Origin of the sequence: Fulvimonas sp. R45 (genome assembly GCF_030504985.1) — a bacterium.
GTDB lineage: Bacteria > Pseudomonadota > Gammaproteobacteria > Xanthomonadales > Rhodanobacteraceae > Rhodanobacter_A.
Map to the genome: position 1 here is coordinate 230,687 of NZ_JASERU010000002.1, position 115,343 is coordinate 346,029.

91 protein-coding genes, 1 tRNA gene, 2 pseudogenes and 1 riboswitch (2 of these 95 running past the window's edge) are annotated in these 115,343 nt (G+C 69.5%); of the genes and pseudogenes, 50 read left to right on the forward strand and 44 right to left on the reverse strand.

Annotated elements, in window-relative coordinates:
- From QMK61_RS02575 to QMK61_RS02630, 12 genes are all read right to left on the reverse strand, one after another.
- Window positions 1-224, reverse strand: the beginning of a protein-coding gene (locus QMK61_RS02575; protein ID WP_302070210.1) for an AraC family transcriptional regulator. The gene continues 646 nt to the left of window position 1, outside the view; only the first 224 of its 870 coding nucleotides appear in the window; it begins with the start codon at window positions 222-224; its stop codon lies beyond the left edge, outside the window.
- A 252-nt stretch (window positions 225-476) separates the two neighbouring features.
- Entirely contained in the window at window positions 477-2,093 is a 1,617-nt protein-coding gene (locus QMK61_RS02580) for an alpha-amylase family glycosyl hydrolase (RefSeq protein WP_302070211.1), read from the reverse strand.
- A complete protein-coding gene (locus tag QMK61_RS02585; RefSeq protein ID WP_302070212.1) occupies window positions 2,090-2,911 on the reverse strand; it encodes an alpha/beta hydrolase-fold protein in 822 nt (273 codons plus the stop codon). The genes QMK61_RS02580 and QMK61_RS02585 overlap by 4 nt, the downstream gene beginning before the upstream one ends.
- A complete protein-coding gene (locus QMK61_RS02590; protein ID WP_302070215.1) occupies window positions 2,908-4,026 on the reverse strand; it encodes an alcohol dehydrogenase catalytic domain-containing protein in 1,119 nt (372 codons plus the stop codon). The genes QMK61_RS02585 and QMK61_RS02590 overlap by 4 nt, the downstream gene beginning before the upstream one ends.
- A complete protein-coding gene (locus QMK61_RS02595) occupies window positions 4,023-4,856 on the reverse strand; it encodes a phytanoyl-CoA dioxygenase family protein (RefSeq protein WP_302070216.1) in 834 nt (277 codons plus the stop codon). Before QMK61_RS02595 ends, QMK61_RS02590 begins: the two co-directional genes overlap by 4 nt.
- Before the next feature lie 154 nt (window positions 4,857-5,010).
- Window positions 5,011-6,465 carry an MFS transporter gene (locus tag QMK61_RS02600; RefSeq protein ID WP_302070321.1) on the reverse strand — a complete coding sequence of 485 codons (1,455 nt, stop codon included), beginning with the start codon at window positions 6,463-6,465 and terminating at the stop codon, window positions 5,011-5,013.
- A 372-nt stretch (window positions 6,466-6,837) separates the two neighbouring features.
- On the reverse strand, window positions 6,838-7,050 hold the full coding sequence (locus QMK61_RS02605; RefSeq protein ID WP_302070217.1) for a DUF2945 domain-containing protein: 213 nt from the start codon (window positions 7,048-7,050) through the stop codon (window positions 6,838-6,840).
- The gene (locus QMK61_RS02610; protein ID WP_302070218.1) at window positions 7,047-7,610 is read right to left on the reverse strand and encodes a DUF488 domain-containing protein; all 564 of its coding nucleotides are present in this window, start codon (window positions 7,608-7,610) and stop codon (window positions 7,047-7,049) included. Before QMK61_RS02610 ends, QMK61_RS02605 begins: the two co-directional genes overlap by 4 nt.
- 64 nt (window positions 7,611-7,674) lie before the next feature.
- On the reverse strand, window positions 7,675-8,922 hold the full coding sequence (locus QMK61_RS02615) for an AGE family epimerase/isomerase (protein WP_302070219.1): 1,248 nt from the start codon (window positions 8,920-8,922) through the stop codon (window positions 7,675-7,677).
- Window positions 8,919-9,893: a carbohydrate kinase gene (locus QMK61_RS02620; RefSeq protein WP_302070220.1), complete on the reverse strand. Its 975-nt coding sequence runs from the start codon at window positions 9,891-9,893 to the stop codon at window positions 8,919-8,921. The genes QMK61_RS02615 and QMK61_RS02620 overlap by 4 nt, the downstream gene beginning before the upstream one ends.
- A gap of 256 nt (window positions 9,894-10,149) precedes the next feature.
- Window positions 10,150-11,418, reverse strand: coding sequence for a sugar MFS transporter (locus QMK61_RS02625; protein ID WP_302070322.1), 1,269 nt, complete (start codon window positions 11,416-11,418; stop codon window positions 10,150-10,152).
- Window positions 11,419-11,513: 95 nt separating this feature from the next.
- Window positions 11,514-12,566 (reverse strand): LacI family DNA-binding transcriptional regulator, encoded by a 1,053-nt coding sequence (locus QMK61_RS02630; RefSeq protein WP_302070222.1) that lies wholly within the window; start codon window positions 12,564-12,566, stop codon window positions 11,514-11,516.
- A gap of 148 nt (window positions 12,567-12,714) precedes the next feature.
- Between QMK61_RS02630 and QMK61_RS02635 the strand changes: the two genes are divergently transcribed.
- The 4 genes and pseudogenes from QMK61_RS02635 to QMK61_RS02650 all read left to right on the forward strand — a co-directional run bounded on the left by QMK61_RS02635 (window position 12,715) and on the right by QMK61_RS02650 (window position 18,987).
- The gene (locus QMK61_RS02635) at window positions 12,715-15,054 is read left to right on the forward strand and encodes a GH92 family glycosyl hydrolase (RefSeq protein ID WP_302070224.1); all 2,340 of its coding nucleotides are present in this window, start codon (window positions 12,715-12,717) and stop codon (window positions 15,052-15,054) included.
- Between the two features lie 76 nt (window positions 15,055-15,130).
- Complete coding sequence (locus tag QMK61_RS02640; RefSeq protein WP_302070225.1) at window positions 15,131-16,936, forward strand: ATP-binding protein; 1,806 nt, start codon at window positions 15,131-15,133, stop codon at window positions 16,934-16,936.
- Window positions 16,933-17,379, forward strand: coding sequence for a response regulator (locus QMK61_RS02645; protein WP_302070227.1), 447 nt, complete (start codon window positions 16,933-16,935; stop codon window positions 17,377-17,379). The genes QMK61_RS02640 and QMK61_RS02645 overlap by 4 nt, the downstream gene beginning before the upstream one ends.
- Window positions 17,380-17,417: 38 nt before the next feature.
- A pseudogene (locus QMK61_RS02650) lies at window positions 17,418-18,987 on the forward strand (response regulator).
- Window positions 18,988-19,002: 15 nt separating this feature from the next.
- Here the strand turns inward: QMK61_RS02650 and QMK61_RS02655 are convergent.
- The 9 genes from QMK61_RS02655 to pgmB all read right to left on the reverse strand — a co-directional run bounded on the left by QMK61_RS02655 (window position 19,003) and on the right by pgmB (window position 36,016).
- The gene (locus QMK61_RS02655; RefSeq protein ID WP_302070228.1) at window positions 19,003-20,403 is read right to left on the reverse strand and encodes a sigma-54 dependent transcriptional regulator; all 1,401 of its coding nucleotides are present in this window, start codon (window positions 20,401-20,403) and stop codon (window positions 19,003-19,005) included.
- A gap of 72 nt (window positions 20,404-20,475) precedes the next feature.
- Window positions 20,476-21,552, reverse strand: a complete 1,077-nt coding sequence (locus tag QMK61_RS02660) for an alpha/beta hydrolase (protein WP_302070229.1) — start codon at window positions 21,550-21,552, stop codon at window positions 20,476-20,478.
- Window positions 21,553-21,608: 56 nt separating this feature from the next.
- Window positions 21,609-23,270, reverse strand: a complete 1,662-nt coding sequence (locus QMK61_RS02665) for a trehalase family glycosidase (RefSeq protein ID WP_302070230.1) — start codon at window positions 23,268-23,270, stop codon at window positions 21,609-21,611.
- A gap of 37 nt (window positions 23,271-23,307) precedes the next feature.
- On the reverse strand, window positions 23,308-25,122 hold the full coding sequence (locus QMK61_RS02670) for a tetratricopeptide repeat protein (RefSeq protein WP_302070231.1): 1,815 nt from the start codon (window positions 25,120-25,122) through the stop codon (window positions 23,308-23,310).
- Window positions 25,123-25,285: 163 nt separating this feature from the next.
- A complete protein-coding gene (locus tag QMK61_RS02675) occupies window positions 25,286-27,538 on the reverse strand; it encodes a glycosyl hydrolase family 65 protein (protein ID WP_302070233.1) in 2,253 nt (750 codons plus the stop codon).
- A gap of 24 nt (window positions 27,539-27,562) precedes the next feature.
- Complete coding sequence (locus QMK61_RS02680) at window positions 27,563-28,915, reverse strand: sulfatase (protein WP_302070234.1); 1,353 nt, start codon at window positions 28,913-28,915, stop codon at window positions 27,563-27,565.
- A complete protein-coding gene (locus tag QMK61_RS02685) occupies window positions 28,912-30,174 on the reverse strand; it encodes an MFS transporter (RefSeq protein ID WP_302070235.1) in 1,263 nt (420 codons plus the stop codon). The genes QMK61_RS02680 and QMK61_RS02685 overlap by 4 nt, the downstream gene beginning before the upstream one ends.
- 197 nt (window positions 30,175-30,371) lie before the next feature.
- Window positions 30,372-32,909: a TonB-dependent receptor gene (locus QMK61_RS02690; protein ID WP_302070236.1), complete on the reverse strand. Its 2,538-nt coding sequence runs from the start codon at window positions 32,907-32,909 to the stop codon at window positions 30,372-30,374.
- 65 nt (window positions 32,910-32,974) lie between these two features.
- Complete coding sequence (pgmB, locus tag QMK61_RS02695) at window positions 32,975-36,016, reverse strand: beta-phosphoglucomutase (RefSeq protein WP_302070237.1); 3,042 nt, start codon at window positions 36,014-36,016, stop codon at window positions 32,975-32,977.
- A 350-nt stretch (window positions 36,017-36,366) separates the two neighbouring features.
- Here pgmB and QMK61_RS02700 point away from each other — a divergent pair, with 350 nt between their 5' ends.
- Window positions 36,367-37,326, forward strand: a complete 960-nt coding sequence (locus QMK61_RS02700; RefSeq protein ID WP_302070323.1) for a LacI family DNA-binding transcriptional regulator — start codon at window positions 36,367-36,369, stop codon at window positions 37,324-37,326.
- Between the two features lie 25 nt (window positions 37,327-37,351).
- Here the strand turns inward: QMK61_RS02700 and QMK61_RS02705 are convergent, their stop codons facing one another.
- On the reverse strand, window positions 37,352-38,983 hold the full coding sequence (locus QMK61_RS02705; RefSeq protein ID WP_302070238.1) for an ATP-binding protein: 1,632 nt from the start codon (window positions 38,981-38,983) through the stop codon (window positions 37,352-37,354).
- Between the two features lie 276 nt (window positions 38,984-39,259).
- Between QMK61_RS02705 and sucC the strand changes: the two genes are divergently transcribed.
- From sucC to QMK61_RS02725, 4 genes are all read left to right on the forward strand, one after another.
- Complete coding sequence (gene sucC, locus QMK61_RS02710; protein ID WP_302070239.1) at window positions 39,260-40,420, forward strand: ADP-forming succinate--CoA ligase subunit beta; 1,161 nt, start codon at window positions 39,260-39,262, stop codon at window positions 40,418-40,420.
- Between the two features lie 14 nt (window positions 40,421-40,434).
- Window positions 40,435-41,307, forward strand: a complete 873-nt coding sequence (gene sucD, locus QMK61_RS02715) for a succinate--CoA ligase subunit alpha (protein WP_302070240.1) — start codon at window positions 40,435-40,437, stop codon at window positions 41,305-41,307.
- A 210-nt stretch (window positions 41,308-41,517) separates the two neighbouring features.
- Complete coding sequence (bioA, locus tag QMK61_RS02720; protein WP_302070241.1) at window positions 41,518-42,804, forward strand: adenosylmethionine--8-amino-7-oxononanoate transaminase; 1,287 nt, start codon at window positions 41,518-41,520, stop codon at window positions 42,802-42,804.
- Between the two features lie 70 nt (window positions 42,805-42,874).
- A complete protein-coding gene (locus QMK61_RS02725) occupies window positions 42,875-44,530 on the forward strand; it encodes an NAD+ synthase (protein WP_302070243.1) in 1,656 nt (551 codons plus the stop codon).
- Window positions 44,531-44,635: 105 nt separating this feature from the next.
- On the opposite strand, the gene QMK61_RS02730 is transcribed toward QMK61_RS02725, so the two are convergent.
- Entirely contained in the window at window positions 44,636-45,490 is an 855-nt protein-coding gene (locus QMK61_RS02730) for an outer membrane protein assembly factor BamD (RefSeq protein ID WP_302070244.1), read from the reverse strand.
- A 72-nt stretch (window positions 45,491-45,562) separates the two neighbouring features.
- Between QMK61_RS02730 and rluD the strand changes: the two genes are divergently transcribed.
- From rluD to QMK61_RS02810, 16 genes and pseudogenes are all read left to right on the forward strand, one after another.
- Entirely contained in the window at window positions 45,563-46,537 is a 975-nt protein-coding gene (rluD, locus tag QMK61_RS02735; RefSeq protein WP_302070245.1) for a 23S rRNA pseudouridine(1911/1915/1917) synthase RluD, read from the forward strand.
- Between the two features lie 136 nt (window positions 46,538-46,673).
- A complete protein-coding gene (gene pgeF / locus QMK61_RS02740) occupies window positions 46,674-47,423 on the forward strand; it encodes a peptidoglycan editing factor PgeF (protein WP_302070246.1) in 750 nt (249 codons plus the stop codon).
- Between the two features lie 172 nt (window positions 47,424-47,595).
- Window positions 47,596-50,190 carry an ATP-dependent chaperone ClpB gene (gene clpB, locus QMK61_RS02745; RefSeq protein ID WP_302070247.1) on the forward strand — a complete coding sequence of 865 codons (2,595 nt, stop codon included), beginning with the start codon at window positions 47,596-47,598 and terminating at the stop codon, window positions 50,188-50,190.
- A gap of 585 nt (window positions 50,191-50,775) precedes the next feature.
- Window positions 50,776-51,003: riboswitch (cobalamin riboswitch) on the forward strand.
- Window positions 51,004-51,113: 110 nt separating this feature from the next.
- The gene (gene btuB / locus QMK61_RS02750) at window positions 51,114-52,988 is read left to right on the forward strand and encodes a TonB-dependent vitamin B12 receptor (protein ID WP_302070248.1); all 1,875 of its coding nucleotides are present in this window, start codon (window positions 51,114-51,116) and stop codon (window positions 52,986-52,988) included.
- Window positions 52,989-53,011: 23 nt separating this feature from the next.
- Window positions 53,012-53,587 carry a hypothetical protein gene (locus QMK61_RS02755; RefSeq protein ID WP_302070249.1) on the forward strand — a complete coding sequence of 192 codons (576 nt, stop codon included), beginning with the start codon at window positions 53,012-53,014 and terminating at the stop codon, window positions 53,585-53,587.
- Complete coding sequence (cobO, locus tag QMK61_RS02760; RefSeq protein WP_302070250.1) at window positions 53,584-54,204, forward strand: cob(I)yrinic acid a,c-diamide adenosyltransferase; 621 nt, start codon at window positions 53,584-53,586, stop codon at window positions 54,202-54,204. Before QMK61_RS02755 ends, cobO begins: the two co-directional genes overlap by 4 nt.
- Window positions 54,201-55,496, forward strand: a complete 1,296-nt coding sequence (locus QMK61_RS02765) for a cobyrinate a,c-diamide synthase (RefSeq protein WP_302070252.1) — start codon at window positions 54,201-54,203, stop codon at window positions 55,494-55,496. Before cobO ends, QMK61_RS02765 begins: the two co-directional genes overlap by 4 nt.
- Window positions 55,493-56,413 (forward strand): adenosylcobinamide-phosphate synthase CbiB, encoded by a 921-nt coding sequence (gene cbiB, locus QMK61_RS02770; RefSeq protein ID WP_302070254.1) that lies wholly within the window; start codon window positions 55,493-55,495, stop codon window positions 56,411-56,413. Before QMK61_RS02765 ends, cbiB begins: the two co-directional genes overlap by 4 nt.
- Window positions 56,406-57,377: pseudogene (gene cobD / locus QMK61_RS02775) on the forward strand (threonine-phosphate decarboxylase CobD); the annotation flags it as partial. The gene cbiB and the pseudogene cobD, both read left to right, overlap by 8 nt.
- A gap of 90 nt (window positions 57,378-57,467) precedes the next feature.
- Complete coding sequence (locus QMK61_RS02780) at window positions 57,468-58,973, forward strand: cobyric acid synthase (protein ID WP_302070324.1); 1,506 nt, start codon at window positions 57,468-57,470, stop codon at window positions 58,971-58,973.
- Complete coding sequence (gene cobU / locus QMK61_RS02785) at window positions 58,961-59,482, forward strand: bifunctional adenosylcobinamide kinase/adenosylcobinamide-phosphate guanylyltransferase (RefSeq protein ID WP_302070256.1); 522 nt, start codon at window positions 58,961-58,963, stop codon at window positions 59,480-59,482. Before QMK61_RS02780 ends, cobU begins: the two co-directional genes overlap by 13 nt.
- A complete protein-coding gene (gene cobT / locus QMK61_RS02790) occupies window positions 59,482-60,543 on the forward strand; it encodes a nicotinate-nucleotide--dimethylbenzimidazole phosphoribosyltransferase (RefSeq protein ID WP_302070325.1) in 1,062 nt (353 codons plus the stop codon). The genes cobU and cobT overlap by 1 nt, the downstream gene beginning before the upstream one ends.
- A complete protein-coding gene (locus QMK61_RS02795; protein ID WP_302070258.1) occupies window positions 60,540-61,091 on the forward strand; it encodes a histidine phosphatase family protein in 552 nt (183 codons plus the stop codon). Before cobT ends, QMK61_RS02795 begins: the two co-directional genes overlap by 4 nt.
- A 183-nt stretch (window positions 61,092-61,274) precedes the next feature.
- Entirely contained in the window at window positions 61,275-61,832 is a 558-nt protein-coding gene (locus tag QMK61_RS02800; RefSeq protein ID WP_302070260.1) for an RNA polymerase sigma factor, read from the forward strand.
- The gene (locus QMK61_RS02805) at window positions 61,832-62,812 is read left to right on the forward strand and encodes a FecR domain-containing protein (protein ID WP_302070261.1); all 981 of its coding nucleotides are present in this window, start codon (window positions 61,832-61,834) and stop codon (window positions 62,810-62,812) included. Before QMK61_RS02800 ends, QMK61_RS02805 begins: the two co-directional genes overlap by 1 nt.
- Window positions 62,813-62,915: 103 nt before the next feature.
- On the forward strand, window positions 62,916-65,381 hold the full coding sequence (locus tag QMK61_RS02810) for a TonB-dependent receptor (protein ID WP_302070264.1): 2,466 nt from the start codon (window positions 62,916-62,918) through the stop codon (window positions 65,379-65,381).
- 2 nt (window positions 65,382-65,383) lie between these two features.
- On the opposite strand, the gene QMK61_RS02815 is transcribed toward QMK61_RS02810, so the two are convergent.
- A complete protein-coding gene (locus QMK61_RS02815; protein ID WP_302070266.1) occupies window positions 65,384-66,247 on the reverse strand; it encodes a DUF535 family protein in 864 nt (287 codons plus the stop codon).
- 97 nt (window positions 66,248-66,344) lie between these two features.
- Window positions 66,345-68,840 carry a TonB-dependent receptor gene (locus tag QMK61_RS02820; RefSeq protein ID WP_302070268.1) on the reverse strand — a complete coding sequence of 832 codons (2,496 nt, stop codon included), beginning with the start codon at window positions 68,838-68,840 and terminating at the stop codon, window positions 66,345-66,347.
- A 261-nt stretch (window positions 68,841-69,101) separates the two neighbouring features.
- On the opposite strand from QMK61_RS02820, the gene QMK61_RS02825 reads away from it, so the two are divergent.
- The 20 genes from QMK61_RS02825 (at window position 69,102) to QMK61_RS02920 (ending at window position 87,040) form a co-directional block, all read left to right on the forward strand.
- Window positions 69,102-69,413, forward strand: a complete 312-nt coding sequence (locus tag QMK61_RS02825) for a zinc ribbon domain-containing protein (protein ID WP_302070269.1) — start codon at window positions 69,102-69,104, stop codon at window positions 69,411-69,413.
- Between the two features lie 79 nt (window positions 69,414-69,492).
- On the forward strand, window positions 69,493-70,008 hold the full coding sequence (locus QMK61_RS02830; protein ID WP_302070270.1) for a DUF3011 domain-containing protein: 516 nt from the start codon (window positions 69,493-69,495) through the stop codon (window positions 70,006-70,008).
- A 108-nt stretch (window positions 70,009-70,116) separates the two neighbouring features.
- Entirely contained in the window at window positions 70,117-71,880 is a 1,764-nt protein-coding gene (gene aspS / locus QMK61_RS02835; RefSeq protein WP_302070271.1) for an aspartate--tRNA ligase, read from the forward strand.
- Between the two features lie 179 nt (window positions 71,881-72,059).
- Window positions 72,060-72,695, forward strand: coding sequence for an alpha/beta fold hydrolase (locus QMK61_RS02840; RefSeq protein WP_302070272.1), 636 nt, complete (start codon window positions 72,060-72,062; stop codon window positions 72,693-72,695).
- Between the two features lie 40 nt (window positions 72,696-72,735).
- On the forward strand, window positions 72,736-73,449 hold the full coding sequence (locus QMK61_RS02845) for a YebC/PmpR family DNA-binding transcriptional regulator (RefSeq protein ID WP_302070274.1): 714 nt from the start codon (window positions 72,736-72,738) through the stop codon (window positions 73,447-73,449).
- Window positions 73,450-73,532: 83 nt separating this feature from the next.
- Window positions 73,533-74,087, forward strand: a complete 555-nt coding sequence (gene ruvC, locus QMK61_RS02850; RefSeq protein ID WP_302070276.1) for a crossover junction endodeoxyribonuclease RuvC — start codon at window positions 73,533-73,535, stop codon at window positions 74,085-74,087.
- A complete protein-coding gene (gene ruvA, locus QMK61_RS02855) occupies window positions 74,084-74,695 on the forward strand; it encodes a Holliday junction branch migration protein RuvA (protein WP_302070277.1) in 612 nt (203 codons plus the stop codon). Before ruvC ends, ruvA begins: the two co-directional genes overlap by 4 nt.
- Window positions 74,692-76,614: a potassium transporter Kup gene (locus QMK61_RS02860; RefSeq protein WP_302070278.1), complete on the forward strand. Its 1,923-nt coding sequence runs from the start codon at window positions 74,692-74,694 to the stop codon at window positions 76,612-76,614. Before ruvA ends, QMK61_RS02860 begins: the two co-directional genes overlap by 4 nt.
- Before the next feature lie 28 nt (window positions 76,615-76,642).
- A complete protein-coding gene (locus tag QMK61_RS02865; RefSeq protein WP_302070279.1) occupies window positions 76,643-78,532 on the forward strand; it encodes a potassium transporter Kup in 1,890 nt (629 codons plus the stop codon).
- Between the two features lie 121 nt (window positions 78,533-78,653).
- On the forward strand, window positions 78,654-79,709 hold the full coding sequence (gene ruvB / locus QMK61_RS02870; protein ID WP_302070280.1) for a Holliday junction branch migration DNA helicase RuvB: 1,056 nt from the start codon (window positions 78,654-78,656) through the stop codon (window positions 79,707-79,709).
- Between the two features lie 141 nt (window positions 79,710-79,850).
- Window positions 79,851-80,270, forward strand: a complete 420-nt coding sequence (ybgC, locus tag QMK61_RS02875; protein WP_302070281.1) for a tol-pal system-associated acyl-CoA thioesterase — start codon at window positions 79,851-79,853, stop codon at window positions 80,268-80,270.
- A 36-nt stretch (window positions 80,271-80,306) separates the two neighbouring features.
- Window positions 80,307-80,993 carry a protein TolQ gene (gene tolQ / locus QMK61_RS02880; protein WP_302070282.1) on the forward strand — a complete coding sequence of 229 codons (687 nt, stop codon included), beginning with the start codon at window positions 80,307-80,309 and terminating at the stop codon, window positions 80,991-80,993.
- A 15-nt stretch (window positions 80,994-81,008) separates the two neighbouring features.
- On the forward strand, window positions 81,009-81,440 hold the full coding sequence (gene tolR / locus QMK61_RS02885; protein WP_302070283.1) for a protein TolR: 432 nt from the start codon (window positions 81,009-81,011) through the stop codon (window positions 81,438-81,440).
- Window position 81,441: 1 nt separating this feature from the next.
- Window positions 81,442-82,380, forward strand: a complete 939-nt coding sequence (locus QMK61_RS02890; RefSeq protein ID WP_302070284.1) for a cell envelope integrity protein TolA — start codon at window positions 81,442-81,444, stop codon at window positions 82,378-82,380.
- Window positions 82,381-82,388: 8 nt separating this feature from the next.
- Window positions 82,389-83,708 (forward strand): Tol-Pal system beta propeller repeat protein TolB, encoded by a 1,320-nt coding sequence (gene tolB / locus QMK61_RS02895; protein WP_302070286.1) that lies wholly within the window; start codon window positions 82,389-82,391, stop codon window positions 83,706-83,708.
- 254 nt (window positions 83,709-83,962) lie between these two features.
- On the forward strand, window positions 83,963-84,472 hold the full coding sequence (pal, locus tag QMK61_RS02900; protein ID WP_302070287.1) for a peptidoglycan-associated lipoprotein Pal: 510 nt from the start codon (window positions 83,963-83,965) through the stop codon (window positions 84,470-84,472).
- 26 nt (window positions 84,473-84,498) lie between these two features.
- A complete protein-coding gene (gene ybgF / locus QMK61_RS02905; protein ID WP_302070288.1) occupies window positions 84,499-85,332 on the forward strand; it encodes a tol-pal system protein YbgF in 834 nt (277 codons plus the stop codon).
- Window positions 85,333-85,342: 10 nt separating this feature from the next.
- Window positions 85,343-86,029 (forward strand): 7-carboxy-7-deazaguanine synthase QueE, encoded by a 687-nt coding sequence (queE, locus tag QMK61_RS02910; protein WP_302070289.1) that lies wholly within the window; start codon window positions 85,343-85,345, stop codon window positions 86,027-86,029.
- Between the two features lie 177 nt (window positions 86,030-86,206).
- Window positions 86,207-86,893 carry a 7-cyano-7-deazaguanine synthase QueC gene (gene queC, locus QMK61_RS02915; protein ID WP_302070290.1) on the forward strand — a complete coding sequence of 229 codons (687 nt, stop codon included), beginning with the start codon at window positions 86,207-86,209 and terminating at the stop codon, window positions 86,891-86,893.
- 71 nt (window positions 86,894-86,964) lie between these two features.
- Window positions 86,965-87,040: transfer RNA gene (locus tag QMK61_RS02920), tRNA-Lys, on the forward strand.
- A 39-nt stretch (window positions 87,041-87,079) separates the two neighbouring features.
- On the opposite strand, the gene QMK61_RS02925 is transcribed toward QMK61_RS02920, so the two are convergent.
- The 8 genes from QMK61_RS02925 to pilB form a co-directional block, all read right to left on the reverse strand.
- Complete coding sequence (locus QMK61_RS02925; RefSeq protein ID WP_302070291.1) at window positions 87,080-88,075, reverse strand: YncE family protein; 996 nt, start codon at window positions 88,073-88,075, stop codon at window positions 87,080-87,082.
- Between the two features lie 69 nt (window positions 88,076-88,144).
- On the reverse strand, window positions 88,145-88,867 hold the full coding sequence (locus QMK61_RS02930) for a VTT domain-containing protein (protein WP_302070292.1): 723 nt from the start codon (window positions 88,865-88,867) through the stop codon (window positions 88,145-88,147).
- Window positions 88,864-89,421 (reverse strand): nucleoside deaminase, encoded by a 558-nt coding sequence (locus QMK61_RS02935; protein WP_302070326.1) that lies wholly within the window; start codon window positions 89,419-89,421, stop codon window positions 88,864-88,866. The genes QMK61_RS02930 and QMK61_RS02935 overlap by 4 nt, the downstream gene beginning before the upstream one ends.
- A 9-nt stretch (window positions 89,422-89,430) precedes the next feature.
- The gene (locus QMK61_RS02940) at window positions 89,431-91,173 is read right to left on the reverse strand and encodes a glutamine--tRNA ligase/YqeY domain fusion protein (protein WP_302070293.1); all 1,743 of its coding nucleotides are present in this window, start codon (window positions 91,171-91,173) and stop codon (window positions 89,431-89,433) included.
- A gap of 270 nt (window positions 91,174-91,443) precedes the next feature.
- Window positions 91,444-92,061, reverse strand: a complete 618-nt coding sequence (gene coaE / locus QMK61_RS02945; RefSeq protein WP_302070294.1) for a dephospho-CoA kinase — start codon at window positions 92,059-92,061, stop codon at window positions 91,444-91,446.
- Window positions 92,058-92,918 carry an A24 family peptidase gene (locus QMK61_RS02950; RefSeq protein WP_302070295.1) on the reverse strand — a complete coding sequence of 287 codons (861 nt, stop codon included), beginning with the start codon at window positions 92,916-92,918 and terminating at the stop codon, window positions 92,058-92,060. Before QMK61_RS02950 ends, coaE begins: the two co-directional genes overlap by 4 nt.
- Window positions 92,919-93,063: 145 nt before the next feature.
- Window positions 93,064-94,332, reverse strand: a complete 1,269-nt coding sequence (locus tag QMK61_RS02955) for a type II secretion system F family protein (RefSeq protein ID WP_302070297.1) — start codon at window positions 94,330-94,332, stop codon at window positions 93,064-93,066.
- Between the two features lie 183 nt (window positions 94,333-94,515).
- Window positions 94,516-96,240: a type IV-A pilus assembly ATPase PilB gene (gene pilB / locus QMK61_RS02960; RefSeq protein WP_302070298.1), complete on the reverse strand. Its 1,725-nt coding sequence runs from the start codon at window positions 96,238-96,240 to the stop codon at window positions 94,516-94,518.
- Between the two features lie 249 nt (window positions 96,241-96,489).
- Between pilB and QMK61_RS02965 the strand changes: the two genes are divergently transcribed.
- Genes QMK61_RS02965 through QMK61_RS02980 form a run of 4 tightly spaced genes read left to right on the forward strand, consistent with a single transcriptional unit; the run spans window position 96,490 to window position 100,432 of the window.
- Window positions 96,490-97,344 (forward strand): glycosyltransferase family 2 protein, encoded by an 855-nt coding sequence (locus tag QMK61_RS02965; RefSeq protein WP_302070299.1) that lies wholly within the window; start codon window positions 96,490-96,492, stop codon window positions 97,342-97,344.
- Window positions 97,345-97,384: 40 nt separating this feature from the next.
- Window positions 97,385-98,491, forward strand: a complete 1,107-nt coding sequence (locus tag QMK61_RS02970; protein WP_302070301.1) for a glycosyltransferase family 4 protein — start codon at window positions 97,385-97,387, stop codon at window positions 98,489-98,491.
- Window positions 98,484-99,410: an NAD-dependent epimerase/dehydratase family protein gene (locus tag QMK61_RS02975; protein WP_302070303.1), complete on the forward strand. Its 927-nt coding sequence runs from the start codon at window positions 98,484-98,486 to the stop codon at window positions 99,408-99,410. The genes QMK61_RS02970 and QMK61_RS02975 overlap by 8 nt, the downstream gene beginning before the upstream one ends.
- Window positions 99,386-100,432: a glycosyltransferase family 2 protein gene (locus tag QMK61_RS02980; protein ID WP_302070304.1), complete on the forward strand. Its 1,047-nt coding sequence runs from the start codon at window positions 99,386-99,388 to the stop codon at window positions 100,430-100,432. Before QMK61_RS02975 ends, QMK61_RS02980 begins: the two co-directional genes overlap by 25 nt.
- 1 nt (window position 100,433) lies before the next feature.
- Here the strand turns inward: QMK61_RS02980 and QMK61_RS02985 are convergent, their stop codons facing one another.
- The 11 genes from QMK61_RS02985 to QMK61_RS03035 all read right to left on the reverse strand — a co-directional run bounded on the left by QMK61_RS02985 (window position 100,434) and on the right by QMK61_RS03035 (window position 113,497).
- Entirely contained in the window at window positions 100,434-101,141 is a 708-nt protein-coding gene (locus QMK61_RS02985) for a class I SAM-dependent methyltransferase (protein WP_302070305.1), read from the reverse strand.
- A 307-nt stretch (window positions 101,142-101,448) separates the two neighbouring features.
- Window positions 101,449-102,357 carry a glycosyltransferase family 2 protein gene (locus QMK61_RS02990; protein WP_302070306.1) on the reverse strand — a complete coding sequence of 303 codons (909 nt, stop codon included), beginning with the start codon at window positions 102,355-102,357 and terminating at the stop codon, window positions 101,449-101,451.
- A gap of 101 nt (window positions 102,358-102,458) precedes the next feature.
- Entirely contained in the window at window positions 102,459-103,433 is a 975-nt protein-coding gene (locus tag QMK61_RS02995) for a hypothetical protein (RefSeq protein ID WP_302070307.1), read from the reverse strand.
- Window positions 103,430-104,899, reverse strand: coding sequence for a lipopolysaccharide biosynthesis protein (locus tag QMK61_RS03000; RefSeq protein ID WP_302070308.1), 1,470 nt, complete (start codon window positions 104,897-104,899; stop codon window positions 103,430-103,432). The genes QMK61_RS02995 and QMK61_RS03000 overlap by 4 nt, the downstream gene beginning before the upstream one ends.
- A 51-nt stretch (window positions 104,900-104,950) precedes the next feature.
- Window positions 104,951-105,787 (reverse strand): class I SAM-dependent methyltransferase, encoded by an 837-nt coding sequence (locus QMK61_RS03005; RefSeq protein ID WP_302070309.1) that lies wholly within the window; start codon window positions 105,785-105,787, stop codon window positions 104,951-104,953.
- Window positions 105,762-106,937, reverse strand: coding sequence for a hypothetical protein (locus QMK61_RS03010; RefSeq protein WP_302070310.1), 1,176 nt, complete (start codon window positions 106,935-106,937; stop codon window positions 105,762-105,764). Before QMK61_RS03010 ends, QMK61_RS03005 begins: the two co-directional genes overlap by 26 nt.
- Window positions 106,934-108,115 (reverse strand): DegT/DnrJ/EryC1/StrS family aminotransferase, encoded by a 1,182-nt coding sequence (locus QMK61_RS03015; protein WP_302070311.1) that lies wholly within the window; start codon window positions 108,113-108,115, stop codon window positions 106,934-106,936. Before QMK61_RS03015 ends, QMK61_RS03010 begins: the two co-directional genes overlap by 4 nt.
- Window positions 108,116-108,197: 82 nt before the next feature.
- A complete protein-coding gene (locus tag QMK61_RS03020) occupies window positions 108,198-110,174 on the reverse strand; it encodes a hypothetical protein (RefSeq protein ID WP_302070312.1) in 1,977 nt (658 codons plus the stop codon).
- A gap of 50 nt (window positions 110,175-110,224) precedes the next feature.
- Window positions 110,225-110,986, reverse strand: coding sequence for a TfpX/TfpZ family type IV pilin accessory protein (gene tfpZ, locus QMK61_RS03025; RefSeq protein WP_302070313.1), 762 nt, complete (start codon window positions 110,984-110,986; stop codon window positions 110,225-110,227).
- A 54-nt stretch (window positions 110,987-111,040) separates the two neighbouring features.
- Entirely contained in the window at window positions 111,041-112,993 is a 1,953-nt protein-coding gene (locus tag QMK61_RS03030) for a hypothetical protein (protein WP_302070314.1), read from the reverse strand.
- 78 nt (window positions 112,994-113,071) lie between these two features.
- Complete coding sequence (locus QMK61_RS03035) at window positions 113,072-113,497, reverse strand: pilin (RefSeq protein WP_302070315.1); 426 nt, start codon at window positions 113,495-113,497, stop codon at window positions 113,072-113,074.
- Between the two features lie 487 nt (window positions 113,498-113,984).
- Here QMK61_RS03035 and QMK61_RS03040 point away from each other — a divergent pair, with 487 nt between their 5' ends.
- Window positions 113,985-115,343: the 5' portion of a S9 family peptidase gene (locus tag QMK61_RS03040; protein WP_302070316.1), read on the forward strand. The gene runs 765 nt beyond the window's last position; 1,359 of the gene's 2,124 nt are visible here — the first part of the coding sequence; the start codon lies at window positions 113,985-113,987; the stop codon falls past the right edge of the window.

Consider the following 115,343-nt stretch of genomic DNA (forward strand, 5'->3'; position numbering starts at 1 on the left):
ATGAAGGCGAGGCTGCGCGGCGCCAGCGCATAGCGGCGGCCGTCGGCGTCGAAGTGGCCGGCGACTTCGCCGAACAGCACCAGTTCGTGCACGTCGTGGAAATGCACGAACGGATCGGTGGCGCCCGCCTCGCGCCCCTGGCGGATGCGCTCGGCGCGCACCGGCGCGCCGGGTGGCAGTTCGACGGGTTCGCAGATGGGGCGGTCGAGGTGGGGCAGGGCCATGGGAGGATTGTCGCCCATCGGACGGTGGGTGTTGGTGGCGTGCCGGGCGTTTCACCTCGGTGGCACTCTCCGGCCGGGATGCGCGTCTCCCGGCGGATTCCCTCGCCCGTTCGCGTTGAGCGTAGCCCGCGCAGCGGGCGAAGTCGAAACGCCGCGTTGCCGAAGGCCCTTCGACTTCCTCGCTCCCCAAGGCGCGACCATCCTTGGTCGCTCCCCGCGTCGGCCCTTCGGGCCTACGCTCAGGGTGAATGGTCAGGGGCGCGCGGGCGTGCCCACGATGCGTACCTGCATCGGCTTCAGCACCGCATCGGGCGAGGCGCCCGCGCCGTCGCCGAGCAGGTCGACCCAGGCGATGCCGGCGACGAGCCCCGGGTCGAGCCGCGGCTTCGCGTCGGTCTTGCCCAGGTTCACCAGCAGCAGTGTGCGCCGCGCGCCGTCCTCGCGCAGGATGCACAGCACCGCGCTGTGGTCGTCACAGAGGATGCGCTGCGTGCCTTCGTGCAGTTCCGGTCGCGCGTGGCGCAGTGCCAGCAACTGGCGGTACCAGTGGTAGAGCGAATCCGGCCGGGCTTCCTCTTCCTGCAGCGAGACGCCGTCGTGCGAGCGGTTGTAGCGGTCCGGCCACCAGGGCGTGCTGCCCTTGTACCAGATCGCCGAGCCCGGGGCGTCCAGGTCGGCCCGCCAGCGGAATGCCTCGCGCGAGGGGATGCCGACGCCGTCGGTGAGCGGGATGCCGCCGGCCTTGCCGACGTTCTTCGGCTGCACCCCGCGCATGCCCAGTTCCTGCCCGTAGTAGATCAGCGCGTCTCCCTTGAGCAGCAGCGCGATCGCGGCGCCGGCGCGCGCCCTGGCGGGGTCGCCGTGCACTTCGGACATGTAGCGGTCGATGTCGTGGTTCTCCAGGAAGACCACCTGGCGCTTGCCCGGCGGCGTGGCGGCGTCGGTGGCGCGGATGGCATTGACGATCTGCTGCTTGTCCAGCGAGACCAGCGCGCCGCGCAGCGGGAAGGCGAACACCATGTCCACGTGGCCGTCGGTCAGCCACTTCGTGCCGTAGCCCCAGTCGGCCTGCTCGGCGAGGATGCCGAGGCCCGGGCGGCGCGCCTTCAGCGCGTGGAAGATCGGCGCCCAGAAGTCCGCGAACAGGTGCGTGTCCAGGCCCTCGTGGTCGAGGTCGTCCATCATGTGGTCGATGCGGAAGCCGTCCACGCCGTCGCGGCCGCTGCCGTCGCCGTGCGGGTCGGCCCAGTACAGCAGCAGGTCCCGGAAGTAGTCGCGCACCGCGGGGTTGCCGAGGTTCACCATCGCGATGCCGTAGGACGTGCCGGTGTAGCTCGCCCACTTCGCGCGGCCGAGGAAGGGCTGGGCCACGCAGTGCTTCGCGTCCTTCCACAAGAGGTAACCGGCGTACTTCGCGTGCGGCTTGCAGATCGAGTCGCGCCACCACGGGTTGCCTTCGGCGACGTACTGGAATTCCTCGTCCAGGTACACCTTCAGGCCCTGCGCGTGCGCGGCGCGGACGAAGGCGAAGTAGTCGTCCAGCGTGCCGTAGGCCGGGTCGATGGCCCTGAACGCGGTGGCGAAGTAGTTGTGGTAATAGGGCGAGGGCTGCAGCGGCGTAAGCAGGATCGTGGTGGCGCCGAGCTGCCTGATGTAGCCGAGCTTCGCGGTCAGTCCCCTGAGGTCGCCGATGCGGTCGCCGTTGGAGTCGCGAAAGCTGCGGAAGAAGATCTGGTAGAACACCTGGCTGGCCGGCGGCGCGGGTGCCGCGGCCGGCGCAGGCGTCGCGGCGGCGACCGGGACGGAGGGCGCGGCCAGCGCCAGCAGGGCGGTGGCGAGTGCGGCGAGCAGCGGTCGTGCGGGGTTCATCGGTCGTCTCCCGTGGCGTGCAGCACGTCGCCGAAGAAGCGCAGCGTGCCTTCCAGCGTGGCCGACCAGTAGGCCCAGTCGTGGCCGCCCTCGCTTTCGGCGTAATGGTGCGCGATGCCGGCGCGTTGCAGGGCGCGGTGCAGTGCGCGGTTGGCTTCGAGGTAGGGGTCGTCGAGGCCGCAGTCGATGCGCAGCGGCGGCAGCGTGCCGGCGGCGCCGGCGAGCGCGGCCAGCACGTCGAGGTCGGCGGGCGCGCGGCTCCAGTCGCGGCGGTCTTCCTCGATCAGCGCGTCGAACTGCGCCGCCTCGGTGACCGCCGACAGCGCGGCGGCGGCGGCGTAGCGGTGCGGATACTTGCCGGCCAGCCGCAGTGCGCCGAAGCCGCCCATGCTGAGGCCGGCCAGCAGCAGCGGCGAGCGCGCGCCGCAGCCGTCCACCAGCTCGCGCGCCAGCGCGGGCACCTCGTCGACGATCCAGCGTTCGGGGTCGTGGCCGGCATGCGCCACGTAGCCGGAGCCGTCGCCCCACAGGCCGTCCGAGGGCATCACCAGCGCCACCGGCGGCAGCGCACCCTGGTCGATCAGCCGCGCCGCGGTGCGGTGCGCGCCGCCCTTCAGCGCCCAGGCCCAATGCGAGCCGTACACGCCGTGCAGCAGCGTCACGACGGGCAGGTCCGCCACGCCCCGCGCCGCGGGCGGCACGTACAGGGTGACGTCGGCGCGGCGGCCCAGCGCGCGGCTCTTCACGGTGACGAAGGACAGCCCGTCGGCCTCGATGCCGGGTGCGGAAACCTCGACGGTGCGGAAGGCCGGGCTCATGCGATGCGCAACACGCCCTTGGTGCTGCGCCCGGCCAGCATGTCGTCGAAGGCCCGGGCGAGCGCTTCCATCGGATAGCGGTGGCTGATCAGCGCGGCCAGTTCCAGCCGGCCCTGGGCGATCCAGTCGAACAGCCGCGGGAAGTCGCGCGCGGGCACGCAGCCGCCGTACAGCGGCGCGAGGTAGCGCTTGTTCCAGAACAGGTCGGTGAGTTCCAGCGTGGCGGGGCCGTGCGCGCCGCTGACCTGCAGCGCGTCGCCGCCGTTGCGCGCCAGCTGCAGCGGCAGGAAGGCCAGCGCGGGCACGCCGGTGGCCTCGAAGGCATGGTCCACGCCGCGGCCGTCGGTGAGCGCGCGCACCTCGGCGACGAGCCGCGCGTGGCCGGCGTCGTCGTCGCGCGCCAGCAGCGCGTGGGTGGCGCCCAGCTCGCGCGCGCGTTGCAGCCGCGCGGGCACGCGGTCGATGGCGATGATGGTGCGCGCACCGGCGAGGCGCGCGCCCTGTACCACGTTGAGGCCCACGCCGCCGCAGCCCAGCACGGCCGCCGTGGCGCCCGGCGCCATCGCGGCCACGTTCACCGCCGAGCCCACGCCGGTCATCACGGCGCAGCCGAGGATGCAGGCCACTTCCGGCAGCAGATGGGGAGGCAGCGGCGTCACCGCCTCCGCCCGCACCAGGGTGTAGCGGGCGAAGGTGCCGAGGTGGAAGGCGCGCTCGACCGGCCGGCCGCGCCAGCGCGTGGCGCCGGGGTGGGCGCGGCTGGTGCCGAGGCGCGCGACGTCGGTCTCGTGGGTGCGCTCGCACAGCGGCGCCGCGCCGCGTTCGCATTGCGCGCAGTGGCCGCAGGGGATGGCCCAGTTCAGCATCACCGGCTGGCCGATCTCCAGCCCTTCCACGCCCTCGCCGATGGCCTCGACGTAGCCGGCGCCCTCGTGGCCCAGCACCAGCGGGCCGGGCCAGCGCAGCGCGGCGTGGTCGGTGTGGCAGACGCCGGCGGCGACGATCGCCACGCGCACCTCGCCGGCCGCGGGCGGGTCGACCTCGATGGTCTCCAGCCCGAACCGGCCGTCGCCGTTGGCGATCAGCGCCGCGCCGCGGACGACGTCGTCCGTCATGCCGCAGCCCCGCGCCCGGACAGCCCGCCTTCGAACAGCACGGGGTTCTTCGGCGTGTCGACTACCGCGCCCACGCGCGCTCCGGGGCACCAGCGGTCCCAGTCGGCCTGCTGCATGTGGTTGTCCGGCGCCTGCAGGCGCATGTCGCGGTCCATGTAGATCACCGTCATCACCGAGCGCGGCCGGGCCGAGCGGTTGGGGCCGGCGCGGTGGAAGGTCCAGCCGGAATGGAAGCTCACCTCGCCGAGCTCGAACGGCTCGTCCACCACGCGGAAGCCATGCGCCTCCATGTTGGCGGTGATCGCGCGCTCGCTCTCGTCGGAGATGCCCAGGTCGCGGCCGAATTCCACGTGCTGGCTGCCGGCGAAGAAGGCCAGCGGGCCCATGTCCTGCGGCACCGCCTGCAGCGGCACCCAGGCGGTGATGGTGCGATCGCTGGCCAGCGGCCAGTAGTACTGGTCGGCATGCGCGGGCGTGATGCCGCCGCCCGGTTCCTTGTATAGCGACTGGTCGTGATACAGCCGCACGCCGTCCACTTCCATCAGCGCCGCGGCGAGGCCGGCGAGGCGCTTGCCGAACACGAACTCGCGCACCGTGTCGCTCTCTTCCCACAGGTTCATCACCTGCAGGAAGGCGCGGTCGTAGGTGCTGCGTTCCTCGAGCGGCCTGGTCTGCGTGTTCAGCGCGATGGTGAGGCGGGTGATCTCTGCGCCGTAGTGGCGCAGCGCGTCGGCGTCGAACACGTCCTTGAGCTTGATGAAGCCGTCGCGGCGATAGCCGACGATCTGTTGTGCGGTAAGCGGGTAGGGGCGGTCGAGATCGATGGCCATGTCGGGTTCCTGCCGTGTCCGGGGCGCCCGGGCCGACAAGTCGGTACGGGCGGGATGGCCTCATGGTAGGAAACGGCATCAGGGCAGGCATCGGCGGCACTTGCCCAATGCCGACCGGGGACTGTCGGATTCTTGACCTGTCGTGCGGGAGGGTTCAGGCCGCCTGTCCGTCCGCCAGCCGCACCCGCAGCGTGCACAAGCCCGCCACGAACAGGCTGGCGCCGCCCACCGCCAGCGCCCACACCGGCTGGCCGTGGAAGCAGCGCTTCAGCAGCTCGCCCAGCACGCTGGCGGCGACCAGCTGCGGGATCACGATGAAGAAGTTGAAGATGCCCATGTACACGCCCATCTTCGCCGCCGGCAGGTTGTCCGACAGCATCGCGTAGGGCAGCGCCAGGATCGACGCCCAGGCGAAGCCCACGCCGACCATCGGCAGCAGCAGCCAGTGCGGGTCGCGGATGAACAGGAACGACAGCAGCCCCGCGCCGCCCAGCCACAGGTTCGCCAGGTGGCTGGCGCGCAGGCCCCAGCGGCGCACCATCCGCGGGATCACCGCCGCCGCCAGCGCGGCGCAGCCGTTGTAGACGGCGAACAGGACGCCGACCCAGTTGGCCGCCTCGTTGTAGAGCGCCGAGTGCGCGTCGGTGGCGCCGTACTGCACCTGCGCCACCGAGGCGGTGGTGTAGATCCACATCGCGAACAGCGCGAACCACGAGAACAGCTGCACCCAGGCCAGCTGGCGCATCGCCGCGGGCATCACGTGCAGGTCGCCCAGCACGTGGCCGAGCAGGCCGCGCTTTTCCGACAGCACCGGCCGCAGCTTCAGCGCCGCCTCGTAGCCGACCAGCAGCAGGCCGTAGACGACCAGGCCGCCGGCGAGCAGGTACATCTCCTGGCGCAGGCCGAAGTGCGCGATCAGCAGCGCGAGCAGCGCGCCGGCCAGCAGCCACGCGCTGCCGTTGCGCCAGATGCCGCGCAGGTCGGGCAGCGCGCCGCCATCGGCCGCGGGGTCGAAGGCGCGCAGCTGCTCCGGTGGGTATTCGCGGGTGCGCAGCACCGTCCAGAGCACCGCGCCCAGCAGCGCCACGCCGCCGGCGTAGAAGGCATACTTCACCGTGTCGGGAATGCCGCCGCCCACCGCCACGTTGCTCACGCCCAGGTGCGCCAGGATCCACGGCAGCATCGAGGCCACCACCGCGCCGATGCCGATGAAGAAGCTCTGCAGCAGGTAGCCCAGCGGGCGCTGGCGCACCGGCAGCTGGTCGGCGACGAAGGCGCGGAACGGTTCCATCGCCACGTTGAAGGTGGCGTCCATCAGCCACAGCAGCACCGCCGCCATCCACAGCGTGCCGGCGTTCGGCATCCACAGCAGCGCCAGCGTGGCCAGCAGCGCGCCGGCGAGGAAATACGGACGGCGCCGGCCCAGCCGCGTCCAGGTGCGGTCGGAGCAGTGGCCGATGATCGGCTGCACGACCAGCCCGGTCAGCGGCGCGGCCACCCACAGCACCGGAATCTGCTCCAGCGAGGCGCCGAGCGTCTGGAAGATGCGGCTGACGTCGGCGGTCTGCAGCGCGAAGCCGAACTGGATGCCGAGGAAGCCGAAGCACATGTTCCAGATCTGCCAGAACGACAGCTCCGGCTTGGTGCGTGCGGGGACGGCGGCGGTCAGCACGGCAGCGCCTGGCGACGGGAGGGGGCGGTCGGCGTCATCGGTCGTCTCCTGGCCGGCGGCAGGCCGGGCACGCGGGTATCCGCCCTAGGCTAGGCTGCATCGCGGTGCAGCAACCAGCGCTTGCATACGTATTCATTCGATGGATGCGGCGCCACGCTCTCCGCTTCTGCGCCCTCCCCTGCCTGCAGGGGAGGGCTGGGGAGGGGTGCCTTTCAAGTCGACGGAAAAACCTCACCCCCTCCCAACCTCCCCCGGCACGCAGGGGGAGGAGCAAGGCGCGGCGGCCAGCCGTGTCGCGCCAGCGCGCGGCTACTTCAACTTCCGCAGCGCCTTGCCCTTGTGCAGGGCCACGTGCTCGGTGCGGTCGCTGCGGATCTCGTACTGCGGTTCCTCGTCGCTGGCGTGGTGGGTGTAGCCCTTCCAGTCGACGTCCCGGGTGTGCACCTTGATGATGGTGCCGCGTACGCGGCCGGCCTCCGAGTTCCAGCTCACGTGGTCGCCGACCTTGTAGGTGTGCGTCATGACGGAGTCCTCGCATCGGGAAGTGGCAGGCCCGGGTAGACCAGGCCCCCGGCACAGGCTTGCGCCGCCGGCGTCATCGCGGCGTGTTCGACGTGGTGCGGCCCGAGGATGTGCAGCACTTCGCGCCCGGCGTGGAGCAGGTAATCGGCCACGATGCGCCGGTGGCAGCGCCACCACACCGCCTCGGCGCACATCACCGCGCAGCGGCGTTCGCGCGCGTCGGCGAGCAGCTCGTCGAGGCCTTCGTGGAACGGCGTGGTGAGCGCGTAGTCGGCGTGGCGACGGAAGGCGGGGTGCTCCCACCAGGTGTTGGGCGAGTCGTCCGCGCGGCCGCCGCGCCGGCCGCCCAGCTTCGCGTAGTGACGATAGCCGATGCCGTGCGCGGCCAGCGCGTCGCGTAGGGCGTCCTGGTCGTACTGCGGCCAGCGGCGCGAGCCGGGCAGGCGGCGCACGTCGGCGATCCGTTCCACGCCGTTCTCCTGCAGCAGCGCCAGGAAGTCGTCGAACGGGCGGGTGGAGTGGCCGATGGTGAAGACCGGCGGCAAGGATGATGCAGGCATGGGCGGAGCATGCCACGGTGCGGGTCGCCGCCGCGTCACCGGACGCGGCGGCGATGCCGGGTCCCTACGGGCAGGCGCCGCGGCGGATCAGCGCCAGCATCTCGTGGCAGGCGCCCATGGTGTGGTAGTCGGTCTTGCCGGCCGGGCTCTTCTCGTCGTCGTACTTGCGGTTGTCGCGGGTGAGGATGCGGTACCAGGCGCCGTAGCGATGATCGACCAGGTGCTGCCAGGCGTAGGCCCACAGCTTGCCGTACCAGGCGTCGTAGCCCGCCTCGCCGCTGCGCTCGCGCAGCAGGCCGGCGGCGGCCAGCGACTCGGCCTGCACCCAGAAGTACTTGTCGCCGTCGCAGATGCTGCCGTCGGGCGCGAAGCCGTAGCACAGGCCGCCGTGCTCGGCGTCCCAGGCGCGCGCCACGGCGGTGTCGAACAGGTGGCGCGCCACCGGCAGCAGCCAGTCGGGCGGCGTGCGACCGGCGGCCTCGAGTTCGCGGGCGAGGATCATCAGCAGCTTGGCCCACTCGGTCTGGTGGCCGGGCTGGAAGCCCCAGGGGCGGAACAGGTTGCGCGGGTCGTCCCGGTTGTAGTCGGGATCGACCTCCCAGTTGCGGTCGTAGTGCTCCCACACCAGGCCGCCCATCTTGGCCGCCTGGCGACGGGTCATGTGGTCGGCCAGGACCAGCGCGCGGTCGAGGTAGCGCGCGTCGCGGCTGGCCTGCCACGCGGCGAGCATCGCCTCGCACAGGTGCATGTTGGCGTTCTGGCCGCGGTAGTCGCTGAAGCGCCAGTCGGCGTCGGCCTCGTCGCGGTAGAGGCCGGCGCCGGCGTCCCAGAAGCGCTGCTCGAGCAGGTCCCAGGTCTCGTCCATCCACGGCACGGCCTCGCCGAGGCCGGCCTTGCGCGCGGTGGCGTAGGCCAGCAGCACGAAGGCGACGCCGTAGGCGTGGTTGGTGCTGTCCTCCGGCCGGCCGTCGCGGATCGTCCAGTGGTAGCCGCCGTTGCCCGGGTTGCGGTGCACCTCGCGCAGGTAGCGCAGGCCGTGGCGGGCGGCGTCGAGATACTCGCGCTGCAGCGCCGCGTCATCGGCGAACTCCATGGCCGCCATCGCGTAGTTGAAGACGAAGCGCGTGCTGCTTACCAGGTGGCGGTGGCTGCGGTCGTAGATCGTGCCGTCGTCCTTGAAGTACTGGAAGTAGCCGCCGGCGGGATCGATCGCGTGCGGATGGTAGAACGCCATGGTGTCGGCGATGTGCTGGCGCAGGACGCTGGCCGAGCGAAGGTCGGGCAGCGGTTCGGCGGGGAGGTGGGGACTCATGCGCGGGACTCCATGAAGGCTTGGACTTCGGCCGCGTCGGGCATCGCGGAAAACGAGCCCTGGCGCGTGACGGTGAGGGCGCCGGCGGCGGCGGCGAAGCGCAGCGTGGCGTGCAGGCGCGGCAGGTCGGTGGCCAGCGCGGGCAGTTCGGCGGGGCCGATGGCCTGCGCGGCGAGCCGGTACAGCAGGCTGCCCACGAAGGCGTCGCCGGCGGCGGTGCTGTCCACCGCGGGCACGCGGTAGCTGGGCAGTTCGCCGTGCGCGCCGGGCGTGAACCAGCGCATCGACGCGGCGCCGTCGGTCACCACCAGCAGGCGCGCGCGGCCCTGCCACAGGCGCTCGAGCAGGGTGGCTTCGCCATCCGCGGCGAGGTAGTCGAATTCTTCCGCGCTCAGCTTCAGCAGGTCGGCCAGCTCCAGCGCCGGCCACAGCAGCGGGCGCGGTTCCACGCCCTGCGGCCACAGCGCCGGGCGCAGGTTGAGGTCGAAACTGACCAGCGCGCCGGCGGCGCGCGCGCGACGCATGCCCTCGCGGGTGGCCTCGGCCAGCGCGGGGTCGGTCATGCTGTTGGAGCAGACGTGGAAGATCGCGGTGCCGTCGAACGCGGCGGCGCGGAAATGATGGGGGCGGAACAGCAGGTCGGCCGAGGGCGGGCGGTAGAAGCTGAAGCTGCGCTCGCCGTGCGCGTCCAGCGCGACGAAGGCCAGCGCGGTATTGGCCTCGCCGGTGCGCACCACGTCGTCCACCGCCACGCCGGCGCGGCGCAGGCTGTCCAGCAGCAGGTCGCCGAACAGGTCGGTGCCGAGCATGCCGGCGAAGCGCGCCGGTCCGCCCAGCCGGGCCACCGCCACCGCCACGTTGGCGGGCGCGCCGCCGGCGAAGGGCACGAAGGCGCGCGGGTAGCCGTGGCCGTCGCCGCCCTCGGCGTGGAAGTCGATCAGCGCTTCGCCGAAGCAGAGGATGGAACGCATGTCTAGAGCCTGTTCATAGTCTCTCCGTGGCCCGCGCCGGGAGTTGTTTGCGCGCAGGCCAAGGAAGAGCGAAGGAGTGGACGTCCGTCCACGACGGAGCGATGACGCGGGGATGCGGGCCAACAGACCCGGCCCGCACGCGGGGAGAGCCCATGGATGGACCCGGCTTTGAGGAGCGAGGAAGGGTTGGCTTGCCCTGGCCGCCAGGCGGCCAGGGCAAGCCAACGCGGGCTATGGTGAGATTGTGAGCAGGCTCTCACGCCGACGCCTCCGTGGCAGATGGCGCCGCAACCGGCGTGGACGTGCGGATCTTCGAGCCCGACAGGCCGTAGTACACGATGTAGGCGTAGCAAAGCAGCGGCAGCGCGAAGGCGTGCTGCAGGCCGATGCGGTCGGCCAGCACGCCCAGCAGCCAGGGAATGACCGCGCCGCCCACGATGGCCATGATGAGCAGGCTCGACGCCTTGCTGGTCATCGGCCCCATCCGCTCGATGCCCAGCGCGAAGATGGTCGGGAACATGATCGAGTTGAACAGGCCGACGACGATGACGCTGACCACCGCCACCTGGCCGTGGCTGAGCATGGTGGTCAGCACCAGCAGCACGTTGACCGCCGCAAAGACGCTCAGCAGCCGGCGCGGCGGCAGGAACGCCATCAGCCACGAGCCGAGGAAGCGGCCGACCATCGCCCCGCCCCAGTAGAACGAGGTGTAGTAGGCGGCCTGCTGCTCGCTGACGTGGCCGATGTCCGGCATCGACAGGTAGTTCACCATCGCGCTGCCGATCGAGACCTCGGCGCCCACGTAGAAGAAGATGCCGAGCACGCCGAACAGCACGTGCGGATGGCGCAGCACGTCGAAGTAGGTGTGGTGGACCGCGTCGGCCTGGTCGGTGGCCTCGCGCAGCGCGGGCAGGCGGAACAGCCACACGAACACGGCCAGCAGGAACAGCACCACGGCCAGGCCGATGTACGGACCCTGCACCGCGTGGGCCTGCTGCGTCTGGTAGGCGAGCTGCTCGGCGGGGGCCATCCGGGCGATCGCGTCCGGGGTCTGCACCACGCTGGAAAGGATCAGCTTGCCGCCGTACCAGAGCGCCAGCGCGGTGCCCAGCGAATTGAGCGCCTGGGCCAGGGTGAGGCGGCTGGAGCTGGTCCGCTCCGGGCCGAGCAGGGAGACGTACGGGTTGGCGGCCACCTGCAGCACGGTGATGCCGGTCGCCAGCACGAACAGCGCGGCCAGGAACGCCCCGTACAGGTGCAGCGCCGCCGCCGGCCAGAAGCCAAGCGCGCCGATGCCGGCGATGGCCAGCCCCGCCACCACGCCGTTCTTGTAGCCCAGTGCGGCCACCAGCCTGCCCGCGGGCAGCGACATCAGGAAATACGCGCCGAAGAACGTCGACTGCACCAGCATCACCTGCGCGTAATTGAGCTGGAAGGTCGATTTCAGGTGCGGGATCAGGATGTCGTTCAGCGCGGTCAACAGGCCCCACATGAAGAACACGGTGGTGATGACGCCCAGCGCCATCGGGTAGTCGGTGTAGCGCTGGCGTCCGTCCTGCGCGGGCGCAGGCGTGGAAGGTGGCGGTGCGGTGAAGGCCATGCGGTTCTCCCCCTCGGGATTCAGGCGGCGGGTGGCGGGCAACTGCTGTCGCGCACGACCAGCTTCACCGGCGCGACGGTGTGGCTGGGCGGCGTGTCGGGATGGTGCAGGCGGTGCAGCAGCAGCGCGGCGGCCTGCCGCCCGCGCTCGCGCGGCACGGTGGACAGCGTGGTCAGCGGCGGCATGCTCACCCGGGCCTCGGCGATGTCGTCGAAGCCGGTCAGCGCGAAGTCGTGGCCGGGGCGGCGGCCGTGCTGGTACAGGCCCAGCATCAGGCCCAGCGCCACCGCGTCGTTGTAGCAGACCGCCGCGGTGGGCGCGGACTTGCCGGCGAACAGCGCGGCGGCCTGCCGCGCGGCGTCCAGGCGGGTGGGCGCGCTCTCGATCATCCAGTGCGATTCCACCCGCAGCCCGGCCGCGTGCATCGCCTGGCGGTAGCCCTCGCGGCGTTGGCGGCAGGAGCTGGAATCGCGATGGCCGCCGAAGAAGGCGATGCGCTTGTGGCCCAGCGCGATCAGGTGTTCGGCGGCCATCTGCGCGCCGCGCTGGTTGTCCAGCACCAGGGTGTCCCAGTGCGCCCGCGCGGGCATGTCGCCGCCCAGCTCGCGGTTGAACAGCAGCAGCGGCAGGTGCTCGCCCACCGCCTCCAGCACCTTGCGCGCGTCGCCGCCCTCGGCCGGCGACAGGATGATGCCGCCGGGGCCGTGCTCGACCAGCGAGCCCAGCACCGCCTGCTCGCGGTCGGTGGATTCGGCGGTGTTGCCGAGCAGGGTGACGAAGCCGGCCGCGGCCACCGCCTCGTCCACGCCGGCGGCGAATTCGGCGAAGAACGGGTTGGCCAGGTCGTTCAGCACCAGCGCGATGCTGGACGAGGTGCGCCGGCGCAGGTTGGCGGCGGAGCGGTTGTAGACGTACCCTTGGCGGCGCAGCTCCTCTTCGACGCGCGCGCGCGTGTTCTTGTTCACCAGCGGGCTGCCGCGCAACACCAGCGACACCGTGGCGCGCGACACGTCGCAGGCAGCCGCGATGTCGCTGAGGGTGACCTTCCGTCGGACCTGCGGCGTGCTTCCCATCGTGGACGTTCCCCGGTTTGTAACGATCCAAATGTAACCGAATCTTGCCGGTTGAGCGAAATGCGCGAAATAACGCAGTGCAGCATGCGCCCGCCCGGCAGCGGGTGCTAGCGTGTCCGGTTTCAAACGATCTAAATCGAGGCTGCCCATGCGCCACAGTGCATTCCGATCCTGGCGACCCGTCCTGCTGGCCGCCGCGCTGGGCCTGGCCCCCGGCCTGGCCGCCGCCACCACGGCCGGCCACGCCGCGGCGGTCGACCCGCGCATCGGCACCGGCGGCGACGGCCACACCTTCCCCGGCGCCACGGTGCCGTTCGGCGAGATCCAGCTTTCGCCCGACACCGCGATGCCGGACTTCAGGCATGCCTACAAGTGGGCCGCCGGCTACCAGTACGGCGATCCCACCATCATGGGTTTCTCGCATACGCACTTCTCCGGCTCGGGCCATTCCGACCTCGGCGACGTGCTGGTGATGCCGGAGGCCGGCGACGTGAAACTGGACCCGGGCGACCCGGCCAGGCCGGGCAGCGGCTACCGCTCGCGCTTCAGCCACGCCACCGAGGTGGCGCAGGCCGGCTACTATGCGGTGACCCTGGCCGACGCCGGCATCCGCGCCGAGCTGACCGCGGGCCGGCGGATCGGCTGGCACCGCTACACCTTCCCGAAGGACCGGCCGGCGCACCTGCTGCTCGACCTGCGCCCCAGCATCTACGACTACCCCGGCAAGGTGCTGTGGTCGCGCCTGCGCGTGCGCAAGGACGGTACCGTCACCGGTTGCCGCACCACCCGCGGCTGGGCGCCGGGGCGCGAGCTGTGCTTCGCGATGCGCTTTTCGCAGCCGATGGTCTCGCGCACGCTGTACGACCGCGAGGCGAACGTGACCTACAAGGGCTTCAAGGGCCCAGGCAACCAGCCCGAGGACCATGACGCCGAGAACGGCCGTGCGCTGGAAGGTGTGTTCGACTTCGGCACGCTGAAGCAGCCGCTGGTGGTGAAGGTGGCGATCTCGCCGGTGAGCGAGGCCAACGCCGTCGCCAACCTCGACCAGGACGGCCGGGGCTGGGACTTCGACGCCCGCCGCGCCGCGGCCACCGCGGCCTGGGACAAGGCGCTGTCGGCCATCGACGTGTCCGGCAGCAAGACCCAGCGCACGCAGTTCTACACCGCGCTGTACCACGCCATGCTCTCGCCCACGCTGAGCATGGACGTCAACGGCGACTATCGCGGCCCCGACCACCAGGTGCACAAGGCGGACGGCTTCGACTTCTATTCCACCTGGTCGCTGTGGGACGTGTACCGCGCCCAGCAGCCGCTGATGGCCCTGCTGCGGCCCGACCTCAGCTCGCAGTTCGTGCGTTCGCTGATCGCGGCGCAGCAGGCCAGCCCGTTCGGCATCCTGCCGGTGTGGGCGTACCAGGGGCTGGAGACCTGGTGCATGATCGGCTACCACGCGGTGCCGGTGATCGCCGACGCCTACGTCAAGGGCGTGCGCGGCTTCGACGCGGAGAAGGCGCTGCAGGCGATGGTGTCCAGCGCCACCTACGGCCCCTACGGCGACCTGGCCGACTACATGAAGCTGGGCTACGTGCCGATCGACAAGGAGCCGGAGGCCGCCTCCAAGACACTGGAATACGCCTACGACGACTGGTCGCTGGCGCAGATGGCCAAGGCGATGGGCAAGACGAAGGTCGCGGCTGCCTTCGACAAGCGCGCCGCGAACTGGCGCAACGCGTGGGACCCGCAGAGCGGCTTCATGCGCGCCAGGCTCAGCAACGGCCAGTTCCGTACCCCGTTCGATCCCACCTTCGCCGGCTACGGCAGCGACTACACCGAGGGCAACGCCTGGCAGTACTCCTGGTACGTGCCGCAGGACGTGGCTGGGCTGATCGGCGCGATGGGCGGCGACGCGAAGTTCGTCGCCAAGCTGGATGCGCTGTTCGACGCCAAGGTCGATCCCTCGCACTTCAAGAACGTGGAGGACATCACCGGCCTGATCGGCTGGTACGCGCACGGCAACGAGCCCAGCCACCACATCGCCTACCTCTACGACTACGCCGGCGCGCCGTGGAAGACGCAGGAACGCCTGAAGCAGATCATGGACAGCCAGTACGCCGCGCGCCCCGACGGCCTGGCCGGCAACGACGACCTGGGCCAGATGTCGGCCTGGTACGTGTTCACCGCGCTGGGCTTCTACCCGGTGACGCCGGCCAGCGACGAGTACGCGATCGGCCGCCCGTTCGTGCCGAAGGCGGTGCTGCACCTGGCCAACGGCCACGCCTTCACCGTCGTGGCCGAGCACCTGGACGCGGCGCATCCCTACGTGGGCAAGGTCACGCTGAACGGCAAGCCGCTGGATCGCGTGTATTTGCGCCATGGCGAGATCCTCGCCGGCGGCGAGCTGCGCTTCGTGATGCAGTCCGCACCGGACCGCGCGTGGGGCGCGGACGTGGCGGCGCGGCCGGCGGCGATGAGCGCCTACGGACGGTAGGCGCCTTCGTCCGCCCGGGCTGGCGCGCGACGGGAAACATGCCAGAATGCCGCGACGTGCTTGAAAGGGCGGAGTGATGATCCGTAAGGGTATGCGGGACGTGGTGGCGCTGCGCTGGCGCATCGTCGGCCTGCTGTTCGCCGTGCTGGTGATCGTCGCGCTGCCCTACATGATCACCCGCAGCGGCGTGAAGTCGGCGCTGACGGCCAGCGAGCAGGTCACCCGCTCGGCCGAGACCGGCGCGCTGGTCTACCGCATCGCCTACGTGGTGCGCGACAGCGAGGCGGCGATCTACCGCATGCTCGGCGGCGAGCGCGGTGCCAACGTGCTGGTGCGCGCGCAGCGCGCCGACCACGACGTGCCGCGGCTGCTGGACGAGCTGCGCGCGCGCAGCGACGAGGAGCCCGGCCAGCAGCCGCGCGCGGACGCGCTGGCCGCCGCGGTGAACGGCCGCCTGGCGCTGATGGACCAGGCGCTGCTGCACTACCAGCGCGGCGACCTGGCCGGGGCCGTCAGCGCCATGCAGGACGCCGGCCGGCTGTACAACATCGACGACCTGACCAGCCATGTCGCCGGCAGCCAGGAGGACATCCTGCAGGCGCGCCGCAACGACGCGCAGGCGGAATCCTTCGACAGCCGCATGGTGCTGGCGATCACCGCCGGCGCGCAGATCCTGCTGCTGGCCATCGTGGTGGTGGTGTCCGAGCGCCAGATCGGCAAGCGCCTGCGCGCGGAGATCCGCGAAGGGCAGGCGGTGCGCCGCTCGCGCATGATCCTGCAGGCCGTGCGCGAGCCGATCGCCCTGCTCGACGACCAGCTGCGCACGCTGCTGGTGAACAACGCCTTCAGCGAGCTGTACGGCGTGCCCGAGGAGGCCCGCGCGGCGCCGCTGGAGGAGATCGGCGGCGGCGCCTGGACCGACGGCGCCCTGCTGCAGCGGCTCACCGACGTGCTGGCGCGCGACCGCGAGCTGTGGGACTACGAGCTGGTCCAGCGCACCGTGGACGAGGTGGAGCGCCACGTGGTGATCAACGCGCGCCGCCTGCAGCGGGACGAGAGCGACGCGCCCACGCTGCTGCTCACGGTGAGCGACGTCACCGCGCGCGCGCTGGCCGAGCAGCAGGTGAACGAGCTGAACCACCAGCTCGAGGGCAAGGTGGCGCAGGTCTCCGACGTCAACCGCGAGCTGGAAGCCTTCAGCTACTCCGTCTCGCACGACCTGCGCGCGCCGCTGCGCCACATCGCCGGCTTCGCCGGCAAGCTGGAACAGCACCTGGGCGAGCAGGCCGACGAGCGCGCGCGCCACTACCTGGACGTGATCGGCAGCGCGGCGCAGCGCATGGCGCAGCTGATCGACGACCTGCTGGTGTTCTCGCGCCTGGGCCGCGGCGCCATGCGCCTGCAACCGGTGGACATGCAGTCGCTGGTGGACGAGGCGTGCGCGCTGGCCGAGTCGGAAGCGCCCGACCGCCGCATCGAGTGGAAGATCGCCCCGCTGCCGGTGGTGATCGGCGACGAGAACATGCTGCGCACCGTATGGCAGAACCTGATCGGCAACGCGGTGAAGTACACCGGCCAGCGCGAGCTGGCGCGCATCGAGGTGGGCGCGCAGCGCGCCCGCAACGGCGACTACGAATTCACCGTCGCCGACAACGGCGCCGGTTTCGACATGCAGTACGCCGGCAAGCTGTTCGGCGTGTTCCAGCGCCTGCACCGCGCCTCGGAGTTCCCCGGCAACGGCATCGGCCTGGCCAACGTGCGGCGCATCGTGATGCGCCACGGCGGCCGGGCCTGGGCCGAGGCCGAGCCGGACCAGGGCGCGCGGTTCCATTTCACGCTGTCGGCCGAGCCGGCGGCATCCGACAAACGGGAGACCCGATGAAACAAGGTTGCTTGCGTCCCATCCTGCTGGTCGAGGACAGCCTGGCGGACGCCGAGATGGCGATGGACGCCCTGCAGGAGGCCAACCTGGCCAACCCGGTGGTGCACGTGGAGGACGGCGTGGACTGCCTGGACTGGCTGCACGCCCGCGGCGCCTTCGCCGGGCGCAGCGACGGCGACCCGGTGGTGGTGCTGCTGGACATCAAGATGCCGCGCATGAGCGGGCTGGAAGTGCTCACCCACATGCGCGAGGACGAGCGGCTGCGGCGCGTCCCGGTGGTGATCCTGTCCTCCTCGCGCGAGGAAAGCGACCTGGCGCGCAGCTGGGACCTGGGCGCCAACGCCTACGTGATCAAGCCGGTCGACGTGGGCCAGTTCTTCGCCGCGGTGCGCACGCTGGGGCAGTTCTGGGCGGTGCTCAACCAGTCGCCGGAAAGCGCTTGAGACGGACCATCGGAGCGGACATGGAACGGCCAGGGGGCATGTCGGAAAAATCCAGCAACGGCACGCTGCCGCGCATCCGGGTGCTGCAGGTGGAGGACAGCCGGCCCGACGCCGAGCTGACGGTGTCCGAGCTGGAGGCCGACGGCATCGAATGCGAGGCGCGCGTGGTCGACGACGAGGCGGGCTACCTCGCCGCGCTGCAGGAGTTCCGGCCGCACATCGTGCTGTCCGACCTGAGCCTGCCCGGCTTCTCCGGCCAGCGCGCGCTGGCGCTGCTGCGCGCACGCGACGAGGACCTGCCCTTCATCTACGTCTCCGCCACGCTGGGCGAGGAGGCGGCGATCGAGGCGCTGCGCAACGGCGCCACCGACTACATCCTCAAGCAGAATCCGGCGCGGCTGGCCAGCGCGGTGCGCCGCGCGCTGCGCGAGGCCGACGCCCAGCGCGCACGCCGGCGCGCCGAGGGCGAGCTGATCCGGGCGCAGCGCTTCGAGAGCCTGGCGATGCTCGCCGGCGGCCTCAGCCATGACCTGCGCAACCTGCTGCAACCGTTGCTGCTGGCCGGCGACAGCCTGCAGGACTACCAGGACGACCCGCGCCTGGCGCGGCTCGGCGCGCTGGTGCGCGACTGCGGCCGGCGCGGGCTGGAGATGGTGCAGTCCATGCTTTCGTTCACGCGCGGCGCGCGGCGCGCGGCGCGCCGAGCAGGTGCGCGTGGGCGACCTGCTCGACGCGCTGGGCCTGCTGCTGCAGGGCAGCGTGCCGCGCACGGTGCGGCTGCGCGTCGATGCAGCCGATCCGGAGACCGCCTTCGAGGGCAACCACACCGAGCTGCAGCAGTGCCTGCTGAACCTCTGCCTCAATGCGATCCAGGCCATGCCCGACGGCGGCGAGCTGCGCGTGGAGGCCGCGCGGGCCACGCCGCCGCCCGGCTTCTTCCTCGACGGCGAAGAGGCGCAGCAGGGGCCGTACCTGCGCCTCACCGTGGCCGACACCGGCATGGGCATGGACGAGGCGGTGCAGGCGCGGCTGTTCGAGCCCTTCTTCACCACCAAGGCGAACGGCACCGGGCTGGGCCTGGTCTCGTGCAAGCGCATCGTCGACAGCCACGGCGGCGTGATGCGGATGGACAGCGCGCCGGGCGAGGGCACCCGCTTCCACCTGTACCTGCCGCTCGACGTGCAGGCCGACGAGGCCGGCGCGGACGAGGTGCCCTGCCTGCAGGGCGAGGCCGAACGGGTGCTGGCGGTGGCCGAGGAGGCCGCGCTGCTGTCGCTGCTCAGCGACACGCTCGACGCCTGGGGCTACCAGGTGCATGCCAGCCAGAGCGGCACCGCGGCGCTGCAGTGGATCGAGGCCGGCGGCCTGCCCGACCTGGTGGTGCTGGACGCCGACATGAGCCTGTTCACCGCCGAGCGCACCCTGGCGGCGCTGGCCGGTCGCGGCTACGCGGGCGCGGTGATCATGCTGGCCGGCGCGGACACCCCGCCGCCGCCCGCGACGGCGGTGCCTTCGCCGCGCGTGCACGTGCTGGACAAGCCGTTCGGCACCGGCCGCCTGCTCCGCTGCGTGCGCCAGGCGCTGGGCCGCGGCGCCCCGCGGAAATAGGCCGGCCGGGCCGGTTCAGTCGATGCCCAGCTTCTTCAGCTTGTAGCGCAGCGCGCGGAAGGTGATGCCGAGCTTCCGCGCGGCGGCGGTCTTGTTGTAGCGCGACTCCTCCAGCGCCTTGATGATGGCGGTGCGCTCGAGGTTGCTGATGTAGTCGTCCAGGCCGCCGTCGGCGGTGGGCGGGGGCGGCGCGGCGGCCGTGGCGAGTGCCGGCGCGCCCGCGGGCTCGCCGTGCGGGCGCGGCGCGCGCACCGGCAGCATCAGGTCGGCGGCAGTGATGCTGTCGCCGTCGCACATCGCCATCGCGCGTTCCAGGATGTTCTCCAGCTCGCGCACGTTGCCGGGAAAGTCGTAGGCCTCCAGCGCCTGCTTCGCGTCCGCCAGCAGGCGACCCTCGTCGCCGCCGTTCTTGGCGGCGAGCTGCTTCAGCACGAACGCGGCCAGCAGCGGCACGTCGCCGCGGCGCTCGCGCAGCGGCGGCACGCGCAGCTCGATCACGTTGATGCGGTAGAACAGGTCCTGGCGGAACTGGCCCTGCTCGACCAGCGCGGCCAGGTTCTTGTGCGTGGCGGAGAGGATGCGCACGTCCACCGGCACTTCCTCGCGCGCGCCGATCGGGCGCACCGCCTTTTCCTGGATCGCGCGCAGCAGCTTCACCTGCATGTGCAGCGGCAGCTCGGCCACCTCGTCGAGGAACAGGGTGCCGCCGTTGGCGGCCTGGAACAGGCCTTCCTTGTCGGCGCCGGCGCCGGTGAAGCTGCCCTTGCGGTGGCCGAAGAACTCGCTTTCCATCAGCTCGGAGGGGATCGCGCCGCAGTTCACCGGCACGAAGGGGCCGCCGGCGCGCGGACCCTGCTCGTGGATCAGCCGCGCCACCAGTTCCTTGCCCACGCCGGACTCGCCGGCGATGTACACCGGCGCCTGGTTGCGCGCCAGCTTGCCAATGGTGGCGCGCACCTGCTGCATCGCGGGCGAGTCGCCGATCAGCCGGCCGCCGGCGGCCGTGGCGGTGGCCGCGGTGGCCGCGCCGTCGCCGCCGCGCTTCTCCTCGCCCAGCTTCAGGGCAGTGCGCACCAGGCGGCGCAGCATCTGGATGTCCACCGGCTTGGAGACGAAGTCGAACGCGCCGGCCTTCAGCGCGTTCACCGCGGCGTCGACGTTGCCGTAGGCGGTGATCATCGCCACCGGGGTGTCGGGGTGCTCGCCGGCGATCAGCTCGATCACTTCCTGGCCGTTGCCGTCGGGCAGGCGCATGTCGGTGAAGCACAGGTCGTAGCTGCGTTCACCCAGCGCCTGGCGCGCCTCGGCCACGGTGCCTACCGCATCGACCTTGAGGTCCATGCGGCCCAGGGTGATGGTGAGCAGTTCGCGGATGTCGCGCTCGTCATCGATGACCAGGACGGTCTGGTGGCTCATGGTCACTCATGCTTGCAGTACTTCCCCCCGAGGATACTCGCCGGGCGTACGGGGGGCAAAGCGTGCGCGACCTCACCGGGCCAGCCGGCGCCGGAAGAAATCCGCCATGGTGCGGTAGGCCCGCCGCGACTCGGGCAGCTCCGGGTCGGAGAAGAACGCGTGCCACATGCCCTCCCACACGTGCAGCTCGGTGGGCACGCCGGCCTCATCGAGCAGTTCGTTGCTGCGCACCACCGAGCTCATCGCCATGTCGCGCGTGCCGGTGATCAGCAGGGTGGGCGGGAACCTTGCCAGCAGCGCGGGCGACAGGCCGGGCTGCACCAGCGGATCGCGCGGGTCCGCGCCGCGGAAGTAGGGCAGCGCGGCCAGGCCGAGCGGATGGGCCGGCACGCCCTGGCCGTTGAGCAGCGGGGCGATCCACGACGAATCGCCGCCGAGGTCCAGCAGCGCGCCGCAGAACATGCCGACCGCGCCGGGCACCGGCAGCTTGTCGTGGATGAAGCGCGCCACCGCCTCGCCGGTGAGGACGCCGCCGGCCGAGCAGCCGTAGATGCCGATCTCGCCGGGCGCGTGGGTCTTCAGCAGTTCGCGGTAGACCTTCTCCACGTCGTCGCTGGCGGCCGGGAAGACGTGTTCCGGCCCCTGCCGGTAGTCCACGCCGATCACCTCGATGCGGCCCAGCGCGGCGACCGGGATGGACTCGACCAGGGCACCGCTGCGGGCGCCCCACAGGAAGGCGCCGCCGTGCAGGTTCAGCAGCACGCGGCGGCGGTTTTCCGGCGCCACGCCCTGCGCGGGCCGCACCACGTCGGCGCCCACGCCGGCGATCGTCTCGCGGCGGATCGTCACCGGGTAGAGCTTCTCCATGCGCCGCGCGCGGTCGCTGTTCATGCGGTCGTAGAACGCGCGGCTCGCAGCGATCGGCGCGGTGATCGGCGGCGCCTGGGCGCCCTCGGCGAGCAGCTTCGGGAAGAACGCGCGCGCCTCGGGCGAGGCGAGCGTGGAGTAGGGCACGCTGGCGGCCGGCGCGGTGACGGTGCCGTCGGGGTTCACGCCGGCGGCGGTCTCCTGCGCGGCGGCGCCGGCGACGGACAGGACGGCGCCGCACAGCAGGGCGGCGATGGTGCGCGGAAGTCGGGGGCGGTTCATGGCGGTTCCTCGCAGGTCGCCCGGATGCGGAAGCGCGCCGGGCCGCGCGGGTGGATTCAGTGCGCCGTGGCCGGCCGGCCGGCGGCCCTGGGCGCGGCGGCGCGGTCGAGCAGCTGGTGCAGCTTCAGGTACACGCCGTTGGTCCAGCCGAAGCCGACCACGTTCTGGGTGTAGCCGGCGGTGATCCTCACGTCGGCGTTGCCGAGCGCCACGTTGTATTTCTCGCGGATGGTGCCGTCGCCGGCGAAGCTGCGGTCCACGGTGCCGGTGAATTTACCGGCGAGGCGGCGCGCGTCGGCGTGGAAGCCGTAGGCATCCAGGCCGGCGATCGCCAGCCAGTTCGTCGGCGCCCAGCCGTAGGGCGCGTCCCACTGCGCGCCGGTGACATGCGTGCTCATGGCCAGGCCGCCGCGGCGCTCGAACAGTGGCAACCTGCCTTGCAACGCCCGCGCCTGCGCGGCGGACGCGGCGCCCGCCCACAACGGGTAGAACGTGGTGAGGTAGGGGTCGTCCGACGGCTTGCGCGCCACGAAGTCGTAGTCCATGTACAGGCCCTTCGCGGGCTGCCACAGGTAGCGGTCGATCGCCGCCTTGCGCGCGGCGGCCGCCTGCGCCCAGCGCGCGGCATCGTCGCGCTTGCCGAGGGCGGCAGCGAAGTCGTGCAGGTCGCGCTCGTAGCGGTAGAGCAGGCTGTTAAGGCCGACCGGCGCGTAGTGGTGGGTGGAGCCGGCGAACGGGCCGAAGTGGAAGTTCACGTCGAAGCCGGACTCGCGCATCGCGCGGTCGCCGAGGTAGTAGTCGGCGGCGAGCCGGTAGCCACCCAGCCAGGCGTCGGCGCAGACCTTCGAGGCCGCGACGTCGCAGCTCGTCGCCTTCAGCCGCGCGGCCTCGGTGGCGCCGGGATGCTGCGGGGCCCTGACCAGGTCGCCGGGATCCTCGTCGCGGTGCGCCAGTAGCCAGCGGATCACGCCCTGGTAGTAGCCCGCGTCGCGCATCTCCAGCACCGGGCCGTGGCCGTAGTCGAAGTAGCGCGCCAGGCCGGTGTCGCCGGCGCGGTGCTCGGGGCGTGTCCAGACGTCGTGGTTGCGCACGGCCAGCGGATAGGCCCGCGCCAGCCAGGCGTGCCTTGCGTCGTCGTTTCGGAAGCTGGCCGGGTCGTCCAGCAGCGCGGCGATCATCGCCGTGAGGAACGGCGGCTGCGAGCGGCTGAGGAAGTAGCTGCGGTTGGCGTTGAGCACGCCGCCGTAGTGCGCCACCTCGAACAGCGCGTTGTCCACCATGTCGCGCGCCAGCGCCTCGCGGTGGTCGGCAAGCAGGCCCAGCTCGATGAAGTAGCTGTCCCAGCCGTACATCTCGTTGAAGAAGCCGCCCGGCACCACGTAGGGATGCGGCAGGTAGAGCAGGCCCTGCGCCGGCAGCTTCGTCGCGTCGACGTCGCCGATCTGCCGGATGGCGCGGGGCAGGCGGCGCACGTCGACGCCGCAGGCCTTTCCGGCGCGTTCGAGTTGCGCCGGCAGCGGCAGTTCGTGCGGCAGCCAGACCACCGGTCGCGTGGTGGCGCGACCGTCGCGCAGCGCGCTGCAGTCGTCGATCGAGCGGGTGAGCGTGGGCCAGGCGCGGTGGATGTAGGCCAGCGTCTTCGCCGGGTCGGCGGCGCCCGTGGCGGCCATGGACGTGGCCGTGAACAGCAGCAGGACGAGGCACAGGCGGATTTTCATCGCGACGCTCCCGACGGGTGGGATGGAGGATGGCCGGTCATGCCCGCGGCACCAGGTCGAAGGCGACCGTGAGCCGTGCCCGGTCGCCGTGGAACGGTACGGTGCCGTGCCATGCGTAGGACGGGAACAGCGCCAGCAGGCCGGGCTCGGGGCGCACGCTGTGCTGCGCGGGCAGCGGCGGCGCGGTGGCGATGCCGGGTTCGCCGAAGACGAGGCCGCCGTCCGGCGTGGCGGCATCGGCCATGCCCTCGGGCAGGTCCACGTAGAACGCCGAGGAGATCCAGCCGCGCGGGTGCACGTGGCTCGCATGGAAGCCCGCGTCGCGCAGCCGCACCGACCAGCTGCCGTTGAAGCGGTAGCCGCCGCGGTTGCGGCGGCGCAGGGGATCGTCGCCGTGGCCGATCTGCGCGAGGTAGTCGCGGATCGGCGCGTCGAAGGCCCGGAACAGCGCCTGGATCACCGGGTCGGCGTGGCGCGCCAGGTCCCCGGTGGTCTCGGTGCCGCGGCGCAGCGACTGGAACAGCAGCGGGTGGTCGTGCGGGTCGTGCAGGCGTTCCAGGCTGCGCTTCAGGTCGGCGAGGAAACCGGGCAGGTCCGGCCAGCCCGGCGGCGTCGGCAGGCGATACGTCCGCACCAGGTGCGCGTAGTCGCAGTACACGTCGTGGCGGCTGTCGCCGAGCAGCCGCCAGGCGGTGGCCTGCAAGGCGATCAGGTACTGGTCGTCGGGGGCGCCGGCCAGCAGCGCTTCGCAATGCCGCAAGGCCTCGCGCGCGTCGCCGGTGCCGAGCAGGCTTGCGGCGAGCAGGTTGCGCGCGGCGATGGCGGAGGGCGACAGGCGCAGGGCGCGTTCGGCCAGCACGCGCGCGGCGGCGGGGTCGAATTCCAGCGCGGCGAGGCCCGCGCGTACCAGCAGGGTCGGCGCGGCCTGCGTGCGCGCGGCCGGCGCGGCGAGGCAGGCGTAGGCGCCGCGCGGGTCGCCCGCGCCCTGCAGGATCGCGGCCTTGGCCGCCAGCAGCGCCTCGTCGCCGGGGAACCTCCGCAGGGCTTCGTCGAGCGTGGCGGTGGCCTGCGCGCGGTCGCCGCTGCGCATCCACACCAGCCGCGCGAGGTGGTCGTGCGCTTCGACGTGGCGTGGTTCCAGCCGCAGGCCCTCGCGCAGCGCCGCCTCGGCGCGCGCGAACTCGCCCAGCGCGACCAGGCTGCGCGCGTGGGTGAAGTGGGCGGCGGCGCTGGGGCGGCCGTGCGCCAGCGCCCGGCCGGCGCTGCGTTCGGCCTCGGCGTGCTGACCGGCGGCGCCGAGGGCGATCGCCAGCGCGTGCGCGGCGGCCGGGTCGTCGGGCGCCGCCTCCGTCGCGCGGCGGTAGAACGCGACGGCCTCGTCCTGGCGCCCCAGCGCGGCCAGCGCCGCCACGTGCTGCGCGGCCAGTTCGGCGTGGGCCTGGCCGGCGGCGCACAGGGGCGCGAGCAGCGCCAGCGCCTCGGCCGGTCGTTGCCGGTCGTTGCAATGGCGCGCCAGCAACAACGCGGCGTGAGGGAGTTTCGTGGCCGCGCGGCGCAGCAGGGGCTCGGCTTCGTCGTGGCGGCCGGCGTTGAGCAGCAGTTCGCCCAGCGTGGCGAGGGTGGGCGCCCAGTGCGGGTCGAGCGCCAGCGCACGGCGCAGCAACGCTTCCGCGCCTTCGGCGTCGCCGAAGTGGTGGCGCAGTCCGCCGAGCAGGCGCAACGCTTCGGCATGGTCCGGGTGGTCCGCGATGATGGCTTGGAGCCGTTCGTGCGCGCCGCGCAGGTCGCCGGTTTGCAGCAGCGCGCCGACCTGGCGCATGGCTTCGGGCAGCGTGGGCGAAGAAGTGGGCATGGGAGGTTTTCCGGCCTCCATCATTCCGGTGGGCTTTTTTGCCCGTCATTCCGGCGCAGGCCGGAATCCAGTGACCGCGGGGCAGGAATGAGCCTTGTCGCTACTGGATTCCGGCCTGCGCCGGAATGACGGCGTTGAGGGTCGGCGCTCAGCGTGGGCGTCTTCATAGCGCCCGCCGCACCAGTTTCGCCTTGCCCGTCGCATCGCGCTGCACGGAGACGTCGTACCGCTTGCCGCGGAAATGCACGCCCTTGAGCGTGAGCGACTTCCACGCCGGTGGCAGCACCGGCGCATACGCATCGTCGAGGCCCTTGCCGTCGATGCGCAGTCCGGTGAGGCCGTACTCCAGGCTCTGCAGGAAGCCGGCCGAGGTGGCGAGGATGTAGCCGGCGTTGTTCGCCACGGTCTCGGTGCGCACGTTGAACGGCGGCTTGAGGAAGCCGACCAGGTTGCGGGCGATCCACTGGCCCGCGCCGTGCGCGTCGCCCAGCTCGGCGGAGCCGACGGCGAGCATCACCATCATCATCTCGTTGGGGTCGTCGCCGTGGGTCTTCAGCTCGTGCAGCTGGAAGTCGAAGTCGTTGCGGCGCACCGCCTCGCTCATCGGCAGGTCGAGGTCGGGGTACATCAGCCAGGCCAGCGAGGAACCCATCCAGGTGATCTTGTCGTGCGGCACCGAGGGGTCGAAGTCGTAGTGGCGCTGCGCGGCCGTATCGAACGGGACATACATCCGGTCGGCGATGCGCGACCACTGCGGGTCGGGCGTGGCGCCGACCTGCTTCGCCGCTTTGACGGCGATGCGCAGCGCCTTGCGTGCGGCGGCGTTGGTGAAGGCGTCGTTGGGCACGTCGTCGTAGGCCTCGTCGGGCGAGGTGACGTGCAGGATCCCGTAGCGGTCGTGCGCCGTGTCCCAGGTGACGCGGCTGGCCCAGAAGTCGGCCACGCCGCGGATCACCGGCCAGCCGTATTGCTTCAGCCAGTCGCGGTCGCCGGTGGCGAGCCAGTACTGCCACTGCGCGATGGCGACGTCGGCGTTGACGTGGATCTCGCGGTGCACGCCTTCGGCGAAATGCGGCGTGACCACGGTGCCTTTCTGGGGATCGGATTCCCACGGGTACATCAGGCCCTTCCAGCCGTAGTGCGCCGCCTGTTCGCGTGCGGGCTGCATGGTGCGGTGGCGGAACATCACGATCGGTTTCGCGCGCTCGGGATGCAGCAGCAGCAGCGCGGGGAACACCCACGAGTCGCTGTCCCAGAACGCGTGGCCGGCATAGTTGGGGGTAAGCGCGCAGGCGCCCATCGGCCAGGCGGTGCCGGTGGTGGTGTTGGACAGCAGGTAGTAGAGGTCCGAGTGCACCGCCTTCTGCACGGCGGGGTCGCCGTCGACCACGATGTCGGATTGCCAAAGCTGGTGCCACGCGGCCCGGTGGCGCGCGAGCAGGGCGTCGAAGCCGGTCGCGCGCGCCTGCGTGGCGAGCGCGAGGTCGGCCTTCGCGTCGCCGCCCCAGCCGTCGCGCGAGAGGGCGACGTACTTGGTGAAGGCGTAGGTATGGCCCTGTTCGACGTGCACCACGAGGTCGAGCGAGAGCCGGTACGGCCCTTTCGAGAGTTTCGCGCTCTTCACCTCGATGCCGGCCGGCAGCTGCAGCGCGGCGGCCTCGGCCATCGCCAGGCCCTGCTCGGCGCGGCCGTCCAGCCACAGCGTCAGCGCCTTGGCGTCGCCGTCGTCCGACAGCACCCGCGTGTAGCCGGGATACCACACCGGTGCGCGGTCGGGCGTGGGCACCGGCTTGTTGCCGAGGTCCTGGCCGCTGGCGATCACCGCGGCGATCATCTGGTCGCCGGTGAGTTTGGCAATCGGAAAGCGCGGCTGGTGTTCCGACCACAGGCGGATCGGGAAGGCCAGCTGTACGTCGCCGCTGAATTGCGGCGTGATGCTGAAGCGCACCGCGGCCAGGTGCGGGTCGGCCTGGCTGACGAAGCTGGTCACCTCGACGTCGGTGGCCTTGTTGGCGTAGTCGAAGCGGTAGCGCGTAGCCAGCGTGGCGTCGTGCATGTCCAGCGTCTGCGCGTAGCCGGCGAAGATCTTCGCGTCGAGCCGGGTCGAGTTCAGCCAGCCGCCGCCGGGGTTGTAGTCGATCTCGTTCCAGCCGGGGACCGCCGCGGGGCGCGCGATGTCGTCCTTCGCGTAGTCCATGAAGGCGACCATGTAGCTGCGGTCCGGTTCGGTGCCGCGCGGCGAGGTCATCACGGAGAAGTAGCCGTTGGCCAGGTAGCTCGGGAAATAGCTGCCGAAATCCTGCGCGGTGGCGGTGAGCCGGAAGCTGGCGTCGGTGCCGTCCGCAATGGCATGGCCGGACGGCAGCAGCAGGACGAGGGCGAGGGCGGCAAGCAGTCGGCGTGGGCGGGTCGGCATGGTCTCGGCCTTGTGGATGACGGTTCAGTGCGCGGGGCCGTACGGGTCGGTGACGCCGTCCATCCAGGGATCGTGGGTGGCGATGCGCCATGCGGCCAGTTGTGCGCGCAGCTCGTGCAGCACGGCGGCGTGCGCGGGGTCGCCGGCGAGGTTGGCCACCTCGTCGGGATCGGCGGCGAGGTCGTACAGCTCCTCGGCGGGGCGGTGCAGGAACGCGTCCAGCGTGCGCCGGCCGAGCCGGGCGCCGGGCGTGGCGAGGATCGCCCGCCAGCTCGGCGAACCCGCCACGTCGCCCGCCACCGGCACGGCGAGCGCGGGCTCCAGGTTGAGGAAGTAGCTGTGGCCGCGCGTGCGCACCGAGCGCACCGGGTAGTACTGCTGGATCTCGTGGAAGCTGCGGGTGGCGAACACGCGGTCCCAGCCGGCCGGGTCGGGCGTCTCCAGGATAGTCAGCAGCGAGCGCCCGGGCAGCGGCGCGTAGCGGTAGTCGGCGGGCGCCGCCACACCGGCCCAGTCGAGCAGGGTGGGCGCGATGTCCACCCAGCTCACCATCGCGCGGCAGCGCAGGTTGCCGGCGCGTCGTTGCGGCGAGCGCACGATCAGTGGCAGGTGGATGCCTTCGCGGTAGAGGTTGTCCTTGGCGCCGGGGAAGGCGCGGCCGTGGTCGCTGAGGTAGACCACCAGGGTGTCGTCGGCGTGGCCGGCGGCGGCGAGTTCGGCGAGCATCAGGCCCACGCCGCGGTCGAGCCGGCTCACCGCCTCGCCGTATTGCGCGAGGTCCTCGCGCACCGCGGGCAGGTCAGGCAGGTGCGGCGGGACGCGCACGTCGGCAGGCGCGTAGCGGCGGCGCGGCACCTCCGGCCAGTCGCGGGTGTTGGCGAACTGCGTGGCGTCGCCGGCGCGGTGCGGGTCGCTGTAGCCGATGGTGAGGAAGAACGGGCGGTCGCCCTGCGCACGAATCCAGCGGCCGGCCTCGTGCGCCATCGCGGCCACGTCGCGGTGGCCCGGGCGCTCGGGCAGCAGCCAGGCGTCGTAGCCGAGCAGGATCTCGGGCTTCACGTGCAGCTTGCCGACGATGGTGGTGGCGTAACCGGCCTGCCTGAGCATCCACGGCAGCGTCTTCACGTCGTCGCGCAGCGAGAAGTTGTGCACGTCGTGCGACAGCCCGTACATGCCGTTGGTGTGCGCGTAGAGTCCCGTATACAGCGTGGCGCGGCTGGAACTGCACGAGGAGACCGCGGCGTAGGCCTCGGTGAACAGCGTGCCCTCGCCGGCCAGCCGGTCGAGCGCGGGCGTGTGCACCGCGCCGCCGGCGCAGCCCAGGTCGTAGCCGTGGTCGTCGGCCACCATCAGCAGCACGTTGCGCGGGGCGCTCACGGCGTCTCCCCGGCCATCGCCACGCCGGGCGGCACGCCGTCCACCTTGCGCTTGAAGAAAAACAGGCTCACCAGCATCAGCGAGATCGGCACCAGCGAGAAGTAGAAGGCATGGATGCCGCCGAAGCCGGCGAACACCCGTGCGGTGACGTAGGAGCCGGTGGTGCCGCCCAGCGCCGAGACCACCACGATCAGGCCGGTCATCGCCGCGTGCATCGGCTTGGGCAGCGAGCTCAGCGAGACCGAGTTGATGACCGGGTAGATCGGGCCCATCAGCAGGCCGAGCAGCGGGATCAGGTAGGCCGCCAGCGGCGCGTGGAACCAGTCCACGCCCGGCCGCGCCGCCACGCCGTGGGCCAGCGGCAGGGCCACGACCACCAGCGCGGCCATGCCGATCACGCAGGCGTTCAGCAGCGCGTACCAGTGCACCCGGCGCAGCGCCAGCACGGCGAGGAAGCGGCCCAGCCCGATCATGCCGGCGAGGATGCTGGCGAACTGGATGCTCATCGCGTTCGGCAGCTTCAGCACCTCGTTGTTGAAGGTGGGCAGCCAGGTGCCGAAGCTCTGCTCGATCATCGGGTACAGGAACACCGAGACCAGGAACACGTAGACCAGCGGGCGCGCCAGCAGCCGCGCCATCTCCAGCATCGCGTCGGTGCTGGAGCGGTTGTGGCCGTGCAGGTGCGCGGCGCTTTCGTCCAGCCGCGCGCTGGCGAGCAGCAGCAGGGTGACGGCGCACAGCCCGGCCAGCGTCCAGTACACGTTGAGCCAGGCGGGGTCGGCCGGGTTGGCGGGATCGACGTACAGGCTGAACAGCCAGTTGCCGCCCAGCACGCCGACCATGAACAGGCCCTCGATGGTGTTGGTGAGCCGGCCGTGCGCGGCCTTGTCGGCGGTGAGCAGGCCGATCGAGGAATACACGCCGACCTTGGTCAGCGCGAACGAGAAGCCGACGCTGGCGAACAGCAGCCGCGTGGTAAGGAAACCCGGATGCAGCGGCATCATCACGCAGGCGACGCCGACGATCGCCAGGGCCAGCATCATCGAGCGCCGGTAGCCCATCAGCGGCAGGAACGAGGCGACCGCGAACGAGGCCACCGCGATGGTGAGGTCCTTGTAGCGTTCCAGCGCGCTGGCTTCCGGCTTGTCGATGCCGAAGCTGGCGATCGACTGCAGGATCACCGTGCCCACGCTGTTGAGCAGGATGGCGAAGACCATGTAGATCAGGGCCAGCGCGACGATGATGCGGAATCGGTTCATGCGGCATTGCCTGCGGATGGGGCTGCGGCGGCCTGTGGGTGGCGGGGCCGTGTCGCTCGCCACCGCGGCCCACGATGGCACGCGGCGGGTGCCGCGGCCACTCCATGCCAACCCGGCCTGCCGGATACCGAGGGTTATCCGGCAGGCGCGACGGCGTCCCGGGGAGGTGGGGCGCCGCGGGTCAGCGTGCTGTGAACTCAGAACTGGTACTTCGCCTGCAGGTTGTACTCGTGCCCTTCCAGCGGGCGAGCCAGGATCACCCCGGTGGAACCCGCGGCCGAACCGGCAATGCGCGAGTTCGACTCGGTCAGGCCCAGCGCGTTGGTGACGTTGGAGCCGAGCAGGGTGAACACCCAGTGTGGGCCGTAGTTGTACTGCGCGCCGATGTTGAAGTCGTTGTAGCTGCCCAGCTCCTGCAGGCCGGTCTGGTCTTGGGTGTGGTCGCCCACGTGCTCCCAGGTCGCCCACAGGCGCAGGTCGCCGTAGGCCGTGGGGATGCGGAACATCGGCGTCAGGCGGAACTGGAACTTCGGCTGGCGCTGCAGCTGCTGGCCGTTGATGTTGGTATAGAAGATGCCGTCGAGGCCGGAGAACGCCACGTTGCCCTTGAAGTGGGAGTAGTGGCCGTCCATCCAGTCGCCCAGCCAGGTCACCGAGAAGATCTGGTTCGGCGTGCTGGCACGCACGATGAAGTCGATGCCCTTGGTATCCGAGCCGTAGGTGGTCTTGCTGCCGAACGGCACGCCGAACGACGAGGGCTGGTACACCAGGCCGTCGAACTGGCGGTGGTAGAACGAGACGTCGGCGCTGAACTGCGGCAGCTCGTACTTGTAGCCCAGCTCGAAGTTCTGGATCTTCAGCAGCGGCGGCGTGTCGCCGGTGACGCTGCCGCGCAGGTCGTCGAAGCTGTTGAAGTGCGCGCCCTTGTTGGCGCGCGCGTACAGCGCCATGTTGTCCTGCAGCTTGTAGGTGGCGCCCAGCGTCCACGAGGTGTGGGTCTTGTCGTAGTCGGTGCGCGTGGTGGTGCCGTTGCACATCGAGACACTGTTGTCGTAGAGCGTGTACGCATTGCCGTCGATGTTGACGTTCGACAGGTTGCACACGTCGTTGCGCGCGTCCTCGTTCTCCACTCGCACCGAGGCGTCGAGCAGCCACTGGCCGGTCTTCCACGAGTCGGACAGGTAGAACGCCTTGTTGGTGGCCTCGCCGTTCTCGGTGATGTTGAAGCCGCCGTTGTAGATCAGGCCCTGCGCGTCGGTGACGTAGTAGGTCTTCCCGCCCTGCACGTAGCTCACCGCGATCGGCGTGGCGTTCGGCGTGTTGGTCATCAGCATCGGGTTGCCGAGCGACCAGCGGTCATTGTCGGTGTAGTGCGCCAGGTACAGGCCGGCGGTCAGCGTGTTGCCGTCGAACAGTTCCTTGCTGATGCGGAAGTCGTTGATCGCACTCTTCAGGTTCTTGTGGATGTGCCACCAGCCCTGGCTGATCACGTCGGCGTTCGGGTCGGTGACGAGGCCCGAGCCGTTGGTGTAGCTGGCGGTGTATACGGCCCCGGCCGGGACGTTGCCGTCGGGATAGGTGCCGCCGGCGTTTTCCCAGCTGCTCAGCGTCTGCGGGTTGGAGCCGGAGAACAGCGCGTTGGTGTCCATGTTGCCGCCGTCGACCAGGAACTTGTCGCTCAGCGTCCAGCCGTTGCCGAAGTCCCAGTCGTAGTTGCCGCCGAAGAAGGCGAGCTTGGCGCCGCGGCCATTCGCCAGGTTGGCGTCGGTGCCGCCGCCCGGATAGCTCTCCAGGTGCACGTGCTGCATCGCCCGGCTGTAGTAGGTGTCGGTCAGCGGGTCGAAGCCGGGGTAGGATGAGAATTGGCCGGAGCCGGTCTGGATCAGCGGGATCGGCGTGATGAACTGGTTGCGGTCGTTCAGGCCGCGCGCCCACAGCACCAGCGAGCCGCTGTCCCAGTCGCGGGTCAGCGTGGCGGTGAGCTGGCCGCCCTTGTCGGACGGGTACTGCGGATCGCGCACGCCGTCGGAGGTGCGCCAGAAGCCGCCCACGCTGCCGTACCAGCCCTCGGCCAGCTTGAAGCCGTAGAAGCCGTCGATGCGCTTGAGGTTCTCGGTGCCGTAGGTCACGCCGAGGCTGCCTGACGGCGTGTCGGTGCCCTGCTTGAGGATGTAGTTGGAGGTCAGGCCGATCTGGCCGTCGCCGAACACCACCGAGGGGCCGCCCTGCAGGATTTCCACGTGGTCGACGGTATCGTCCAGGCGGAACATCGAACTTTGCTCGAAGAACGACAGCGAGGGCATGCCGTACAGCGGCGTGCCCATGATCTGGTTGGTATAGAACGGCGCGTCGCCGCCACCCGGGAAGCCGGCGATCTCGATGTTGGCGCCGGTCTGGCCGCCGGTGGATTCCGGCCACACGCCGGGCGAGAGCTTCAGCAGGTCGGCCGCGCTGCGCGGGTTGGCCACCTGGATCTGGGCGGCGGTGGCGGTGGTGATCGAGTAGCTGGCGTCGATCTTGCGCACGCCGCCGTTGGTGGCCACGCCGGTGACCACCACCTGCTCCAGGTTCTGCGCCTTCTTGTTGGGGCCCGCCTTCTTCGCGGTGGCATGGTTCGTCGCGGCCTGCGCCTGGGCTGGCGCCTGCGCGTCATCCTGGGCGTAGGCGACGCCCGTCATCAGCGTGGCGGCGATCGCCGCCGATAGCGTGAGCCTGCTCAATTGCTTGCTGTTCATTGCGTTACTCCCCACCGTTCGTTTGTGATGGCGCGGTCGCCCGCGCCGCTTGACCGCTTATGTCGTCATGCCGATGTCGCGAATTGCCCGATGTCGAACGCGGCGATGTCCGGCAGCTGCCGGTCCGCCTCGGCCAGGGCCGGGCCGCTGCCGATGCCGACCGCCGCCATGCCGGCGGCGTGGATGGCGGCGACGCCGGCGGCAGCGTCTTCCACGCCGAGGCAGTCGGCAGGGGTGAGCCCCAGGCCGGCCGCGGCGGCGAGGAAAATCTCCGGATCGGGCTTGGCGCGCGCGATGCGCCCGGCGTCGACCACGTAGTCGAACAGCCCGGCGATGCCGAGCCGTTCCAGCAGCAGCGGGGCGTTGCGGCTGGCCGAGGCCAGCGCCGTCTTCAGGCCGGCGCGGCGTACCGATTCCACCGCGGCGCGCGCGCCGGGCAGCAGGTGGCCGGGGCCGAAGCGCTCGATCTGCTCGCGGTAGTAGGCGTTCTTGCGCGCGGCCAGCGCCTCCTTCTCGGCCTCGGTATAGACCCGCGGCGAACGCTCCAGCAGGATCTCCAGCGAGGCGCGGCGGTCCACGCCCTTCAGGCGTTCGCCGACGGCGTCGTCGAACGGCAGGCCGATCTCGTCGGCGAGCTTCTTCCACGCCGCGTGGTGCACCGTGGCGGTGTCGGCGAGCACGCCGTCGAGGTCGAACACCACCGCCTTGAACGGCTGCGGGAAGCGCGTGCGGCCGGACAGCGGCAGCACCGCCGGCCGGCCGGCGTGCAGGGTCAGCGCGCGGCCGTGGTGGCGGATCGCCAGCGGCTCGCCGTCGAGCAGGGTGTATTCCGCGCAGCCGGCGTGCACCGCCACGCGCAGCTGCCGCCCGCGCCAGCGCAGGCCGAAGCGGTAGCCGCGCCAGGCGGCGGGCAGGGTGGGCGCGAACGCGAGCGTGCCGTCGTGGCAGCGCAGGCCACCGAAACCCCAGGCCAGGCCCATCCAACTGCCGCCCATCGCGGCCAGGTGCACGCCGTGGGCGGTGTTGCCGTGCAGGTCGTCCAGGTCCACCCGCAGTGCTTCCCGGAAGTAGCGCCAGGCCTTGTCGGCATGGCCCACCTCGGCGGCGACGATGCCGAAGGTGGAGGCCGACAGGGTGGAGTCGTGCACGGTGACGCCTTCGTAATAGTCGAAGTTGCGGCGCTTGGCGGCGCGGTCGGCATAGTCGCCGGCGAGCACGAAGGCCTGCAGCACGTCGGCCTGCTTGCAGACCTGATGGCGGTAGATCGTCAGCGGGTGCAGGCGCAGCAGCAGCGGGCCGTGCCGCGTCGCGTCGCGCAGCGCGTCGGGCAGGCGCGGCTTGTCGAGGAAGGTGTCGTCCTGCGGGAAGACCTGCAGGCGCGCGTCCACCGGCAGGTACATCGCGTCGGCGGCGCGGCGCCAGGCGTCCACCTCGTCGCCGCCCAGCGCGATGCGCGCGGCCAGCGCGGCCCAGTCGGCAGGATGCTCGCGCGCCAGCCAGTCGGCGGTCGCGGCGGCGTGGCGCAGGTGCCGCTGCGCCATGCGGTTGGTGTAGTGGTTGTTGTCGACCAGCGCGGTGTACTCGTCCGGCCCGGTGACCTGGCGGATGCAGAAGGCGCCGCCTTGGCGCGGGCTGTAGTGGCCGGCCTCCAGCCACAGCCGCGCGGTCTCGACCAGCATCTCGGCGCCGCCGTCGAGCAGCAGGCCGGTGTCGCCGGTGGCGTCCACGTACAGCCGCAGGGCGAAGGCGATCGCGGCGTTGATGTGGTACTGCGCCGAGCCGCTGGGGAAGTAGGCGGAGCATTCGTCGCCGCCGATGGTGCGCCACGGGTACAGCGCGCCACGGGCGTGGTTCATCTCGCGGGCATGGGCGCGGGCGCGTTCCAGCATGCGCACGCGGTATTCGAGCATGCCTCGCGCCAGTTCCGGCGCGAGGCAGGCCAGCGCCGGCAGCACGAAGGCTTCGGCGTCCCAGAAGTAGTGGCCCTCGTAGCCCTCGCCGGTGAGGCTCTTGGCGGCGGCGCTGCCGCGGCCGTCGGGCGCGGTGGACTGGCGCAGGTGGAACAGGTTCACCCGCAGCGCCAGCTCGGCGGCGGGGTCGCCGTCGATGGCGAGGTCGGCGGCGCGCCAGAAGGCGGCGCAGGCCTCGGCCTGGCGTTCCAGGTGGCGGTCGAAGGATTGCTCCAGCGCCTGCGCCAGCGTGGCGGCGGCGGCGTCGAGCAGGACCGTCTCGGCGATGTCCTCGCCCGGCTCGCTCCAGGCGTAGGCGACGTACTTCTCCAGCGTCGCGCAGTCGCCCGGCGCCAGCGTGGCGACGTAGCGCTGGCGCGCGCCATGGGCGTCGGTGTCGGCCGCTTCGAAGGCCAGCGCGGCGCCGGGCAGGCGGTGGCGCTGCGTGCAGGCCAGCCGGATGCCGCTGCGGCGGGTGGACTGGCAGACGCTGGCGGCCGCGGCGTCGGCGCTGGCGCCGGTGAGGCTCAGGCCGCCGTCGACGCGCGCGCCGATGCGCGGGTCGTCGCCCTGGCCGGCGGCGGCGTTGTCGGCGGCCAGCACGGAATCCAGCGCCAGCGGGCCGCGGTAGTCGAGCGAGCGCACGCGGTAGCGGATGCACAGCAGGCCGGGTGCACGCCACGGCACGATGCGCTCGGCCTCCACCTGCACCGTGGCTCCGGCCGGCGAGCGCCAGCGCAGGCGCCGGTTCAGGGCGCCCGCGCGCAGGTCCAGCGCCTGTTCGAAGTCCAGCCATTCGCCCGCCGCCAGGTCCACCGGCTGGCCGTCCAGCCACAGCGCGATGCGGGTGCCGTCGGCCACCGGCAGGCGGGTGTCGGTGTGGCGGGCGAAGCCGGGGAAGCGCTCGTGGTATTCGATCGGGGTGCGTTCCCACACGCCGGTGAGGAAGCTGCCCTGGCTGGGGCTGGGGGCTTCCTCCAGCCCGCCGCGCACGCCCAGCGTGCCGTTGGCCAGGGCGAACAGGCTCTCGTGGTGGGCGGCGCGGGTCGGGTCGTGGTCGGTGCGCACCAGGCGCCACGGGTCCGTCCCGCCGGCGGCGGGGGTGCCGGCCTCCTCGGCGCGGACGGTGGCGGACGACGACACATCACGATGCTGCACGCGGAGCCCCTTGGCTGGTTGCCGGACCCGGCCGGCGCGTCGGCCCGGGGGCCGTTCGGGCGGAGCATACGGACGAATGATATCGATATCAAGTTATCGATATCATTTCTTCACATGGCGATGTGGAACATGGGTGCCGCGCAGGCGACGGCGCCGTGAGGACGCCTGTGCGTGGCCGCATCGCGCCGCCAGGGGAAGGCCGGCGGCGGGGCCGACGGGGCGCCGTGGCTCGATTGAATGCCTGCCGGCGGCGGGCGACACTGGCCGCCGACCGATCCACCAGCATGCGAGGGCAGGGAGTGAGTTCCGCCAAGAAAAAGCAGCCGGCCGCGGCGCGGCCCAGCCCCACCATGGCGGACCTGGCCAAGCTGGCGGGGGTGTCCAAGATCACCGTGTCGCGGGCGCTGGCCGACAGCCCGCTGGTCTCGCCGGACACGCGCGAGCGGATCCAGGCGCTGGCGCGCAAGCAGGGCTACAAGCTCAACGTCAGCGCGCGCAACCTGCGCCTGCGGCGCAGCCACACGGTGGCGGTGATCGTGGAGATGCAGCCGTCCTCCAGCCGCACCATGTGGGATCCCTATCCGCTGTCATTGCTGGGCGGCATCTCGCAGGAACTGACCTCGGCCGGCTACAGCGTGCTGCTGACCACCCGCCAGGGCGCGGCCGACGCCGCGGTGCAGGCCGCCGACGGGGTGATCCTGCTCGGCCAGGGCGAGCGCGAGGACGCGGTGCGGCTGTACGACAAGATGGGCCTGCCGATGGTGGTGTGGGGCGCGCGCGGCGACCGCGACAACCACATCGTGGTGGGCAGCGACAACCGCCAGGGCGGCATCAGCGTGGCCGAGCGCTTCCTGTCGATCGGCCGCCGCCACCCGGTGTTCATCGGCAACTCAGAGCATCCCGAGATGGCGCAGCGCCTGCACGGCTTCGTCGACGAGCTGGCCGGCCAGGGCATCAAGCCGCTGCTGCTGCAGCGGGTGGACTGGACGCTGGATTCGGGCGCCGACGCGGTGCGCTCGCTGGCCGCGCGCAAGGTGCGCTTCGACGCCATCTTCGCCTGCAGCGACCTGCTGGCGATGGGGGCGATCCGCGCACTGGTGGAACTGGGCCTGTCGGTGCCCAACGACGTCTCGGTGGTGGGCTACGACGACACCCCGCTGGGCGCCAGCTTCCTGCCGCCGCTGTCCAGCGTGCGGCAGAACTGGCAGGAGGGCGGCGTGCTGCTGGCGCGCAAGGTGCTGGCGCTGATCCAGGGCCAGGCGGTGAGCTCGCAGATGCTGCCGACCTCGTTGATCGTGCGGGCGACGTGATGCCGCGCCGGGCGCAGCCTCCGGGCTAGCCGGCCGCCTCGGCGACGCGCGCCGGCGGCGCCAGCAGCAGCCGGAAGCAGCTGCCGCCGCCGGCCACGCGCACGTATTCCAGCGCGGCCTGGTTGGCCTCGCTCATCTGCCGCGCCAGGTACAGGCCCAGGCCGGTGCCGTATTCGTGGGTGGTGTAGAACGGCTCGAACATCTGCGCCGCCACCTTGGGCGGGATGCCGGGGCCGCGGTCGATCACCTCCAGGATCGGCTCGCCGTGCTCGCCCAGCCGCGACACCACGATCACGCGCGCCGGCTCGCCCGGCATGCGGCCGTAGCGCAGCGCGTTCTGCACCAGGTTCCACACCACCTGCTGCAGCTGCTGCGGGTCGGCCACGGCGGTGACCCGGCTGTGGCCGGCGACGGGGCGCAGCGTGTCGCTGCCGATGTCGTTGCCCTGCAGGTACTCGGCCACGAAATCGCTGGCCCAGCGGCCCAGGTCCAGCGTTTCCGGCCGCGAGCGCTCGCGCCGCGACAGCTGCAGGATGTTCTCGATGATCTCGTTGAGCCGGCCGCAGTGGTTGTTGATGATCTCCACCATGCGCTGGTCGCCGTCCTTCATGTCGGGCGACTCGGCCAGCAGCTGCGCGGAGTAGCGGATCGCCGCCAGCGGGTTGCGGATCTCGTGCGCGATGGAAGCCGACAGCCGGCCCAGCGAACTGAGCGTCAGCTCCTCGGCGCGGCGCGAGACCAGCGAGGTGTCGTCGAGGAAGATCAACACCAGCGAGTCGTCGCCCGGCGCGAGGCGGGAGAAGCGCGGCACCACCTCGGGCACGCCGTCGGCGAGCTGGGTGGCGGTCTCGTCCAGCTTGCCCGAGGTCATCCAGTGGTACAGGCGGCGCGACAGCTCCGGCGCCAGCCGGCCCAGGTCGCGCTGGTCGGCGGAGGGGTTGCCCAGCAGCATCCAGGCCGATTCGTTGATCTGGTGGATGCGGTTGGCGTCGTCCACCAGCAGCACGCCGGTCTTCATGCGGCGGATGATCAGCTCGTTGACCTGCGACAGGTTGGCCAGGTCGATGCTGCGCTGCTCGGCCAGCGCCTCGGTGGCGCGCATCTGCCGGCTCAGCACGTTGCACAGCGCCACGATGGCGAAGTAGGCCAGCCCGAACAGGCTGGACTCGAGCAGGTTGTGGTCGTCCGCCGCCCCCGTCGCCGGCAGTTCGAGCAGGGTGTGGCCGATCAGCCCCAGCGTGGCCAGCAGCGCGGCGAAGAAGGCCGCCATGCGCAGCGGCAGCAGCAGCGCGCCGGCGGCCAGGTTCACCGCCAGCATCATCTCGATGCCGATGCGCGCATTGCCCATGGCGACCACGGCCAGCACGGCGGCCAGCACGTCCACGGCCAGCACCGCCGACACCAGCAGCCGCACGCGCGGCAGCACCAGCCGCAGCGCCGGCAGCGCCAGCACCGCGAACAGCAGGTACAGCAGCCCCGCGGCGCGCGCCAGCGCGGCGTCCTGCGGGCGGGTCCAGCCGGCGCCCTGCGGGCTGAAGGCCAGGCCGGTGTAGATCAGCGCCTGTGCCAGCCGGAAATAGCCCAGGAACAGCAGCTCGTGGCGCACCGTGCCCTGGGGGGCGGTGCGGGGCGGTACGGCGGAGGCGCGGCTGGACACGGCAAGCACTCGGCGGCAGGGCGTCCCGCCAGTGTATCGGCAGCGGCTGCGACGCCGCCATGCGGCGCGGGCGCGGGGCCTTCGATCCATGCCCCTTTCCTTGGCGGCCCGCTTCCACGAAAATAGGCGGCCGTATTGCGCGGTTCCCGCCATGCCGAGGCATGGCCGCGGCGCATGCATGCCGGCAGCGCGTCCCGAACCGCCGTCCGTTTCCCAGCCCGCGCCGCGTGTCTTCCGCGCGAGGCCGATCCTTCCCCCGTTCGCCCGAGGTATCGAATGAATTTCCACGAGTACCAGGCCAAAGAATTGTTCGCGCAGTACGGTGTGACCGTGCCGCCGGGCAAGGTCGCCAACTCCCCCGACGCCGCCGTCGACGCCGCCAAGGCGCTGGGCGGTTCCCAATGGATGGTCAAGGCGCAGATCCACGCCGGCGGCCGCGGCAAGGCCGGCGGCGTCAAGTTCTGCAAGAGCCTGGACGAGGTGCACGCTGCCGCCAAGGGCATGCTGGGCACCCGCATGGCCACCTACCAGTCGGCGGGCCGCGCGCTGCCGGTGAACCTGGTGCTGGTGACCGACGCCACCGACATCGCCAAGGAGCTGTACCTGTCGGTGCTGGTGGACCGCGACAGCAAGGCCATCTCCTTCATCGCCTCCAAGCACGGCGGCGTGGACATCGAGCAGGTGGCGAAGGAGACCCCGGAGGACATCCACACCATCGTGGTGGACTTCGTGGAAGGCCTGCAGCCGTACCAGTGCCGCCAGCTCGGCTTCGCGATGGACCTGAACCCGAAGCAGGTCGGCCAGCTGACCAGGATCATGCTGGGCCTGTACAGGCTGTTCAACGAGAAGGACCTGTCGCTGGTCGAGCTGAACCCGCTGGCGATCCTCGCCGACGGCTCGCTGGCCGCGCTCGACGGCAAGGTCAACTCCGACGACAACGCCGAGTTCCGCCACCCCGAACTGGCCGCCATGCGCGACCTGACCCAGGAAGACGCGGCCGAGGCGGCCGCGGTGCAGAACAACCTCAACTACGTGACCATGGACGGCTCGATCGGCTGCATGGTCAACGGCGCGGGCCTGGCCATGGCCACCATGGACGTGATCAAGCTGGCGGGCGGCGAGCCGGCCAACTTCCTCGACGTGGGCGGCGGCGCCACCAAGGAGCGCGTCACCGAGGCGTTCAAGCTGATCCTCTCCTCCGACAAGGTGAAGGCCATCCTGGTCAACATCTTCGGTGGCATCGTGCGTTGCGACCTGATCGCCGAAGGCATCATCGCCGCGGTGAAGGAAGTGGGCCTGACCATCCCGGTGGTGGTGCGCCTGCAGGGCACCAACGTGGAGCAGGGCCGCGCGCTGCTGGCCAATTCCGGTTTGGCGATCACGCCGGCCGACGATCTCAACGACGCGGCGCAGAAAGCCGTGGCCGCCGCGAAGTGAGGAGCAATTAAGACATGAGCGTTCTCGTCAACAAGCACACCAAGGTCCTCGTGCAGGGCTTCACCGGCCAGCAGGGCACCTTCCACGCGCAGCAGGCGCTGGACTACGGCACCCAGGTCGTCGGCGGCGTCACCCCGGGCAAGGGTGGCAGCGAGCACATCGGCCTGCCGGTCTTCAACTCGGTGGACGAAGCCGTCGCCGAGACCGGCGCCGACGCCTCGGTCATCTTCGTGCCGCCGCCGTTCGCGGCCGATTCCATCCTGGAAGCCATCGACGCCGGCATCCGCGTGATCGTGGCGATCACCGAGGGCATCCCGGTGCTGGACATGCTGCGGGTGAAGAACGTGCTGCAGCAGCATCCGGAAACCGTGCTGATCGGGCCGAACTGCCCCGGCATCATCACCCCGGGCGAGTGCAAGATCGGCATCATGCCGGGCCACATCCATAAGCCGGGCAAGGTCGGCATCGTGTCGCGCTCGGGCACGCTGACCTACGAAGCCGTGTTCCAGACCACCAACGAGGGCCTGGGCCAGTCCACCTGCATCGGCATCGGCGGCGACCCGATCAACGGCCTCAACTTCATCGACTGCCTGAAGCTGTTCCAGGACGATCCGCAGACCGAGGGCATCATCATGGTCGGCGAGATCGGCGGCAGCGCCGAGGAAGACGCCGCCGAGTTCATCGGCGAGTACGTCAAGAAGCCGGTGGTGTCCTTCATCGCCGGCGCCTCGGCCCCGGCCGGCAAGCGCATGGGCCACGCCGGCGCGATCATCTCCGGCGGCAAGGGCACGGCGGCGGCGAAGTTCGCCGCGCTGGAGAAGGCCGGCGTCACCACGGTGAAGTCCCCGGCCGACCTCGGCAAGACGCTTGCCGGACTGATGAAGTAAGCGGTTCCGTACCGCAGATGCAAAGGCCGCGCCTCGTCGCGGCCTTTGCTTTTCTGGCTGATGGGCGACGGTTCCGTTCGCCCTGAGCGTAGGCCCGCAGGGCCGGAGTCGAAGGGCATGGAACGCAGTCGCTTCGACTCCGCTTGCTGGCGCAAGCTACGCTCAGCACGAACGGGATCGAGGCCGTTCCCGTTTTCCCGGAGCGTAGAGATGCTCACCGATCCCTTCGACCAGGCCCACCTCTGGCACCCCTACAGCGCCCCGGGAGGCCTGCCCGCACTGAAGGTGGCGCGCGCCGAGGGCGTGCACCTGGAGCTGGCCGACGGCACGCGCCTGATCGACGGCATGGCGTCGTGGTGGTGCGCCATCCACGGCTACAACCACCCGGCGTTGAACCGGGCGGCCGTCGACCAGCTTGGCCGGATGTCCCACGTGATGTTCGGCGGGCTCACCCATGAGCCGGCCATCGAGCTGGGCAGGCTGCTGCTCGACATCGTGCCGAAGGGGCTGGACGCGGTCTTCTACGCCGATTCCGGCTCGGTGGCGGTGGAGGCGGCGCTGAAGATGGCGATCCAGTACCAGCACGCCAGGGGCCGGCCCGGCAAGGCCAACGTCGCCACCGTGCGCTCGGGCTACCACGGTGACACCTGGAACGCGATGTCGGTCTGCGATCCGGTGACCGGCATGCACGGCCTGTTCGGCCCGGCGTTGCCGCGGCGCCTGTTCGTGCCCGCGCCGCGCACGCCGTTCGGCGACGAGTGGGACGACGACGACATCGCGCCGGTGGCGCAGCTGTTCGCCGGGCGCGCGGACGAGATCGCCGCCTTCATCATCGAGCCGGTGGTGCAGGGCGCGGGCGGCATGCGCTTCTACCACCCGCGCTACCTCGCCGAACTGGCGCGGCTGTGCCGCGAGCACGAGGTGCTGCTGGTCTGCGACGAGATCGCCACCGGCTTCGGCCGCAGCGGCCGGCTGTTCGCCTCGGAGTGGGCCGGCGTCACGCCCGACATCCTGTGCCTGGGCAAGGCGCTCACCGGCGGCTACCTGACCCTGGCGGCCACGCTGTGCACGCGCGACGTCGCCGACACGATCGCCGCTGGCGAGCCCGGCGTGTTCATGCACGGCCCCACCTTCATGGCCAACCCGTTGGCCTGCGCGGTGGCGCTGGCTTCGACCCGATTGCTGCTGGCGCAGGACTGGCAAGGCCGGATCGCCGCCATCGAGCGCACGCTGGCCGCAGGCCTCGCCCCCGCGCGCGAGCTGCCGCAGGTGGCCGAGGTGCGCGTGCTGGGCGCCATCGGCGTGATCGAGCTGGTTGCGCCGGTACGCCTGGAGCGCATCCGGCAGCGCATGCTGGCGCAAGGCATCTGGATCCGCCCGTTCGGCAAGCTGGTCTACGTGATGCCGCCCTACGTGATCGGCGCGGCTGAGCTGCAGCGCCTGTGCGAAGGCATGCGGGCGCTGGTGGAAAGCCTCGGTGCCGACGACCTGCGCTGAACCTGGCCGACATCCGGGCGGGTCCCGGCGCCACTAGAATGTGCCTCCCCCTCCCGCCGCTTGCACGCCCATGACCGCCACCCTCCGCCTCGCGCTGGCCCAACACGATTTCCCGGTGGGCGCCGTCGCCGCCAATGCGCGGAAGGTGCGCGAGCTGATGGGCGCGGCGCGCGCCGGCGGCGCCGCGCTGGTGGCGTTTCCCGAACTGACCCTCAGCGGCTACCCGCCCGAGGACCTGCTGCTGCGCCCCAGCTTCCTCGCCGCCTGCCAGCAGGAACTGGACGCGCTGGCGGCCGACGCCGACGGCCTGGCCGCGCTGGTCGGCTTCCCGCACAGCGAAGGCGAGGTCTACAACGCCGCCGCGCTGCTGCGCGAGGGCCGCGTGGCGCAGGTGGCGCACAAGCAGGCGCTGCCCAACTACGGCGTGTTCGACGACCAGCGCTACTTCCGCCCCGGCCGCGCCAGCACCATCGCGGTGATCGACGGCGTGCGCGTCGCGCTGCTGATCTGCGAGGACGTATGGCAGGCCGAGCCGGCCGCCGCCGCGGCGCGTGCCGGTGCCGAGTTGATCGTGGTGATCAACGCCTCGCCGTGGGGTGCCGCCAAGGCGGCCGAGCGCGAGGCGGTGCTGGCCGCGCGCGCCAGGGAGACCGGCTGCGCCATCGCCTACCTCAACCTGGTCGGCGGCCAGGACGAGGTGGTCTACGACGGCGGCTCGCTGCTGGTGAACGGCGACGGCACGGTCGCCGCGCGCGCGCCGGCCTTCGTCGACGCGCTGTTGTGGGCCGAGTTCGACCCGGCCACGCGCACCCTGCACGCACAGGACTGGCCGATCGCCGCCGACGCCTCGGCCGAGGCCGTGCTGTACGCCGCGCTGGTGCGCGGCATCCGCGACTACATCGGCAAGAACGGCTTCCCCGGCGTGCTGCTGGGGTTGTCCGGCGGCATCGACTCGGCGCTGACCCTGGCGCTGGCGGTGGACGCGCTGGGCCCCGACCGCGTCACCGCGGTGATGATGCCCTCGCGCTACACCTCGCAGCTGTCGCTGGACGGCGCCCGCGGCCAGGCCGAGCGGCTGGGCGTGGACTACCACGTGATCGACGTGGAGCCGACCGTCGAGTCCTTCATCCACGCGCTGACGCCCGCCTTCGCCGGCAAGGGCGCGGACACCACCGAGGAGAACCTGCAGTCGCGCACCCGCGGCGTGATGCTGATGGCGCTGTCGAACAAGCATGGCCGCCTGCTGCTGGCCACCGGCAACAAGAGCGAGATGGCGGTGGGCTACGCCACCCTGTACGGCGACATGTGCGGGGCCTACGCGCCGCTCAAGGATGTGTACAAGACGGTGGTGTACCGGTTGTCGCGTTGGCGCAATGAGTCGGGGAACGTGCGGGTTGCCGGCGCACCTCCCGTTCCCCGCGCGTGGACCATCCCGCCGGCGGTGATCGACCGCCCGCCCTCGGCCGAGCTGCGCGCCGACCAGACCGATCAGGACTCGCTGCCCCCCTACGACGAGCTGGACGCCATCCTGGAGCGCTTCATCGAAGGCGAGCAGTCGCAGGCCGAGATCGTCGCCGCCGGCTTCGCGGCCGACACCGTGCACCGCGTGGTGCGACTGGTGCTGGCGAACGAGTTCAAGCGCCGCCAGTCGGCGCCGGGCCCGCGCGTCACCACCCGCGCGTTCGGGCGCGAGCGGCGCTATCCGATCACCTCCGGCTGGCGGTAAGTGACGGGATCCGCCGGCGCTGCGGTTTTCCGGGGCCCCGGCGCCGACACGAAAAAGCCGGCGATCGCTCGCCGGCTTTTTGCTGGAGCCCGGACGGGTACGCCGTCAGTGGTGTCCCGAGAACGGCACCATCTTGCGCAGCAGCGACGGCGGATGCGGCCACTTCGCGTCCTTCAGGTACGGGTGGTCCGGGTAGTTCAGCGCCAGCACCTCGCGCACCTGGCCGGCCTGCTTCTTCAGGCCCAGCTGCAGGTAGCTGCGGCACAGGATGGCCAGCGCGTCGCCGGCCTGCGGCGCCTGCTGGTAGTGCTCGATCACGTACTGGGCGCGGTCGGCCGAGGCGATATAGGCCTTGTTGCGCAGGTAGAACTCGGCCACGTTGATCTCGAACTGCGCCAGCACGTTGCGCAGGTAGATCATGCGCTGGCGCGCGTCGGCGGCGTAGGCGCTGTTGGGAAAGCGCCGGGTCAGCTCGGAGAAGTCGTCGAAGGCCTTCAGGTTGTAGCCCTGGTCGCGCCGCGACTGCGAGCTGTTGCGCCCGAACCAGCGCTCGACCACGCCGCCGGTACGGTCGAAATTGATCAGGCCGCGCAGGTAATAGGCATAATCCACATGCTTGTGCATGGGAAAGGTCTTGATGAAGCGGTCGATCGTCGAATAGGCGTCGTCCGGCTTGTTGTCCTTGTACTGGGCATAGGCCAGGTCCAGCTGGGCCTGCTCGTTGTAGGGGCCGGACGGGAAGCGGGCGATCAGCCGCTGGTAGTCCGTCTCGGCCGCGGCGTAGTCGGCGTGTTCCAGCGAGCTGTGCGCCTTGGCGTAGAGCTGCGGCAGCGGCATGGTGTCGATGGTCTGCTTCTTGTGGCTGAACATCGCGCAGGCGCTCAGGGCGCTGGCGAGCAGGATCGCCACGAGCCCCTTCGACAGGGCGGGCAGCAGGGCCGACGGCTTGGATACGCGCATGGATTAGAGGATTCAGATGTTTGATCGAAAAGGGATGATAGCCGAAACCGCCGGTTCGCCGGGGAGGCCCGCATGACCACCATCCGCCACCAGGCGGTCGTGCCCCTGTCGGCCGCGGGTCGGAGGTTCGACCAGGCGCTGGCCGAGATGTTCCCGGACTACTCGCGCTCGCGCCTCGCCGCCTGGGTGAAGGCCGGCAGCGTGACCCTGGACGGCGCGCCGGCGCCGCCCCGCCAGCTGCTGCGCGGCGGCGAGCAGGTGCGGCTGGAGGCGGAGCTGGAAACCGAGGTGGCCAGCCGGCCGCAGGCCATCGAGCTGGCCGTGGTGCACGAGGACGAGCACCTGCTGGTGCTGGACAAGCCCGCCGGCCTGGTGGTCCACCCCGGCGCGGGCAACCCCGACGGCACCCTGCTGAACGCGCTGCTGCACCACGACCCGAAGCTGGCCGAGCTGCCGCGCGCTGGCATCGTGCACCGGCTGGACAAGGACACCTCCGGCCTGATGGTGGTGGCCCGCACGCTGCCGGCGCAGACCGCGCTGGTCGACATGCTGTCGCGCCACGCGGTGGAGCGGCAGTACGAGGCGGTGGTGGCCGGCACCCTGGTCGCCGGCGGCACGGTGGACGCGCCGCTCGGCCGCCATATCGGCGACCGCCTGCGCCAGGCCGTGCGCGATGAGGACGACGGCAAGCGCGCCGTCACCCACTACCGCCTGCGCGAGCGCTTCCGGGCGCACAGCCTGGTCCAGTGCAACCTGGAGACCGGCCGCACCCACCAGATCCGCGTGCACATGGCGCACATTCACCACCCGCTGGTGGGCGACCCGCTGTACGGCGGCGGCCTTAAGCTGCCGAAGCGCGCCACGCCGGAGCTGGCCGCCGCGCTGCGCGGCTTCCGGCGGCAGGCGCTGCATGCCGAGCGGCTGTCGTTCGAGCACCCGGCGAGCGGTGAGCCGATGGCGTTCCAGGCGCCGCGCCCGGCCGACCTGGATGCGCTGGTCGACGCCTTGCGCGGGGATCTTGCCGCCAACGGCGCCGACGACGACTGACCGCGGGAGCGCTCCCTGTGCGTGGCGTCACCCGTGAGCGGGCGTTCGCGCACAGGCCGGGCGCCGGACCGGCACGGCAGGCAGCACTCGTCCGCGTATGCGATCCTTGTGGCTTCCCCATCCCCCCGCGAAGACCATGACGGACACCTGGCTCTTCCCCGACTGGCCCGCCCCGGCGCGCGTGCATGCGGCCGTGACCACGCGCGACGGCCCGGGCGTGTCGGCACCCCCGTTCGGCCGCTTCAACCTCGGCCTGCGCAGTGGCGACCAGGCCGAGGCGGTGCGCAGCAACCGCGAGGTGCTGCCTTCCGCGTTGCGCCTGCCCAGCGCCCCGCGCTGGCTGCACCAGGTGCACGGCACCACCGTGGCCGAGCTTGGCCCCTTGCCGGGGCCGGACGAGCCGCAGGCCGACGCCGCCGTCTCGCGCATCCCGGGCACCGTGCTCGCCATCCTCACCGCCGACTGCCTGCCGGTACTGTTCTGCGCCGACGACGGCAGCGCCATCGGCGCCGCCCACGCCGGCTGGCGCGGCCTGGCCGCGGGCGTGCTGGAAGCCACCGTCGAGCAGATGCAGGCCGCGCCGTCGCGCCTGCTGGCCTGGCTGGGGCCGTGCATCGGGGCGGCTTCCTACGAGGTGGGCGAGGAGGTCCGCGCCGCCTTCGTCGACCGCGACGCCGGCGCGGCCGCGTGCTTCGCGGCAACGCGCCCCGGGCATTGGCGGTGCGACCTCGCCGCGCTGGCGCGGCGGCGGCTCGCGGCGGCAGGGATCACCCGGGTGCATGGCGGCGGGTTCGATACCCTTGCCGATACGCGGTTCTATTCGTACCGGCGCGAAGGCGCGCGCAGCGGGCGTTTCGCCAGCCTGGTCTGGCTGGCCGGCGGCTGATCTTCCGCGTGTCCATGGACCCGCGGCCGTCTCCCGGCCGGGCCCGCAAGCCGTCCGCCAGCTGAAACCTTGACGTCCCCTGGGCGCGCGGCTTGCTTGAATCGCCCGCTGCAGTCCGCATCTCGGCGGACAGTGGCGGCGCGCCGCCCAATCCATTGTGGGGATCGAACCGATGCGGATGGACAAACTCACCTCGCGTTTCCAGCAGGCGCTGGCCGACGCGCAGTCGCTGGCCGTGGGCCGCGACAACAACATGCTCGAGCCGGTGCACGTGATGGCCGCGCTGCTGGCCCAGCAGGGCGGTTCCACCGGCCCGCTGCTGACCCAGGCGCAGGTCAACGTGCCGATGCTGCAGCAGCGCGTGAACGATCTGCTGGAACGCCTGCCGCGGGTCAGCGGCCAGGAGGGCAGCATCAACCTGGGCAACGACCTCAACCGCCTGCTCAACCTCACCGACAAGCTGGCGCAGCAGCGCGGCGACCAGTTCATCGCCAGCGAGCTGTTCGTGCTGGCGGCGCTGGAGGACAAGGGCGAACTGGGCGCGGCGCTGAAGGCCGCCGGCGCCACCAGGGCCCACCTCGAGGCCGCGATCGACAAGCTCCGCGGCGGCGAGAAGGTGCAGAGCGAGAACGCCGAGGACCAGCGCCAGGCGCTGCAGAAGTACTGCATCGACCTGACCGCGCGCGCCGAGTCGGGCAAGCTCGATCCGGTGATCGGCCGCGACGAGGAGATCCGCCGCACCATCCAGGTGCTGCAGCGGCGCACCAAGAACAACCCGGTGCTGATCGGCGAGCCCGGCGTGGGCAAGACCGCCATCGTCGAGGGCCTGGCCCAGCGCATCGTCAAGGGCGAGGTGCCGGAAGGCCTGCGCGACCGCCGCGTGCTGGCGCTGGACATGGGCGCGCTGATCGCCGGCGCCAAGTTCCGCGGCGAGTTCGAGGAACGCCTGAAGGCCGTGCTCAACGACCTGGCCAAGAACGAGGGCCAGATCATCCTGTTCATCGACGAGCTGCACACCATGGTCGGCGCCGGCAAGGCCGAGGGCGCGATGGACGCGGGCAACATGCTCAAGCCCGCGCTGGCGCGCGGCGAGCTGCACTGCATCGGCGCCACCACGCTGGACGAATACCGCCAATACATCGAGAAGGACGCCGCGCTGGAGCGCCGCTTCCAGAAGGTGTTCGTGGGCGAGCCTTCCGTCGAGGACACCATCGCCATCCTGCGCGGCCTGAAGGAGCGCTACGCGGTGCACCACGGCGTGGAGATCACCGACCCCGCCATCGTCGCCGCCGCCACCCTGTCCAACCGCTACATCGCCGACCGCCAGTTGCCCGACAAGGCGATCGACCTGATGGACGAGGCCGCCTCGCGCATCCGCATGGAGATCGACTCCAAGCCGGAGGAACTGGACCGGCTGGAGCGCCGCCTGATCCAGTTGAAGATCCAGCGCGAGATGCTGAAGAAGGAGACCGACGAGGCCTCGAAGAAGCGCCTGGCCGACCTGGAGGCCGACATCACCAGGCTGGAGCGCGAGTTCTCCGACCTCAACGAGGTATGGAAATCGGAGAAGGCCGCGCTGCAGGGCGCGACCAAGGTCAAGGAGCAGATCGAGCAGGCGCGGCAGGAACTGGAATCCGCCCAGCGCCGGCAGGACTACGCCAGGATGAGCGAGCTCCAGTACGGCCGGCTGCCGGAGCTGGAGAAGCAGCTCGTCGCGGCGCAGGCCGCCGAGCAGAACGGCGACTTCAGGCTGGTGCAGACCAAGGTCACCGCCGAGGAGATCGCCGAGGTGGTCTCGCGCTGGACCGGCATCCCGGTCAGCAAGATGCTGGAAGGCGAGCGCGAGAAGCTGCTGCACATGGAAGACGAGCTGCACAAGCGCGTGGTCGGCCAGGACGAGGCGGTGAAGGCCGTTTCCGACGCCATCCGCCGTTCGCGCGCGGGGTTGTCCGACCCGAACCGGCCGAACGGCTCGTTCCTGTTCCTCGGCCCGACCGGCGTGGGCAAGACCGAGCTGTGCAAGGCGCTGGCCGAGTTCATGTTCGACACCACCGACGCGATGGTGCGCATCGACATGAGCGAGTTCATGGAAAAGCACTCGGTGAGCCGTCTGGTCGGCGCGCCCCCGGGCTACGTGGGCTACGAGGAAGGCGGCTACCTCACCGAGGCGGTGCGCCGCCGGCCGTACTGCGTGATCCTGCTGGACGAAGTGGAGAAGGCGCATCCCGACGTCTTCAACATCCTGCTGCAGGTGCTCGACGACGGCCGCCTCACCGACGGCCAGGGCCGCACGGTGGACTTCCGCAACACCGTGATCGTGATGACCTCCAACCTGGGTTCCAACCTGATCCAGGACATGGCCGGCGACGGTGGCGACGCCGAGGCGGAGTACACCACGATGAAGGCCGCGGTGCTGGGCGTGGTGCAGAACCACTTCCGCCCCGAGTTCATCAATCGGCTGGACGAGCTGGTGGTGTTCCGGCCGCTGGACAAGGCGCAGATCCGGGCCATCGCGAAGATCCAGCTCGCCTATCTGGAGAAGCGGTTGGCGGAGCGCGAGATCAGGCTGGAAGTGGGCGACGACGCGCTGGCCCTGCTGGGCAACGTCGGGTTCGACCCGGTGTACGGGGCGCGGCCGCTGAAGCGGGCGATCCAGCAGCAGCTGGAGAATCCGCTGGCGCGGGAGATCCTGCAGGGAAGGTTCGCGCCCGGGAGTACGATCCGGGTGCATGCCGAGGGCGGGCACCTCGCGTTCGTTGCCGCGTAACGGGTGGGGTTGATGGCCTCCTGTCCCTTGGCCGGGGCAGGAGGCTTTTTCATGTTCGTCGCGCGTGGTCGCGGCGCGTGCTCGCTTGCGCCGGGGCTTTGCTCCTTCTCCCCTCCGGGGAGAAGGCTGGGATGAGGGGCGGGTCTTGCGCCGCCCTTCATGGGATCTGGCTTTTGGTGTTGGCGTGGTCGCCAGATTGCTCGCCTGCCATGAGAAATGGCCTGTGGAGCCCGCCGACCCTACAAGCCTTGGCGCTTGAGGCGTTTGGGAACAGCCGTGGCCTCTCCTGTTAGACCCTCGGCCACACCGCGCCGTCGCCGATCACTGAGGGCTGGGCGTGGGTGTCGCGGCTTGTTGTTCTTCGCTTGCTCCAGTGCGGTCGAACCGCTTCATTCTTGCTTCGCGGCTTATGCCCCTCATCGTCATTCCAGCGAAAGCTGGAGGCGCTTTTCAACAGATGAAGGTCTGGTCATCCAGCGAGGTACTCGTGCGCAGCACACGAAAACAGACATGCGCACCTGCGTCGGCCCGGGGCGCGGACGCAGCAGGTCATTCCCTCACATGGCGCCGCGCCGCCGGCTGCTTTAAGATGCGCGAGCCTGAGGTGACCGCCGGCGTGGCCGGTGGTTGAAACGGGAATCCGGTGGCGCCGCGCCATGCAGATGGTCGGCCATTCCGGAGCTGCCCCCGCAACGGTAGGCGAGCAGACGGTCCGCACGAAGCCACTGTGCATCACGCATGGGAAGGCGCGGCCGGGAAGGTGGACACCTTCGCTCGCGAGCCCGGAGACCGGCCTCGAGGCAGGCCAGACAGGCGGTGGGCATGTCATGGTGGGCGTGCGCAGCGCATGCCGGCCGCGTCCTCCTGCTCCTGTCCCGATCCATCGTCATCCGCGCGGGTAGGCGCGGTCCAGGAGCGTTGTCGTGTCCATTCGTCCCGTTCGCGCCAGGCACGCCGTGCCGGCACTCGCCTTGTCCCTGTTCGCCACCGCCGCCTGCGCCGGCAGCGCGCCGGCCGACCTCGACACCGTGGTGGTCACCGCCACCCGCACCGCCCAGACCCAGGACCAGACCCTGGCCGCGGTCACCGTGATCGACCGCGCCGACATCGAGCGCCTGCAGCCCGCGTCGCTGGCCGACCTGCTGCGCGGCACGCCGGGCCTGCAACTGGTCAACAACGGCGGCCCGGGCAAGGCCACCTCGATCTTCCTGCGCGGCACCGAGGCCGACCAGGTGCTGGTGCTGGTGGACGGCCTCAAGCTCGGTTCGGCCACCAATGGCATCGCGTCGATCCAGGACATCCCGGTGGAACAGATCGAGCGCGTGGAGATCGTGCGCGGACCGTTCTCCAGCCTGTACGGCTCGGAGGCGATCGGCGGCGTGATCCAGATCTTCACCCGCAGGCCGCAGGGGGCGTTCACGCCCAACCTGGCGCTGGGCTTCGGCAGCTACCGCGACGCCACCGGCTCGGCCGGCTTCTCCGGCAAGAGCGGCGACGGCTGGTACGCCGTGCAGGCCAGCCACGAGAACACCCGCGGCATCAACGCCTGCCGCGTCGGCGCGGCCGAGGCGTTCGCCGCCTGCTACGCCGACCAGCCGGACAGGGACGGCTACCGCGACAACGGCCTGAGCCTGCGCGGCGGCTACCGCTTCAGCCACGCCTGGGACGGCGACGCGCAGTTCTTCCGCAGCGAAGGCCACAGCGAGTACGACGGCACCACCAGCGATTCGACCGACACCGTGTCGCAGGTGGCCGGCGGCAAGCTGCACTGGCACGCGGCGGACAACGTCGACGTCACCGCCGGCGTGGGCCAGACCGCCGACCTCAGCAAGATCTACCTGCACAACGTGTTCAACGACCGCTTCGACACGCGCCGCACGCTCGGCACGCTGCAGGCCGACATCGGCGCCGGCGGCGGCCTGTACAGCGTGGGCTTCGACTGGCAGCGCGACGGGCTCACCAGCGCCGAGGACTACGCCGTCCACGGCCGCATCGACCGCGGCCTGTTCGCGCAGTGGCAGCAGGACTTCGGCCGGCAGTCGCTGCAGGCCAGCGTGCGCCGCGACGACAACAGCCAGTTCGGCGGCAAGAACACCGGCAGCCTGCTGTGGGGCTGGGACGTCGCCCGCGGCCTGCGCCTCACCGCCAGCTACGGCACCGCCTTCCGCGCGCCCACCTTCAACGAGCTGTACTACCCGGACTACGGCTACGCGAACCTCAGGCCGGAGCGCTCGCGCAACGCCGAGCTGGGCCTGCGCGGCACGCACGGCCGGGGCTGGTGGTCGGTGAGCGTGTACCGCGACGACATCAGCGACCTGATCGCCTACGACCCCTCGCTGGTCGACGCGCTGCACCCCTTCGGCGCGCCCAACAACATCGACCGCGCGCGCATCCGCGGCGCCGAGGGCTCGCTGGGCGCCACCGTGGCCGGCTGGTCGCTGGGCGCGACCGCCAGCTGGCTGGACCCGCGCGACCACGCCCACGACGGCGCCTACGGCAACCTGCTGCCGCGCCGCGCGCGCGCGACCGCGCGGCTGGACGCCGACCGCAGCTTCGGCAGGTTCAGCGTGGGCGGCAGCTGGTTCGTCTCCGGCGACCGCTACGACGACCTCGCCAATACCCACCGGCTGGGCGGCTACGCGCTCACCGACCTGCGCCTGGCCTACGCGCTGGACCGGGACTGGAAACTGCAGTTCGCGCTGCGCAACGCCTTCGACAAGCGCTACGAGACCGCGTGGTACTACAACCAGCCGGGCCGGAACTTCATGCTGACCCTGCGCTACCAGCCGGCGCGCTGAGCGCCTTCGGAGGAGGAATCGCCATGCAGAGCCCCGACCGCAGCACCAGCCTCGCCGTGGCCACGGCGCTGGCCGTGCTGATGACTGCCACCCGCTTTGGCCACGCGGGCGACGCACTGCACTTGCCGGACGCGTCGATGGCGGTGTTCTTCCTCGGTGGCCTGTACCTGCGCCGGCACCTCGCGTTCGCGCTGCTCGTGGCGCTGGCGGTGATGATCGACTGGGCGGCGATCAGCCTGGCCGGCGTCAGCGACTTCTGTGTCACCCCGGCCTATGCCTTCCTGCCGCTGGCCTACGCGGCGCTGTGGTACGCCGGGCGCGCCTACGCGCCGCGCCTCGCCGCCGCGCCGGCGGCGCTGGCCGGCGCGTTCGGCGTGGCGCTGCTGGCCGCGGCGCTGTCGTTCGCCATCTCCAACGGCGCGTTCTACTGGCTGGGCGGCCGCTACGTCCACCCGCACCCGGGCGAATACCTGGCGCGGCTGTGGCAGTGGGGGCCGCCGTTCGTGCGCACCACGCTGGCCTACGTGGCCGCGGGGCTGGCCGTCCATGCCGCGCTGGCGCGCCTGCGCGCGTGGCGTCGCCGCGAGGTGCGCGCATGAACGACCGCGAATCGGCGACCCCGGAGCAGCGCCACCGCGAGCGCATGCAGCGCAAGAAGGCGCTGGTGGACCGGAAGATCGCCCGCGCCACCATCGACCGCGGCGTGCTGGTGGTGAACACCGGCAACGGCAAGGGCAAGAGCTCGTCCGGCTTCGGCATGCTGGCGCGTTCGCTGGGCCACGGCTTCCGCTGCGGCGTGGTGCAGTTCATCAAGGGCACGTTCTCCACCGGCGAGGAGGCGTTCTTCCGCCACTTCGGCCCGGAGGAGCTGGACTACCGCGTGATGGGCGAGGGCTTCACCTGGGAGACCCAGGACAAGTCGCGCGACATCGCCGCGGCGCAGGCCGCATGGCGCGAGGCCGCGCGCATGCTGGCCGACCCCGGCTACGACTTCGTGCTGCTGGACGAGCTGAACATCGCGCTGGTCAAGCAGTACGTGACGCTGGACCAGGTGCTGCCCGCGCTGGCGGCGCGGCCGGAACGCCAGCACGTGGTGATCACCGGCCGCGGTGCGCCGGACGCGCTGGTCGAGGCGGCCGACACGGTCACCGAGATGCGCCTGGTCAAGCACGCCTTCGAGGCCGGCATCAAGGCGCAGAAGGGCATCGAGCTGTGAACGCGCCGCGCCGCTGCCCCGCGCTGCTGGTCTCCGCGCCGGCCTCGGGGCAGGGCAAGACGTCGGTCACCGCGGCGCTGGCGCGTTGGCACGCGCGGCAGGGCCGGCGCGTGGCCGTGTTCAAGACCGGGCCGGACTTCCTCGACCCGCTGGTCACCGGCCGCGCGGCCGGCGCGCCCGCGTACCAGCTCGACCTGTGGATGGGTGGCGAGGCGGAGGTGCGCGCACGCCTGTACGCCGCCGCGGGCGCCGCCGACCTGATCCTGGTCGAGGGCGTGATGGGCCTGTTCGACGGCGCGCCGTCCAGCGCCGACCTGGCGGCGAAGCTCGGCCTGCCGGTGCTGGCGGTGATCGACGGCAGCGCGATGGCGCAGAGCTTCGGCGCCGTGGCGTACGGCCTGGCGCACTACCGTGACGACGTGCGCCTGCACGGCGTGGCCGCCAACCGCATCGGCGGCGACTACCACGCGCAACTGCTGCGCGACAGCCTGCCCGCCGGTATCAAGTGGCTCGGGGCGTTGCCGCGCGACGCGGCGCTGGCCCTGCCGGAACGCCACCTGGGCCTGGTCGCGGCCGGCGAGGTGGACGATCTCGACATGCGCCTCGACGCCCTGGCCGACGCCTGGTCGCGCCATGCCGACACCGCCTTGCCGCCGGCGACGACGTTCGCGCCGGCGGCACCGCCCGTGGTGCCGCCGCTGCTGCGCGGCCGGCGCATCGCGGTGGCGCGCGACGCCGCGTTCTGCTTCCTGTATCCCGCCAACCTCGACCTGCTGCGCGCGGCCGGCGCGGAGCTCGCCTTCTTCTCGCCGCTGGCCGGCGAGCCGCTGCCCGACTGCGACGCCGCGTGGCTGCCGGGCGGCTATCCGGAACTGCACCTGGCCGCGCTGTCGCGACGCACCGACCTGCACGCCGCGCTGTGCGCCCACCGCGACGCGGGCAAGCCCTTGCTGGCCGAATGCGGCGGCATGCTGTTCCTGCTCGACCGGCTCGCCGACGGCAAGGGCCACGAGGCCGCGATGGCGGGCCTGCTGCGCGGCCGCGCGGCGCTGCAGCCGCGCCTGGTCGCGCTGGGGCTGCAGGAAGTCGCCTTGCCCGAGGGGGCGGTGCGCGGTCACACCTTCCACCACGTGCAGGCGGACGTCGAGGCGCCGCCGATAGCCGTCGCCGTCAATCCCAACGGCGCGCCTGGCCGCGAGGCGGTGTACCGCGACCGCCGCCTCACCGCGAGCTTCGTGCACGTCTATTTCCCGTCCGGCCCCGAGGCCGCCGTGCGGCTGTTCCTGCCATGACGACCGCGCTGGCGATGCTGGCGGCGGTGCTGCTCGACGCGCTGCTGGGCGAACCGCGGCGCGCGCACCCGCTGGTCGCGTTCGGCCGTCTGGCCGTCCGGATCGAATCGCGCTGGCACGCCGATCGCCGCGTGGCCGGCGTCGTCGCATGGTGCGCGGCGGTACTGCCTGCGGTCGCGGCGGCCTGGCTGCTGTGCCGGTGGCTGCCGGGCCGGGCGGGTTGGTTCTTCGCCATCGCGGTGCTGTACCTGGCGCTGGGCCTGCGCAGCCTGGGCGAGCATGCAAAGCCGGTGGCCGATGCGCTCGCGGCCGGCGAGCTGGATGCCGGGCGCGCCGCGGTGAGCCGCATGGTCAGCCGCGACACGGCTGCGCTGGACGGGCGCCAGGTCGCCGCGGCGGCCACCGAATCGGTGCTGGAGAACGGCAACGACGCGGTGTTCGGCGCGCTGTTCTGGTTCGCCGTGCTGGGCGCGCCGGGCGTGGTGCTGTACCGGCTGGCGAACACGCTGGATGCGATGTGGGGCTACCGCACGCCGCGCTATGCGCGCTTCGGCTGGGCCGCGGCGCGCATCGACGACGCGCTGAACGTCCTGCCCGCGCGGCTCACCGCGCTCACCTATGCGCTGTGCGGCCAGTTCGAGCGCGCCCTGGGGTGCTGGCGCCGCCAGGCGCCGCAGTGGGACAGCCCCAACGCCGGCCCCGTGATGGCTGCCGGCGCGGGCGCGCTGGGCGTGGAGCTGGGCGGCCCGGCGCCGTACCACGGCCAGTGGGAAGCGCGTCCCGTGCTGGGCGCGGGCGCGCCGCCGGACGCGGCGTCGGTCCATCGCGCGCTGGCGCTGCTGCGTCGTGGCGTGGCGGCGTGGCTGGCGGTGGCGCTGCTGGCCGGGCTGGCGGCGTGGAGGGTGGGCCATGCTTGAGCACGGCGGCCGCCTGCGCCGCGCGGCGCGCGAATTCGGCATCCCGTTGGAGACCTGGCTCGATCTCTCCACCGGCATCAGTCCGTTCGCGTATCCCGTGCCGCCGATCCCGTCCGAGGCCTGGCGGCGCCTGCCCGAGGACGACGACGGTCTGGTCGAGGCGGCGCGCGCGTACTACGGCGCGGCGCACCTGCTGCCGGTGGCTGGTTCGCAGGCGGCGATCCAGGCGTTGCCGCGGCTGCGCGGGCCGTCGCGAGTGGCGGTGATCGCGCCCGGCTACGCCGAACATGCCCATGCGTGGGAGCGCGCGGGGCATCGCGTCGAGCGGCGCGCCGCCGCGGAGCTGCCGGCCGCGGCCGGCGACTGCGACGTGCTGGTGCTGATCCATCCCAACAATCCGACGGGCGCCCGCTTCGACCCGCAACGCCTGCTGGATGCGCACGCCGCGCTGGCCGCGCGCGGGGGCTGGCTGGTGGTGGACGAGGCCTTCATGGACGTGGCGCCACACGCCAGCCTGTGCGCGCATGCGGACCGCGACGGCCTGGTGGTGCTGCGCTCGGCGGGCAAGTTCTTCGGCCTGGCCGGCGCGCGCGCCGGCTTCGTCTGCGCCGCGCCGTCGCTGCTCGACGCCCTGCGCGAGGCGTTGGGGCCATGGGCGCTGGCCGGTCCCAGCCGCCATGCCTTGACGCGGGCGCTGGCCGATCGCAGCTGGCAGGCGCGGCAACGCGAACGGCTGGTCGATGCCGGCACGAAGCTGGCCGCGCTGCTGGCCGCGCACGGGCTGGAACCCGCGGGCGGCTGCGCCTTGTTCCAGTGGTGCCCGCACGCGGACGCGGCGGCGATCCATCGCGCGCTGGCGGCCAGCGGCATCCTGGTGCGCCTGTTCGACGATCCGCCCAGCCTGCGCTTTGGCCTGCCGCCCGACGACGCGGCCTTTGCCCGTCTTGCCGCCGCGCTTGCCGAAGCCGAACCCCTCTCCCGTCGGGAGAGGGGCAGGGGTGAGGGTACGGCCGAAGCGCAGCCTTCCGGCACCGCCGCACCTTCGTCCGGCGCGATGCTTCATCCTCTCCCGACGAAGGAAGGAAAAGCCGCCGCCCGCGTGCTGATGGTGCAGGGCTGCACCTCCGACGCGGGCAAGAGCACCGTGATGGCCGCGCTCTGCCGCTGGCTGCACCGGCAGGGCGTGCGGGTGGCGCCGTTCAAGCCGCAGAACATGGCGCTGAATTCCGCCGTCACCGCCGACGGCGGCGAGATCGGCCGCGCCCAGGCGGTGCAGGCGCAGGCCTGCGGGCTGGAGCCGCATACCGACTTCAACCCGGTGCTGCTGAAGCCCGCCAGCGATACCGGCGCGCAGGTGATCGTGCACGGCCACGCCATCGGCAACATGGACGCGGTGGGCTACCACGCCTACAAGCGCGTGGCGATGGACGCGGTGCTGGCCTCGCACGCGCGGCTGGCGGCGCGGTACGACGCGCTGCTGGTCGAGGGCGCGGGCAGCCCCGCCGAGATCAACCTGCGCGATCGCGACATCGCCAACATGGGCTATGCCGAGGCGGTGGACTGCCCGGTGATCCTGGTCGCCGACATCGACCGCGGCGGCGTGTTCGCGCACCTGGTCGGCACGCTGGCGCTGCTCTCGGACAGCGAACGCGCCCGTGTGGCCGGCTTCGTGATCAACCGCTTCCGCGGCGACCTCGCCCTGCTCCAGCCGGGCCTCGACTGGCTGGAAAAGGAGACCGGCAAGCCGGTGCTCGGCGTGCTGCCGTACCTGCACGGCCTGCACCTCGAAGCCGAGGACGCGCTGCCGCGCGGGCGCGTCGAGCGCGACGGACCGCGGCTGCGCGTGGCCGTGCCCGCGCTGCCGCGGATCAGCAACCACACCGACCTCGACGCCTTGCGCGCACACCCGCAGGTGGATCTGCGCTTCGTGGGGCCGGGCGAGGCACCGCCGGCCTGCGACCTGGTCGTGCTGCCCGGCTCGAAGGCGGTGCGCGACGACCTGGCGTGGCTGCGCGCGCAGGGCTGGGACGCGGCGATCGCGCGGCACCTGCGCTACGGCGGCAAAGTCGTCGGCCTCTGCGGCGGACTGCAGATGCTGGGGCGCGCGATCCACGACCCGCACGGCATCGAGGGCGCGCCCGGTTCCAGTGCGGGGCTGGGCTGGCTCGACCTCGAGACCACGCTGGAACCCGCCAAGCAGCTGCGCAACGTGGAAGGCCGCCTCGCCACTGCCGGCGCCACCGTCATCGGCTACGAGATCCATTGTGGCGTGAGCCGCGGCCCCGCGCTGGCCGCGCCCGCCTGCGAGCTGGACGACGGCCGCGCCGACGGCGCCCGCTCGCCCGATGGCCAGGTGCTGGCCAGTTACCTGCACGGCCTGTTCGACCACCCGCAGGCGCTGGCCGCGCTGCTGGACTGGGCTGGGCTGCGCGACGCCGCGCCGCTCGACATCCATGCCTTGCGCGAGGCCTCGCTGGAACGCCTCGCGGATGCCGTGGAAGCGCATCTGGACACGCGCGCGCTGCGCGCCCTGCTGGGAGTCGATCCATGCCCACCCTGATCCTGGGCGGCGCCCGTTCCGGCAAGAGCGCGCTGGCCGAGCGGCTGGCGCACGACAGCGGGCGCGCGGTGGTCTACCTCGCCACCGCCGAAGCGCGCGACGGGGAAATGCGGGCGCGCATCGACCACCACCGTGCGCGCCGGCCGGGCCACTGGGCCTGCGTGGAGGAGCCGCTGGCGCTGGCCGATGCGCTGCGCGGCCACGCGCGCGCCGACCGCTGTGTGCTGGTCGATTGCCTCACCCTGTGGCTCAGCAACCTGCTGCACGACGCCGACGCCGCGCGCTTCGGATGCGAGCGCGACGCCCTGCTCGCGGCGCTGCCCACCCTGCCCGGCGAGATCCTGCTGGTCGCCAACGAGGTCGGCCTGGGCATCGTGCCGCTGGGCGCGCTGAGCCGGCGCTTCGTGGACGAGGCCGGGCGCCTCAACCAATCCGTCGCCGCGGCGTGCGAACGCGTGCTGTTCGTCGCCGCCGGCCTGCCATTCGCACTCAAGGGAAGCCCGCCATGATGCCTGCCGCACTCGACCGCCCCTGCCTCGAACCCGACGCCGCCTGCGCCGCCGCCGCCCGCGCGCGCCAGGCGCAGCTGACCAAGCCGCCGGGTTCGCTGGGCGCGCTGGAAGACGCGGCAGTGCAATTGGCCGCGCTGCAGCGCACCGCCGCGCCGGCGGTGGAGCGGGTGTGGATCGGCGTGTTCGCCGGCGACCACGGCGTCGCGGCCGAGGGCGTGTCGGCGTTCCCGCAGGCGGTCACCGGCGAGATGCTGCGCAACTTCGCCGGCGGTGGCGCGGCTATCGCGGTGCTGGCGCGCGCGCTGGGCGCCACGCTGGAGGTGGTGAACCTCGGCTGCGTGAACGATCCCGGCGAGATCGCCGGCGTGCGCCGCGCGGTGATCGCGCCGCAGACGGCGAACTTCTGCACTGCGCCCGCGATGACGCCGGCGCAGCTGGACGCGGCGCTGGCCGCCGGCGCCGACAGTGTGCGCCAGGCGGTGGCGGCGGGCGCGCAACTGTTCATCGGCGGCGAGATGGGCATCGCCAACACCACCGCCGCCACCGCGCTGGCCTGCGCCCTGCTGGACGAACCACCGCTGGCGCTCGCCGGCGCCGGCACCGGCCTCGACGCGGCCGGCGTGGCGCACAAGCGCGCGGTGGTGGAACGCGCGCTGGCGCGGCATGCCGGCGCCGCGTCGCCGCTGGAAAAGCTGCGCCGCCTCGGCGGCTTCGAGATCGCCGCGCTGGCCGGCGCCTGCCTCGCCGCGGCACAGGCGGGCGTGCCGATGCTGGTGGACGGCTTCATCGCCACCGCGGCGGCGCTGGCGGCGGTACGCATCCAGCCCGGCGTGCGCGACTGGCTGCTGTTCGCGCACCGCTCGCACGAACGCGGCCACGCCCGCCTGCTGGACGCGCTGCACGCCACGCCGCTGCTCGACCTGGGCCTGCGCCTGGGCGAGGGCAGCGGCGCGGCGGCCGCGGTGCCCCTGCTGCGGCTGGCCTGCGCGCTGCACAACGGCATGGCCACCTTCGCCCAGGCCGGCGTGTCCGGCGCGACCGCAGGACACGCCGCATGAGCGGTGCGCGCCTCGAACTGCTGCGCCACGGCGACACCGGCCAGCGCAGCTACCGCGGCCAGCTGGACGACCCGCTCAGCGAACTGGGCTGGAGCCAGCTGCGCGAAGCGGTGCGGGGACGCGCGTGGGACCGCGTGGTGTCCTCGCCGCTGGCGCGCTGCGCCGCCTTCGCCCGCGAGCTGGCCGCGGCGCGCGGGCTGCCGTTGCGGATCGATGCGCGGCTGGCCGAGTACCACTTCGGCGACTGGCAGGGCGTGCCGATCGAGACCCTGGCCGAGCGCGACGGCGATGCGCTGGCGCGTTTCTGGGCCGACCCGGTGGCGCACCCGCCGCCGGGGGCGGAGCGCTTCGCGGCGTTCCGCGACCGGCTGGTCGCCGCGCTGGACGACGCCCGGCGCGAGCGCGGCCGCGTGCTGGTGGTGACGCACGGCGGTGCGATCCGCCTGCTGCGCTGCGTGGCGGAGGGGCGTGGCTTCGGCGACATGGCCGGCATCGAGGTGGTGCACGCCTCGCTGCATCCGCTGCCATGGCCGGCGGCGGCCCGCTGAACGGACGCTGCGGCCGCACCGTCCCGTCCCCGCCTCGCACGTCACGGGCCTCCCGTCCCGGCCATCCGGCATCATGGGCATGCCGCCGGGCATTTCAATTTCCCCCGCCCGGCGCGTCTAGGCCTGCAACCGGCATCGTGCCGGGAGACACCATGAGCCCACGAAGCGAACGCACCTGACCGCATGGAAAGCCCCACCGGCAGCGATACGGCAGACGGCGGCGCGCGGCGCGCGCACGCCGCGCGCGTGGCCGTGCTGTACCGCGAGCACCACGCGGCACTGCTGGCGTTGCTGCAGTGCCGGCTCAGTTCGCGCGCCGACGCGCAGGAGATCGCGCAGGAGGTGTACGTGCGCTTGCTGGCGATGGACGACATGAGCCATATCGAGACTCCCCGGGCCTTCCTGTTCCGCATGGCGACCAACCTGTCGGTGGACTACCTGCGCAAGCGCGCGGTGCGCGCCGCGGCGCCGCCGGATCCGTCGCCGGAGGAGGACTGGCAGGCCGTCGCGCCGCTGCCCGAGCAGCACGCCTGGGCGCTGCAGCAGTGGAAGCGGGTGCAGGCCGCGCTGCGCGAGCTGCCGGCCAAGACCAGCCGCGCCTTCGTGCTGCACGTGGTCGAGGGGCGCGATTTCGCGGCCATTGCGCGCGACATGAAGCTGAGCGAGCGGATGGTGCGCTACCACGTCAGCAACGCCCTGGCGCATTGCCGGGAACGCTGCTTTGCCACGGAGATGCCGTGATGGACAACCGGCCCGCCACCGAACGGGAGATCGCCCGCGCCGCGGCCGACTGGTGGACGCGCCTGCGCGACCCGCAGCCGTCGGCCGAGGTGCTGGCACGCTGGCAGGCGTGGATGGAGGCCGACGCGCGCCACGCGCAGGCCTTCGAGCAGCTCAACGCGCTGGGCGAAAGCCTGCGCGCCGCCCCTGCGCCGCGGCGGCAGGAGCTGCTGGACGAATTCGCGCCGCGCGCCGCGCGCCCGTGGCGCCGGCCCCATGCGCTGGCGGCCGCCGCCGCGGTGCTGCTGGCGTTGCTGGGCGGCTGGGGCCTGTACCTGGCGCTGGACCGCGCGCCGCCGGCGCAGCGCTACGCCAGCCCGGTGGGCGAGGACCGCGAGATCCGCCTGCCGGATGGCACCGACATCGCGCTGGGCGCGGCCTCGTCGATGACCGCGCGCTACGACGCGCGCCACCGCGACGTGGCGCTGGCCGCGGGCGAGGCCTATTTCACCGTGCGCCACGAACCACGGCCGTTCGTGGTGGATGCCGGCCCGCTGCGCATCGAGGACCTGGGCACCGCCTTCAACGTGCGCCGCACCGGCGAGCGCGTCAGCGTGGCGGTGACCGAGGGCCGCGTGCGGGTGTCGCCCGCCGGCGCGGGCGCGGCCGGGCCGCTGGAGCTGGTGGCGGGCCAGCGCGCCGAATACGATCCGCATGGCGGCGCCTTGCGCGTGTCGCAGCTGGCGGCCGGCGAGGCCACGGCCTGGCGCCGGCACCAGCTGCAGTTCGTCAACGAGCCGCTGGCGATGGTGATCGCCAACGTCAACCGCTACAGCCGCCGCCCGGTGCAGCTGGCCGACCCGCGGCTGGGCCGCCTGCTGTTCACCGGGACCGTGAACACCACTAACATCGACGGCTGGATCGGCGCCCTGCCGCACGTCTTCCCGCTGCAGGTCAGCCGGTTCGCCGACCACGTGGTGCTCTCGGGCACCGGTCACTGACGGCCGCGACGGCCGATGGCGGAGCGGGCATGGCGGTTGGACACGGGCGCCGCGGCGGGCGCGGATGGGCACGATGCGGTCGAAGCGGCCCGCACGGGACGCCATGACGGCGGCCCGCGCGCGGCGCGTGGCGGGGGGCGCGGGCCTGGCGCTGGTCCTGGCGCTGGCCGTTCCCTGCGCGCGGGGCGCCGCGCCCGCACCGGCACCCGCGCCGCTGCTGTCCACGCAGACGCGCTTCGCGATCCCCGCGCAACCGCTGCCCGGGGCGTTGATGGCGCTGGGGCGGCAGGCCGACGTGCAGGTGCTGGCCGCCGGCGCCGCCGTGGCCGACCAGCGCAGCCCGGGCGCCCGCGGTGAGCTGAGCCTGTCGGCGGCGCTGGCCCGGCTGCTGGACGGCACCGGGCTGGACTACGAGGTGGTCGGCGCACGCACCGTGGTGGTGCGCCGGCGCGCGTTCGTGGCGGCGCTGCCGTTCGAGAGCCGGCTGCGCGGCGCCAAGCCGAGCGTGCCGATCGTCAGCGCGCTGGATGCCGTGCACGTCTCCGCGCTGCTGCCGGCCGACGCCGGCTTCAAGGCCGACGCCACCCGCGGCGCCACCCGCACCGACACCGACCTGGCCGACGTCCCGCAGGCGGTCAGCATCGTCACGCGCGAGCGGATGGACACGCAGCAGGCCTTCGAGGTGGCCGACGTGGTGCGCCACGTGGCCGGCGTGGACTACGTGGACGGCTACGGCGGCGCGCCGCTGTTCCGCATCCGCGGCTTCAGCGCCGGCAACGGCATGACCGACGGCATGCCCAACGGCGTGGCGCGCGTCGAGGACCTGCCGCCGCTGATCGCGGTGGAGCGGGTGGAGGTGCTGAAGGGGCCGGAGGCGATCCTGGGCGAGGCTTCGTCGGACGACAGCTTCGGCGGCGCGGTGAACATCGTGATGAAGCGCCCGCAGGCCGAGCCGGTGCGGCGGATGACGTTCTCGGCCGGCCGCTACGACGGCACCCGGCTGGGCTTCGACTTCGCCGGTGCGCTGGACGCGCAGGGGCGGCTGGCCTACCGGCTGGTGGCCGCGGGCAACGACGCCCACCGCACCGCCCAGGGCTACCGCGGCCGGCGCAGCGGCTACCTGGCGCCGTCGATCGCCTGGCGCGACGGGTCCACGCGCCTGCTGCTGGGCGCCGAATACCTGGACAACCGGGTGCCGGTGCCCGACCACGTGGTGCTGCTCGGCGAGTCGCCCGAATCGCCGCTGTCCGGCAATTATTCGCTGGCGCAGGCGTCGCCGTTCGGCGTACTGGCCGGCAATGCGGACGACCACGCGCGTTTCCGCACCCGGCGCGTCTACTACATGGCCGAGCAGGGCCTGGAGGCGGGCTGGAGCCTGCGCAGCCGCGGCCAGTACGTGAGCCAGCGCGACAGCGGCCAGGCCTGGGCCTTCCTGCACGCGGACCGGTCCGGCCAGGCCGACGTGCAGGCCAGCGCCTACCGCTACGCGGACGCGTTCTACACGCTGCAGAACGAGCTGGCGGGGCATGTCGAGCAGGGCGCGCTGACGCACGACCTGCTGTTCGGCTTCGACTACGCGCACACCCGCGAAGGCGGCGGCGCGGGCGGCGGCGTCAGCATGGTGAAGACCAGCACGGTGCATGCCTACGACCTGTTCGCCGGCGGCTCGCTGCCTTCGGCGCGGGTCGCGGCGCAATCGCCCGACACGGTAAGCGCGTTGGGCGGTTCGTGGTCCGTCCGCGAGGGCCTGTTCGCGCAGGACCAGGTGGCCCTGGGCGAATCCTGGGACGTGCTGGCGGCGCTGCGGCGCACCCGCTGGCGGCTCGCCGGCAGCGGCCCCGCCGCCGCGCCGCCACAGCGGCGCGCGATCTGGGTGCCGCGGCTGGGCGTGGTGTACAAGCCGGGCCCGGCGCTGTCGCTGTACGCCTCCAGCGCCACCGGCTTCCAGGCCAGCGCGCTGCTGGGCGAGGACGGCCGGCCGTTGCCGCCGTCGGTGTCGCGGCAGCTGGAAGCGGGCGCGCGCCTCGAGCTGTTCGACCATCGCGCGCGGCTGAGCGTGGCCGGCTACCGCATCCGGCTCGACCACAGCGTGGAGCAGGTATCGCCCGACCCGCCGTACTTCGCCACGCCCGGTCCGGGCCAGACCCACCACGGCCTGGAGCTCGAGTTCGAGGGCCAGCCGTTGCCGGGCCTGGACCTGTCCGCCAACGCCACCACCGCCACCATCCGCAACCGGGACGGCAGCCTGCCGCTCGCGGCGCCGCGGCGCAGCTTCAACCTGTGGGCCAGCTACCGCTTCCAGCACGCGCCGCTCGAGGACTGGAGCGTGGCCGGCGGACTGTTCGCGCGCAGCCGCAGCCTGGGCCGCGCCGCCGACGGCGCGTATTTCGACATCCCTGGCCAGGCCAGCGTCGAGCTCAACGTGAGCTGGCACATGCGGCGCTGGCAGCTGACGCTGGGCGCGAAGAACCTGTTCGCGCGCACGCTGTACGCGGTCGACGCCAACCAGGCCTTCGTGCCGCTGCGCGAGGGACGGGTGGTGCGGTTCAGCGGCACCTACGACTTCTGACCCTAGCCGGCGGCGAGCAGGCCGGGCGCGTGGCGCGGCGGATCCGCGGGCGCCTGGGCGGGCGTCGCGGCCGGGGCCTGCATGCGCTGGCGCAGCGGGTCGCGGAAGGCGTCGAGGAAGGCGCGGCAAGCCTCGCGGCGGAAGGCCTCGCGTTGTCGCCCGGCACGGCGGTCCGGCGGCGGGGTTTCCCGCGCGCCGAGCGTGTCCAACTGCACGCAGGGCAGGCGGTGCCACGCGGCCAGTTCGCGCAGCAGCGACAGCAGCAGCTCGCGCGGCTGCAGGCCGTGGCTGCCGCGCAGGAAGTCGCCCGCGGCGGCGGTGTCCAGGTGCGGGCTGGCGCCCTGCATCGCGCCGACCAGCAGGCCCTCACCGCCGCCGAAGGTCAGGGCGCAGGCGGCCAGCGGTTCGCGTTCGTCGTTCAGCAGCAGCAGGGCCAGCTCGCCGGTCCCGGCCCGTGCCGGCTTGCGCAGGTGCAGGTGGACCGGCGCGCTGCCGTCCGGGCGCAGCGTGGCCAGGCGCACGTCGTGCCCGCGCAGCACCCGATCCCGCAGCCGGGCGGGGAAGCGCCGCTGCACGAAGTCGTAGTGCGCGGCCACCACGCGCTGCCGCGCCGCGGGCCCCAAGCGCGCGGCGATGCAGGGCCGGTGCCAGCGTTCGTACAGCCGCGGATCGACCTGCGCGGCGCGGCGCAGGGCCTCGCCCTCGTCCACCGTGCGCAGCCAGCGCGTCTGCCCGGGGCGCAGCCAGTGCAGCAGCCGCCATGCCGTGCGCCAACTGCGCTCGCCGCAGGCCAGGCGCAGCGACCAGCGGCGGTGCAGCGCTTCCACCCACAGCGCATGCGCGGGTCGCGGTTCCCTGCCGTCCATCGGTTCGCCCTTTCGTGCCCAGTTGCTCCCATGACGCACGGGCGGGCGGTTTTTGAAACGCGGCGGGCCACCGGCCGGCGGCCCGCCGCGTCGGCCATCACCAGCTGTAGCGCACCTTGCCGTAGGCGTAGGCGCCGTTGTAGCCGAACGGCGAGAAGGTGGAGTACGGCAGGGTGCCGTGGTTGCTGTTGTTGGCGATATTGCGGTCGGGATAGGTGTCCAGCGCGTTGTCCACGCCCAGGGTGAAGGTCCAGGCCTGCCAGCGGTAGCTGCCGGCCAGGTCGAGCACCCATTTCGGGCCGAAGGTCTGGTCGACCACGCCCTTGCCCGGGTTGTAGCTGGCCAGGCTGCTGACGTAGTTGGTGTAGCGGCCGTAGCGGGTGAGCGTGCCGGTGAAGCCCCAGTGGCCGAGGTCGTACTGCTCGCTCCAGATCAGCTTGCTGCGCGGCGAGGAGTTGGCCAGGTAGCCCTCGATGTCCTGACGGTTGAGACGCACGAAGCCGGTGTTGCCCAGCGTGCCGAGCACGGCGGGGTTGGGTTTGACGCGGGTGACCCTGTTCTGGTTGTAGTTGGCGCTGAGCGTGCTGGTGAGGCTGCCGGCGTTGCCGAAGTCGGCGAAGTAGGTGCCGACGAAGTCGGCGCCGCGGGTGCGCGTGTCGGCCGCGTTGGTGAAGTAGTTGACGCTGCTGTAGTCGAGGCGGGTGATGCCGTTGGCGGCCAGGTAGGCGACCACCGCGGGCGTGGTGGTGGAGATCGCGCCGGACAGCGCGATGCGGTTGTCGATGTCGATCTGGTAGACGTCCAGGCTCAGGGTGAGCGCATCGGTGGGGCTCCACACCGCGCCGAGGGTGTAGTTCCGTGATTTCTCCGGTTTCAGCGGCTGGGCGCCGAGCAGGCTGGCGATCCGGCTGCCCACCGGCACCAGGCCGCGGTTGTAGATGCCGGCGGGCAGGCCGGGCAGGGTGCCGGCGGCGTAGTACAGCGAGGAGATCTGCGAGAAGTACTCCTGCCCCAGCGAGGGCGCGCGGAAGCCGGTGGACGCGCTGCCGCGCAGGGCGAAGCGGTCGGTGAAGTCGTAGCGGGTGGCCAGCGCGCCGGAAGTGGTACTGCCGAAGTCGGAGTAGTCCTCGTGGCGCACCGCCAGCGAGCCGCCGAGCTTGTCGGTGAGGTTGGTCTCGAAGTCGATGTACTCGGCCACGTCGTGGCGCGCGGCGTCCACCGCGTTGGCCGGCTGCCAGCCGGCGAAGCCCTGCGCGCCGCCCGAGGTGCCGGAGGTGCCCACGTACCACGACGGCTCGCTGCCGGCGTCGATACCGTAGGTCTGGCGCAGGTACTGCGCGCCGAAGGCGATCGTCACCGGGTTGGGCAGCCAGCCCACGTTGGCGTCCTTGGCGATGTCGATGTCGAAGGACTGCTGCGCGGCCTTCAGGATGCCGTCGTCGAACGCCGTCGGGGTGCTGCCGAAGTCGTGCAGGTAGGCGTAGTTGAGGCTGTTGACCGTCTGGTAGGCCACGCGGTTGCCGCCGTAGTTGGCGGAGACGTCCCAGCGCCAGCCGCCCGCGGTCTTGCCGCGCACGCCGGCCACCAGCGACTGGTCGTTCGAGCGGGCGTTCTCCAGCGGCAGGAAGCCGTCGGGGTAGAGCCCGGCGATCAGCGGGTTGTTCGGCGAAGGCGCGTTGGTGCCGTAGCGGAAGAACGCCGGCGAGGTGCTGTTGCGGCGGCTGAAGTGGCCGAAGGCGTAGAACTCCACGCCCGGCGCGATGTCGTACTGCGCGTTGAGCAGCAGGTTGCTGCTGCGCACCCACGGGTCGCCCTGGCGGAAGTTGACGCCCAGCGCGCTCCAGGCCGGCGAACGGTCGTCCGGGCCGGCGCGGTTGGTGTGGTCCTCGTTGCCGTGCTCCAGGGTGAAGCGCAGCCAGCCCCTGTCGCCGTTCAGCGGGATGCCGAAGTCGGCCGAGCCCAACCACTGGCGGCCGTCGCCCGCGGTGTACTGGCCGCCGCTCAGCTCCACGTCGCCGCCCTTGGCGCCCTTCTTCAGGATCACGTTGATCACGCCGGCGATGGCGTCGGAGCCGTACTGGGCCGAGGCGCCGTCGCGCAGCACCTCGATGTGGTCAATGGCCGAGACCGGGATGGTGTTGAGGTCCACCGGCTGCGAGCCGCGGCCGATCACGCCGTTGTTGAGCAGGATCGCGCCGGGATGCCAGCGCTTGCCGTTCACCAGCACCAGCACCTGGTCGGGCGACAGGCCGCGCAGCTGCGCCGGGCGTTGCGTGTCGGCGGTGTCCGCCGCCGCCGGCCGCGGGAAGTTCAGCGAGGGGATGATCCGCGCCAGCGCGGTGGGCAGGTCGTTGGTGCCGGTCTGCTGCAGCACGCTGGCCGGCACCACGTCGATCGGGGTCAGCGAACTGCTTTCGGTGCGGTTGTCGGCACGGGTGCCGGTGACGATCACCGTCTGCAGGTTCTTGGCGTTCTGGTCGGACGGCGCGCCCGCGTCCTGCGCGGCGGCGCCGGTGGAGGCCAGCGCCAGCAGCAGGGCGGCGGGCAGCAGGGCGGCGCGCAGCGGGGGATGGGAGGTGTTCTTGTTGTTCATGGGGACTCTCCGAGAAAATGTTGCGTTGCAGCGAGGCCAAGGTACGACCTCGCATGGCATTGGTCAATGGACGTCTATACGTCCATTCCTGCATAAGCAAACGACTCGACAGATCCAGGGCGGGCGCCGCCGCCGTACGGCTCCCTCGGTTCAGGCTACTCTGGCGGCTGGTGCGTGCCAACCGCGGGCGCATTGAAATCCGTGGCTTCGCCTCGATAATGGCCGCGGAAAGTATCGGGGCCTGCGCCCGGAGTTGTACGAATGCCCATCTACGAATTCGAATGCGCCCAGTGCGGCCACCGCTTCGACCGCCTGCAGAAACTGTCCGACCCCGACCCCGCGGCCTGTCCCGCCTGCGGCGCGCCGCGGGTGCAGCGGCGGGTGAGCGCGCCGTCGTTCCGGCTGGCCGGCGGCGGCTGGTACGAGACGGACTTCAAGAAGGACGGCGACCGCAAGCGCAACCTCGCCGGCGACGCCGCCGCGTCCACGAAGGACGGGCCGGCTGCGACAGCCCCGGCCCCGGCCCCGGCGCCTGCAGCGGCGCCGGCGCCCGGGCCTGCGAAGGGTGATTGAGCGGCCCGGGCGGCGGGAAGGCGTATCCATCCGCCCGGCCCGCCGCTACCTTGACGATGCCATGACCAGGAGGGGTGCCATGAACATCTGGACGAAAATGGCGGCCGTCGCCGCCGGCGTGCTGCTGGCCGGCGCCTGTCTCGCGCCGCGCGCCGCGCTGGCCGGGCGCCACGGCGACCGCAACCAGGAAGTCTATTGCGCCAGCAGCGACAGCCGGGGCACGCGCTGCCAGATGCCGTGGCGGGATTCGGCGCTCGCCCGGCAGATGTCCGATGCCGCCTGCATCAAGGGGCGGACCTGGGGCAGCGATCCCTACACCGTGTGGGTCAAGGGCGGCTGCCGCGCCAATTTCCGCGACGCCCGCGGCGGCTACGACCGCCCCGGCCGTGACGACCGCGAGGTCTACTGCGCCAGCAACGACAACCGCGGCACGCGCTGCCGCATGCCCTGGCGCCATTCCGAGCTGTCGCGGCAGATGTCCAAGGCCGCCTGCGTCGAAGGACGGACCTGGGGCAGCGACCCTTACAGCGTGTGGGTCAAGAACGGTTGCCGCGGGCAATTCCGCGAGGCCCGCGGCGGCCGCCCGCGCTGGTAGGCCGGCCGCCGGAGGCGCGGCGCACTGCGCCGGGGGATGTCGCCGTGATGCTAAGATTCGCGGCCTTTCCCCCGTTTCCCAAGGGCGCCCGCCCGGAGTTCCAAGCGCATGCGCACGCACCACTGCGGCCTCATCGATGAATCGCTGGTCGGCCAGACCGTCACCCTGTGCGGCTGGGTCAACACCCTGCGCCTGCAGAGCCACGTCGCCTTCGTCGACCTGCGCGACCACGAGGGGCTGGCGCAGGTGGTGGTGGAGCGCGACAACGCGCCCGCCTTCGCCGTGGCCGGCGAGCTGGGCTACGAGTACTGCGTGCGGGTCACCGGCACGATCCGCAAGCGCCTGTCCGCCAACGACAAGCTGAAGACCGGCACGGTGGAGCTGCTGGCCGACACGGTGGAGATCCTCAACGCCGCGCGCGACCTGCCGTTCGCGCTGCACGAGAGCCCCAACGAGGACCTGCGGATGACCTACCGCTACCTCGACCTGCGCCGCCCGGAGATGCAGGCGATGATGCGCAAGCGCATCAGGCTGGTGCAGGCGCTGCGCCGCTACCTCGACGCGCGCGGCTTCCAGGACATCGAGACGCCGATCCTGACCAAGGCCACGCCGGAGGGCGCGCGCGATTACCTGGTGCCCAGCCGCGTGCATGCGGGCCAGTTCTACGCGCTGCCGCAGTCGCCGCAGCTGTTCAAGCAGATCCTGATGGTGGCCGGCTTCGACCGCTACTACCAGATCGCCCGCTGCTTCCGCGACGAGGACCTGCGCGCGGATCGCCAGCCGGAATTCACCCAGCTCGACCTGGAGTTCGCCTTCGTCGAGGAACAGGACGTGCAGGACTTCGTGGAGGAGCTGATCCGCCACGTGTTCAAGGAAGTGCAGGGCGTCGAACTGGATGCCGTCTTCCCGCGCATGACCTGGGCCGAGGCGATGCGCCGCTTCGGTTCGGACAAGCCCGACCTGCGCATCGCGCTGGAGCTGGTGGACATCGCCGTAGCGGTGAAGGGCGTGGAGTTCAAGGTGTTCGCCGAGCCGGCCAACGACCCGGCCGGCCGCGTCGCCGCGTTGCGCGTGCCCGGCGGCGCGTCGCTGTCGCGCAAGGAGATCGACGGACTGGCCGAGTACGTCGCCAGGTACGGCGCCAAGGGCCTGGCCTGGATCAAGGTGGATGACCGCGCCAAGGGCCGCGAAGGCGTCAGCTCGCCGGTGGCCAAGTTCCTCGACGACGCGGCGCTGGAGGCGGTGCTCGCCGCCACCGGCGCGCAGTCCGGCGACATCGTGTTCGTCGGCGCCGGCAAGTGGAAGGCCGTCACCGACTTCATGGGTGCGCTGCGGCTCAAGGTCGGCAAGGACCGCGGCCTGGTCGAGGCGGGCTGGAAGCCGCTGTGGGTCACCGACTTTCCGATGTTCGAATACGACGAGGAAGGGCAGCGCTACGTGGCCCTGCACCATCCGTTCACCGCGCCCAAGGTCGACGACATCGCCGACCTCAAGGCCAACGCGGCCACCGCGGTGAGCCGCGGCTACGACATGGTGCTCAACGGCAACGAGATCGGCGGCGGCTCGATCCGCATCCACCGGCCGGAGATGCAGAGCGCGGTGTTCGAGCTGCTCGGCATCGGCGCGGAGGAAGCCGAGGCCAAGTTCGGCTTCCTGCTCAAGGCGCTGAAGTTCGGCGCGCCGCCGCACGGCGGCCTGGCCTTCGGCATCGATCGCATCGCCGCGCTGATGGCCGGCACCGAGTCGATCCGCGACGTGATCGCCTTCCCCAAGACCACCAGCGCGCAGGACCTGATGACCGACGCGCCCTCGCCGGTGGGCGAGGCGCAGCTCAAGGAGCTGCACGTGGTGGTGGCGGCCACGAAGGCCTGAACGCCCGCGGCATTTCCTTCTCCCCTGCGGGGAGAAGGTGGCCCGAAGGGTCGGATGAGGGGCGGGTGCTTGCGGCGAGATTGGGTGGGGCGAGGCTTTGTAGCTCCATCATCGCAAGATTGGCCCCTCACCCCAGCCCTCTCCCCGGAGGGGAGAGGGAGCAAAGAGCACGCTGACCGATGCCCGAACACATCATCCTGTTGCACGGCCTGTGGATGCGCGGCTTCGCACTGGGCATGCTGCATCGGCGGCTGATCGCCGAGGGCTTCCGCGTGCACCGCTTCGACTACATGAGCGTGGCGGCGACGCAGGAGCACATCCTCAAGCGCCTGCACGCGCGCATGAACGAGTGCGGGCCCGCGCCGGTGCACCTGGTCGGCCACAGCCTGGGCGGCCTGCTGGCCCTGCGCGCCTGCGCGGGCGAGGCCGCGCTGCCGCCGGGGCGCATCGCCTGCCTCGGTTCGCCGCTCAGGGGCAGCATCACGGCGCGGCGCTTCGCCGGGCTGGGGCGCGGCGGCGAGGTGCTGCTGGGCCACAACCGCGAATTGCTGGAACACGGCTTCGAGCGCTGGGACGGCCCGCGCGAGCTGGGCGTGATCGCCGGACGCATGCCGCTGGGCCTGGGCTCGATGCTGGTGCAGGTGGACGGCGAACACGACGGTACCGTGGCGGTGGCGGAAACCCGCCTGCCGGGCCTGGCCGACCACTGCGTGGTGGAGACCAGCCACACCGGCCTGCTGTTCTCGCCCGAGGTGGCGCGGCTGGTGGCCGGGTTCCTGCGCACGGGGCGGTTTGCCGCCGCCGGGGGCGATTGAAGTAAAATCGCCCGCTTGTCCACAGTTCAGGTTGCCAGCCATGGGTAGAGGCCCGTCCATCGAAGGCCGCAAGAACGCCGAAGACGCCAAGCGCGCCAAGGTGTTCACCAAGCTGATCCGCGAGATCACCGTCGCCACCCGCGCCGGCGTGGCCGATCCCGCGCTCAACCCGCGCCTGCGCGCGGCGGTGGACAAGGCGCTGGCGGCGAACATGCCCAAGGACACCATCGAGCGCGCGATCAAGCGCGGCTCGGGCGCCGACGGCGCCGGCGAGGAGATGCGCTACGAGGGCTACGGCCCGGGCGGCGTGGCGCTGATCATCGACTGCTTCACCGACAACCCCACCCGCACCGTGGCCGACGTGCGCCATGCGCTGTCCAAGCACGGCGGCAACCTGGGCACCTCCGGCTCGGTGGCGTTCCAGTTCACCCGCTGCGGCGAGCTGGTGTTCGCCACCGGCGGCGACGAGGCGGCCGAGGAGAAGGTGCTGGAAGCGGCGTTGGAGGCCGGCGCCGACGACGTGGTGAACGAGCACGGCGAAAGCACCGTGCTGTGCGCGCCGGAGAGCTTCGAGGCGGTGCAGCAGGCGCTGTCCGCCGCGGGCCTGGAGGCCGAGCACGCCGGCGTGGGCATGCGCCCCAACAACCGCGTGCCGGTGCCCGGCGACGCCGCCGAGGCGCTCGCCGCCCTGCTGGACAAGCTGGACGCCCTGGACGACGTCAGCGAGGTCTACCACAACGCCCTGCTGCCGTGATGCAGGCGCGCGCGGGACAGCGGGAATAGGGGCTCCGCGGAACGGGCGGCATCGAGGCCGCCCGTCCCGGTTCCCGCCCAGCCATGACGACACCGATTCCAGCCTCCGCCGCGCCGCCCGTGCGCATCCTCGGCATCGACCCGGGCAGCCAGCGCACCGGGGTGGGCATCATCGACGTCGACGCGCGCGGCCGGCTGACGCACGTCTTCCACGGCACGCTCGCGGTGGCGGGCGAGGCCAGCTTCCCGCTGCGCCTGAAACGCATTTTTGACGAGCTGGGTGACATCATCGCCGCCCATCGTCCGGTGGAGTGCGGGGTCGAGCGCGTGTTCATGGCGCGCAATGCCGACTCCGCCCTGAAACTGGGCCAGGCGCGCGGGGCGGCGATCTGCGCGGTGGTCGGCCAGGGGATCGTGGTGCACGAATACGCAGCGACGGAAGTGAAGCAGGCCGTGGTCGGCAGCGGCCGCGGCGACAAGGCGCAGGTACAGCACATGGTCGGCGTGCTGCTGGGCCTGAAGGGGCCGCTGCAGGCCGACGCCGCCGACGCGCTGGCGATCGCGGTGACGCACGCGCACACGCGCGCCAGCCTGGGCCGCGCGGGCATCCCGCGCGGGGCCTGGAGGCGGGGCCGGTGATCGGCCGCCTGCGCGGCATCCTGGCGTCCAAGCAGCCGCCGTGGCTGCTGGTGGACGTGGGCGGCGTCGGCTACGAGCTGGAAGCGCCGATGTCCACCATCTACGACCTGCCGCCGGTCGGCAAGGAAGTGGTCCTGCTCACCCACTACGCGGTGAAGGAGGACAGCGTGGCGCTGTACGGCTTCCTGCACGAGTCCGAGCGCGCGCTGTTCCGCAACCTGCAGAAGGTGTCCGGCATCGGCGCCAAGATCGCGCTGGCGGTGCTGTCGGGCGTGTCGGTCGACCACTTCGCGCGGCTGGTGCAGGCCGGCGACGTGGTGGCGCTGACCAAGATCCCCGGCATCGGCAAGAAGACCGCCGAGCGCATCGTGGTGGAGCTGCGCGACCGCGTGGACGGCCTCGGCGCCGGCGCGCCGGGCGTGGCCGGCAAGGCGGCCGGCGCGCCGCTGGACGCGGTGGGCGAGGCCACGGTGGCGCTGCAGCAGCTCGGCTACAAGCCGGCCGAGGTGGCCCGGCTGGTGCAGAAGGTGGCCGCCGACGGCGACGCCGCCGAGGCGATCATCCGCAAGGCGTTGCGCGTGGCCCTGGGCGGCCAGGTGCCCGCATGAGCGAGCCGGCGAAGACGGAGCCCGCGGCGCAGTCCGCCGACGGGGCCGAGCGGCTGCACGGCAGCAAGCGGGCGCTGATCCTCGGCGCCATCGGCGTGGTGTTCGGCGACATCGGCACCAGCCCGCTGTACACCATGCACGAGACCTTCCTGCCGGAACACGGGCTGCACCCGCACTCGACCACCGTGCTGGGCATCCTGTCGCTGGTCACCTGGTCGCTGATCATGGTGGTGGCGGTGAAGTACGTGAGCCTGGTGATGCGCGCCGACAACAAGGGCGAGGGCGGCATCATGGCGCTGATGGCGCTGGCGCAGCGCGCCGTCGGCGGCTCCGTGCGCATGCGCAGGCTGGTGGTGCTGATGGCGCTGCTGGGCGCGGCGCTGTTCATCGGCGACGGCGTGATCACGCCGTCGATCTCGGTGCTGTCGGCGGTCGAGGGCCTGAAGGTGGCCGCGCCGCACCTGGGGCATTCGGTGGTGCCGATCACGGTGGCGGTGCTGCTCGGCCTGTTCTGGCTGCAGCGGCACGGCACCGCCAAGGTGGGCGCGCTGTTCGGCCCGGTGATGGTGCTGTGGTTCCTCAGCCTGGGCGTGATCGGGGTGTGGAACATCGTGCGCTCGCCGGGCGTGCTGTGGGCGCTCAACCCGTGGTACGCGGTGCAGTTCTTCATGAACCACGGCACCACCTCGATCCTGGCGCTGGGCTCGGTGGTGCTGTGCGTGACCGGCGCCGAGGCGCTGTACACCGACATGGGCCACTTCGGCCGCTTCCCGATCCGCGCCGCCTGGTTCTTCTTCGTGATGCCGGCGCTGCTGCTCAACTACTACGGCCAGGGCGGCCTGCTGCTGCACCATCCCGAGGCGATCGCCAACCCGTTCTACCACGCGGTGCCGGGCTGGGCGCTGTACCCGATGATCGGGCTGGCCACGCTGGCCACGGTGATCGCGTCGCAGGCGGTGATCTCCGGCGCGTTCACGGTGACGCGGCAGGCGATCCAGCTGGGCTTCATCCCGCGCATGCAGGTGGTGCACACCTCGCGCGAGGCGATCGGGCAGATCTTCCTGCCGTGGGTGAACCGCTCGCTGATGGTGACGGTGATCGCCACGGTGATCGGCTTCGGCTCGTCCAACGCGCTGGCCGGCGCCTACGGCATCGCGGTGACCGGCACGATGGCGATCGACACCACCCTGACCATGATCGTGGCGCGGCGCATGTGGCACTGGAACCGCGCGGTGGTGATCTGCGCCGCGCTGCTGTTCCTGTGCATCGACCTCAGCTACTTCGGCGCCAACACGCTGAAGATCCCCGACGGCGGCTGGTTCCCGCTGGTGCTGGGGCTGGCGATGTTCATCATGATGACCACCTGGCGGCGCGGGCGCGAGCTGGTGGTGCGCGAGATCAAGCAGGGCGGCCTGGCGCTGGCGCCGTTCATCGAGAACATCAGCGAGCACCCGCCGCTGCGGGTGCCGGGCACGGCGGTGTTCCTCACCGCCAACCAGGAGGCGGTGCCGCACGCGCTGCTGCACAACCTCAAGCACAACAAGGTGCTGCACGAGCGCAACGTGCTGCTGACGGTGGAAGTGCTGGAGACGCCGATCGCCGAGGCGGACGAGCGCATCACGATCGAGGACCTGGGCGGCGGGTTCCACGGCCTGGGGCTGCGTTTCGGCTTCGCCGAGGACCCGAACGTGCCGCTGGCGCTGTCGCAGTGCGCGCGCGCGGGCCTGCCGTTCGACATGATGGACACTACCTTCTTCCTGTCGCGGGAGAACATCGTGGCCGACGCGGGCCGCCCCGGCATGGCGCTGTGGCGGGACAAGCTGTTCGCCTTCCTGTCGCGCAACGCGCTGCCGGCCACCGCGTTCTTCCAGATTCCCGGCAACCGGCTGATCGAGCTGGGCGCCCAGGTCGAGATCTGAGCCTACCCGCTCCGCGAGGCCTTTCCCCATGACCGTCCAGGATTCCGCCGGCCAGCCCCGCCAGCGCCTCGCCGCCCTTGCGCTCGGCGCGGTCGGCGTGGTCTACGGCGACATCGGCACCAGCCCGCTCTACACCTTCAAGGCCGTGTTCGGCGAGCAAGGCATCGGCCCCGCGCCGCAGAACGTGCTGGGTGCGTTGAGCCTGATCTTCTGGTCGCTGGTGGTCGTGGTGTCGGTGAAATACGTGCTGTTCATCATGCGCGCCGACAACAAGGGCGAAGGCGGCATCATGGCGCTGATGGCGCTGGCGCAGCGCAGCGTGCGCGAGATGCCGCGCGTGCGGCTGCTGATCGCGCTGCTGGGGATCTTCGGCGCCGCGCTGTTCTACGGCGACGGGGTGATCACCCCGGCGGTGACCGTGCTGGGCGCGGTGGAGGGCCTGGAAGTGGCGGCGCCGACGCTGGCCGCATGGGTGGTGCCGATCGTGCTGGGCGTGATCGTGGCGCTGGCCTGGCTGCAACGCCACGGCAGCCACCGCATCGGCGCGGTGTTCGGGCCGGTCTGCGCGGTGTGGTTCGTGGCCATCGCGGCGCTGGGCGTGGCCGGCATCGCGCGGCATCCGGACGTGCTGCGGGCGCTCAGCCCCGGCTACGGGGTGGCGTTCTTCCTGCGCAACCACGCCGAGGCGTTCTTCGCGCTGGGCGCGGTGGTGCTGGCGGTGACCGGCACCGAGGCGCTGTACGCCGACATGGGCCACTTCGGCCGCCGGCCGATCCGCGTCGCCTGGTTCTACTTCGTGCTGCCGGCGCTGCTGCTCAATTACTTCGGCCAGGGCGCGCTGCTGTTGCAGCACCCCGGGGCGGCGTCGAACCCGTTCTACCTGCTGGTGCCGCGGATCCTGCTGTATCCGATGATCGCGCTGGCCACCGCGGCGGCGGTGATCGCCTCGCAGGCGGTGATCTCCGGCGCCTTCTCGATGACGCGCGAGGCGATCCAGCTCGGCTACGTGCCGCGCATGCGGGTGGTGCACACCTCGGCGGAGATGTCGGGACAGGTCTTCGTGCCCTGGATCAACCGGGCGCTGCTGCTCCTGATCGCGGCGGCGGTGCTGGGTTTCCGCTCGTCCGACAACCTGGCTTCGGCCTATGGCATCGCGGTGACCGGCACCATGGTCATCACGACCCTGCTGGCGCTGATCGTGGCGCGCCGCCAGTGGCGCTGGCGCCTGCCGACGGTGCTGGCCACGGGCGTGGCGCTGCTGACGGTGGACCTGGGCTTCTTCAGCGCCAACATCGTCAAGATCGAATCGGGCGGCTGGTTCCCGCTGGCGCTGGGGCTGGCGATGTTCATCATGATGACCACCTGGCGGCGCGGGCGCGAGCTGGTGGTGCGCGAGATCAAGCAGGGCGGCCTGGCGCTGGCGCCGTTCATCGAGAACATCAGCGAGCACCCGCCGCTGCGGGTGCCGGGCACGGCGGTGTTCCTCACCGCCAACCAGGAGGCGGTGCCGCACGCGCTGCTGCACAACCTCAAGCACAACAAGGTGCTGCACGAGCGCAACGTGCTGCTGACGGTGGAAGTGCTGGAGACGCCGATCGCCGAGGCGGAGGAGCGCATCACGATCGAGGACCTGGGCGGCGGGTTCCACGGCCTGGGGCTGCGCTTCGGCTTCGCCGAGGACCCGAACGTGCCGCTGGCGCTGTTGCAGTGTGCGCGCGCGGGCCTGCCGTTCGACATGATGGACACCACCTTCTTCCTGTCGCGCGAGACGGTGGTCGCCGATCGACGCCGCCCCGGGATGGCGCTGTGGCGGGACAAGCTGTTCGCGTTCATGGCGCGCAACGCGCTGCCGGCCACCGCGTTCTTCCAGATTCCCGGCAACCGGCTGATCGAGCTGGGCGCCCAGGTGGCGATCTGAGGGCGGGAGCGGGGAACAGGGACGGGGAACAGCAGGATCTCGCAGCTCATCTGCAACCATGAGAGGCGAAGCGCGTCTGATCGGCAGTGCCTTCCCCGTTCCCCTCGGCCATAATCCCCCCATGACCGAAGCGCGCATCATCACCCCCTCCGCCCAGCTCGACGACGAGGCGCTGGAGGCGTCCATCCGCCCGAAGCGGCTGGCCGAGTACCTGGGCCAGCAGGCGGTGCGCGAGCAGCTGTCGATCTACATCGAGGCGGCGAAGAAGCGGGGCGGGGCGCTGGACCACGTGCTGATCTTCGGCCCGCCGGGGCTGGGCAAGACCACCCTCAGCCACGTCATCGCCAACGAGCTGGGCGTGAGCGTGCGCTCCACCTCCGGCCCGGTGCTGGAGCGCGCCGGCGACCTGGCCGCGCTGCTCACCAACCTGGAACCGCACGACGTGCTGTTCGTGGACGAGATCCACCGCCTGTCGCCGGTGGTCGAGGAGGTGCTCTACCCGGCGATGGAGGATTTCCAGATCGACATCATGATCGGCGAGGGCCCGGCCGCGCGCTCGATCAAGCTGGACCTGCCGCCGTTCACCCTGATCGGCGCCACCACCCGCGCCGGCCTGCTCACCGCGCCGCTGCGCGACCGCTTCGGCATCGTGCAGCGGCTGGAGTTCTACTCCCCCGACGAGCTGACCGCGATCGTGCGCCGCTCGGCGCGCATCCTGGGCATTGACTGCGACGTCGAGGGCGCGACCGAGATCGCCCGCCGCTCGCGCGGCACCCCGCGCATCGCCAACCGCCTGCTGCGCCGGGTGCGCGACTACGCCGAGGTGCGCGCCGGCGGCCGCATCACCCACGCCGCGGCGCAGGCCGCGATGGACATGCTGAAGGTCGACGCCGAGGGCTTCGACGAGCTGGACCGTCGCCTGCTCGCCACCATCGTCGAGAATTTCGACGGCGGCCCGGTGGGGGTGGAATCCCTGGCCGCCGCGCTCAGCGAGGACCGTGGCACGCTGGAGGACGTGGTCGAGCCGTACCTGATCCAGCAGGGTTTCCTGGTCCGCACCGCGCGGGGCCGCATGGCCAGCGCCAAGGCCTGGCGCCACCTGGGCCTGGCGCCGCCGCCGCGGCAGGCGCTCCCGGCCGACCTGTTCGGCGGCACGGAACCGCCGGCCCATGGCTGACGCGCTTTTTGCTCCTCCCCCTGCGGGCAGGGGGAGGCTGGGAGGGGGTTCAACCTCGCGGCAAGGCGGCCTACCCCTCCCAACCCTCCCCTGCACGCAGGGGAGGGAGGGTGATACCCGACTGCTTCCAGGTTTCCTGCAATGACCGCGATTCAAGCCGCCGCCCCCTTCGCCTGGCCCGTCCGCATCTACTGGGAAGACACCGACGCCGGCGGCGTGGTCTACCATGCCAGCTACCTGCGCTTCCTGGAGCGGGCCCGCACCGAATGGCTGCGGGCGCTGGGCGTGGACCAGGGCGCGCTGAAGGAACGCACCGGGCTGGCCTTCATGGTGCGCGGGATGCAGCTGGATTTCCTGCGCCCGGCCCTGCTGGACGATGAACTGCAGGTAACGGTGGAAGTCCGGGAACGGCGCGCTGCCAGTATCCTTTTCGCCCAGTCGATCCGCCGGGCGGACGGCACCGAGCTGCTGCGCGCCGAGGTGCGCGTGGCCTGCGTGGATATCCGGCGCATGCTGCCGATGCGCATCCCGCCCGGCACGATCCCCGGCTTCGACAACTGACAACCAACCCCTTATGCGGCGGAGCACCCTCGAGCAATGAACAGTGGACTGAACATTTTCAAGCTGATAGCGGATTCCAGCTTGCCGGTGCAACTGGTGCTGCTGGTGCTGGTGGTGTTCTCCTTCCTGTCGTGGGTGATCATCGTGCGCAAGTACTCGCAGATGAAGGCCGCGATGGAGAACGCCGAGGCGTTCGAGGAGCGCTTCTGGTCCGGCGCCGATCTGGCCCAGCTGTTCCGCGAGGTGAGCAACCGCGGCGCGGAGAACGGCGGCATGGAGAATATCTTCGAATCCGGCTTCCGCGAGTTCGCCCGCCAGCGCCAGCGCCGCGTGCACGACCCGCGCATCGTGATCGAGGGTTCCGAGCGCGCCATGCAGGTCACCGTCACCCGCGAGATCGGCCTCTTGGAGCGCAACCTGGAATTCCTCGCCAACGTCGGCTCGATCAGCCCCTACGTGGGCCTGTTCGGCACCGTGTGGGGCATCATGGGCGCGTTCCAGGGCCTGGGCCAGGTCAAGGACGTCACCATCGCGGTGGTGGCGCCGCACATCTCCGAGGCGCTGATCGCCACCGCGATGGGCCTGTTCGCCGCGATCCCGGCCCAGTGGGCCTACAACCGCTACGCCAACAAGGTGGAGCGCGTGGCCTCGCGCTACGACGTGTTCCAGGAGGAGTTCTCCTCCGTGCTGCAGCGGCAGATCCAGTCCGACGACGCGGCCTGAGCGGGGGCGACGACCATGCGTACCGCCCGGCGCCACAAGCGCTTCAAGCTGAAGTCCGAGATCAACGTCGTGCCGTACATCGACGTGATGCTGGTGCTGCTGATCATCTTCATGGTCACCGCGCCGATGATCAACGCCAGCGTCGACGTGAACCTGCCGCAGGCCGAGGCCAAGGCGCTGCACACCAAGGACCAGCCGGTGATCGTCTCGGTCGACCAGGACGGCAAGCTCTACCTCACCCTGGGCGATTCGAAGAAGGAGCCGATCGACGCCGAGGCGCTGAAGGTGAAGGTGGGCGCCTTCGTGAAGGAAAACCCGGACGTCAGCGTGCTGGTGGCCGGCGACCGCGGCGGCAAGTACGACGGCGTCTACCAGGTGCTGGCCGACCTGCAGCAGGCCGGCGTGGCCAAGGTGGGCCTGATGAGCACGCCGGAGTCGGGCAAATAGAATGCGCGACCGTAACGCGACCCCCAAGGCGGTGGTCGTCTCCGCCGTCCTGCACCTGGGCATCGTGGGGTTCCTGTTCCTCGCGATGCTGCCGTGCGCCAGCTACGAAAGCTTCTTCGACGCGCTGCACCTGCCGCGCTGGATGAACCCGATCACCTGTTCGGCGCCGCTGCAGCTGCAGGGGCCGATCATCGAGGCCACCCTGATGGGGCCGACCGGCAGCCCGCCGCCGAAGGCCAGCAAGGCCAAGCCGGTGCCGCATACGGTGCCACCGCCGCCCACCGTGCCGCCGCCCACGCCGCCGCCGACCCCCGCGCCCAAGATCAAGACCCTGCCGCCGCCGCCCGAGCATCCGGACGTGAAGGACCAGGAACGCGTGGTGGAGCAGGGCCTGCAGAAGGCCGAGGAGCAGCGCGAGCAGCAGGAACGCCAGCGCCAGCGCCAGGCCGAGCTGGACGCCCAGGCGGCCAAGCGCAAGGAAGAGCTGAAGAAGGTCGACGAGCTGTTCGCCAAGATGGACGCCGCCTCGCGCCAGACCCGCCAGCTCGACAACAAGGCCCGCCAGGCCAAGCAGCAGCTGGCCGACCTCAAGAACGCCCAGGACGACGGCCAGGCCGACCTGCCCGCCGCCGAGCAGCGCCAGAGCGGCAACAACAGCGCCGACAGCGCGCTGCGCGACCGCTATGCAGCGGCGATTCAGAATGCGGTCACCCCCAATTGGTTAAGGCCGGATAACATGCCGAACGTACCGTGCAAGGTCCATATCGTGCAGTTGCCCGGCGGCGAGGTGATGAGCGCCACCGTCGATTCCAGTTGCCCGTACGACGATGCCGGCCGGCGCTCCATCGAGAACGCGGTGTTGCGGACCAAGACCTTGCCCTACAAGGGGTTCGAGAAGGTGTTCAGCCGCGACATCATCCTCACTTTCATGCCGCGATAATCCTGCCCATGTCCAAATCCAGCTCCCTGTTCGCCCTCGTCCTGCTGGCCGTGGCGTCCCTCGTCGCGGGCCCGGCGGCGGCGCAGTCGCTCAACGTGGACATCGTCGGCGGCCTGAAGACGGCCACCCCGATCGTGGTGGTGCCGTTCGCCCAGCCCCAGGGCGCCGCGCTGCCCACCGACGTGGCCGACGTGATGCGCAACGATTTCAACCGCTCCGGCAAGTTCCGCTCGCTGGCCAAGAGCGAGATCGTCGAGCAGCCGACCCAGGGCTCGGAGATCAAGTTCGCCACCTGGCGGCTGCTCAAGCAGGACTACATCGTGGTCGGCCGCATCACCGACGCCGGTGACGGCAAGGTCCAGGTCGAGTACGAGCTGTGGGACGTGAACAAGCAGCAGAGCCTGCTGCACCAGCAGATGCCGCCGGCCCCGGTGGGTGACCTGCGCGGCGTGGCGCACCAGATCGCCGACCTGATCTACCAGAAGATCACCGGCGTGCGGGGGGCCTTCTGGACCCGCATCGCCTACATCACCGCGGTGGGCTCGGGCAACAACATGACCTACTCGCTGATCGTGGCCGACTCCGACGGCTACAACCCGCAGGTGGTGGCCCGCTCGCACGAGGCCCTGCTCACCCCGCGCTGGTCGCCGGACGGCAACAAGATCGCCTATGTCTCGTTCGAGAGCGGCAATTCGGCGATCTACGTACAGGACATCACCACCGGGGCGCGCACCCTGATCTCCGGCCGCAGCCGGGGCATCAACGGCGCGCCGGCCTGGTCGCCGGACGGCAGCCGCCTGGCCATGTCCCTGTCCTACCAGGGCAACCCCGAGCTCTACATCATGAACGTGGCCACCCGCCAGGAGACGCGGCTGACCAACAACCTGGCGATCGACACCGAGCCGGTCTGGGCCCCGGACGGGCAGAGCATCTACTTCACCTCCGACCGCTCCGGGCGGCCGCAGATCTACCAGGTCCCGGTCAGCGGCGGCACGCCCACCCGGATCACCTTCCAGGGCCAGAGCAACTACGACTGCGACGTCAGCTACGACGGCAAGCAGATCGCCATGGTGCAGTCCAACGGGAACGTGTATCGTATTGCGATCCTGGATCAGGGCCTGGGTGGCCAGGTTCGCTATATTTCGCCGGGTCCCCTGGACGAATCGCCGAGTTTTGCGCCGAATGCCAGCATGCTGCTGTACGCCTCCAGCGAAGGCCGTCATGGTGTGCTTTATGCCGTCTCCGACGACGGCATGGTCCGCCAGCGCCTCGTGCTCTCCGACGGCGATGTGCGCGAGCCGTCCTGGGGGCCGTACCGGACGCATTGAATCTGGCCCGGCGACGCCCGTCAGCGGGCGCCGCCGGGTGACCTAAGGAGGGGCCCGAGGCCGTTCAAAGCGTCCCCGGTTGTGGGCCACGGCGGTTCCGCCGTGGCCTGTCGTGCAGGTCGCGCAGGGCATCGCGCGGCCGGCAGCAAGCTTTGCAACTGAAGAAAAAACAACAGCCGGACCACCGGCGACCGTCCCGTAACCACAATCGTCATCGACTGTCGGAACACCAACCCGTTTGAAGGAACGTCACCATGAACAAGACCGCTCGCGTTGCCCTGGTCGCCCTGCTTTGCGTGGGCGCGGCCGCATGTTCCAAGAAGCAGGAAGTCAAGCCGCAGGCCCCTGCCGCCGAGCAGCAGGCCCCGGCTCCGGCCCCTGAGAGCAATGGCAAGTACACCCCGGCCGACCTGCAGACCGACGCCTGCCTGCGTCAGCGCGTGGTCTACTTCGACTTCGACAAGTCGGAGATCAAGCCGGAGTTCCAGCAGATCATGGCCTGCCACGCCAAGTACCTGCAGGACCGCCCGACCGCCCGCATGCGCCTGGAAGGCAACACCGACGAGCGCGGCACCCGCGAGTACAACCTCGGCCTGGGCGAGCGCCGCGCCAATGCGGTGGGCAGCGCCCTGGAGGCCAACGGCGCCTCGGCCAGCCAGATCAACGTGATCTCCTACGGCAAGGAAAAGCCGGTGTGCCGCGAGCACAACGAGGATTGCTGGAGCAAGAACCGCCGCGTCGAGATCGTCTACACGGCCGAGTAATGAAGCACCCTCTGGTCCAGCGTTGCATGACCAGGATCGGCACGGCGGGCGCGATCGCGTCCGCCGTGCTGTTTGTGCTGCCCCTGCACGCGCAGGATTCGCGGCTGAGCCTGGCCGACCGGGTCTCCCGGCTCGAGCAGCAGGTGCAGAACCGCGACCAGGGCGGTACCAGCCTGGTCAACCGCCTGCAGCAGATGCAGGCGCAGATGCAGCAGATGCAGGGACAGATCGAGGAACTGCAGCACCAGCTGCAGGAACTCCAGGACAAGGGCAAGGCGCAGTACGTGGACCTGGACTCCCGCCTCGGGCGCCTGGAGCACGCCACCGCCTCGCCGAACGCGGCCCAGCCGGCCGCCGCCGGTTCCGCGCCCGCCGCCGCCGCCAGTGCGGGGGCAGGCAACGGCAATGCGGGCGGCGCCGCCACGCCACCGCCTGCCGCCGCGGGCAAGCCGGCGCCGGGACGCCCCGACGCCGCCATGCAGTCCGCCTACGACGCCGCCTTCAAGGCGCTGCGCGGCGGCGACTACGTGACCGCCTCGCGCGGCTTCCGCGACTACATCCAGAAATACCCCGACACCACGCTCACCCCCAACGCGTTCTACTGGCTGGGCGAGTCGTACTACGTCACCACCAACTACCAGGTGGCGGCGGAAGCCTTCCAGCACCTGCTGGGCCAGTTCCCGGACAGCGAGAAAGCACCCGACGCCCTGCTGAAGCTGGGCTACAGCCAGCTCGAGCTGAAGCAGCAGGACAAGGCCGAGGCCACGCTGAAGTCGGTGGTCGCCCGCTATCCCGGTTCCAAGGCGGCCAGCCTGGCGAAGGAACGGCTGCGTCGCCTCGAGCAGTCGCCGGCGCGCTGAGGTTTTGTCCGTGAACGGCCAGCCACCCGCAAGCGCGCCCGCCGCGCAGGCCGCCGCCGAGCGCCTGCGCATCACCGAGATCTTCCACTCGATCCAGGGCGAGGCCGACGCGATCGGCTGGCGCACCGTGTTCGTGCGCCTGACCGGCTGCCCGTTGCGCTGCGTGTGGTGCGACACCACGTATTCGTTCCATGGCGGCGAGTGGCGCGCCATCGACGACATCCTCGCCGAGGTGGCGGGCCATGGCGCCCGGCACGTCTGCGTCACCGGCGGCGAGCCGCTGGCGCAGAAGCGCTGCCTGGTGCTGCTGCAGCACCTGTGCGATGCCGGCTACGACGTGTCGCTGGAGACCTCCGGCGCGCTGGACGTGGCGGCGGTCGACCCGCGCGTGCGCAAGGTGATGGACCTGAAGGCGCCCGATTCCGGCGAGAGTGGCCGCAACCTGTGGTCCAACCTCGACCACCTGCTGCCGCACGACCAGGTGAAGATCGTCATCGCCAGCCGCGCGGACTACGCATGGGCGTGCGGCGTGGTGGCCGAACACGCGCTCGACCGGCGCTGCATGGTGCTGTTCTCGCCGGTCTGGGGCAAGGTGGAGCCGCGCGAGCTGGCCGAATGGATCATCGCCGACAGGCTGCCGGTGCGCTTCCAGCTGCAGCTGCACAAGCTGCTGTGGAACGACGCGCCCGGAAGGTAGCTTGTGCGTTCGTCCATGAACGCGGAGATCAGGAAGCAGCCATCCATGGCTGCACTCTTCAACAAAACCCGCCGTTGTGGCTGCGCTGCTGCAGGCGGCAAAAAGCCCGCGCCGTGGCCTGTGTCGCCGCGTGCGCCTTCCAGGCCGGTGACCGGCCGTACCGATGGATGAACACTCATGTCTGAAACATCGTCCCGCAAAGCCGTCGTGCTCGTCTCCGGCGGCATGGATTCGGCGGTCACCGTCGCCATCGCGCGTGAACAGGGCTTCCAGGTGCACGCGCTGAGCGTGGCCTATGGCCAGCGCCACGGTTCCGAGCTGGAAGCCGCCGGGCGCGTGGCGCGCATGCTCGGCGCGGTCGAGCACAAGGTGGTGCAGGTGGACCTGCGCAGCATCGGCGGCTCCGCGCTCACCGCCGACATCGACGTGCCGCTGGACGCCGCCGGCAGCGACGCCATCCCGGTCACCTACGTGCCGGCGCGCAACACCATCATGCTGTCCATCGCGCTGGGTTGGGCGGAGGTGCTGGGTTCCAGCGACATCTGGTGCGGCGTCAACGCGGTGGATTACTCCGGCTACCCGGACTGCCGCCCCGCCTTCATCGAGGCCTTCGAACGGCTGGCGAACGTGGCGACCAAGGCCGGCGTGGAAGGCGCGGGCATCCGCATCCACGCGCCGCTGATGGCGATGGGCAAGGCCGACATCGCGCGCGAGGGGCAACGCCTGGGCGTGGACTTCGCGCAGACCGTGAGCTGCTACCAGGCCGATGCGGAAGGCCGCGCCTGCGGCCATTGCGACGCCTGCCTGCTGCGCATCCAGGGCTTCCGCGAGGCGGGCCTGCCCGATCCCACGCGCTACGCTTGAGCAGGCTTCCGGCCGCGTTTGCTTGTACCCCCGCGGCGCAGCCCGTAAAATCGCGCGCTTGCCTTGCGTGCGGGCCGTTAGCTCAGTTGGTAGAGCAGTAGACTTTTAATCTATTGGTCCCGAGTTCGAGTCTCGGACGGCCCACCAGGGATTCCAGAGCGCCCGCCCGGGCGCTCTTTTTTGTGTTCAGCGCGGGCCGACCACCAGCGCGGTGAAGTCCTTCACCGGCGCGCCGCGCGGCGCCGGGGCGGCGGCCACCAGCCAGACGCGGTGCGTGGCCGGGTCCAGCGCCATGGTGCGCGCGCCCGGCTGGGTGGGCACGTTCGCCAGCACGCGGTAGTGGTCGGCGTCGACTTCGCGCACGACGGTCAGCGTGCCGTCGTGGTTGGAGCTGTAAACCAGGCGTTCCTGCGGGTCGAACACCGCGGCATCCGGTCCCTTGCCGATCGGCACGGTGGCGACCTGGTGGCCATCGCCGGCGTCGGTGACGACCATCAGGCGGTTGTCGCAGACCGAGAACAGGCGGCGCGCCTCCGCGTCGTAGGCCAGGCCGCTGGGCGAGTCGCAGGGCGCGAGCGTCCACGTGGCGTCGACCTTGTTGGCCCGGGTGTCGATGCGTGCCAGCGTGTCCTTGTCCTCGAGGTTGACGAACACGTGGCCGCGGCCGTCGCTGACCGCGAATTCCGGGCGGCCGGGCAGGGGCACCGTGGCCACGACCCGGGCGGTGGCCGGATCGATCACGCTGGCGTTGTCGCTGTGGCCGTTCATGGTCAGCACGTGGCCGCTGGCCGGGTCGAACACGATGGCGTCGGGTCCCTGGCCGGTAACGGGGAAGGTGGCCAGCATCTTCAGCGTGGCCAGGTCGATCACGTGCACGCCGTTGCCGGCGCCGTCGCTGACATAGCCGCGCCCGAGCCCGGGCACCAGGGCGATGCCATGGACGTGCTGCATGCCGGGAATCACCCCGGCCAGCTTGCCGTCGCGGGTATCGACCACCATCACGCGGTCATTGCGCGCGATGAACAGGTGGTGCGTGGCCGGGTCGATGCTCAGGTAGTCCCAGCCGCCGGCCCCGCCCAGGGCGTGGCGTTGCAGCACGGCGTAGTCGGACGCGGCCGGCGGCGCGGCGACGGCGGCTGCGCTGGCGACGGACAGGCACAATGACAGGACGAGGGACTTCATCGACGGCTCCGGTGGATGGGCGACAGCCGCCAGCATGCACGCCGGACGATTAGGAAATGCTGTGGCCGTTCAGCCGCGCGATGCCGGCGGTGGGTCCTGCCGGCGGCCACGCGCCAGCCGCTCGACCAGCAAGGGCAGCAGGGCGAGCAGGGCGATGCCGCCCAGCGGCAGCAGCACGTCGCCGCGCAGCAGCAGGCCGAGGCCGACGGGGTCGCCTTCGCTCAGCGCCTTGCCCAGGCCGGCGCCCACCGAGGTCTCGAACACCAGCATGGTGGTGCCGCCCAGCCAGGTGGCGCCGAGGAACAGCCACAGCCGGCAGCGCAGCCAGGCCAGGGCCACGGTGACCAGGCCGAACGGCAGCACCGGCACGAAGCGCAGGAACAGGGTGTAGCTCACCGGGTGGTGCTCGTAGCCGTGGTGCAGGCGCTCCACCACCGCCGGCGGGTGCCGGCTGCCGGCGCCGAAGGCGTAGCGGCTGGCCAGGTACAGGACCAGCGAGCCCAGGGTCAGCCCCACCGACGAGCTGAGCGTGCCTTCCACCACGCCGAAGGCGAAGCCGCCGGCGAGGATCACCACGATGGTGCCGGGGACGCCGGTGGCGGTGGCCAGGGTCAGCAGGCCGACGTAGGCCAGCCGGGTCAGCCAGGGATGCGCGGCGATCTGCGCCTGCAGCTCGCGCTGATGGGCCACCAGACGCTCGGGGTGCAGGCGGTCGAAGAGGCCGGAGGCGAACAGCAGCACGCCGGCCAGCACCAGCAGCAGCAGCGGCAGCGCGGCGCGCAGCCGCTTCAATAGGACGGTCCGCTGGCGCCGTAGTCGGCCAGTACCGCGCGCGCCTCGTCGCGCAGGATGTCGCGGCGCACGGCGATGCCGCGGCGCTGCAGCTCGCCGACCCAGTCGGCGGGCAGGGGGCCTTCGTCGAACTCGGTGAGTTCCTCGACGTCCTCGGCGCGGGCGCCGATCAGCAGCTCGTCGACGCCGGCCCACACGGTGGCGCCGTAGCACTGGCAGCACGGCTGCGCACTGGTGGCCAGGATGTAGCGGCCGCCCTGGGCGTTGAGGCGGAAGCTGGCCAGGCGCTGCTGCGCGGCCATGTAGGCGAGCATCTCGGCGTGCGCCACCGAGCAGGCCTGCGGCACCACGCGGTTGGCGGCGGCGGCGATCAGCCGGCCATGCCCGTCGAACACCGCGGCGCCGAACGGGCCCCCGCTGCCGTGGGCGATGTTGCGCCGGGACAGCTCGATCGCCAGCCCCACGCGCTCCTCGTCGGTGAGGTAGCGGCGCGAGGTGTCGGCCACCTCGCCGAGCCACGGCGGCAGGGTGAGGTGGATCTGGATCGGCAGCAGCGACACGGCTCAGGCCCCCTTGGCCCAGGTGTCGCGCAGCGTGACGACGCGGTTGAACACCGGTGCGCCCGGACGGTGGTCCTCGCGGTCGGCCACGAAGTAGCCCAGCCGCTCGAACTGGAAGCGCTGCTCCGGCGCGGCGGCGGCCGCGGCGGGCTCCAGCCAGCCCTGCACCACGCGCTTGGCGTCGGGGTTGATGTGGGCGGTCCACGGGCGGCCGTCGCCTTCGTCGTCGGGCGCGGGCACGTCGAACAGGCGGTCGTACAGGCGTACCTCGGCGGCCACGGCACGCGCGGCGGCGACCCAGTGGATGGTGCCCTTCACCTTGCGGTCGGCGCCGGGCAGGCCGTGGCGGGACTCGGGATCGAGCGAGACGCGCAGCTCGACGACATGGCCGCCGGCGTCCTTGACCACCTCGTCGCACTTCACGATGCCCACGCCGCGCAGGCGCACCTCGCCGCCGGGCACCAGGCGCTTGAAGCCCTTGGGCGGCACCTCGGTGAAGTCCTCGCGCTCGATCCACACCTCGCGCGAGAACGGCACCTCGCGGGTGCCGAAGCTTTCGTCCTTCGGGTGGTTGGCGAAGACGAGCGTTTCCTCGTGGCCTTCCGGCAGGTTGATGACGACCAGCTTCAGCGGATCGAGCACGGCCATGCGGCGCGGCGCGCTGGCGTCCAGGTCCTCGCGGATGCAGCTCTCGAACACGGCGTAGTCGATCACGCTGTTCTGCTTGGACACGCCCACGCGGTCCACCAGCAGGCGGATCCCGGCCGGTGTGAAGCCGCGCCGGCGCAGGCCGCGGAGGGTGTTCATGCGCGGGTCGTCCCAGCCGTCCACGTGGCCCTCGTTCACCAGCTGCGCCAGCTTGCGCTTGCTGGTGATGCAGTAGCTGAGGTTGAGGCGCGAGAATTCGATCTGGCGCGGCTTGGCCGGCACCGTCTTCAGGCCCGCCTCCAGCAGCGGCTGCCACAGCTCGGGGTGGTTGGGCAGGTCGACCTTGTCCACGCACCAGTCGTACAGCGGGCGGTGGTCCTCGAACTCCAGCGTGCACAGCGAATGGGTGATGCCCTCCAGCGCGTCGGACAGCGCGTGGGCGAAGTCGTACATCGGGTAGATCGGCCAGGCGTCGCCGGTGTTCTGGTGGGCCACCTTGCGGATGCGGTACAGCGCGGGATCGCGCAGGTTGATGTTGCCCGCGGCCATGTCGATCTTCGCGCGCAGCGTCTTGCTGCCGTCGGCGAACTCGCCCGCGCGCATGCGGCGGAACAGGTCGAGGTTCTCTTCCACGCCGCGGTCGCGGAAGGGCGAGTCGCGGCCCGGCTCGGTCAGCGTGCCGCGATAGGCGCGCACCTCGTCGGCGGAAAGGTCGTCCACGTAGGCCAGGCCGTCGCCGATCAGCTTCAGCGCGGCGCGATAGAACACCTCGAAGTAGTCCGAGGCGTGGCGCAGCTCGTGCCAGTCGTAGCCCAGCCAGCGCACGTCCTCCTTGATGCCCTCGACGAACTCCGGGTCTTCCCTGCCGGGATTGGTGTCGTCCAGGCGCAGGTTGCACCAGCCGTCGAACTCGCGCGCCACCCCGAAGCTCAGGCAGATCGCCTTGGCGTGGCCGATGTGCAGGTAGCCGTTCGGCTCGGGCGGGAAGCGCGTGTGGATCGCGCCGTGCCTGCCCGCGGCCAGGTCGTCGCGGACGATCTGGCGGATGAAGTCGCGCGGTGCGTCGGCGGCGGGCGGGGCGGCGGGTTCGGTGGACATCGGGACAGGCTGGCGCTGGGGCGGGAACGCCCAAGTTTACCCTGTCGACCAGGGTTTCCGAAGGCACGCGGCACGGGCCGTGCCGCATCCATGGCGAGCAGTGGAGCGGATGTTTTGGGGCTGCCCTGCTTGTGGGCAGGGAAGGTGCGGGCGCTTTTGCTCCTCCCCCTGCTTGCAGGGGGAGGCTGGGAGGGGTAGGCAGGCTTGCCGCGAGGTTGGTGACCCCTCCCCAGCCCTCCCCTGCAAGCAGGGGAGGGAGCGAGGCGGGCGTCAGGTGGCGGAGGCCAGCGCCAGGTAGCGCGCGTGCAGCGCAGCTACCCGGGCATCCAGCGCCGCGGGATCGCCATTGTTGTCGATCACGTCGTGGGCCAGCGCCAGGCGCTGCTCGCGGCTGGCCTGGCTGGCCAGGATGCGTCGCGCCAGCGCCTCGTCGATGCCGTCGCGCGCGATCAGGCGACGCATGCGCACGTCGTCGTCCGCATCCACCAGCAACACGCGGTCCACCCAACGGTAGTGGCCGATGTGCTCGGCCAGCAGGGGGATGGACAGCAGGCAGTAGGGGCCGCTGTCGGCGAGCGCGCGCTCGTGCAGCCACAGGCGCACGCGCGGGTGCACGATGGCCTCCAGCGTGCGGCGCGCGTCGCGGTCGACGAAGATGCGTTGTCGCATGGCGGGGCGGTCGAGTCGGCCGTCGCGGTCGAGGATGTCCTCGCCGAAGGCTTCCACGATCTGCAGCAGGCCGTCGGTGCCGGGCTCGATCACCTGGCGCGCGGCCTGGTCGGCGTCGTACACGTGCACGCCCAGCGCCGCGAAGCGCTGCTCCACGGTGCTCTTGCCCGCGGCGATGCCGCCGGTGAGCGCGACGACGAACGGATGTCCCCGGCTCATCGCAACCCGAACAGGTCCTGGTAGGCGAGCAGCAGCTGCGGCCCGGCCACGAACCACACCCAGCCGGCGGCGGCGATGAACGGGCCGAACGGCATCGGCACCTCGCGGCCGTGCCGGCGCAGCGCGATCAGCGCCACGCCGACCAGCGCGCCGATCAGCGAGGACAGCAGCACGATCGGCAGCAGCGCCAGCGGGCCCATCCACGCGCCGAGCGCGGCGAGCAGCTTGAAGTCGCCGTGGCCCATGCCTTCCTTGCCGGTGAGCAGCTTGAACAGCCAGTACACGCTCCACAGGCTGAGGTAACCGATCGCCGCGCCAAGGATGGCCGTGGGTGCGGCCACGAACATCGGCAGCAGCGCCAGCAGCAGGCCCAGCCACAGCAGCGGCAGGGTGATCGAATCGGGCAGCAGCTGGGTGCGGAAGTCGATGCCGGCCAGCGCGACCAGCGACCAGGTGAGCCCCAGGCCGGCCAGCGCCGTCCAGGTCGGGCCGAACTTCCACACCACCACGGCGCTGAGCACGCCGGTCAGCAGTTCCACCAGCGGATACTGGATGGAGATCGCCGCCTTGCAGTAGCGGCAGCGCCCGCGCAGCAGCAGCCAGCCGAACAGCGGGATGTTGTCGGCCGCGGACAACGGGTGCCTGCAATGCGGGCAATGCGAGCGCTGGCGCACGATGCCGGGCGGCAGGGCGGCTTCGCCGTCCCCGGCCAGCTCCAGTACCTCGCGTGCTTCGCGTTTCCACTCGGCGGCCATGCGCTCGGGCAGGCGCAGGATCACCACGTTGAGGAAGCTGCCGACCAGCAGGCCGAGGATGCCGGCGAAGATGATCCAGAGGGAAAGGGGGAGGTCGGGCATGTGCATCAAGCGAGGAGTACGAGAACACCCAAGATTACGGGGGGGGCGGCAGGAGCGCACCCTGGTGTGCAAATACTCTCAAGGGCACTGGGCCAGAGCATTCGCGCTCAGGGCACACTTCTACAGGCTGGCGATCGTGACGGGACTAGAAGGTGCCGGCCAGTTTGAAGATCGGCAGGTACAGCGAAATCACCATGCCACCCACCAGCACGCCCAGGATCACCATGATGAGCGGTTCGAGCAGGGTAGCGAGGGTGTCAACGGCATTGCTCACTTCTTCCTCGAAAAACTCGGCCACCTTGAACAGCATGTGGTCCAAGGCACCGGATTCTTCGCCGATGCCGGTCATCTGAATGACCATATTGGGGAACAGGCCGGTCTGGCGCATGGCCAACTGCAACTGGTGGCCGACCGCGATGTCATCGCGCATTTGCTTCACCGCGTCGCCGTAGACCACGCTGCCAGTGGCGCCGGATACCGCATCCAGGGCTTCCACCAGTGGTACGCCGGCGTGGAAGGTCACGCCCAGCGTGCGGGCGAAGCGAGCAATCGCCGACTGGCGCAGAATGTTGCCCATCACCGGCAGCTTCAGCGACATGCGGTCGAGGAAGTGGGCGAATTTCACCGAGCGCCGTTTGGCCATGAGCATTGCCGTGACGGAACCGACGATCAGGCCGATGACCACCCACCAATAATGCTGCATGAAGCGGGAGGCGCTGACGACGAACTGGGTCGGAGCGGGAAGCGCGGCGCCGGCGTCCTGGAAGGTCTTGGCGAATACCGGCACCACGAACAGCAGCATGATCATGCTGACCAGCATGGCCACGCACAGCACCATGATCGGGTAGAACAGTGCCTTCTTGATCTTCTTCTTGATCGCTTCGGTACGCTCCTTGTAGGTGGCGACGGTGTCCAGCACCGTATCCAGCACACCCGCGGATTCGCCAGCCCGCACCAGGTTGCGGTACAACTCGTCGAACTGCACCGGGTAGCGACCCAGCGCCTCGTGCAGCGATTGGCCACCTTCGATGCCCTGCTTCACATCGTTGAGGATGTTCTTGAAGCGGATGTTCTTCTGGCCGTCGGCGATGATGTCAAAGGACTGCACCATCGGCACGCCGGAGGCCATCATGGTGGCGATCTGGCGGCTGAAGATCGCCACGTCGCCAGGCTTCACCGCGCTGCCGGCGGAGCCGAACAGCGGCTTGGCCTTCTCGCGCACCGTCTGCGGGTTCATGCCCTGGCGGCGCAGCTCGGCCTTCACCAGCGAGGCGTTCTTCGCCGGCATCGAGCCCTTCATGCGCTTGCCGCGCTTGTCCAGCGCCACCCAGTCGTAGGTGGTCAGCTGGCTGACTTCGGCGCGTTGTGCGCCGACGGCGCGTGCGTTCTTTGCGGTGGCGGTAGCCGTGGCCATGCGCTTGATTCCCCCAGTATTGGTCCGGCCTTCGCGACAGGCCGGGCAACTTTCAGCTTACGTCACAAATGGCCCCGATTTCGTGCCCTCGGGCGCAAGTTCGGCATCATGTGAGGGGACTGGCGGCATCCCAGCGCGCCAGCGCCCGGTCCAGGGCGGTCCCGTGCCCGCGGTTCCTGCGGCTCAGTCCTTGGTCACCCGGTCGATCTCGGCCAGGCTGGTGACGCCGTCCTTCACCTTCTTCAGCGCCGAGGCGCGCAGGTCGTTGATACCGGCCTTGCGCGCCACCTCGGCGATCTGCAGCGCATTGCCGCCCTGCAGGATGATCTTCTGGATGTCCTCCAGCATCGGCATCACCTGGTAGATGCCGACGCGGCCCTTGTAACCCTCGTTGCATTCGTCGCAGCCCGTCGCCTCGTAGATGGTGAGGCCGACGTCGAGCTCCTGCTGGGTGAAGCCGGCATCCAGCAGCACCTGCGGCGGTACCTGCATCGGCTTCTTGCAGCTGTGCAGGCGGCGCGCCAGGCGCTGGGCGATGATGAGGGTCACCGACGAGGTGATGTTGTAGGGCGCGATGCCCATGTTCATCAGGCGCGCGATGGTTTGCGGCGCGTCGTTGGTGTGCAGGGTGGACAGCACCATGTGGCCGGTCTGCGCCGCCTTGATCGCGATCTCGGCGGTTTCCAGGTCGCGGATCTCGCCGACCATGATCACGTCCGGGTCCTGGCGCAGGAACGACTTCAGCGCGGCGGCGAAGGTCATGCCACGCTTGGTGTTCTGCTGCACCTGGTTGATGCCCTCCACGCGGATTTCCACCGGGTCCTCCACGGTGGAGATGTTGCGCTCGGCCGTGTTGAGGATATTCAGCGCGGTGTATAGCGATACCGTCTTGCCCGAGCCGGTAGGGCCGGTAACCAGTACCATGCCATAGGGCTTGGCAATGGCATCCAGATAGAGCTTCTTCTGATCATGCTCATAGCCGAGCTTGTCGATGCCCAGCTTGGCTGAGGCGCTATCCAGAATGCGCAGTACGATCTTCTCGCCGAATAGCGTCGGGAGCGAGCTGACGCGGAAGTCCATCGACCGGTTCTTGCCCAGGTTCAACTTGATGCGGCCATCCTGTGGCACGCGCTTTTCCGCGATGTCGAGCCCGGCCATGACCTTCAGGCGCGAGGAAATGCGACTGGCCAACTTCATCGGCGGGCTGGCCACGGCACGCAGCATGCCATCCATACGCAGACGCACGCGATATTGGGACTCGAAAGGCTCAAAGTGGATGTCCGAGGCGCCGCGGCGGATGGCGTCGATTAGAATCTTGTTGACGAACTTCACCACGGGCGCGTCGTCGCCGCCGATGGCGTCCACTCCCGTGGTATTTTCGCTGTCGTCGTCGCCCGCTTCCAGCGCCAGTTCATCCAGTTCGTCGTTGCCCATGTCGGGCATGACGTTGTTCATCGTGCTGACTGCATTATCGATTGCGCGGGCGAGTTGCCCGCGCTCGATGAGAATCGGATCCACCATGCAATTAGAGTGGAATTTGATCTCGTCGAGCGCCTGCGACTGCATCGGGTCGGCGATGCCCACGAACAGCCGGTTGCCGCGCCTGAGCAGGGGCAGTGCGCGATGCTTGCTGAGCAGGGCCTCGCTGACCAGGTTCAACGGCATGTTGGCAGTGGGGATGGTTGCGATGTCCAGCATCGGCATGCCGAACTCCACCGACGCGAGCTGGGTCAGCCGCGTACTGTCCACCAGGTTGCGTTCCTGCAACCAGGTGGTGAGGGTGGTCTTGTTCTGGGCCGAATCAGCCACGGCCTGGCGCACGTCTGCTTCAGGCAGCAGCCCTTCGGCCACCAGCCGCCGGGCCATGCCGGACAGGCCCACCAGCGTTGGTTGTACTTGCGACGACATCGAAAAAACCTGCCCAGCCCCCTGAACTATGGGGGAATCTACCGCAGATCGGACGGTTGGGCCATGATCCGGGAGGGCGGCCGATGCGAACTGCAGCACACGGGGGCGAACGGACCCCTTGCGCTCGGGTTTCACCCCGCGGGAACAGGGATGGTTCCCGTTTCCAAGCGCCCCATCCGCCAACCGTACCCCGTTCCCTGCAGTGCGTGCGCGTTATGATGCCAACTCGCTTCGTCAGGGAGCAGCTTTTTGAACCGCGTCAGCATTATTCTTCCCGCTAAGAACGAGGGGCCGGCGCTTGCCTGGCTGTTGCCGCGCTTGCGTGAGATACAGCCCGATACGGAAATCATTGTGGTGGACGACGGCTCCACCGACGATACCCGGGTGGTCTGCGCCACCTGCGGCGTGGAATGCCTTTCCTCGCCGTATTCCATGGGCAACGGTGCCGCCATCAAGCGCGGCGCCCGCGCGGCCACGGGCGACGTGCTGGTGTTCATGGATGGCGACGGCCAGCACGACCCGGCCGATGTGGCGCGCATGCTGGCCAAGCTGGAGGAGGGTTACGACATGGTGGTCGGCGCCCGCGACTGGGACAGCCAGGCGGGCGTGGGCCGCGGTCTCGCCAACACCCTCTACAACTGGCTTGCTTCCCGCATGACCGGCCACATGGTGGCCGACCTCACTTCAGGCTTCCGTGCCGTGCGCGCAGGCAAATTCCGCGAATTCCTGCATCTGCTGCCCAACGGCTTCAGCTACCCTACCACCAGCACCATGGCCTTCTTCCGCAGTGCGTACCCGGTGGCCTACCTGCCAATCAAGGCGGCGCAGCGGATGGGGATGAGCCATATCCGACCACTGAAGGATGGAACCCGTTTCCTGCTCATCATCTTCAAGATCGCGACGCTGTATTCCCCATTGAAGCTGTTCGTGCCGGTGAGCGGCCTGTTCTTCGCGCTCGGCTGCGCGAATTACACATGGACCTTCGCCCATCAGGGCCGCCTCACCAACATGAGCACGCTATTATGGAGCGCGGCGGTGATCGTGTTCCTCATCGGGCTGGTGTCGGAGCAGATCACGGCGCTGATATACCGGCGCCATGAGTGAGCCGTATCGTTGTTTCGCGGGTGCCCGGATACGGGGGCTGATGGTCAGCACTTCCTACCCGCGCGACGCTGCCGACTGGCGTGGAATCTTCATGGCGCATCTGGTGGCCGGGTTTGCGCGGAATGAACAAGTCCGGCTGACGTTGTGGGCCCCGCCGGGCGAGTTGCCGCAAGGCGTGGAGCCGGCAACCTCGCCGCACGAGGCGCATTGGCTGTCAGCACTGATGGACCTGGGTGGCATCTCGCACCTGATGCGCATTCGTCCGGCAGCCGGGTTGGTCGCAGCTTGGCGCCTGCTGCGCCTGTTGCGAGCCGCATACCGTCGCCTGGATGAGGTTGACATCTACCACATCAACTGGCTGCAGTGCGCGTTGCCGCTGCCGGACAACGGAAAGCCGATGCTGGTCACCGTACTTGGCAACGACATGAAGCTGCTGCGCCTGCCGATGATGCGCCGGGCGTTGCGGCGGGCGATGCAGCGGCGCAAAGTGGCCATCTGCCCGAACGCGCAGTGGATGGAGGCGCCACTGCGAGCCGCCTTCGGGGACATCGCAGACATCGTGCCCGTCGCCTTCGGCATCGATCCGGCGTGGTACGCGGTACGGCGCGAAGTGCCGCCGGCGTCGCCACGGCAGTGGCTGGCAGTGACGCGGTTGACCGCCGACAAGCTGGGACCGTTGTTCAAGTGGTCCGAGCGCCTGTTCGGCGACGGTACGCGCGAGCTTCACCTGTTCGGACCGATGCAGGAGCAGACCGCCGTTCCGGACTGGGTGCATTACCACGGACCGGCAACACCCGGGCAATTGGTGCGTGACTGGTTCCCGCACGCACAGGGCCTGATTACCCTGAGCAAGCATGCCGAGGGACGTCCGCAAGTCATGCTGGAAGCGATGGCCGCGGGCCTGCCGATCGTCGCCTCGCGCATGCCTGCACACGCAGACCTCGTTGCCGATGGAGTCACCGGCGCGTTGTGCGATTCACCGGAAGGCTATGCCGAAGCGCTGCACGCGCTGGAAATCCCGGAGACCAACCGGCACAGCGGCGCGATGGCGCGTGCATGGGCCGCGCGCGAAATCGGCACGTGGGATGACTGCGCTGGTCGGTACGTCGGCATTTACCGGCGATTGCTGGGAGTAGTCGATGCGTGACGGCGTGCTGGTCATCGGCGCCGGCGGGTTCGTCGGCAGGCATCTCACGCAGGCCCTGGCCCGCCGTGGCGAGCGGGTCATCGCTGCCGCGCGGCATGCGTTCGACGCAGCGGATGCCAGGATCGAGGTGAGGTCTGGGCCGCTGCTTGCGCCGGCCGATTTCCTGCCCCTGTTGGCGCGAAGCCGCCTCGTCGTGCACTTGGCCTCGGCGTCTACGCCAGGGAGTACCGCGGCGCAGCCCCTGCAGGAAATCGAGTTGAACTTACGGCCGACCCTGGCGCTGCTGCAGGCCATGCAGGAGCATCCGGCGACGCCGTTGGTGTACGTTTCCTCCGGCGGGACATTGTATGGCCGGCAGGACGACCGGCGCGCGGACGAGACTGCCGCCATCGCGCCGTGCTCCTACCACGGAGCTGGCAAAGTCGCGGCCGAGTACTTCATTGCAGCCTGGTGTGCCCAATTCGCCGGTGTGGCCACCCTCTTGCGGCCGTCCAACCTGTATGGCCCAGGACAAGGCGAGCGAGCCGGATTTGGCGTGATCCCGGCAGCGTTCGGCAAACTCTTGCGCGGCGAGGCAATGCACGTCTGGGGTGACGGGTCGGCGGAGCGGGATTACCTTTATATTGATGATTTCGTGCGCCTGTGCCTCGCCGCAGTCGATGCGCCGCCGTCGGCGGGAGCACGCATCGTGAACGCCTGTAGCGGGATCAGCGTGAGCCTGCATGCATTGTTCGAGGCCATCGAAAGCGCCACCGGCAGGTGCCTGGATCGTTGCTACGACTCCACGCGTGTCGTGGATGTCCCGCGGGTAAACATGGATGCATCGCTCGCCCGCGAGCTCTATGGCTGGAGGCCTTCCACGCCCCTGCATGAAGGGCTCAGGCGGACATGGGAATGGTTTCGTACTACCCGTCGTTGAATCGCCCCGAGGCGCCGGACTGTTCGGTCTGCATTGCCAACTACAACGGCATACGGTGGCTGGCCGACTGCATCGAGTCCGTGCTTGCTCAGCAAGGCGACGCCACGTGTGAAATCCTGATACACGACGATGCTTCCACCGATGGCTCAGTGGCATGGTTGCGGGAGCACTATCCGCAAGTGGAGGTGCTGGCCAGCAGCGAAAACGTCGGCTTCTGCATTGGCAACAACCGCATGGTCGCCCATGCCCGCGGCGAATACGTGCTGTTGCTCAACAACGATGCGGCGCTTCATGCGAATGCGCTCGCGACCTTCATCGCCGCCTCCCGCAAGCAAGCGACCGCAGGCATCCTCACGCTGCCGCAATACGACTGGACCAGCGGGCAACTCGTGGATCGTGGTTGCCTGCTGGATCCTTTTTACAATCCGGTGCCGAATCTGGATGCCGCAAGAGCGGACGTTGCCTATGCGATCGGCGCCTGCCTGTTCCTGCCGCGTGAGTTGTGGAACGAATTGGGCGGCTTCCCCGAGTGGATGGGGTCCATAGCCGAGGACATATACTTGTGCTGTCTGGCCAGGCTGAGGGGGGCGCCCGTCATGGTGCTCTCCCACAGTGGCTTTCGTCATCGCCTGGGGGCAACATTCGGTGGCGCGCGAGTGAGAGGCAACAGTCTGAAGACGACGCTTCGGCGCCGTCACTTGAGTGAACGCAACAAGACATACGCCCTTTTTGTTTGCACTCCGGGGCCCTCGGTCTGGGTGCTGTTGATGGTCCATCTCCTCGCGCTGCTGCTGGAGGGCGGCATTCTGAGTACCCTAAAGTGGGATCGCGGTGTTTTCTCGAACATCTACGCAAAAGTGCCGGTCTCGCTCTTTCGCGATTTTGGCCGTTTGCGTGCGATCCGCAGGTGCGTCCAGGCTGGCAGGACGACTGGCGCAAGGATCTATTTCCGCCCGTTCACGTGGGTGCCAAGCAAGGTGCAGATGCTGTTCCGTTTTGGCATTCCCGAAATCTCGGCGTGAATCATCGAGGCTTGACGGCTTCGACCTCATAGCCAAAGCCAAGTGCATTCCAGTCCGGGAGCATCCAGGAAAGCGCGAGCGACGCGATGTTGACGAACAGGACAAGAATGGCGGCGAAAGGGAGCATGAAGTAGCCGATCTTTCTTCTTCTCGTGTAGAGGCCACCTGCAAGCGCGAGGTTGAAGAGCAGGCCTGCGGTGCGGAGCGAATGCCCGTTCTTCTTCAGCCTGACGATCTCGAAGCCCGCCGCCGCGATGTCCCGCCGCAATCCATGCTCGGTCAGCCGTTGGTAGTCGTGGGGGGCATCGTGTATCGGATACATGAAGGGCATGCTTAATACCAGCGTGCTCCGCGGTTTCAGCACCCGGGAGAATTCGTGCAGCGCAGCCCGGTGATCGCGGGTGTGTTCGAGAACTTCGAGGCAGACGATTGCATCGACGCTTGAGGATGCGAACGGCAGGCTGGCGGCATCGGCCAGCACGTCGGCTTTCACCGAATAGAGGGTGCTTCCGGTCGGCGGATAGTCTAGCCCGATGTACATCGTCCCAGGGGCAAGGCGCCGTTCGATCCAGCGATCGGCACATCCAACGTCCAGCACGGTTCCCTGCAACTTGCAGATCGCCGGGTCCGGCTTCCGTGTCCCGAGCAGCCACTGCGGATGAATCGGCAGGCGGCGACTGAGTTTCATGATTCGTTTGACGGTGCTCATGGCTGGTTTCGAATTGGCGTCGACAGCCTTGTCAAGTGCCTGCAAGTATTCCAGTGCTTGTTATAGCTTGCCCGGATCCAGTAATCATCCATCCGTGCATGCCGCGGTGGCCGGGGAAACATTGTTACTTGCGTGTACGGCTTTGCTGCGATCACGTGCAAATCGCCGCCATTGCGGCGACAGGTGTCGCGCATCCATTGAAGCCGGGCTGGATCTTGGTTGTGCATGCTGATCCACTCCATTCTGTGTTACCTGAGCAATCGCTTGAATGCGGGCAATGGGGGTATTGCCGAGAAACGCGAAGTCCCTACCGTGATGGATAGGGACCAAGGTGGCCGTTGATGCCGTCGCGCAGGCCTTTCAACGTCATGCGGAGAGCTTTACGTCGCTGTGTGCCAAAAAAGACTTGACTGTAGATGTCGCCCAGGAAAAACCGCGCATGTCGTATCTTGAAGCGGAATTCGATATGGGGCATGCGGTACAACGCAACAAAATTCCGTACGCGGTAGTAGACCCGTTCTGGCGAGTAGTCCATCTCGTTACGCCAACCGAAAAGCCAGACGCGGAGTGCTGCATCCCCCATGTCGTGGGTCATTTTAGCCAGGCAGGTTCCATATATTCGCCAGCCCCGATGGCGTGCACGGTGGCACCATTCGGTATCGACATAATCGATGAACAGGTCATCGCGCATTTCACCGATGTCATTCAGGGCCGCGATTGAGACTAGGCTGCCCGACGTAATGAGCGTCAACGTTTCGACGACGGGGGACTCGGGGGTGGGTAGTGCGTGTTTGTAAGCCATCCAGCCCGGAACGGGATGCTGGAATGGATGCGTCATGCCCGTTCGACGATTTATGAAAACCGGACCGACCGCGGCAACCCTCGCTTCGTCGCCAAGCGAGCGCGCTGCTGTCAATAAGCCGGAGACCATATCTGGGGGCGGCAGGCTGTCCTGGTCGCTGAGCAGAACATGAGTCGCACCCGCTGCGCGCGCTATGCGTATACCCGCATTGAGTGCAGTTGCGACGCCGCGGTTGGAGCCCAGCCGAATGAGACTCACGTCCTTGCGCGTCGTTGACCCAAACCATTCCTGCACACGAAAGTCGTCATGCGCCGAATTATCTATAAGATATGTATGGATCACTTGTCTCGACAGCGATTGCAACAATTCATCCAGCACCGCGAAATCGGGATGGTAAGCGACCACTACTGCCATGACTGCTGGGTTTTGCGCCATCGGTTCACCAGCGTTTGATACAAAAAAGCGAACTATCGATTGAAAACTTAGTACGCCGAAAAAAGACTTGCCTGATTCTATTATAGTTGAAAGTGTCTTTTGATGATTTCCACGAAGTTCCTGACGGAATCCAGGCTTTTGCTTTCTGCATCAGTCAGGCGTTGCAACAGCAGCGGGCGCGTTTTGATGGCATATGGGATGTCCTCCTCTCCATATGCTATGCCGGGCTTTCTGCCCCCGTTGGGTTCCCAAGTGTTTCTTTCCATGCCGGGGGCAGGGACGATCACGGGAATGCACCCGCATGCAGCGGCATATGTGGAATAGCCTGTATAGGCGTCATAGAAGTAGCAGTATTTCTTCTCGTTGAATACTTTCGCCAGGGATCGGTGGTCCATGCCGTCCACGACAACTTTGCCGCGGAACGATGGCAGGTCCGGCCGTGACTTTCCCTTGCGCACCATGTAACACACTTCTGACCGATTACCAAAGTTGGTTTGTTTGTATATGTCGAGTAACCAATGGGCGACATGCAGGGTGCCGCCATATTTCATTCGTTCATAATTGCGATTAAACGCTTCCTGATAACAGAAATAAAGTTCCCCGTCCAAAACCGATTTTTCATGTTTTTTGCTGAAATGGTATAAAAACCATCGAACATAGCGTCGTGCCCTCAAAGGATTGCCGTCTACTATGTCAGGATAGATGACGATGGAATCATCGATGTCTGACTTTGCAGCAATGCGCAGTGTTGATCCGGGCAGCGTCTTGTACCGTGGCCTATAGAGGCGCGTTACGATGTAGATGTATTTGCGCCACCATGCACCCGAGAATGGCAGGGCATGCAGTTTGACGCGATGTAGTGGCCAGAGCAGGGCCTCGTATCCAAGGGCATCGAGAAGTTGGGCAAGTTTGTGCAACGCAATCGAACCGCCAGACGTCTCGCTGTATCGTGGTGCGCATATGATGAATTTTGGCTTTGCGCCTCGGGTGCCTAACGGCGTCGCCAGTGCGTCTGCCTGTCGTGCATCGTTGTGTGCGGTGGGTGATGGAGTCATTTTTCGGTAAGCGATGATGATGCTGGGTTGCCGTGGTAGAGCGCGCGCATAAGTTCCGCGAGATCGCGTAGTGCCCTCTGGCGCGATATGATGGCTCCCGCAATATAGGTGGCCGCAGCCGCCACGATCGCGAACAGGAAGTCAAATTTGACGCCTTGGGCATAGTGCAACACCAACCACCCGATCAATGCGGCTACCGCGGATAGAGCCAATGTACCGAGCTGGTCGCCTAGCTGGGCAACGATTCCGTAACCCAGCAGCTTTTTCGAGTACCAAGTATTGATGACTACGGCACACAGGCTGGATATCAGTACTGCCCAGGCAACCGCCAGCACGCTGTGAAAACTGGCGATTACGATAAGCACAATAGAGATGGCGCGTTTTGCTACCTCAAGCTTGAAAAAGAGGTCGGATCGTCCTCTTGCCCCAATCGCCGCCAGGTTCAGTACATGCAATGGCCAGAACATGGCGGCCGCGGCCAGGATGCTCAACAATGGCGCCGCTGGCATCCATCGTGGTCCGTAAAGCACTACGATCAATGGCTTTGCAATCATGGCCATACCCAGCATGCATGGTACGAACACGAAGATTGCCACGCGCAGCGACAAACGCAGTGCTCCAATCAGTTTGGCGGGCTGGTCGGCCACGGTGGAAAACACAGGCAACCCAACCCGGTTGAGCACATTGCTCATGAATTGCGCAGGCGCTTGCTGAGTGTTCTGTGCGATGGTGTAGTAACCAAGAGCACGCGAATCGAACAGCCGGCCGATCAGAAGCGATTGCATGCGGATTGATAGTGTGTTCAGCAGGTTGGCCATCAGCATGTAGCTGCCGAACGCGAACAGCCGACGGAAGGATGAAATACAAAACCGGCCACGCGGACGCCAGTGCGAATACAGCCACAGCAGTGTGGCGCGCACGCCGATTGCCATGATGGATTGCCAAGCCAGACTCCATACGCCGAAGCCGTGCCACGCCAGCAGTACCGCCAGGCTTCCTGAACCTAGGGACGCGAAGATTTCGGCATTCGCGCGTGAGCGGAAGTCCAGTCGTTGCGTCAGCAATGCATCCGGCACCGCAGCAAGGGCGCTCAGTGGCAATACGAATAGTAGCAGCCGGGTCAACGGGGTCAGTAGCGGCTGTGAATAGAAATGGGCAATCGCGGGTGCGACAAGCCAAAGCGCGATGCCGGCCAGGATGCTGATGCCGAGCCCGGATAGAAGCACCGTGGTTTCGTCATCGTCGCTAGTATCCTGCTTTTGTACCAGTGCCATGCCAAAGCCGGAATCCACCAGCAGCACAGCAACCGAGGTGAACACCTGCAACATCGCGATCAGGCCGAAGTCGGCCGGTACCAGTAGCCTTGCCAGAATGGCCAGCACTAACAGTTGTACGCCGTAGCGCGAGGCGATTTCCAGTGCGCTCCACCAAGTAGCGTATGCGGCGCGATGGGTTAACGAAGCCATGGAAGGGATGCCGTTGTCCGAAGTCGTTCCGTCCTGCGTCGTGGCATTGCGCTAGGCGTGTTCGCATATGAACAGTGGCCTGCGATAGAACTCGCCTGGGAACTGATCCAGCGACTCCCAAGAATGCATCTCGAGTGCCATGCCGCTGTTTTCGGCGAGTTGGGCGCAAGCCAGAGTGGCAAGGTCGTGGTAGGCGATGCGACCATCCCCGCCCCTGTGCGGATATGCTGCTTTGACTGGCCGCCATCCCGCATGTCGCAACCATGTCGCGAACAGCCTAAGCTTTTCGGCATCTTCGTACAGGCCGACCAAGGGACGGCTCTTGTCGCCGCCCCAATTGCTGCCCATCTGAAAAAATAAGCCTCGCGCCACGCCACGTAGCAGTTTTAGATAGCGTTGCGCGTACTCACCGAAATCCTCGATGCAGGCAACCGCGTGCTTGTCGAAGTCGTGTCCTGCATGGTGTAGGACGTTCAGATGCAGCATGAAGTCCACTTTCGGGAGGCTCGGCAAGTCTTCGATTCCGACTGCGGATTGAATCACCCCCACGTTTCCCATCTGGAAATAATCGGCTACCCGGCGGATAAAAGCCGCATGATTCGGATTGGCCTCGACGGCGATGAAACGTGTCTGGGGGTGTGTTTTGGCCAAGCTCAGCGTGAAAAAGCCGGTATTGGCGCCGAAATCCATCCAGATCTCTCCGGCAGCCGGCTTGCGGGCTTCGTAAAGATAAGTCAGGCGCGGCCGATCGCCGCGCCAGCTTTCGTCAATGGTTTCGGTGTAGCCGAGTTCCGCTGAGACGAAATCCGGGATGTTCTGGTAGGCGGAATGCTTGGAGGCGTCGCCATACAGTTGTTGGAGCTCAGTTTTTAGGGGTTTCATGGACATGTGGTTCGGTGATAGATCTGGATAATTCATGTAGAAAGCAACGCCATGAATCCGCACGCAGATAGACGTCATTCCACAGGTTGGTAGTGATTGCTCCGACTAGGCTTCGCGGTGGGACGTGCCAGACCGGTCGGGTCCCCGAAGCAAGCGTTTCCGCGAGGCCGCCCAGCCAGAAGTATCGTTTGCGCTTGTGCCGTGTTGACGTGGTTGCTGCGAAGCGTTTTGTATCACTGGCTAGTGCATCGCCGACGAATGCCTGCAATAGCGGCTGTCCTTGGTCGATGCAGAACTGTATAGGTCCCCAAATGCGAGGATTCATTTCAATGAAAACATCACGTCCATTGTCGCGAATGACTTCAACCATGCCCAGCCCCCAGAATGCCTGGTCGCGTAATATCTTTAGGATGCGAGATGCCGTGCCAGATTGGTGGAAATACGCTGGTTCGGCCATCAGCATCGATTTCCCGTTTGGTTGCTGTAGCAGATTGCGCTGCGACCAAACGACCGCGGGACCGCCGCATCGTGGTAGGTAAAAAAAGAAGTACAGGCTTTCGCCAGTTATGAATTCCTGGAAGAAGTAGTCGGCCGGATCATGGTTGGCAAGAAAGGCGGTAATTTGGAAGGGCGAGAGCAGCAACTGTGGGTAGAGTGACCCCCCGCTATCGGCAAGATTGCGGTTGGGCTTGGCTACTATGGGTGCTTCCAATCCTGGCTGAAACGACCGTTCGGACGGGACGGCGATCCCATAACTGGAAAACAATCGAGTGGCGCTGCTTTTGTTGGTTAGACGGCCATAGAGTGGAGCCTCCACAAGTGGGATGTCGCAGCCCATACCTTCGATATCGGTGCGGTGGCGAAATAGAAATGCGTTGAAATACTCTGTTGATGGCAGTAGTACAAAAGTCCGCCGGCCTGTGGCGCGGCGGACTTCGTTCAAGCACCGAGAAAAGACATCCAGCGATAATTCCGGAGTCTCGCGCACACAATGGACGTCCTTTCGAAAGCGAGTATGCAGAATTCGGTCGGCTCGGGTGCGTGCGACGATGGCTGCATGCTGGCCGCATTGCCGTAGGGCACGCAGGAAGCCGAGCACTGCGCGATCGTTGCCGCCACTGAACACCAGAAACGTCTTTTCCGAGGTGGCGTTCAAGCGGAGCCTTGGGCAAGCAGGCGGATGACTGAGCAAATCGTTGCAATACTATCCTCAGGCAGCGTTGTTCCGCTTGGGAGTATCATGACCCGTGCAGCCACTTGTCTTGTGTGTGGCAGCATCAATCCTGCATGCGGGAACAAGTCCCGGTATGGGCGCATCTCGTGACAGCCTGGCCAGAAATATTTGCGCGCGAGGACGTTCTCGGCGTGCAGCGCTGCGACAAGATCATCGCGTAGAGTCGAGTGCGCTTCGCTGACTTCGACCACGACGTAGTGATGACTATTACGCTCGGCTGGGTCGTAGTCCAGTACGGAGATACCGGGCAGCCCGGCCAGGGCTTGTCTATACGCGGCGTGATTACGCCGGTTGCTCGCAAGGATGGCGTCGAAGCCGTCGAGATTGGCCAGGCCCATGGCGGCGCAGACTTCAATCATCTTGCCGTTAGTGCCTGGGTGGACGACATTGTCGTAGCCTTGGAAACCGAAATTGCGCATCAGTCGCAGAGTATCGGCCAGTTCGTCATCGTTTGTGACTACCGCGCCGCCCTCCATAGTGTTGAATGCCTTGGTCGCGTGGAAGCTCAATACTTCGCAGGCACCAAAGCGACCAATGCTTTGTCCTCGATAGCTGCTGCCGAAGGCATGCGCGGCGTCGAACATCAGTTTGAGGCCGTGTTCGTCGGCGATGGCCTGCAACGCATCAACGGGGGCAGCACGGCCCCATAAATGCACGCCGATGATGCCGGTCGTGCGAGGCGTAATCATGCGCCGCACCGCGTCGGGATCGAGGTTGTGCGTGGAAGGGTCGATATCAGCGAATACCGGGGTGATGCCCTGCCAGTACAGCGAATGCGCGGTCGCGACGAAGGTCCACGACGGCACGATCACTTCGCCGGTCAGCCCCAGCGCACGGATCGCGATCTCCAGCGCGATGGTACCGTTGCACATCGCCACGCAGTGTTTCACGCCGAGATAGTCTGCGATCCGCCGCTCGAAAGCCTGCACGACCGGACCGTTGTTGGTGAGCCAGCGGCTGTCGAGGATCCGGTTTACATACCCCAGGAACGCCTCCCGGTCACCGATGTTGGGCCGCCCCACATGCAGAGGCTCGGCAAAGGCTGGCGGGGAGCCGTTGATGGCCAGGTCGGCCTTGGTTCGGATGGTCTTGGCGGGCATGACGATGTGTTGACGGACTTGGTCCCGGCGCCTAGCGTAGCGTATCGAGGCGCGGGCGTTGGGGTATGGCGAATTCGACGTGCTAGGGCCGGGATGCACCCGGAGTGCGCGGCAGCAGTGCCTGCAACTCATCGATGTTGCTGGTCAGGCGCCCACCGACGTTCAGCGTTTGCAACTGGTGCATGGCCGTACGGGCCTGGTTGTAGTGGCCTAGTGCGATCAGCATGCGGATCAGGGTGATCCGATAGGCGGGTTCATCGGGCTTGTTCTCGATCGCCTGTCTGGTCGCGTCGAGCCCGAGTGTCTTCTCGTCGAGCACGTTCCAGGCGTAGTCGCCATAGGTGGCCAGCAGGCGGGCACTGGGCTCCGGGTGGTCAAGTGCGGCTTGGAATGCCTGCAGCATGTGGCCTTTGGACAAATCACAGCGCTGGTCGCGTATGCACTGGGTCAACGCCACCAGCGAGCTTTCGTCCTGAACTCCCGGTTTGTGCGCCCTGAGCTTGGCAACCAGGCTGTTCCACCATGCATCCTTGATAGGCAGGTGCATGCGGGCGTTCATGAAGATCAGTGCCTGCTCGGGCAGGATGGACGAGTTCGGCAGCGCGGCGGCGCGTTCGAGCGGTGTATAGGCGAGCCGAGTGTATGGCGATGCCGGATCATAGTTCGATTGGATGATGTACGTGCGCCCCAGTTCGTACTGCGCCCGCGGCGAGTCGGGCGCGCGCGCGGCCAGCGATTCGGCCATGCTGACCGGGTTGCGCCAGGCCATGGCAGTCATCGCGGTTTCGCCGGTCCAGAGCAGCAGCAGGCCGCCGAGCAGGGCGTTCCGGGCGAGCGCCAAGGGCGACGCTGCTTCGGCGGGGTGCGCGTTGGCCGGTGCCAGCAGAGGGACGACCGCCAGGAGCAGGCCAAAGCTGGCGAAGTAGTTGCGATGCTCGAAGATCAATTCCAGCGGAAGCACCGTGCCGGTGAGCAGATGGCAGCCGAGAAACAGCGCCAGGCCGAGTGCCACCAGAGGGCGGCGTTTGCGCAGCACGGCGACGGCGGCGGCCAGCGCAAACAGTGCCAGTACACAAGCCAGTGTAGTCCACGGTGCCAGCAGGCTGCTCGAAATGCGGAAATCGTCGTGATAGAAAGAAAGTTGATGCGGTATCGGCAGCAACGTCCAGTCGATGTAGTCGACCACGATACGCGCCTCGCTGAGCAGCCGCGTGTGCATGGTGAAGTCGCGAGTGGCCCATGCCAGCGGCTTGAACAGAGCGGGCAGTAGCCAGGCGAGCCCGGCGAGCATCGGAAATACCAGCACCGCGAGGAACAGCGCGGCGATGCGCCAGTCCGTGCGGCTGCCCGCTGGCCGTGCTGTGGTGAAGCCGAACACGATCCATTCGACCAGTACCGCGTAGAGCGGCAGCATCACCGCGGTTTCCTTGGCGAGCAGGCCTGCCGCCGTGGCGGCGACAAGGCTGGACATGCACAGCACGAGGCCGCGCCAGCCACCGCCTGTATCGTGGAGCATGCGCCGGCGCCCGGCCACGTAGCCCATCAGGCCCAGCAGTACGAACAGGTTCGCCATGCTCTCCATGCGCTGTACCACGTACAGCACGGCGGTAACGTTGATCGGCAGCAGCAGCCAGCCCCCGGCGATCAATGCGGCAACGAGGCCGCATTGATCGGTGCGCCCGCTGCACGTGCAGGATGCCTGCGCCACGCTCCTGTTTGCTGCGCTTCGCAGCAGCAGGCGCGCCAGCAGAAAGACAAGAATCCCGTTGAGCAGGTGCACCAGTAGGTTGAACAGCTTCCAGCCGTAAGGATCCAGTCCCCCGATAAAATAGTTGGCGGCGAAACTCAAGGATGCCAGCGGTCGCTTGAACGAACTGGATGGGGAGGACAGTGCCGCGCGCGTCAGGGATGCCGTACTGATCGACTTGATCTGTATGCCCTGGTTGTCCACGATGTTCGGATAATCGTCGAACAGCCAGCTGCCGGAGAGCCCCGGCGAGTACACCAGGGCTGTCACCAGCAAGGCAGCACATAGCATCCACCACGGCCGAGTACGCATTGGATCAGTGTATTGAATGCGTCAGGGCGCCGCGATGCCTGGATGATCGGCTACCACGGATCGATGGGTAATGCGCCGAGAATCTTGCCGTTGGTGCCATCGACCAGCATGGTCAGGCTTGTCTTGCGGGCCATCAGCGGCAGCCAGACTGTGTTGGTGTCGGTCCGCGCCGTGTGCCTTGCGAGCCATCGGTCGAGTACCGGGCCGGCATGGGGGTTGATTCGGCGCAACTCGGCAAGAGGCCTTGCATGTTTCAGCAGTGCGGGCACGACGCTTGTGTAATCGACATAATATTTGGGCAGCAGCTGGATGTCTTTTCCGTCCAGCCCCGACTTGATGACCTCGTTGCGCTCCGCGGGATCGGTCGGTACGGGAGCTCCCACTACGCGCGGTCCGGTCCACGACAGGGTGCGGAAGGCCGGTGCGCGGCCTTGGGCCAAGTCCTTAGGATCCAGGTCCTCCGCGGTCACCAGGTTGAAGCGGTCGACGCATGCCACGATGAAAACCGGGCGCGCGACGGTGATCACATGCAGGCCGTAGACCAAGGCAGTGGCCTGCACCAGGCCAATCACGGCGAGGTCGAACGACATGCCTTTCTTGCCGGCCCTAAATACGATCAGGGTCAGCATCGGGCCGAGCACCAAATCCACGCCGATCAGAAGCAGCATCAATACGCTGGCGCCGGCTGCCTCGAAGTAAGGTGGCGGATACCACAGGGTGAACAGCAATGCGCCGACGCATAGGGCGATCGTTGCGCTAATGCAGAGATGGATCGAAGCCGCTTTCCAGCGAGACATGCGCTTGTGGGGCATGGTGGGTCAACCAATCGATGCCGATACGAATGGGCAGCAGGACCTGGACATGGACTATTCGTGTAGTGCTTGTGTGCGAACAGCTTTCTCATAATATGCAATCGCGTTTTGCAGTTCCAGATCGTAGGAGGGGGCTTTGGCTATTGCGATCCGCAGCATGTGTGTGGCTCCGGTGACATCGTGCTGGCGCAGCAGCATGTCGGTGATGAACAGGGCCACTTGTGCGTCGGAGGTGCCCCCGGCGTATGCCATGCGAGCCTGTGCCAGTGCCTGGTCCGGGCGACCGGCATGCATGTACAGGTAGGCGGTCTTGAAGTGCAGGTGCCACAGTCTGATCTGGCTCGGAGGCAGATGCGTCCGAGCCATCATGGTGGCCAGGCCGTCGGCCATCTTTAGCGCACTCAGGCCGTGACACGGCTGGCGCATCAACCGGTCGGCGAGAGTCTGGTAAGCGAGGAGCTGATTTTCCGAGAGCGGTTCGGGGCGCCCCTGGAACATGCGTTGGATCACCGTGGGATCCACGGTGCGGCCGCTCATGCAGTCGACGAGATTGCGCTCGGTGGCGCCAAGTCGCTGGATTACTGGATCGTTGCTGCGGAGTATCTGTGCACTGTATTCCCGTGCCGAGCGGTAGTCGGGCGGCATCTGTTCCAGCGCTTGCCCGATCAAGGCGCGTCTTACCCAGGCGGACTCGGGATGCGCCGCCAGTGCTTGTTGAAGCATGCGGTCGTAGCTGGCCCAGACATGCGCGCTCGCAGCTGTCATGGAGGCCAGTATCAGCGAGACTGCCACGGCGGCCCCGGCAGCATACGAAGGTCGCGACCATGGCCCGGGAAATTGCACTCGCAATCGTTGCACAGCATAGGCAGCCAGGCTCAGCAACGCCCAGTCCAGACCTATGGATGGCAAGTAGTTGCGATGCTCGAAATAGATCATCAGCGGGAAGACGGTGGATTCCAGAGCATGGCCTACGAGGTACAGGCCGAGTCCCAGGGCTAGGCCAGGGATCGCGCGGCGTGAGCGCAGTGCGATGGCCACCATGGCAAGCCAGGCTATGACGGCGAGCAGCGTGGTCGCCGGGTGGAGCAGCCCGCGGGACAGGACGTAATCGTCGTGGAGCAGGCCCATGGAGGCATAGCGCGGCCATATCCACTGGCCAACGTAGCTCCACAGCACTCTCGTCTCGGTGAGCAGGCGCTCGGCAAGGGTGAACGGCTGGTTGCGGTAGCCGTGGGTGATGGCACCCGCGCCGTCGGCGACCATCGTCGCTGCCACAATGGCTGGCAGGATCAACGTGGCGGCCATGAATAGCCGCGACTGCCATGCCCGTTGGCGACCCGGTGCGGGCATGAATGCGCACAGTTCGATGACGGCGCACAAGCTTGGCGTCAGCGCTCCGTTTTCCTTGGCCAGGCAGGCCAGTATGGTGCATGCGGGAACGCCCAGCAGCAGGCCGACCATGGCGGTGCGCTGATGGCCTCCGCCAGCCGCCAGGATGCTGCGCGCACGGACGTAAAGCAGCATGCCCAGCAACATGAACGTCGCGCTGAGTATGGCCATACGCTGCACGGTATAGAGCACGGTGCTGACCAGCAGCGGGTGCAGTAGCCACAGCGCGGCCGCCGCAATGGGCAGCCAGCGGCGCGCAACGTCTGAGAACCTGTACTGCGTGCAGCCGCCGCAGCGCAGCAGCGCGGCGAACAGAGCGTATGCCAGCAGGCCATTGCCCAAGTGCAGCAGCAGGTTACCTAGTTTCAGTCCCCATACGCCCGGCCCGGTAAGCGCGGCGTTCAAGGCGAAGCTGGCCATGGACAGCGAGCGGCCGAATTGGCCGGAGTGATTGTTGAACACCAGGGCATGCAAGCCGATCTTGCCATCCAGCCAGGCGGCGATTGGCGAGAGGTTGGTGGCATCGTCGAACACCAGCGGGCCTTTCAGCCCCTGCCAATAGACGGCGGCGGTCAGGACCAGTGTCGCGGCGAGGGCCAAGGATGCGAGACGGCGCATGGAGTGCTCCAAAAACGAGGCCCCGGTGCGTTCAGCACCGGGGCCTTGGGTAACGCAGCAACTACGTTGGATCAACGATCAGCGGCAACCGGCCGGCACGAACTTGGTCGCAATGGTCGTGGTGCACTTCCAATCCAGTTGCCCGGAATGCTGAGCAGCATTCACTTCCGTTGGCGTTAAGACAATATTGCCGGTAGCGTTCGGTACGCTTGAGGCAGCAGTGATTTGACCATTGGTACCAATGGTAATGTCGGAAACATACTTGGTGGCGCCCGGGAACGTATAACCTGAGTTGGCAGCCGTCACGGACTGCAGGCTGCCTAGCGATGAAGCGGTTTCGGTCACGGCAACCTTCGCCGCATCCGTCATCACGATCACTTCAGACACTTTGGAGCGCGTGGCGTAGTCCTGGTAGGCCGGGATGGCAATGGCCGCCAGAATGGCGATGATCGCCACCACGATCATCAGTTCGATCAGGGTGAAGCCCTTCTGCATCTTCTTCATGGTAGTTCCTCTTGGTTGGTCAGCTGACCGTTGACGATGCCCCCTGGGCCCCAGCCCTGAATCCCCCTAGGCAGGATCGGACCCCATGCTGTGGTCAGGAACGACCAGGAAGCTGACAGCAGTGAAGCACCATGTGTGCCATCGCTGCCGCCGGTATACATTGGCACGGCGTGGCACTTGGGTAGTGTGGAGGGGGTCACGGAACCTTGCCGGTCGTGCGAAACACTGCAGCGGCAAAGGCTCCATACGCCCGCAGATGGTGTGCGTGTTTGTGCTGACATGTGTCAGCAAGTGACGCGCCAGGTCAGTTCGTGCGCGCAGTGGCGAGCAGAAGATATATCGTCATGCGCCCCTTGCAGGTCCTGTCGCCGTGGGCTTCGCGCTGATGGACTTGCGCTTGGAGGGCGGTCCAGGCGTGTGTGTCCGGCTTGCGCCGCTTCAGCTCCGCACTTACCGTCTCCAGCCTTGACCACGAGGGAGTCTTGCCATGAAACCCCTGCTTGCCGCCATGCTGGCGACATTGGCGCTGCCGGCCGTTGCTGCCTCAGCCCCGGCCTCCATCGCCTCGCCGTTCCCCGGCTTCGACTACGACACGCCGCACCCCTTCAACGTGCGCGACCTGGTGATGCTGAACCGGGTGGGCGATCCGCAACTGTCGCCGGATGGCCGCTACGCGGCGTTCACGCTGCGCAGCACGGATTACGCGGCGAACAAGGGCGTCACCGCGCTCGAGGTGCTGGACCTGTCGAAGGGCGGCCAGCCGGTGCCGGTGGTGGCGAAGGGGGCGTCCTCGCCGAGCTGGTCGGCGGACGGGCGCAGCCTGTACTACGTGGCCGCGGCGGACGGCGTGTCGCAGCTGTGGCGGCTGGATTTCGCGAAGGGCAAGGGCGGCCTTGACCTGGCGGTGGCGAAGGCGCCGGTGCAGGTCAGCCATGGCCCGCTGGACATCCAGGACTACAAGCTGTCGCCGGACGGCAAGAGCGTGCTGCTGTCGTATGCGGTGTTCACCGATTGCGGCGACCTGGCCTGCACCAAGTCGCGGCAGGACAAGCGCGCGGCGGACAAGGCCACCGGCACGCTGTACCACAAGCTGTTCGTGCGGCACTGGGATACCTGGTCCGATGGCACGCGCAACCAGCTCTACGTCGCCCGCTTCGGCGCGGATGGCCAGTTGCCGCCGGAGCCGACCCTGCTGTCGCGTAGCATCGATGGCGACGTGCCGAGCAAGCCGTTCGGCGACGCCAGCGAGTTCGCCTTCTCGCCCGACGGCCGGACGGTGTACTTCGACGTACGTGTTGCCGGCCGCAGCGAGCCGTGGTCGACCAACTTCGACCTCTACAAGGTGCCGGCCGACGGTTCTTCCGCGCCAGTGAACCTGACTGCCGCCAACAAGGCCTGGGACGCCTACCCGGTGCCCTCGCCGGACGGTAGGACGCTTTACTACCTGGCGATGAAGACCCCGGGTTTCGAGGCGGACCGTTTCGGCATCATGGCGATGGACCTGGCCACGGGCGCCACGCGCGAGATCGACCCGCAATGGGATCGTTCCCCCGGCGGCATGGACATTTCCGCCGACGGCAAGACGCTGTTCGTTACTGCCGATGACGAAGGCCAGCATCCCCTGTTCGCGGTGGACACGGCCAGCGGCAAGGTGCGCCAGCTGGTGGGCGACGGCGAGGTAGGCGGCTATTCGGTGGCCGGCACGCGCGTGCTGCTGTCGCGCGACGACCTGAAGCGCCCGGCCGACCTGTACACGGTCGACACCAGCGGCAAGGGCCTGGAGCAGGTCACCCACGTCAACGCGGACCGCCTGAAGAACGTGCAGGAAGGCGATTTCCAGTTCTTC

Bases quoted from the DNA above. Each gene is read 5' to 3' on its own strand.
- QMK61_RS02580 (WP_302070211.1), bottom strand. From the start codon at position 2,093: ATGAACCCCGCACGACCGCTGCTCGCCGCACTCGCCACCGCCCTGCTG.
- QMK61_RS02585 (WP_302070212.1), bottom strand. From the start codon at position 2,911: ATGAGCCCGGCCTTCCGCACCGTCGAGGTTTCCGCACCCGGCATCGAG.
- QMK61_RS02590 (WP_302070215.1), bottom strand. From the start codon at position 4,026: ATGACGGACGACGTCGTCCGCGGCGCGGCGCTGATCGCCAACGGCGAC.
- QMK61_RS02595 (WP_302070216.1), bottom strand. From the start codon at position 4,856: ATGGCCATCGATCTCGACCGCCCCTACCCGCTTACCGCACAACAGATC.
- QMK61_RS02600 (WP_302070321.1), bottom strand. From the start codon at position 6,465: ATGTGCTTCGGCTTCCTCGGCATCCAGTTCGGCTTCGCGCTGCAGACC.
- QMK61_RS02605 (WP_302070217.1), bottom strand. From the start codon at position 7,050: ATGACGCACACCTACAAGGTCGGCGACCACGTGAGCTGGAACTCGGAG.
- QMK61_RS02610 (WP_302070218.1), bottom strand. From the start codon at position 7,610: ATGCCTGCATCATCCTTGCCGCCGGTCTTCACCATCGGCCACTCCACC.
- QMK61_RS02615 (WP_302070219.1), bottom strand. From the start codon at position 8,922: ATGAGTCCCCACCTCCCCGCCGAACCGCTGCCCGACCTTCGCTCGGCC.
- QMK61_RS02620 (WP_302070220.1), bottom strand. From the start codon at position 9,893: ATGCGTTCCATCCTCTGCTTCGGCGAAGCGCTGATCGACTTCCACGCC.
- QMK61_RS02625 (WP_302070322.1), bottom strand. From the start codon at position 11,418: ATGGCGCTGGGCGTCATCACCACCGTGTTCTTCATGTGGGGCCTGTTG.
- QMK61_RS02630 (WP_302070222.1), bottom strand. From the start codon at position 12,566: ATGGGAAGCACGCCGCAGGTCCGACGGAAGGTCACCCTCAGCGACATC.
- QMK61_RS02635 (WP_302070224.1), top strand. From the start codon at position 12,715: ATGCGCCACAGTGCATTCCGATCCTGGCGACCCGTCCTGCTGGCCGCC.
- QMK61_RS02640 (WP_302070225.1), top strand. From the start codon at position 15,131: ATGATCCGTAAGGGTATGCGGGACGTGGTGGCGCTGCGCTGGCGCATC.
- QMK61_RS02645 (WP_302070227.1), top strand. From the start codon at position 16,933: ATGAAACAAGGTTGCTTGCGTCCCATCCTGCTGGTCGAGGACAGCCTG.
- QMK61_RS02655 (WP_302070228.1), bottom strand. From the start codon at position 20,403: ATGAGCCACCAGACCGTCCTGGTCATCGATGACGAGCGCGACATCCGC.
- QMK61_RS02660 (WP_302070229.1), bottom strand. From the start codon at position 21,552: ATGAACCGCCCCCGACTTCCGCGCACCATCGCCGCCCTGCTGTGCGGC.
- QMK61_RS02665 (WP_302070230.1), bottom strand. From the start codon at position 23,270: ATGAAAATCCGCCTGTGCCTCGTCCTGCTGCTGTTCACGGCCACGTCC.
- QMK61_RS02670 (WP_302070231.1), bottom strand. From the start codon at position 25,122: ATGCCCACTTCTTCGCCCACGCTGCCCGAAGCCATGCGCCAGGTCGGC.
- QMK61_RS02675 (WP_302070233.1), bottom strand. From the start codon at position 27,538: ATGCCGACCCGCCCACGCCGACTGCTTGCCGCCCTCGCCCTCGTCCTG.
- QMK61_RS02685 (WP_302070235.1), bottom strand. From the start codon at position 30,174: ATGAACCGATTCCGCATCATCGTCGCGCTGGCCCTGATCTACATGGTC.
- QMK61_RS02690 (WP_302070236.1), bottom strand. From the start codon at position 32,909: ATGAACAGCAAGCAATTGAGCAGGCTCACGCTATCGGCGGCGATCGCC.
- QMK61_RS02700 (WP_302070323.1), top strand. From the start codon at position 36,367: ATGGCGGACCTGGCCAAGCTGGCGGGGGTGTCCAAGATCACCGTGTCG.
- sucC (WP_302070239.1), top strand. From the start codon at position 39,260: ATGAATTTCCACGAGTACCAGGCCAAAGAATTGTTCGCGCAGTACGGT.
- sucD (WP_302070240.1), top strand. From the start codon at position 40,435: ATGAGCGTTCTCGTCAACAAGCACACCAAGGTCCTCGTGCAGGGCTTC.
- bioA (WP_302070241.1), top strand. From the start codon at position 41,518: ATGCTCACCGATCCCTTCGACCAGGCCCACCTCTGGCACCCCTACAGC.
- QMK61_RS02725 (WP_302070243.1), top strand. From the start codon at position 42,875: ATGACCGCCACCCTCCGCCTCGCGCTGGCCCAACACGATTTCCCGGTG.
- QMK61_RS02730 (WP_302070244.1), bottom strand. From the start codon at position 45,490: ATGCGCGTATCCAAGCCGTCGGCCCTGCTGCCCGCCCTGTCGAAGGGG.
- rluD (WP_302070245.1), top strand. From the start codon at position 45,563: ATGACCACCATCCGCCACCAGGCGGTCGTGCCCCTGTCGGCCGCGGGT.
- pgeF (WP_302070246.1), top strand. From the start codon at position 46,674: ATGACGGACACCTGGCTCTTCCCCGACTGGCCCGCCCCGGCGCGCGTG.
- clpB (WP_302070247.1), top strand. From the start codon at position 47,596: ATGCGGATGGACAAACTCACCTCGCGTTTCCAGCAGGCGCTGGCCGAC.
- QMK61_RS02755 (WP_302070249.1), top strand. From the start codon at position 53,012: ATGCAGAGCCCCGACCGCAGCACCAGCCTCGCCGTGGCCACGGCGCTG.
- cobO (WP_302070250.1), top strand. From the start codon at position 53,584: ATGAACGACCGCGAATCGGCGACCCCGGAGCAGCGCCACCGCGAGCGC.
- cbiB (WP_302070254.1), top strand. From the start codon at position 55,493: ATGACGACCGCGCTGGCGATGCTGGCGGCGGTGCTGCTCGACGCGCTG.
- QMK61_RS02780 (WP_302070324.1), top strand. From the start codon at position 57,468: ATGCTTCATCCTCTCCCGACGAAGGAAGGAAAAGCCGCCGCCCGCGTG.
- cobU (WP_302070256.1), top strand. From the start codon at position 58,961: ATGCCCACCCTGATCCTGGGCGGCGCCCGTTCCGGCAAGAGCGCGCTG.
- cobT (WP_302070325.1), top strand. From the start codon at position 59,482: ATGCCTGCCGCACTCGACCGCCCCTGCCTCGAACCCGACGCCGCCTGC.
- QMK61_RS02795 (WP_302070258.1), top strand. From the start codon at position 60,540: ATGAGCGGTGCGCGCCTCGAACTGCTGCGCCACGGCGACACCGGCCAG.
- QMK61_RS02800 (WP_302070260.1), top strand. From the start codon at position 61,275: ATGGAAAGCCCCACCGGCAGCGATACGGCAGACGGCGGCGCGCGGCGC.
- QMK61_RS02805 (WP_302070261.1), top strand. From the start codon at position 61,832: ATGGACAACCGGCCCGCCACCGAACGGGAGATCGCCCGCGCCGCGGCC.
- QMK61_RS02810 (WP_302070264.1), top strand. From the start codon at position 62,916: ATGACGGCGGCCCGCGCGCGGCGCGTGGCGGGGGGCGCGGGCCTGGCG.
- QMK61_RS02815 (WP_302070266.1), bottom strand. From the start codon at position 66,247: ATGGACGGCAGGGAACCGCGACCCGCGCATGCGCTGTGGGTGGAAGCG.
- QMK61_RS02820 (WP_302070268.1), bottom strand. From the start codon at position 68,840: ATGAACAACAAGAACACCTCCCATCCCCCGCTGCGCGCCGCCCTGCTG.
- QMK61_RS02825 (WP_302070269.1), top strand. From the start codon at position 69,102: ATGCCCATCTACGAATTCGAATGCGCCCAGTGCGGCCACCGCTTCGAC.
- QMK61_RS02830 (WP_302070270.1), top strand. From the start codon at position 69,493: ATGAACATCTGGACGAAAATGGCGGCCGTCGCCGCCGGCGTGCTGCTG.
- aspS (WP_302070271.1), top strand. From the start codon at position 70,117: ATGCGCACGCACCACTGCGGCCTCATCGATGAATCGCTGGTCGGCCAG.
- QMK61_RS02840 (WP_302070272.1), top strand. From the start codon at position 72,060: ATGCCCGAACACATCATCCTGTTGCACGGCCTGTGGATGCGCGGCTTC.
- QMK61_RS02845 (WP_302070274.1), top strand. From the start codon at position 72,736: ATGGGTAGAGGCCCGTCCATCGAAGGCCGCAAGAACGCCGAAGACGCC.
- ruvC (WP_302070276.1), top strand. From the start codon at position 73,533: ATGACGACACCGATTCCAGCCTCCGCCGCGCCGCCCGTGCGCATCCTC.
- QMK61_RS02860 (WP_302070278.1), top strand. From the start codon at position 74,692: ATGAGCGAGCCGGCGAAGACGGAGCCCGCGGCGCAGTCCGCCGACGGG.
- QMK61_RS02865 (WP_302070279.1), top strand. From the start codon at position 76,643: ATGACCGTCCAGGATTCCGCCGGCCAGCCCCGCCAGCGCCTCGCCGCC.
- ruvB (WP_302070280.1), top strand. From the start codon at position 78,654: ATGACCGAAGCGCGCATCATCACCCCCTCCGCCCAGCTCGACGACGAG.
- ybgC (WP_302070281.1), top strand. From the start codon at position 79,851: ATGACCGCGATTCAAGCCGCCGCCCCCTTCGCCTGGCCCGTCCGCATC.
- tolQ (WP_302070282.1), top strand. From the start codon at position 80,307: ATGAACAGTGGACTGAACATTTTCAAGCTGATAGCGGATTCCAGCTTG.
- tolR (WP_302070283.1), top strand. From the start codon at position 81,009: ATGCGTACCGCCCGGCGCCACAAGCGCTTCAAGCTGAAGTCCGAGATC.
- QMK61_RS02890 (WP_302070284.1), top strand. From the start codon at position 81,442: ATGCGCGACCGTAACGCGACCCCCAAGGCGGTGGTCGTCTCCGCCGTC.
- tolB (WP_302070286.1), top strand. From the start codon at position 82,389: ATGTCCAAATCCAGCTCCCTGTTCGCCCTCGTCCTGCTGGCCGTGGCG.
- pal (WP_302070287.1), top strand. From the start codon at position 83,963: ATGAACAAGACCGCTCGCGTTGCCCTGGTCGCCCTGCTTTGCGTGGGC.
- ybgF (WP_302070288.1), top strand. From the start codon at position 84,499: ATGACCAGGATCGGCACGGCGGGCGCGATCGCGTCCGCCGTGCTGTTT.
- queC (WP_302070290.1), top strand. From the start codon at position 86,207: ATGTCTGAAACATCGTCCCGCAAAGCCGTCGTGCTCGTCTCCGGCGGC.
- QMK61_RS02925 (WP_302070291.1), bottom strand. From the start codon at position 88,075: ATGAAGTCCCTCGTCCTGTCATTGTGCCTGTCCGTCGCCAGCGCAGCC.
- QMK61_RS02940 (WP_302070293.1), bottom strand. From the start codon at position 91,173: ATGTCCACCGAACCCGCCGCCCCGCCCGCCGCCGACGCACCGCGCGAC.
- coaE (WP_302070294.1), bottom strand. From the start codon at position 92,061: ATGAGCCGGGGACATCCGTTCGTCGTCGCGCTCACCGGCGGCATCGCC.
- QMK61_RS02950 (WP_302070295.1), bottom strand. From the start codon at position 92,918: ATGCCCGACCTCCCCCTTTCCCTCTGGATCATCTTCGCCGGCATCCTC.
- QMK61_RS02955 (WP_302070297.1), bottom strand. From the start codon at position 94,332: ATGGCCACGGCTACCGCCACCGCAAAGAACGCACGCGCCGTCGGCGCA.
- pilB (WP_302070298.1), bottom strand. From the start codon at position 96,240: ATGTCGTCGCAAGTACAACCAACGCTGGTGGGCCTGTCCGGCATGGCC.
- QMK61_RS02970 (WP_302070301.1), top strand. From the start codon at position 97,385: ATGGTCAGCACTTCCTACCCGCGCGACGCTGCCGACTGGCGTGGAATC.
- QMK61_RS02975 (WP_302070303.1), top strand. From the start codon at position 98,484: ATGCGTGACGGCGTGCTGGTCATCGGCGCCGGCGGGTTCGTCGGCAGG.
- QMK61_RS02980 (WP_302070304.1), top strand. From the start codon at position 99,386: ATGGTTTCGTACTACCCGTCGTTGAATCGCCCCGAGGCGCCGGACTGT.
- QMK61_RS02985 (WP_302070305.1), bottom strand. From the start codon at position 101,141: ATGAGCACCGTCAAACGAATCATGAAACTCAGTCGCCGCCTGCCGATT.
- QMK61_RS02990 (WP_302070306.1), bottom strand. From the start codon at position 102,357: ATGGCAGTAGTGGTCGCTTACCATCCCGATTTCGCGGTGCTGGATGAA.
- QMK61_RS02995 (WP_302070307.1), bottom strand. From the start codon at position 103,433: ATGACTCCATCACCCACCGCACACAACGATGCACGACAGGCAGACGCA.
- QMK61_RS03000 (WP_302070308.1), bottom strand. From the start codon at position 104,899: ATGGCTTCGTTAACCCATCGCGCCGCATACGCTACTTGGTGGAGCGCA.
- QMK61_RS03005 (WP_302070309.1), bottom strand. From the start codon at position 105,787: ATGTCCATGAAACCCCTAAAAACTGAGCTCCAACAACTGTATGGCGAC.
- QMK61_RS03015 (WP_302070311.1), bottom strand. From the start codon at position 108,115: ATGCCCGCCAAGACCATCCGAACCAAGGCCGACCTGGCCATCAACGGC.
- QMK61_RS03020 (WP_302070312.1), bottom strand. From the start codon at position 110,174: ATGCGTACTCGGCCGTGGTGGATGCTATGTGCTGCCTTGCTGGTGACA.
- tfpZ (WP_302070313.1), bottom strand. From the start codon at position 110,986: ATGCCCCACAAGCGCATGTCTCGCTGGAAAGCGGCTTCGATCCATCTC.
- QMK61_RS03030 (WP_302070314.1), bottom strand. From the start codon at position 112,993: ATGCGCCGTCTCGCATCCTTGGCCCTCGCCGCGACACTGGTCCTGACC.
- QMK61_RS03035 (WP_302070315.1), bottom strand. From the start codon at position 113,497: ATGAAGAAGATGCAGAAGGGCTTCACCCTGATCGAACTGATGATCGTG.